We start from the raw sequence: 114,844 nt of genomic DNA, 5'->3' as shown, positions 1-114,844 counted from the left end.
GCAGCGGCGCCCCGGCCAGGAGGGCGCGCAGTTCGTCCGGTTCGCCGTGCGCGGCGCTCCGCTCGCGCAGCACGCCCCGCACGGCCCGCCACAGCTCGCCCTCCAGCGCCGGGTGCCGGTCGGCGACCGCGGCGGCCATCTCGGCGAGGTGGTTGACGAGCAGGCAGTAGACGACGCGGTCCCAGCCGCGCTCCCGGTCGTACACCAGGGGCCGCGCCACGTCCGCGGGCAGCCCGGCGAGGAACGCCGCGTGCGGGCCGCCGGGCAGCAGCTTGGTGCCTTCCAGGTCGCGGAAGAGGACCTGCGCGGGCATGCCGTGGGCGTCGACGCAGAGAACGACGTTCTGAAGGTGCGGTTCGAGGACGACGCCGTGGTCGAAGAAGGCGGCCATGACGGGCGGTACGAGCAGCGTCAGGTACGCGTCCCACCAGCTGAGCGCCGCCACCGGCCCGCCGTCAGGCAGCAGCGCGCCGAACTGGGCGTCGCTGTTGGGGTGTTCGTCGGCCACGGCGGCGGCCAGCAGCGGCGTGGTGCCGGGCCGCAGCCGCTCCTCCAGCCCCTCCCGCACGATGACGCCGAGCCCTTCCGCCAGTTCCCGGTCGCCCACGTCCACGGTGCGGTAGCCGGGTTCGCGCAGCAGGTCGCAGCCCGGGAAGCGCGCGGCGAGGGCGGTGGCGACCGGTTCCAGGTGGCGGGTGAGGGCGACGGCGCCGCGCAGTTCGTAGTCGGCGTTCTTGCGCACGCAGTTGGTGATGCGGGTGTTGAGGCTGAATTTGAGGAAGGCGCGGCCGTCGTAGAGCGTGCGGACGGACGCGGTGGGCGCGAACGTGTCACCGCGCTCCCCCAGGTCGAGCAGGTCCCCGCGCCGCACGGCGTCCCGGAGGGCGGGGTGCGCGCCGAGCATCGCGTACTGCCAGGGGTGCGCGGGCAGCAGCCGGTACCCGTCGGGCACCTCGCCCTGCCGGTCCAGGGCCAGGAGCGCGGCGGGCGTGGCGGCCTCCTCGCGTACGCACCCGGCGCGTACGGCCAGGTGCCGCAGCCGGAAGCGGGCCCCGGCCTCGGGCGCGTAGCGGGCCCAGTCGGCGGCGCTGCCCGTACGGGACTTGGGCGTCGGGTGGAAGCGGTGCCCGAACAGCAGCGACTGCTCGGAGCGCAGATAGCGGGCATGCGGCCCGGAGTCCCGGCCGTCGTGGTCCGCCGGGGCCCCGGCGCGGCGCAGGGCGGCGGTGACGCCCGCGTGGCTGGCCGCGACCTGCGCACGGAACTCCTCGTTCCGTACGCCGGTACGCAGTTCCAGCTCGCGCTGCGCGCACGCGGCCAGTTCCTGCCAGCCCAGTTCGTGCCAGCCGCCGTCGCGCCACTGCCCGGCGGGGCCGCGGAAGCGGTGAGCCCCGGTCAGCGAGGTGCGGCGCAGCCCGATCCGCAGCAGTTCGCCGCAGCGCGGCAGGCGCAGCAGCAGGTGGTCACCGGCCACGGCGGTCTGCCGTTCCGGGCCGCAGATCTCGCGCAGCAGGCAGTTGAGGAGGGTGTGGGCGACGGGTTCGTCGGCCGAGCGCGGGACGGCGCGGTCCGGGACGGCCGTGCGGGAGGGGGCGAGGGGCATTGCGGGGACTCCAACAGGGGGTGGGGAGAGGGGTGCCCGAGCGGTGGGCGGGCCGGTCACGGTGCGAGGACGGTGATCACCGGCCCGGGAGCAGGTAGTTCGGCCCGGTGACGTAGTGCTTGTTGATGTCCGACGCACCCGACCGCCGTTTCGTGAGCAGGCTGCCGGCCGTGACCATGGCCTTGACCGGCAGCCGCTCAGCGTGCAGGACGCGGGTGCGCAGTACGACGGCGGCCGCTCCGGGGGCGGCGTCCAGCCGGTCCACGGCCTCCGTCAGGCGCGCGCGGAGCTGCCCGAGCAGCACCGGCAGGGGCGCCCGGCCGAGCCGCGCCAGTTCGAAGGCGAGGGCGCCGGCGCACAGGTGGACGGTGATGGTGGTGAACACGTCCGCCACCGGGGCGTCGCTGCCCACCGGGATGCGGCGGTCGGCGAAGCCGCACAGGTCGGCGGCCTCCCCGCCGAGCACGGCGGCCAGCCGGACGGTGTTCACCCGCGGCCCGTCGTTGTCCTTGAGCAGCAGGCGCAGCCGTGGGCGTCCGGCGACCTCGTCCAGGACGAGCGAGGTGTTCTGCTGGTGCGACTCCAGCGCGATGCCGTACGCGAAGAGGGTGGTGTGCCAGTCCAGCAGCAGGGTCAGGTAGGCGTCGAGGAGGGCGAGCAGGTCGCCGCCGTAGAAGCGGCGGGCGAGGTCGTCGGCGACGAGGGAGCCGTCCGGCATCCGGGCCGTGAGCGCGGCCACCGGCACCACCCGCGCGCCGCGCAGACCGCTGGACCCGCGCAGGCCGCGCAGGCTCCGCGCGGCGATGGGGCCGCCGCTTCCGCACCCGGCCGCCGTACCACCACTGCCCCGGGGATAGCGGCGCACCAGAGTGGCGAGCAGGTCGTGCCCGGCGTCCAGATGGGTGGTCTCGTCGGCGAGGAGCACGGTCTCGGCGAAGCGCGGATGGCGGGCGACGACGGTCTCCAGGAGGCGCTGGCCCACCGCGCCGTCCACGAGGGTGCCCGGTTTCATGCCGCGCCGGTTGAGGCGGCCCAGCGTGGCGGTGGCGAGCGGTAGTTTGAGGTGGGTGTACGGGTCGTCGGTGACGGCGACGGTCCGCATCGACAGGGTGGGCCGTACCCGCAGCCACGCCCGGTCGGCGAGCCGCGCCGCACCCTCCAGGCCCCGGGCGCGCAGCGCTTCGGCCAGCGGCCCGTCGGCGGTGAGCGGGTGGACGGGCAGCGCGAGGTGGCTGTCGTCCAGCCGGGGCAGGCCCAGGTCCGCGGGGGTGGGCCACCAGTGGGGCAGGGCCGCCGGGTCGCCGTTGACGTGCTCGTACGGGAGGGCCAGCCAGCGCAGCGCGAAACCGGGCGCGAACTCGGGCGCGTAGGCGCGGACCTGGTCGGCGTCCAGGCCGATGCGGGCCCGGCCGGTGGGGTAGACGGGGTGGTCGCGGTAGGCGGCGAGGGTGTCGTAGTCGAGGGCGCCGCCGGGGCCGCACCAGGCCCGGTCGCCGTCGTACGCGCCGGCCGGCACGGCGTGCGCGCCCAGTGCCGCGCCCCGGCCCCCGCCGCTCGCGCCGGCCGCCGGCCCGCTGTTCCCGCCGTACGCCCCGCCGCCCGCGTGCGGGCCCAGCCGGCCGACCACCGCCGCGCGCTCGGCGGCCTGCGTCCGGGCGGTGGCCAGCGCCTGGCGGCACTCGCCGACGAAGCCGTCGAAGCCCGGCCGGTCCTCGGGCGGCACGGCGGTGCGCAGCAGCCCCATGATGGCGTCGATGCCGGTCAGCCGCGTGCCGTCGGGGCGCTCCAGCACTCCCGTACGGGCGGCGACCTCGCACTGGAAGCCGTCGGCCTCGACCGGGACCAGGACCGGGCCGTCCGGGAGGGCCAGCCGCAGCCGGTCGCCGTCGGTCCCGCGCACCGTTCCGGCGGCGCTGCGCAGCCCGTACGCGTCCTCGCGCAGCAGCGCGCTGAGCACGCGTCGCATCAGCTCTTCCTCCACGCCGTCCTGCGGGCGGTCGAGGGGGCCGCCGCCGGCGTTCTCCGGCTCGGCACCGCACAGCGTGTCCGGTACGCCGTCTCCCGTCACCGCCGTCACGGCACGATCTCCCAACGGTGGGCGGCCAGGAACTCCCGTACGGCCGCGTCGATGCGCTCCTCGTCGCGGCCGGTGGCCCGCAGCACCCCCAGGAAGTCGCGGTTGGTGCGGTACAGGGGGTGCCGCTCGCCCACCTCGCGTAAGGGCCGGTAGTCGAGGCGGACGCCGTCCGCTTCCCGTACTTCCGGGTCGGGCGCCGCCTTCAGCGCCCCGGAACGGTCGGCGCACACGTACTCCATGCGCACCCGCGTGCCGCGCCGCGCATCCAGGCTCCGCGGCAGCCGCTCCCCCAGGTGCGTACGGAGGATCAGCTCGAAGAGCGGGAGGTCCAGCGCCTCGGCGAGGGCGAGGTCGCACCGGTCGCCGATGGCGCGGTAGTTGACCTCGATGATGCGAGCCCGGCCGCCCTGGTCCACGTATTCGGTGTGGCAGGCGCCGAAGCCGACGCCGAGCGCGCGCAGTTGGGCCAGCACCTGGTCCGTGGCGGGCCGGGGCGGTTCGGGGAGCAGGCGCAGCCGTTCCTCGATGAAGTGCGGCGGCGGCGAGATGTCCGTGCGGAACGAGGCGAGCGGGTGCAGGCCGTGCCCGTCACCGAGGGTTTCCAGGGTGTACAGGTCGCCGTCCAGGTACTCCTCCAGGACCAGCGCGGCGCCGGGCCGCCGGGCCCGGATCTCGGCGCAGCGGGCGGCCAGTTCGGCGTCGTCCGCGACCAGGAAGACGTCCTCGCTCGCGACCCCTTCACGCGCTTTGAGGACGCAGGGGTACGGGATGCCGTGGTGGCGCGTTTCGCGGCCGGCCGGGCCGCCGTCCGGCGCCAGTTCGGCGGACCGTACGGCGTCCAGTCCGGCGGCGGCCAGGGCGCGCCGCAGCTCGGCCTTGTTCTTCGTGCGGAGCGCGGCCCGCCAGTCCTTGCCGGGCAGCCCGAAGTAGTCGGCGGCCAGGGCGGCCTGGGCCTGGAGGTGGTCGCTGTTGGTGAAGACCGCAGCGGGTGCCCCAACTCGGCTGGCCAGAGCGGCGGTTCGCGCGATCACGGCCCGGAAGTCCGCCACGTCGCACGGTACGATGGCCGGCTCGCCGGGCAGCGGACCGCCGCCGCCCCGCTCGCGCGCGTACCGCCCGTACGCCTCCCGGTGGGCGTCCGGCTGGTCGGTCAGCAGCGCCACGGGCAGGCCGAGGCGGGCCGCGGCCGGCAGAAAGCCTTCCGTGACGGAGTCGGTGGGGTTGCGGGCGAGGAGGATCAGGCCCGCGCAAGGGTCGTTCGGGGGTGCGGCCTCGTTCACACGCCGAAGATTAGGTTAGGCATACCTAACTTTGTCAACTCGCGCCACACCGGCGCCGCGCCCCTCTCCCCACCCCCTCCCCTGCGCGTTCCGGATTGCCTCCACCACGGTCCGTCCCGAGGGCTTAATCCGTCCTGAGGCCTTCCTTAAGCGGGCCATAAAGATCGCCGGGAACCGGCTTCCGGGCCCGAATCCGCTGCTCAGCGGGGCTAGCGTGCTGATCGCACCGGCGGGATCAGGCGCTCCCGCCGGTGCGCTCCCCCACGCCCCGACGAAGGAGACCCCCACGATGACCGCTCGCCGCAAGGCCGCCGGTATCGCGCTGACCGGTATCGCCCCGCTGGTGTTCACCGCGCTCTCCGCGACCCCGGCGGTCGCCCACGGCTCGATGACCGACCCGGTCAGCCGGATCTCCGCCTGCTTCGCGGAGGGCCCGGAGCACCCGAAGTCCGCGGCCTGCAAGGCACTGGTCGCGGCCGGCGGCACACAGGCCCTGTACGACTGGAACGGCGTACGGGACGGCAACGCCGGCGGGCAGTCCAGGAAGCGCATCCCGGACGGCAAGCTGTGCAGCGCCAACAGCGCCGAGTACAAGGGCCTGGACCTGCCGCGGGCCGACTGGCCGTCCACCAGGCTGCGGGCGGGGGACCACACGTTCCACTACAAGGCGACCGCCCCGCACCGCGGCTCCTTCGAGCTGTACATCACCAAGGACGGCTACGACCCCGCCAAGCCGCTCAAGTGGTCCGACCTGGAGGCCAAGCCGTTCGCCAAGGTCACCGACCCGAAACTGACGGGCGGCGACTACGTCTTCAGCGGCAAGGTGCCCGCCAGGTCCGGCCGCCACCTGATCTACAGCATCTGGCAGCGCTCGGACAGCCCCGAGGCGTTCTACACCTGCTCCGACGTGGTCTTCGGCAAGGACGGCGGCGGCGCGGGCAAGGGCGCCGCCCCGGCCGCCGCGCCGAGCGACCGGCAGATCGCGGCGGCGGCGGACAAGTCGTCCATGGACCACATGCACCACGGCGCGCACGGCGGCGCCCCGGCGGCCGGGGCCGACGGCACGGCGCGGGACGACGGTGCCGCGGGCAACGCGGCGCGCCCCAACGGGGGCGCGGCCAAGGAGGTGGACCCGAAGCAGGCCGGTGCCCAGCAGGCGGCCGGCAGCCACCTCGCCGAGACCGGCGGCAACAGCGCGACCGCGCCGATCGCCATCGGCGGCGCGGCCGTCCTGGCGCTGGGCGCCTCGGTCCTGTTCGCGAGCGCGCGCCGCAAGGCCGCCCGGCAGCGCGGCTGATCCCTCCGCTTTTCCCGCAGGGCCCTTCCCCCCACATCTACGAGGGCCCACCCTGCGGGGGCATCCCCCACTGGCCCCGCAGGACCCCTGGTGAGGTCATCCCCCACTGACCCCACAGGGCTTGCCCCGTGAGGCCATCCCCCGCTGGCCTCACGGGGCCCACCCCCCACACTGGCGCCGCCGTCCCCTTCCCTTCACCTCAGGGGGTGGCGGCGCCGCTCCGCGCGCCCCGCCCCCGCGCCGCACTCCCCTGTGGTGCGGCGTGGGAGCGGGCCGGGCGCGCGCCGGGCCGTGGTCCCCTCACGTCGTGTCATTCCTCAGCGCGGCGCGCCACGCCGGAGATTCCCGTTCCGGCGGAAGAATCCCGCGAATCCCCGACCAGGCGCCGCAGCAGGCGTACGTACGGGCTCCAGCGGGCGGGACGCGCGACCGTCCCCGTACAGGCGAACTCGGCCCGGTCCAGGCTGTCTTCCAGGACCGCGTCGTGCAGCCGCCGGTAGACCAGCGGCCAGCTGAGCCGGGCCGGGCCACGGACGCGCATCGCCAAGGTGTGCCGCAGTACCGACCGCCGCTCCCCGAGGGCGTGCACGGTGTATTCGTGGAAGCCGTCGAAGCCGCGCGGCCCGCTGAAGGCGAACCGCACCCAGATGCCCGGGACATGGGCGACGACCGTGTAGCGGACCGGGCCGTGGCCGCCGGCCGCGCCCTCGCCGAGCGGGCGGTCGAGCCGCATCGGAGGCCAGTCGCGGCCCGGCCACAGCGGATCGTGCGCGCTCGCCAGGCCGTCGATCAGCGCACCGGCGGTGGCCGGCGGCACCGGCAGTTCACGCTCGTGCACGTTGAAGATTCCCATTCCGTCCACCTCCGAGGACAGCGGGCCGGCGCGGGGCAGGCTCGGTCCCGGCGCAGGGCCCTTTTGGAGGGCGCCCTCCAATACGTTCTGGAGAGTACCCTCCAGAACATGGCGAGACCACCGCTCTTCGAGACATCCCTGCTCCTGGACGCCGCCGTCCGGCTGGCCGCCGAGGCCGGCCCGGCGGGGGTGACCATGTCCGCGGTCGCCGCGGCCGTCGGCGCGCCGAGCGGATCGGTCTACCACCGCTTCGCCGGGCGGCCCGCCCTCCTGGCCGAGGTGTGGCTGCGTACGGTCGAGCGGTTCCAGGAGGGGTACTTCGCGGCCCTCCGGTCGGCGCCGGACCCGCGGGCCGCGGGCGCGGCGGCGGCCCGGCACATCGTCGCGTGGAGCCGCGCCCACCCCGAGGAGGCGGCGCTCCTCCTGTACGGGGCGCGGGACTTCGGCCGGGACGGCTGGCCGGCCGCGTACGCCGAGCGGGCCGACCGGGGCCACCGGCGGGTATGGGACGCGGTCGGCGCCCTGGCACGGGACCTCGGGGCGCGCACCCCGCAGGACACCGAACGGGTCTTCCTCGCGGTCATCGACGTACCGCTGTCCCTGGTGCGCCGCCACGCACGCGGCGGCACCCCGCTGCCCGAGCACGCCGAGGACCTGGCCGAGCGGTGTACGGCCGCGCTGCTGGCGGGGTGAGCGGGCCCGCCGGGCCGGTGTCAGCGGGGTGCCGTACAGTCGCAAGTGAGTTGACCTTGTGCACGAAGGGGGAGCGCCGTGGCGACAGCGGAGCGGGCGGCGGAGGCGGGGACGGCGTCCGGGCAGGTCACGGAGGTCGCGTCCGAGCGTGAGCTGCGCGAGCTGGTCGGCGAGCCGAACGACCACGCGGCGCACAAGGTCCGGACCCGGCTGCACGACCTGGACCGGCAGTGGCTGGCGCGCTCGCCGTTCTGTTACGTGGCCACCTCGGACGCCGAGGGGCGGTGCGACGTCTCCCCCAAGGGCGACCCCGCAGGTTTCACGCTGGTGCTGGACGACACCACGATCGCGATACCGGACCGCCCCGGCAACAAGCGCGTGGACGGCTTCCGCAACATCCTCGCCAACCCGCAGGTCGGGCTGGACTACGTCCTCCCGGGCCGCGGCGACACCCTGCGCGTCAACGGCCGCGCCCGCATCCTGAGCGACGCGCCGTTCTTCGACGCCATGGTCGTCAAGGGCCACCGCCCCCGGCTGGCGCTGCTCGTGGAGATCGACGAGGTCTTCTACCACTGCGCCAAGGCGTTCCTGCGCTCCAGGCTGTGGGAGCCGGAGAGCTGGCGGCCCGACGCGCTGCCCTCCCGGGCCCGGATAGCCAAGGGCGTCGAGGTCCCCGACACCCCGCTGGAGCAGCTGGAGGAGCACTACGGCGCGCGGTACGGGGACCGGCTGTACGGCTGAGCCAGCTTCGCCGCGGGCCGGGCCGCCGCCTCGCCGAAGCGGGCCCGCGCCCGGTCCACCGCCGCCTCGATGCGGCGCGCCTTGTCCTCGGCCGGGTCGAACGTCAGCTGCCGGGTGGCCAGTTCGGCCCGGCACAGGTCCTCCGCCCGCAGCGCCACGGACCGGACGCGCGCCCGTTGCAGCCCGAGCGCCGCGTGCAGCGCGTACGCCGCCTCCGTCAGCGCCGGCCCGTGCGCGGTCGGTTCGGGCAGCCGCCGGGTGCGCGTCGTCGTGGAGCGGTCGGCGTAGCGGACGGTGAGGGTGAGCGCGCGGGCCGCCCGGCCGCTGCCGCGCAGCCGGGCGCCGAGGTCGTCCGCGAGCGAGAGCAGCGCGCGGCGCCGCCGGTCCGGATCCAGTTCGTCGTGCGCGAAGCGGTGTTCGGCGCCGATCGAGCGCGCGGCGGCGTTCGGGGTGACCGGGCTCGGGTCCAGCCCGCGGGCCTTGTCGTACACCGCCCGGCCGGTCTTCGCGCCGAGGATGCGCTGCAGGGTCGCGGGCGGCGCGGCGGCGATCCGGCCGACGCTGTCCAGTCCGTACGCACACAGGGCGCGCGCGGTCGCCGGCCCGACGCCGTGCAGCGCGGCGGCCGGTTTGCGGTCGAGGAAGTCCGCGACGGCGTCGCCGGGGACCCGGCGCACCTCGCCGGGCGCCGCGCCCTGCGCCGCCATCCGCGCGAGCAGCGGGTTGCCGGCGACGCCGATGGTGCACCGCACCCCGTACCAGGCCAGCGCCCGCAGCCGGATCAGCTCGGCGATGCCCGCGGCGTCCCGTTCGAAGTAGCGCAGCGCTCCCCGTACGTCGGCCAGCGCGGCGTCCGGCGGCAGTGCCTCGATCACCGGCGTGAACTGGCCGAGCAGCCGCAGGAGATGCCCGTAGGTCTCCTCACCGGGCGGGCCGCCCCGGTCCCCTTCCGCACCGCCGTCCCCGGCGGCCCGGAACCGTACGTACAGCACTTCGGCAGACGTGCCGGGCCCGTCGGCCGTCCCACTCGTCAGCGTCATCCCGCACTCCCCGGACTGGCGTGCCACAACTTCCGTCCCGTACCGGCGCCTTCGCCCGCGGGCCGGAGGTCGGCCCAGGGGTGCAGCTCGTAGCCGGTCTCCAGCCGGATGGTGCGTCCGGCGGCCGGACCGGCCGCGGTCCCGGCAGCGGCGGCCGGGGCCCGATCCGCCGCCCAGGTCGCCTCGGCCGCGGCCGAGCCCGCGCGGCCCGGCTCGCTGTGCACCCGGCGCGGCACCGGCTCCGGTACGGGCCGCGGTCCCGGCGCGCCGTCCGCCGCGCCGGCCGGGTCCGCCGTCCGTGCCCCTTCCGCGAGGTGCGCGGTGACCGCCTCCAGGCCGCCTTCGCGGCGCAGTTCGGCCAGTTCGGCGAGGTTCCAGGCGGCGGCGCCGACCACGCTGAAGCTGCGCGGCCCGCGCCGCTGGACCGTGCCGCGTACGAGCAGCAGCCAGGAGTGGAAGACCGTATGCGCGCAGGTCTCGTGGGAATCGTCGAAGAAGGCGCAGTCGACCAGGCCCGTGCTGTCGTCGAGGGTGGTGAAGATGACCCGGCGGCCGGAGCGGATCGGCGGGGTCTGGGTGGCCGCCTTGGCCCCGGCGACCAGCACCGTCTCCCCGTGCTCCACCTCGCGCAGCCGCTTGGCCGGGACCGCCCCCAGCTCCGCGAGGAACTCCCGGTGGTCGCTCATCAGGTGCCGGGTGGTGTCCATGCCGAGGACGCCCAGCTCGGCGCTGAGCCGTTCGACGTCGCTCAGGTCGGGCAGCCCGGCCGGTTCGACCGCCTCGACGGGCGCGGCGGCACCGTCCCCCGCGTCCAGGGGCAGCTGCCCCGCGGCCACGCCCCGCTGCTGCCCGTGCAGTTCGGCCAGGTGCAGCAGCAGGTCGCGGCGGTTGGCGCCGAAGGCGTCCAGCGCGCCGACACGGGCGAGGCGTTCGGCCACCGGGCGGCTGGGGCGGGCCCGCTGCCACAGGTCGGGGAGCGAGGAGTAGGGCTGCCCCTCCTCGATGCGCCGCGCCTCGGCCTCGCTCATGCCGTGCACGTCGGACAGGGCGAGCCGCAGGCCCCAGACGGCAGGGCCGGCACCGGACCCGGCGGAGTCGGCACCGGACCCGGCCGGACCGGCCGCCGGCTCCGGCCCGGCCTCCGTGGCCCGGCCCCCACCCCCCGAAGCCCGGGTCCCGCCCTCCGGTGTCCGGGTCCCGTCCACCGAACCAGACACCAGTTCGATTCGATGAGTGACCGCCGACCGGTTCACGTCCAACGGCAGCACCGGCACCCCGCGCCGCCGCGCGTCCGCCAGCAGCAGCCGCTTCGGGTACATCCCCGGGTCGTGGGTGAGCAGCCCGGCGTAGAAGGCCGCCGGATGGTGCGCCTTGAGCCAGGCGGACTGGTACGTCGGCACCGCGAAGGCCACCGCGTGCGCCTTGCAGAAGCCGTACGAGCCGAACGCCTCGACGATCTCCCAGGTGCGTTCGACCACCTCGGGCGCGTACCCCCGCCGCCCGGCCCGCTCGGTGAACCAGGCCCGCACCTGTTCCTGGATCCCCGGCCGGGACAGCGCGCGCCGCTTCTCGTCCGCCTCGCCCCGGTCGCAGCCGGTCATGATCCGCAGGATCTCGATGACCTGCTCGTGGAAGACGACCACGCCGTAGGTCTCGCGCAGCGGCCCCTCCAGGTCCGGGTGCGGGTAGCGGGCGGGCCGCCGGCCGTGCCGGGCCTCGATGAAGGGCCGCACCATGTCGGCCGAGACCGGACCGGGGCGGAACAGCGAGATGTCGACCACCAGGTCGTGGAAGGTGGCGGGCTGGAGCCGCCCGACCAGGTCGCGCTGGCCCGGCGACTCGATCTGGAAGCAGCCCAGCGTCTCCGTGGAGCGGATCAGGCCGTACGTGGCGGGGTCGCCGGGCGGCACCTGCGCCGGGTCGTCGAGGTCCACGGTGCGGCCGGTGGCCCGCCCGATCTCGGCGGTCGCGTGCGCCATCGCGGACTGCATCCGTACCCCCAGCACATCCAGCTTGAGCAGTCCCATCTCCTCCACGTCGTCCTTGTCGAACTGCGACATCGGCAGCGGGGAGCCGCCCTCGCCGTCGCGGTACGGGATCTCGCCGCGGGTCGGTACGACGGGCGTACGGGCCAGCAGCGAGGCGTCCGAGAGCAGCACCCCGCACGGGTGCATGGCCATGCCGCGCGGCAGCGCGTCCAGCGCCTCGACCAGGTCCCACATCGGCCCGTACCGCTCCGCTTCCACACCGCGCAGCTCGGGCAGCTCGGCGAGGGCCGCGCGGGCGTCCCGGGCCCGGATGTGCGGGAAGGCCTTGGCCAGCCGGTCCACCTCGGCCGGGTCCATGCCCAGCGCGGCGCCCACGTCCCGTACGGCGTGCCGCACCCGGTAGGTCTCGGGCATGGCGACGGTGGCGACCCGCTCGGTGCCGAACCGGTCGAAGATCGCGCGGTAGACCTCCAGGCGGCGCGCGGACTCCACGTCGATGTCGATGTCGGGCAGCACCGCGCGGCGCTTGGACAGGAAGCGCTCCATCAGCAGGTCCTGTTCGACCGGGTCGGCGTGTGCGATGCCCAGCAGGTGGTTGACCAGCGAGCCCGCGCCCGAGCCGCGCGCGGTGACCCGGATGCCCAGGTCCCGGGTGTCCTGGACGACCTGGGCGACGGTCAGGAAGTACGAGGCGAAGCCGTGGTGCTCGATGATGTCCAGTTCGTGGTCCATCCGCTGCCAGTACTTACGGCGCCGGTCGTAGCCGCGCAGCACCATCCCGGCGGCGCAGCGTGAGCGCAGCACCCGCCCGGCGGTGCGGCGCGCGGCGCCGACCAGGCGCGGTTCGGGGAAGTGGACGGTGCCCAGCCCGAGGCCGCCCTCCGGGTCGACCCGGCACCCGGCGGCCGTCTCCTCGGTCATCTCCAGCAGCCGGCGCGCGGTGCCGGGCCCGAGGCCGGCCGCCTCGGCGACCCGCTCGGCCGTACGGGCCATCGTGTGCGCGTCCTTGAGCCACCGCTCGCCGCTGTCCCGGGCCTCCGGGCGGTGCCGGTCCACCGGCACCAGGCGGCGGGCGGAGTCCAGGACGTCGGCGACCGGGCCCTGGCCGGGGTCGGCGTAGCGGACGGCGTTGGTCAGCACGGCCCGGACGCCGTGTTCGACGGCGAAGCCGAGGGTGCGGGCGGCCAGGCGCAGCGAGCCGGGGCCGGTGCCGGTGCGGCCGTGGTCGACGACCTCCAGGCGCAGCGCGTCACCGAACAGTTCGCGCCAGGGGGCGAGGAGCCGGACGGCGCGGTCGGGGCGGCCGGCGGCCAGCGCGCGGCCGGGTTCGGAGTCCGGGCCGAGCAGGACGGTCACCGCGTCCGGCGCCCCGGCGCGCACCGCTTCGGTGAGGGCGGCCCAGGGCAGTACGGGCCGCGCGGAGTCCCCCGGCAGGGTGGTGGCGTGGGCGGCCGAGACCAGGCGGCAGAGCATGGCCCAGCCGGCCGCGCCGTCCCGGGCGAGGAAGACGGCGCGGGCCGCGGACTCGTCGATGAACGCGCCGCCGCGCACCGGGCCGCGCCGCCGGGCCGCCCCCGGGGCGGCGCCTGGGGCCGGGTGGCCGCCCTCGGGCGGGGCCACCGCCAGTTCGGTGCCGAACAGCGGGCGGACGCCGGCCGCGGCCGCCGCCTTGGCGAAGCGGACGGCGCCGGCGAGGCCGTCCCGGTCGGTCAGCGCGAGGGCGTCCATGCCGCGTTCGGCGGCACGCTCGACGAGGCGTTCCGGGTGGGCGGCGCCGTACCGCAGGGAGAAGCCCGAGGCGGTGTGCAGATGCGTGAACCGTGGCATCCGCGCCTCCTACCGCTCGTGCACCCCCTGACCTGTTCCGCGTCCCCCGTCGCGTTCCCACCATAACGCTTTTCTCGAACAGTCGTACGAAAATCGAACGGCGCCCGGGTCCGGCCCGGCTCCCGCCCCCGATCAGCCCGCCCGGCCTGCGGATTTCCGTGGTGGGACGGAAGATATGGGGCAAAAGGTTCAAGAGCCGGAGATCCGATCTCACCGGATCTCCGGCCCGCAACGGACTGCTCGGTACGACAGGGCGAGGGAGTGGCGCATGGCCACGGCGGACGACGGCACCCGCGGGATCCGGGACCAGGACCCCCACAGCGGCAGCTTCCTCGGGGAGGTGAAGGACGCGGTCTCCGCCCGGGCCGCGCTGCTGATGATCGGGGTACTGGCCCTGACGGCCCTGTTCATCGCGTCGTACGCGGGCGCCTTCCACTCCCCCAAGCCGAAGGACGTGGCACTCGCGGTCGTCGCGCCCCAGCAGCTGAGCGGACAGCTCGTCGAACGGCTCGACAAGCTGCCGGGCTCCCCCCTCGACCCGCGCGCGGCCTCCTCCGAGGCGGACGCGACGCGGCAGCTCAAGGAGCGGGACATCGACGGCGCGCTGATCGTCGACCCGCGCGGCAGCACCGACAAGCTGCTGGTGGCCGGCGGCTCCGGGGCCTCGCTCTCCCAGGCCGTCGAGCAGGTGGTCACCCAGGCGGAGAAGGCGCAGAAGCGCACCGTGCGGGTCCAGGACATCGCCCCCGCCGACAAGGACGACACCCGCGGCCTGTCCTCGTTCTACCTGGTGGTCGGCTGGTGCGTGGGCGGCTACCTGTGCGCCGCGATCCTCGCGATCAGCTTCGGCGCCCGCCCCACCAACCCCAGGCGGGCGGTCATCCGGCTGGGCGCGCTCGCCGTCTACTCGGTCCTCACCGGCCTGGCCGGGGCCGTCGTCATCGGCCCCATCCTGGGCGCCCTGCCCGGCAGCCTCTACGGACTGTGGGGTCTGGGCGCCCTGATCGTGTTCGCGGTGGGCGCCACCACCTTCGCCTTCCAGGCCATCGCCGGGATCATCGGCATCGGCCTGACCATCCTCGTGGTGGTGATCGCCGGCAACCCCAGCGCGGGCGGCGCCTACCCGTACCCCCTGCTGCCGGACTTCTGGCGGGCGATCGGCCCCGCGCTGCCGCCGGGCGCGGGCACCTGGGCGTCCCGCTCCATCGCGTACTTCCACGGCAACGCGGTGACCGGCCCGCTGCTGGTGCTGTCCGCCTGGGCCGTCGCGGGCACCGTCCTGACCCTGGTCTTCGCCGCCCTCACCAAGGGCCGGACGGCGATCAACCGCAGCGAGGTACGGCAGTAGCGGTACGGCGGTGCGGGTCCGAGCACGACGGCGGCGCCTGCCGGGGACGGACGCCGCCGCGCGTCTCACATGTGGGTGCCGCCGTCGATGCGTATCTCCGTACCGGTGATGAACGCGCCGTCCTCGGAGGCGAGCATCGCGATGACGCCCGCGACCGTCTCCGGGGGCGCGAAGCCCTCGCCGATGGCCGGCAGCAGCTTCCCGAACAGGCTCATGTCGGCGTCCGCGGGCAGCCCCGGGTCCGCGGTCATGCCGGACCGCACCGACCCCGGCGCCACACACACCGCGCGCAGCCCCTGCTTGGCGTACTCGCTCGCGATGGCGTGCGTCATGGACTGGATGCCGCCCTTGCTGGCCGCGTACGCCGCCATGTAGGGGTGCGCGAACGCGGCCGAGGTGGAGCTGAAGTTGACCACCACCGGCGCCCGGCCTTCCAGCAGCGCGGGCAGCGCCTCGCGGATCATCAGAAAGGTGCCGGTCAGGTTGACCGCGATGATCCGGTTGAAGGCGTCCAGGCTGGTCTCGTGGGTGTGCGAGGCGCGCAGGATGCCCGCCGCGTTGACCAGGACGTCCAGCCCGCCCAGCGCCTCGACGGCGGCGGCGACGCCCGCGCGCACCGCGGCCTCGTCCGCGATGTCCAGCACCGCGGTGCCCAGCCGGTCACCGTGGCCGTCCGCCGCGGCCCGCTCGGCGGTGGCCTTCAGCCCCGCCTCGCTGATGTCGGCGGCCATCACCCGGCCGCCCTCGGCCAGCACCCGGTGGACGGTGGCCTGCCCGATGCCCGACCCGGCTCCGGTGATCAGGACGCGGCGTCCGTCGAAGCGCTCCATGTGGCTCTCTCCCGCTCTCGGTGTCCGCGTCCGTCGCGGACGACACCGGCACCGTACGCCTTGGTGGCACGTTGTGCCACCTATGCGGGTCGCGCCACCTTGTCGTACGGGCGTCGTAAGCTCGCCCCATGCCCACCGCACCGCGCCCCACCGCACCGGCCCCCACACCCCCGCCGCCCGCCGCCCCCTCCCTGACCGAGCGGCGCAAGGCGGCGACCGAGCTGGAGATCGCGCGCGCCGCCGCGGCGCTGTTCGCCGAGCGCGGCTCCGCCGTCACCGCCGACGACATCGCCCGCGCCGCCGGCGTCGCCCTGCGGACCTTCTACCGCTACTTCCGCACCAAGGAGGACGCGGTCGCGCCGCTGCTCGCCGTCGGGGTACGGCAATGGCTCGCGGAACTGCGCCGGTCGGCCGGAGAGACACTGGCCGCGGAGGCGGACGGGCCGACCGTGCGGGACGCGCTGGAGCGGGCGGCACGGCGGGCGCTGACGCCGTCCGACGAGCGGGCCGCCGAGGCGCTGCGCTGGACGCGCGGGCTGCTGCGGGTGATGCGGGACGACCCGGCGCTGCGCGCGGTCTGGCACCGCGTGCACCACGACTCCGAGGAGGCGCTGATCCCCGTCCTCGCCGAGGTGACGGACGGCGGCCCGCTGGAGGTACGGCTCGCGGCGGCGGCCGCCAACACGGCGATGCGGGTCGCGGTGGAGACCTGGGCCGCGGCGGACGACGGGGCGGACGCGCGGGCGGAGGACCCCGCCGAACTGGTGGCGCGCGGGATGCGCGCGCTGACGGCCGGGCTGCCGGGGCTGGACCGGCGCCGGACATGACATCGGCCACGGCACCGGACAAGGCGCCGGATACGGAACCGGACATGACGCCGGATACGGAACCGGACACGGCGCCGGATACGGAACCGGACACGGCGCCGGATACGGAACCGGACACGGCGCCGGATACGGAACCGGACACGGCGCCGGACATGACACCGCCGGGTCCATGAAGGACCCGGCGGCAGTCTTACGGGGCGCGCCTCACCGAAGCGCCTGTTTACGGAGCGCGCCCCGCCCAAGCGCTTACAGCGCGCGCTCCAGGCGCTCCGCCATCAGCTTCGTGAAGCGGGCCGGGTCGCGCAGTTCGCCGCCCTCGGCGAGCAGCGCCATGCCGTGCAGCAGCTCGGCCGTCCCGGCGAGGTCCGCGTCGTCGGGACGCTCGGCCTGGGCCTTGCGCAGCCCCTCGACCAGCGGGTGACCGGGGTTCAGCTCCAGGATGCGCTTGGCCTCGGGCAGTTCCTGGCCCATGGCGCGGTACATGTTGCGCAGCGCCGGGGTCACATCGTCGGTGTCCGAGACGATGCAGGCCGGGGAGACGGTCAGGCGGGAGGACAGCCGTACCTCCTTGACCTGCTCGCCGAGCCGCTCCGTCATCCAGGACAGCAGCCCCGCGAAGTCCTCCTGCCGCTTCTCCCGCTCGGCCTTGGCCTCCTCGGTCTCCTCCTCGGCGAGGTCGGCCTCGCCCTTGGCGATCGACCGCAGTTCCTTGCCGTCGAACTCGGGGACGGTCTCGACCCACACCTCGTCGACCGGGTCGGTCAGCAGCAGCACCTCGTAGCCCTTGTCCCGGAAGGCCTCCATGTGCGGCGAGTTCTCGATGGCGGTACGGGACTCGCCGGTCATGTAGTAGATGTGCTCCTGGCCCTCCTTCATGCGCTCGACGTACTGCTGGAGGGTGGCCGGCTCCTCCGGGTCGTGGGTGGTGGCGAAGGAGGCGATACGGAGGATGGCGTCGCGGTTCTCGTGGTCGCTGAGCAGGCCCTCCTTGACGACCCGGCCGAACTCCCGCCAGAACGTGGCGTAGTTCTCCGGGCGCTGCGTCATCATCTCCTTGACCGTGGACAGCACCTTCTTCACCAGCCGGCGGTGCATGAGCTGGATCTGCCGGTCCTGCTGGAGGATCTCGCGGGAGACGTTCAGCGACAGGTCCTGGGCGTCGACGACACCCTTGACGAAGCGCAGGTACTCGGGCAGCAGCGCTTCGCAGTGGTCCATGATGAAGACGCGCTTCACATAGAGCTGCACGCCGCGCTTGTGGTCCCGCGCGAACAGGTCCTGGGGCGCGCGGGAGGGCAGGAACAGCAGCGCCTGGTACTCGAACGTGCCCTCCGCCTGCATGCGCAGGGTTTCGAGCGGGTCGGTCCAGTCGTGGCTGATGTGCTTGTACAGCTCGTGGTACTCCTCGTCGCTCACCTCGTCCCGGGAGCGCGCCCACAGCGCCTTCATCGAGTTGAGCGTCTCGGGCTCGGGAGCGGCCTTCTCCTCCTCGCCGTCCCCCTCCCCGTCCTTCTGCCCGGCCGGGGCCTCGGCGGCCATCCGGACCGGCCAGGTGATGAAGTCGGAGTACCGCTTGACGATCTCCCGGATCTTCCAGCGGGAGGTGTAGTCGAAGAGCTGGTCCTCCTTGTCCACCGGCTTGAGGTGCAGCGTGACGGCCGTGCCCTGCGGCGCGTCCTCGACCGGCTCGACGGTGTACGTGCCCTCGCCGGTGGACGACCAGCGCGTGCCCTCGCTCTGGCCCGCGCGCCGGGTCACCAGCGTGACCTTGTCCGCGACCATGAACGCCGCGTAGAAGCCGACGCCGAACTGTCCGATGAGCCCTTCCGCGGTGGCCTCGTCCTTGGCCTGCTTCAGCTCCTGGAGGAACTTGGCGGTCCCGGAGTTGGCGATGGTCCCGATGAGCTGGACCACCTCGTCGTGCGACATGCCGATGCCGTTGTCGCGGACGGTGAGGGTACGCGCCTCGGCATCGGTCTCGATGTCGATGTGCAGGTCGGAGACGTCGGCGTCGAGTGTGTCGTCGCGCAGCGCTTCGAGCCGCAGTTTGTCCAGCGCGTCGGAGGCGTTGGAGATCAGCTCGCGCAGGAACACGTCCTTGTTCGAGTAGATCGAGTGGATCATCATCTGCAGGAGCTGGCGTGCTTCTACTTGGAACTCGAACGTCTCGGTCGGCATATTCGTGTATTCCTTCTCGTGTCACCAGGTGACGGGCCTTCCCGAGAACTCTAGATCAGCCGGTCGGTCCGGGTATGCCCTTCCCCGCGGCGGCCACCGGCCGGACCTGCGCGGCGGTCAGGACGCGGGCGCTCCGCTGCCGCCCTCCGTCCCCAGGCCCTGCGGGTCCGGACGGCCGGCCAGGCGGCGGTCCAGTTCCTGCGGCCACTGCCGGAGGGTCTCGGCGTCCATCGTCGCCAGCCGCGCGTCGACCGGCCCGGCCCGCTCCGGCCCGCAGACCGGCGCCACCGTGGCGTACAGGGCGCGCAGCCGCCGCTGGACCTGCACCGAGGCGGCGCCGAAGTGGCGGATCTCGTCCGTGCCGAGGCACACGTAGTCGGCCCAGGAACGGGTGCGGTGGGTGAACGCCGCCGGCCGGGCGGCGGGCGTGGGCGCCGTCCGCGGGGCGAGCAGCACCAGGAGATCTTCGATGTGGTCCAGTACCTGTACGGCCCGGCCCGGGTCGTTGACGGCCGGGGACAGCGCCTTGAGGGCGATGTCCACCAGGGCGCGCAGCGCTCCGGCCGGGTCGCCGGACACGCTCTGCGTCTCGCCGAACAGCAGGCAGCGCAGCAGTGCCCGGCGGCGGATCCGGCCGCCGGGCCCATGCACGACGAACAGCGGCGCCTCCAGCGCCACGAAGTCCCCCACGACGGGAACGAGTTCCAGGCGCACGCCCCGTCTGCGGGCCAGCCGCTCCAGCCGCCGCGCGTCGAAAGCCAGCAGCACCTGGCCGCCGCGCGGCGGCGCGCCCAGCCGCAGCACCTCGGGCGCACCCTCCTCGTGCGCGCCGCCCTCCTCGTGCGCGCCGCCCTCCGGGGGTGCTCCGACGTGCGCGGGCGGGCCGGACGGGTGGGTACGGAACACCGCCCGCCGCCCCTCGGTGGCCAGCGTGCGCAGCAGCGCGCCGGAGTTCAGCACGCTGCTCACCCGCGCCACGAGCGCGAAGAACAGCACCGCGCAGACGACCGAGAGGCCGATGGCGAACAGCATCGACAGGACGGGCCGGTAGTCCTCCTCGCGGACGGCCAGCCGCACCGACACCATCAGGGTGTAGACGAAGGTCGCCATGAAGGTGCCCATGGCCCAGCGCATGACGGGTTCCTGCTGGAGGATCGGCACCACGCGGACGGACAGCTGGGCGGCGCCGAACTGCATGGCGAGCGTGAGCGCGGTGAAGACCAGACCGGTCAGCGTGATCATGCCGCCCGCGACGGCGCCGAGCAGGGTGGACATCGATCCGGAGTCCAGGTGCGGGAAGAACTGCTCGCCCAGGTCCCGCTGGAGGTGGGTGAACTCCCGGTCGGCCGCCGGCAGCAGCCAGGACAGGAACAGGCCGACGAGCAGCAGGACCACCGGCAGCTTCCACACCCGGTGGGTGCGCAGCCTGCGGCGCGTGCGGTACCAGCGCCATCCGCCCATGACGGTTCTCTCCTCGCGCCACTGACAAGTACCGCAAAGTTACCGTAACCGGGCATACGGCACGCCGCTCACACGTCCGGACACGCCCCGCCGTCACCACCGACAACCACCCAGCCCCTCCCAACACCCCCTTCAGCAACCACACTTCGGCCATTAGCGGCGAACCCGCACGAGCCTCCAGCGCCCTCTCGAACAACAGGAGTTGGCCGCTTTTCATCGCACACCCGGCCCGTCCGGAACCCGGCGCCCCACATGTTCCCGCTGACCGCGCGGCATAGCACACATCGCGTACCGAAACGCCCACCACTCGACTTCACGCCACCACGCTGAGTTTTCAACCAACGACTGGAAGTCACCGATCGATGTGCTTTCCTGATGCGCCTCGGCCAGACTCCTCGGTGTCCGGCATTCGAGACGACAACCGAAGGAGAGTTCGAAAATGCGGTACATCACTGGAGGGATCGCGCTCGGCGCGGCGCTCGCACTCGGCGGTCTGGCCACCACGGCCCAGGCCCAGCCCGCGACGCCGAAGAGCCTGTACGCGCCCTCCGAGTTGGTGCTCACCGTCGGGTACGGGGACACCGCCGCGACGGCCTCCATCCAGCGTGCGGTGACGCTGAGCTGTAGCTCGGCCGGGACCGGCACGCACCCCATGGCGCGCGCCGCCTGCGCCGAACTCCGGACCGCGAACGGCGACTTCAACAAGATCACCAAGGCCGCCTCGGACCGTATGTGCACCAAGGAGTACAACCCCGTCGTGGTGACGGCGAACGGGGTCTGGCAGGGCCGCCGCGTCGCGTACGAGCACACCTTCGCCAACCCCTGCGCGATGGAGGGCGGCAAGGGCCTGGTCTTCGAGTTCTGACCGGGTGGTGATCCACTGAGCGGTCCGGCCGCCGCGGCCTCCCGGCCGTACCGCGCACCGGCCCCCGGACATCCGCAGGGATGTCCGGGGGCCGGCCCCGTTCCGGCACGGCTCCCCTCCGGCTCGGCCCCCCTACGGCCCGTCAGCGCACCGAGGCGGTCCGCGCGGACCGGGCCCGGCGGACCCCCTCCAGCACCACGACCAGCCCGAGGGCCAGCGCGAACGCCAACAGCATCCCCTTGACCGGCTCCTCGGCGAAACGGGCCCCTCCCACCGCGCCGATCGCCGTGCTCGACACCGCCCACAGGCCCGCGCCGACGGCGTCCAGCAGCACGAACCGCCGCACCGGGAAGCGCAAGGCGCCGGTGGACAGGCCCGCCGCCACCCGCCCGCCGGGCAGGAACCGCGCCGCCACCACCAGGGAGGTGCCGTGCCGTTCGACCGCCGCGCACGCCCAGGCGTAGCGCCTTCGGCCGTGCTCCCCACGCAGCAGCCGCGCGGTCAGCCGCGGGCCGCCCCACCGCCCGATCACATGGCTCAGGCAGTCCCCGCACAGCGCGCCCGCCGCCGCCACCGCCGCGAGCGCGGCGAGCCGCGGCAGGTCGGTGCCGAGCAGCACCGCCACCATCACCACGGTGGTCTCGCTCGGCATGAACGGCAGCAGCGCGTCCAGCCCGGCCACCCCGAAGACGACCGCCCACAGCCACGGCGAGTCCAGCTGCGCCCGCAGCAGCTCCACCGCCTGGTTCAGCACCTCACCCATGGGCGGGCGGCTCCCCCGCGCGGATGACGTGCTGGGCCCGCTCGGCCAGGACGCGGCGGTCCCCGGCGGGTTCCAGCGGCGGGTGGACGGTCACCCGTACGGTGAGCCCGCCGGCCGCGGCCACCCGGTGCAGCGAACGGCCGAACCCCTCGTCGCCCAGGAAGGCCGCCACCGTGCTCGGCATGCCGTGCTGGGCGTAGGCGACCGTCACCGGCCGTACGGGAGCGCCCGCGTCGACCGCCGCCTGGAAGGTCGCCCGCCGGAACCGGCCGGCCGCCGCCGAACACCAGGTCGTGCCCTGCGGGAAGACCAGCACGGAACGTCCTTCGCGCAGCAGCCCGGCCAGTTCCGCCACCACGTGCGGCAGGGTGCGCAGGCCCTCCCGGTCGATGAACCGGGTGCCCGCCTTCCTGGCGAGCGGCCCCAGCAGCGGCCATCGGCCGATCTCCCGCTTGGCCAGCACCGTCACCGGCTCCACGGCCAGCAGCGTCAGCACGTCCAGCCAGGAGATGTGGTCGGCGACGATCAGCGTCCCGGGACCGTCCGGCGGGCGCGGCACGCTGAGCGGTCCACGGCCCGGAGCCGGGGCGGGAGCGGCACGGGGGCTGCCGTACGTCCCCGGTCCACCAGCCGCACGGGCACCGCCGTACGCTCCCGGAGCGTCTGCCGCCCCCGGCACCGTCACCGCCACCCGCACCCCCAGCGCCCGCAGCACCGCGGCGGCCCGGAGCCGCATGGTCCGCCGGTCGGCGAGCCGCTCCCCCGCGGCGGCTCCCGCGGCCAGCGCCCCGGCCAGCGCGGCGCAGCGGCCGGCGAGGCGGGCCACGGACACCCGCGGGACGGTGTGCCGGGCGCAGCGCGGGGTGCAGGTCGAGGTCGCGGCCCACGCGTTCACCGGGATTCCCCGAGGAAGAAGCGGCGGTAGCGGTCGTTGAGCCGCTCCATGTCCAGGAGGACGAAGAAGTCCGCGACGCCGAACTCCGGGTCGTGGGCCGGGGCTCCGCACATCCAGGCGCCGATGCGGAGGTAGCCGCGCAGCAGCGGGGGCAGCCGCGCGTAACTCGGGCCGCCCGCGCGCTCTCCGTCCGGCGCACCGGCCCGTGGCGCTCGCGCGTCGGGCGGTTGGGCTATCCACGGCCGCCGTGGGTGGACGCGCAGGTCCGGTGGCGATGCGTGCCGGGTGGAACCGAGCAGCCAGGCGTCGGCGGCGGCGCGCCCGCCGTCGTCGAGCGGTACGGAGGCGCAGCCGGCCAGGTAGCGGTGTCCGGACAGCGTGACGTAGCGCGCGAGCGCCGCCCACATCTGGTTGACGACCGCGCCGGAGCGGTGGCGGGGGTGGACGCACGAGCGGCCCGCCTCGACCGTCCCCGCCCGCAGGCCGTGCAGGGCGCGCAGGTCGAACTCGGTCGCGGAGTAGGAGCGTTCGGTGCGGCCGGGCGGGAGCAGCCGGTAGGTGCCGACCACCTCACCGGTGGCCGTCTCGGTGACGACGAGGTGGTCCGCCAGGTCGTCGAAGTCGTCCATGTCGTGCCCTGGCAGGGGCGTGGGGAGCGTGGCCCCCATCTCCTCGGCGAAGACCGCGTACCGCAGCCGCTGCGCGGCCCGGATCTGGGCGGGTGTCTCGGCGAGGGAGGTGACGTAGGCGGGGCGGCCGTCCGGCGGGGCCGGGGCGGCGGGCCGGGCGGCGGCCGGAGCCGTGGTCGGCGCCGGGGCGGGTGAGGCGGTCGGCAGCATGGCGGGGTCCTGTCCTCGTGCGGGAACCGGTCGCCTACGACGCTAGGAATCCCGCCCCGCCCGCACATTGCCCGAAAGGCATCCGCGACCCCCTACTTTCGTCGGGCCCCTCCCGGTCCGTCGGGTGCACTCCGCGGGCCGGTCCGCGGCCCGCGCTGCCGCCCCGCCCCCTCCACGGGGCGGCAGCGCGGGCGCCCTCGCGCCGCCCGCCGGAACAGCACGGCGCTCGGCTCACCGGTACCTGCCGGATTCTTTTCGGCCACGGGGCTGGTGCATCATTAGAGCCAGCCGCACCGGGCTTGGCAAATCCGTTCCGGCCGCCGAACGGGAAAAGCCGGTACGGCAATTCGGCGCCGGGCTCCCGACTTCCTGAAGTCGTCGCGACCCTCACCATGAAAACAGGGTCATACCGGACATTTGTCGGTCGTTTCCCCGAAAGACGGCATCCCTGAGAGGTGTCTCACATCCCCTTGGAATCGGCGGGTCACATGACATTCCCGTCAACATTTCAACGGCCCGTACCGGCATCATGTAAACGATTCCCCAACGGCCACCGGCCGGCCGCCCGGCGCCCGCCACTCGCCCGCGTACCGCCTCCCGGCCGGTGGAACCGGCCCGCCGGAACCAGGCCGCCGGTATTTACACAGACTTCTTTCCTATTCTTTTGCCGCCCGCGTCCGGAAAACGGAAACGGTCCCCGGCCGCAATTGCGTCCGGGGACCGTTCCGCTACGGAATGACGGTGCTGCCGCGCCGGCGCCGGCCGGCGGGCGGTGTCAGCCGATCTGCGCGCCGACCGCCTTCAGGGCCGCCGGGACCGGCTGGAAGTAGGTCTCGCCGCCCGAGGAGCAGTTGCCGCTGCCGCCCGAGGTCAGACCCAGCGCCGAGTCGCCGTCGTACAGCGCGCCGCCGCTGTCGCCGGGTTCGGCGCAGACATCGGTCTGGATCAGCCCCTCGACCGTGCCCTCCTGGTAGTTGACGCTCGCGTTCAGCGCCTTGACCGTGCCGTCGTGCACCTGGGTGGTGCTGCCGCTGCGCGTGACCTTCTGGCCGACGGTGGCCTCGGCCGCCTTGGTGATCTTCTGCGGGCCGCCGCCGTAGGTGTTCACCTCGCTCGGGTGGGCGATGTCCGCGGTGTACTTGGCGATGGCGTAGTCGCTGCCGGGGAACTTGGAGTCCTCGGTGCTGGCGATCTCCTGGCCGCCCTGCTTGTCGGACCAGGACTTGACGGCGTTGCCGCAGTGGCCGGCCGTGAGGAAGTACGGCTGGCCGCCCTTGGTGACGTTGAAGCCGAGCGAGCAGCGCGAGCTGCTCCCCCAGATCGCGTCGCCGCCGGCGATGAACGGGGTGAACTTCCCCGCGCTGTGGCGCAGCTCGGCCTTGCCGCCGAGCTCCTTGACGACCTTGTTCAGTTTGTTCAGCTGTGCGCCCGAGACCGTGCGGTCGGCGGTGACGACGACCTTGTTCAGGCGCGGGTCCATGGCCCAGGCGGTGCCGGGGATGGTGGCCCGCTGCTTGAGCGTCGCCCGGGCCGCGTCGAGCTGGGCGAGGCTGTGCCGGACCATTCTGGCCTCGGCGCCCTTGGCCCGTACGGCGTCGGCCGCCTTCCGGTCGACGACGTTGACCACCAGCTTCTTGGCCCGTGCGTCGTAGTAGGAGCCCGCCGCGTGGTTGCTGAGCTGGGACGCGAGCGCGGTGGCCGCGGCGGGGGTCAGCTGCTTCACGGCCGGGCCGTCCGCCGCGTTGGCGTTGGCCAGGGAGAGGGTGGCGGTGGTCGCGAGAGCCAGGGCTCCCGCGCCGGCCAGGACCGCGCGCCGCTGGGAATTCCGTCGGTGCTTCAACTCAAAGCCTCCCGTGGGGGGATGGGCCGCGGTGTGTGGGGGGCCGCGTGCCCGGAGGACGTGAGGAACAGACACGGAACGGGAGTTGCCTGCGCGGCCTGCAGCAGGAAGTCGCGTCCATGCCAATGCGCGGTTTCGAGTATTCCGATTAACGGTGCTCGCGCACAAGACCGAGATCCGGTCTGGAGAACGGAAGGCGATCAACCGGCCGTTCGCCCGGTGTTCCGATATCCGCGCACGTCGTTTCCCTGTGCGGACACCAAACGAACACTTTGGAGTGGCCGGAACCGGCCTCGGACGCGGTCTGCACCTGTCCGAAAATCGATGCCCCGGGCCGGACCTCGCCCACCCTCCCCGGAACAACGCACGGAAGATTCAGCCCGGCGGGGGACTTCCTTCGCACACCAGGACAGTTTTCCGCCGCCCGGGAGCCGCCGCTCCCGTGTCAGGGAAGCTGTTCCGCCTCCGGCAACTCCTCCAGACCGGCCGCCGCTTCGGCATGCGGCACGTCTTCCGGCCTGGCGTCCCGCGTGTCTTCCGGCCGGACCTCCCGCGCTTCCTCCGGCCGGACGACCGGCGCGGCGTCGGGTCCCCGCCTCTCGTACGCCTCCGTCCGCGCCTGCGCCTGGAGACCGGAGCGCTCCAGGAAGCGCAGCAGCTCGACCGGGAACGGCAGGACGAGCGTGGAGTTCTTCTCGGCGGCCACCGCGACGACGGTCTGGAGCAGGCGCAGTTGCAGGGCGGCCGGCTGATCGGACATCGCCTGCGCCGCCTCGGCCAGCTTCTTGGACGCCTGGAGTTCGGCGTCGGCGTTGATGACCCGGGCCCGCCGGTCACGGGTGGCCTCCGCCTGGCGCGCCATCGACCGCTTCATGGTCTCCGGCAGCGACACGTCCTTGATCTCCACCCGGTCGATCTGCACGCCCCAGCCCAGCGCCGGGCTGTCGATCATCACTTCCAGCCCCTGGTTGAGCTTCTCGCGGTTGGAGAGCAGGTCGTCCAGGTCGCTCTTGCCGATGATGGAGCGCAGCGAGGTCTGGGCGACCTGGGAGACCGCGAAGCGGTAGTCCTCGACCTTGACCACCGCGTCGGCGGCGTCCACGACCTTGAAGTAGACCACCGCGTCCACCCGGACCGTCACATTGTCGTGGGTGATGCCCTCCTGGGCGGGCACCGGCATCGTGACGATCTGCATGTTGACCTTGCGCATCCGGTCGACGCCCGGAATGATCATGGTGAATCCGGGCCCCCGCGCGGGCGCGGTCAGCTTCCCCAGCCGCAGTACGACGCCCCGTTCGTACTGCTTGACCACCCGCGCGGCCGCCATCACGTACACCGCGCCCGCCGAGGCCAGCGAGATCCCGGCTGTCAGGAGTTCCTCGACCATCACGGCCCCCTGCCGTCCGATCTGCCCGCGCACCCGCGTCCGGATCGTGCGCTCTCACCACGGTATGACCGGCCCGTGGAACGGTCGAGGGCCCGCGTCGGCCGTACCCCGCGCCGCGCACCGGCGACGGGCCCCCGGCCGCGGGTGCGGTCGGGGGCCCTGAGCGCTGCCGGCTGCGTGGGGGGCGGGTCAGTAGATGCTGACCCCGTACGCGCTGATCGCTTCGGTGACGGGCTGGAAGTAGGTCGTGCCGCCGGATCGGCAGTTGCCGCTGCCGCCGGAGGTCAGGCCGAGCGCCGTGCTGCCGGCGTAGAGCGGGCCGCCGCTGTCGCCGGGCTCGGCGCACACGGTGGTCTTGATCATGCCGTACACGACGTCGCCGTTGCCGTAGTTGACGGTGGCGTTCAGGCCGGTGACCTTGCCGCTGTGGGTGCCGGTGGTCGAGCCGCGGCGGGTGACCGTCTGCCCTACGGTCGCGTTGCCGGCCCTGGTGATGTCCTGGCCGCCGACCGTCCCCTCGTGCGAGACGCTGCTGTTGCTGTAGCGGACCAGGCCGTAGTCGTTGCCCGGGAAGCTGGAACCGGCGGTCGGGCCGATGCTCGTGCTGTGCGAGGAGTTGGTGTACCAGGGCGGGTTGCCGTCGGTGCAGTGCCCGGCGGTCAGGAAGTAGTAGGTGCTGCCCTTCTTGACGTTGAAGCCGAGGGAGCAGCGCCAGCTCGGCGCGTAGATGGCGTCGCCGCCGGAGATCAGCTTGCGCAGCACGCCGGGGATGCGTTCCACCTTCAGGGCACCGGCGTTGACGCCCGCGTTCCGCTTGATCCGGTCGAGCTGGGCCCGGGTCACCCGGCTGTCGGCCTGGACGACCACCTGGTGGGTCTTCGGGTCCACGACCCAGGCGGTGCCCGCGACGTCCGCGGAGCGTACGGCGTCGCTGACGGCGGCGAGCTGGGCGGCGCTGAACGCGGTGGCCGCCGCGGCCGGTGCGGGCTCGCCCGCGTGGGCGGTGGGCAGGGTCAGGGCGCCGGCCGCGGCCAGTCCGGACGCCACGGCGATCAGCCGGCCGCGTCTGGCCGCGCCGCTTCGGGGGGTAGTGCGCTCGTGTCTCACTGCTACCTCCGAGGGGATCGGAAGGACCCGCCGGTGGGCAGGTCCGTACGGCGCCGCCCGGCGGGCCCGCGGGACTCCGCACGTCCCGTCAGCGCGTGCCCCGGACAGCGCTGCTCGGGAGTTTCGGGGGCCCGGACCGTGGGCGCAAGGGTGGCTTTCGGACGCCCGCCCGATGGCCGTACACACGCCCGCCCCGGCAGCAACAGGCGCTGCCGGGGCGGGCGTTGACCCCCTCGGTCGGTGCTGGGACGGCTCAGCCCGTGCTGCGGTTCCGCTCGCCGGCGCGCAGGGCGAAGGGCAGCGTGTTGCCGGGCGGCGGGAAGGGGCAGATGAAGTGGTCGGCGAAGGCGCAGGGCGGCAGCAGGGTGCGGTTGAGGTCCACCGGTACGGTGCCGTCCGCGGCCGGGGCCGGGGTCCGCAGGAAGCGGAAGCGGTAGCTGTCCGTGCCGCTGGTGGCGTCGGCGAGGACGGCCCACAGCGAGCCGTCCGCCTCGACGGCGACCTGGAGCGTGTGCTCGTCGCCGTCCAGCGTGAAGGCCAGTTCGCCGCCGAGGCCGAGCCCCCGCCGCTGCCCGTCGGCGTTGGGCACCTCGACCGTGCGCCCCGCCGGGTACGGCCGGAAGAGTCCGGGCCGCACCCAGCGCTCGTCGTACGGGAAGACGTCGATGCCGCCGAAGGCGCGCCGGGCCGCGGAGCCGGGGTCGAAGACGCGGACCGCCCACTGCCCTTCCCGGTGCAGCACCGGCAGGCGCCTGCCGTCGTGCGCGGCCCGGGCCGTGGCGGGGCCGCCGTCCGCGCCGAGCCGTACGGTGCCGTCGAGCGGGGCCCCGTCGGCGGTCAGGCCGTCGGCGGCGGTCGCGCGCAGGACCACCGCCGCGCCGTCCGCGCTCCAGTGGCCCGGTACGCCGTCCAGTCGGCCGTCCGGGGAATCGGCGAGCCAGTGCGTGCCTGTCAGCGCGAGCGGTCCGTACGGCCGGGAGACCTCGGCGACGCGCTCGTCATGCCAGGCCCTCCAGTCCTGCTCCGCCTGTGTGCCGGTGCTGCTGCTGGTGGTGGTGCTCATGACGTCAGCCCTTTCCTGCGGGACGTACCGGTTCCGGCAGCCCCAGATGAGAGCGCAGCGTGGCGCCCTCGTATTCCGGGCGGAGGACGCCGCGCTCCTGGAGCAGCGGCACCACCCGGTCCACGAAGTCGTCCAGGCCGCCGGGGGTCAGGTGCGGTACGAGGATGAAGCCGTCGGCGGCGCGGGCGGCCACGAAGGCGGCCATCTCCTCGGCGACGGCCGCCGGCGTGCCGACGAAGGACTGCCGCCCGGTCGTCTCGATCACGGTCTCCCGGATCGACAGGCCCTTGGCCTCGGACAGCGCCCGCCAGCGGTCGGCGACCGCCTTCGGGTCGCCGATCCGGACGCGGCCCTGCGCCAGCCGCGGGTCCGGGACCGGGTCGAAGTCCGGCAGCGGCCCGTCCGGGTCGTACGCGGACAGGTCCACGCCCCAGACCTGCTCCAGGGCGACCAGCGCGTTCTGCGGCGAGACCTGCTGACGCCGGATGGTGGCGGCCCGCTCCTGGGCGTCGGCCGCGGTGTCGCCGAGGACGAAGGTGACCCCCGGCATGATCTTGAGGGCGTCGGCGTCGCGGCCGTGCGCGGGCAGCCGCCCCTTCACGTCGGCGTAGAACTCCCGGCCCGCCTCCAGTGTGCTGTGCCGCGTGAAGATCACGTCGGCGGTGGCTGCGGCGAAGTCGCGGCCCTCGGCGGAGTCCCCGGCCTGGATGATGACGGGGTGGCCCTGCGGGCTGCGCGGCAGGGTGAACTCGCCCCGGACACTGAAGTGCGGTCCCTGGTGCGCGACCGGCCGCGGGGTGCCGCCCGCCGGCCAGGAGTCCCACAGCTCGCGGGCCGTGGCGACGAATTCGGCGGCCCGTACGTAGCGGTCGGCGTGGTCGAGGTAGCCGCCGCGGCGGAAGTTCTCGCCGGTGAAGGCGTCCGAGGTGGTGACCACGTTCCAGGCGGCGCGGCCCCCGCTGAGGTGGTCCAGGGTGGACAGCCGCCGGGCGAGTTCGTAGGGCTCGTTGAAGGTGGCGCTGACGGTGGCGGCCAGGCCCAGCCGGTCGGTGACCGCCGCCAGCGCGCTCAGGACGGTGACGGCCTCCGGGCGGCCCATGACGTCGAGGTCGTGGATCCGCCCCTTGTGCTCGCGCAGCCGCAGCCCCTCGGCCAGGAAGAAGAAGTCGAAGCGGCCGCGCTCGGCGGTGCGGGCCAGGTGCTCGAAGGAGGCGAAGTCGATCTGGGACCCGACGCGGTCGCCGGTCCAGACCGTGGTGTTGTTGACGCCGGGGAAGTGGGCGGCCAGATGCATGCGCCGGGGGCCCGGCGGGGCGGACGGCGTGCGGGACGGTGCGGTGGTCGTGGTCATGGCGAGACCTTCCGGGCGGCGGCGTAGCGGTTGGCCGGGCGCGGCAGGCCGAGGTGCTCGCGCAGGGTCGCGCCCGGGTAGAAGCGGCGGAGCAGGCAGCGGTGCTGGAGGACCGGGACGGTGCCGTCGACGAGCCGGGCGAGGTCGCGCTCCGGGTCGGCGGGCCGCAGGTGGAAGCCGTCGCACGCGCCGTCCGCGTGCCAGTCGCCGATCAGGTCGGCGAGCCCGACGGCGTCCCCGGAGCAGTACAGTTCGACGGGCAGCGAGGCCAGCACCCGCAGCCGGTCGGGGTCCCGGCCCAGGGCGCGGGCCCGTTCGCGCAGGCCGGCGCGGGCGTCACCGGCCGTGGCCGGGTCCTCGGCCCGTACGAGGGCCACGTCGGCGTGCGCCGCGGCCACCTCCCGGGCGGGCCGCGTGCTCGCGTCGACCACGACCACCGGGTGGCCCTGGGGCGGCCGGGGCGTGATCGAGGGGCCGCGCACGGAGAAGGACGAGCCGCGGAAGTCCACGTGGTGGAGCTTGGCGCGGTCGACGAACCGGCCGGTGGCCGCGTCGCGGATCTCCGCGTCGTCCTCCCAGCTGTCCCACAGCCGGGCGGCCACGTCGGCGGCCTCGCCGGCCTCCCGCCACATCGCGTCGGCGGGCGCGGCGTCCCGGCGGCCGAAGAGCCGGGCCTCGGCGCGGGACTGGGACACCTCCACCGCCCAGCCCGCCCGGCCGCGGCTGACCCAGTCCAGGGTGCTCACGGCGGTGGAGACGTGGAACGGCTCGGTGTGGGTGGTGGTGACGGCCGGCACCAGGCCGATGCGCCCGGTCCGGGGCGCGACCCGGGCCAGGACGGCGAGCGCGTCGGGCCCCGGCCGGGCGAAGGAGTCGCCGAGCGTGACGAAGTCCAGGGTGCCGCGCTCGGCGAGCCGGGCCAGCCGGACGTAGTGCTCCGGGTCGTACGCCTCCCCGCCGCGGCGGGCCCGGCGGACCGGGCCGTCGAGCGCGAAGGCGAGGTGGAGAGGGCGCAGGGCACATGGGGTGACGGACATGTCAGGGGCCTTTCGACGCTTCTCAGGGACGGTGGGGTGATGCCGGGTGCGCCGCGGCGCGCTCGCGGAGGAACCGGAGCAGGGCGCGCGCGGTGGCGTCGTTCTGCCGGAAGGCGGGCGCGTTCGTACCGGGCCGGGCGAAGGCGCCGGTAGCGCGGGCGTCGGTGTACGGGCCGAGCGCGAAGCGGCGCGGGTGCGGCCGGCCCGTACGGTCCAGCACCCGGCCGTCGCGGGGGTCGACGGCGAGCAGGCCGGTGCCGGTGGAGGCGGCGCCGTCGTCGTACAGACCGCGCAGCAGGGCGTCCTTCGTCCCCGCCACGGTGGGCTCCGGAAGCCGCGCCTCCACCAGCGCGCGGGTCTCGGCGAGCACCCCGGGCGCACTGCTGCCGCGGGCCTGGAACACACCGCGCTCCGGGTCGGCGGTGACGGTGAGACCGGCGCCGAGGAAGCGCACCACCCCGGCCCGGGACAGCGCCAGCAGCTGCCGCAGCCGCGGCCCCGGCGGCCCGGAGGCCAGGTGGCTGAAGAAGCCGTGCCACCAGGGGCCGTGGTCCCCGAGGCGGCTGAGCTGGCCGTACACCGACAGCAGGGCGAGGAAGACCGCCAGGTCGGGGCTGTGCGCGGGGTCGTGGCGGCGGGCGAGGTCGGTCTCGATGTAGGAACGCAGACCGTCTTGGAGGGCGTCCGCGTCCCGGTGGCGGACGCCCGCGAGGGGCCGGTCCAGCGCGGCCAGGTCGAGGCGGTCCGCCGGGTCGGGTACGGCGGCGGCGATCAGTTCCCGCTGTTCCGCGCCGAGCGGTTCGGCGGCGGCGTACTTCTCCTCGAACGCGGACCAGTCGGCGCGCACGCGGTCCGGATGGGCGGTGAACAGCCGGTGGTAGTGGGCGAAGCCCAGTTCTTGGTCGATGAGCGGCCAGGCGTCGCGCCGGAAGTCGAAGCCGTCCGGGCGGGCGAGCAGCGCGTCGACCTGCGCGGGCCCGAAGAAGCGCGGCAGCGGCGGCCGTTCGCCCTGCCAGGTGTAGCCGAGCTTGGCGTGGTACGGGACGCCGCGCCGCGAACCGACGTACAGCACCGGTTCCCTGCCGGACGGCCGGTACACCGGCTCGCCGCCGGGGCCGGGCACGTACGAGCCGCCGCGCCCCTCGGTGAGCAGCACCATCAGGTCGACGAAGGCCAGCCCGAAGCCGCGCACGATCACCGGCTCGCCGGGGGTGAGCCCGGTCAGGTCCGCGTCGGCCGTGAAGTCGGCCGGGAGGTACGTCAGTTGGTGGCGTGCCGCGAAGGCGGACAGTGCGCGCTGTCCGGGTGGCGGCTGGGCGTCGAGGTGCCCGAGGGCGAGGACGACGAGGTCGGCGACGAGCGGTGCCGGGCTGCCCTCCAGCCACACCTGCTGCCGTCCGTCGCGCGGCCCCGCGACGCGGACCGCGCGACGGCGGTGCACCTGGACGGTGACGCCGGGCGGCAGCGCGGCCACCGCCCGCCCGTACACCCACTCCAGGTAGGCGCTCTGCACCTGCCGCCCGGCGAAGTCCTGCGGGCCCAACTGGCTTAAGTCCGGGAGCAGTTCGCGGTCGACGGGGATCTCCCCCGTGCGCGCCCGGGCGGCCCACTCGGCGAGCGAGGGCCCGGCCCGCACCGGCCCCTCCTGCTCGACCGACGCGTCGGTGAACATCGTGACGTCCTCGGCCGTGGAGTTCATCCACAGCAGCGGGGACTGCTCGCGGCGCCAGACACGTCCGCCGCCGGGCGGGTAGGGGTCGACCAGGTGCAGGTCGAGCGGTGCGGCGCCGTACAGTTCGGGGGCGTTGGCGGCGAGGCGTTCGACCAGGCCGGTGCCGCGCGGGCCCGCGCCGACGAGCACGACGACGGGCCTCACCGGACACCGGACCGGGTCCGGCGCCGCGCGGGGGCGGCCGGGGCGAGCGGGTGACGGCGAAGGGGGCGCGGGGACGGCGGGGCGTCCACCGCGCGGTGGTTCGCAGGCATGCGTGAAGGCTCCGTGGATGCGGTGGTCCCACTGGGGAGTCGAACGCCTTCACACCGGCCGGGCCGGCGTCGGAGCCCCGGCGCCCGGCGGGGAAGCGTGGAACGGCGCCGCGCGCGGGGGCGCGCCGGCGGGACGCGGGGGTGTGAAGGCGCGGCGGACGGAAGGGCGGCGCGCCGCGGGCCCGGCCGGGGTGGCGGCGGGCCGGAGGCAGGGCGTCAGCTCAACAGGAGGACGACCACACCCGACCGAAGTCGATGTGGTCGCGGGTGACCAGCCGCTGCCATGAGTCCATCGGACAAGTGGAACAGCCATCCGGTTTTCCGTCAACCGCCATGAGGCGCGCCACGGCGCCCGGAGGCGCGGGGCACGGCGGGACCGGGATCCTGAATTGTCGACAAATCACCTCGGCCCGGCCGTCCGTCACCGGGTCATCGGTCAACACCGCGCCCCGGCAAGCGGCCGACCGGGTTCATCCGGCCCCTCGTACGGGGCGGACCGGGTCACCGCCCGTACGCGGGCCGTTCACATTCCGTCCGGTTTGCAGCGGAAAACGATCGGGTACCAGTCCGCCACTGGACGTTCCGACACTCGATGTGACAGCCTTCACACGGTCAGTTTCCGCGACTCCCCCCGGTTCTGACGCCATGCCACCCTCTTTGCACCAGATGTGTCACGAACCCCCCGTGCGGCGGCTATCCACTTGGCAGAGCATCCGCATCATGGACGACGATAGAGGTGCGGACACACGGACCGCGGGTGAGAGGAGGCGTCAATGGGATCGGTACGCAAGGCAAGCGCCTGGCTGGGCCTCGTCGACGACAACGATGACGAGCGCTACTACGACGACGACTACGCCGAGGGGTCCGGGCCCGGCAGCACCGGGAACACCCCCTGGGTGACCGACCCGCGCGTCCAGGTCGCCGAGGAGAGCGCCCAGGACCAGGGCACCCGCATCGCCACCGTCACCCCGGACGGCTTCCGGGACGCCCGCGGCATCGGGGAGCTGTTCCGCGAGGGCATCCCCGTCATCGTCAACCTGACGTCGATGGACTCCGCCGACGCCAAGCGGGTGGTGGACTTCGCCGCCGGGCTGACGTTCGGGCTGCGCGGCTCCATCGAGCGGGTCGCCACCCGCGTCTTCCTGCTCACCCCGGCCGACTACCGGATCCTCAACGGCGAGCCCGGCCGGCGCCGCGCCGAGGGCGGCTTCTTCAACCAGAGCTGACCCGGGGGCCCGGTCCGGCCCCCGGGCCCGGCGGGCGCCGTGCGGCCCGCCGGTCCCGGCCGGCCCCGCTCACCGGAACGCGTCGAGCCCGGTGAGCGCCTTGCCCAGCACGAGCTGGTGCATCTCGACGGTGCCCTCGTAGGTGAGCACCGATTCCAGGTTCGTCGCGTGCCGCATGACGGGGTACTCCAGCGAGATCCCGTTCGCGCCCAGGATCGTCCGGGCCGTCCGGCAGATCTCGATCGCTTCCCGTACGTTGTTCAGCTTGCCGAAGCTGATCTGCTCCGGCCGCAGCCGCCCCGCGTCGAAGCGCCGCCCCAGATGGTGGGCGAGCAGCAACCCCTTGTGCAGCTCCACGGCCATGTCGGCCAGCTTGGCCTGGGTGAGCTGGAAGCCGCCGATCGGCCTGCCGAACTGCTCGCGGGTACGGGCGTAGTCCAGGGCCGCCTCGAAGCTGGCCCGCGCGGCGCCCATCGAGCCCCACACGATCCCGTACCGGGCGTGGCCCAGGCAGCGCAGCGGGCCGCCCAGCCCCTTGGCGCCGGGCAGCACCGCGTCGGCCGGCAGCCGTACCCCGTCCAGGACCAGTTCGCTGGTGACCGAGGCGCGCAGCGACCACTTGTGGGTGATCTCGGGCGCGGAGAAGCCGGGGGTGCCGGCCGGGACGAGGAAGCCGCGGATGCCGTCGTCGGTCTGCGCCCAGACCACCGCGACCCCGGCCACCGACCCATTGGTGATCCACATCTTGCGGCCGGTCAGCACCCAGTCGGTGCCGTCCCGCTTGGCGTGGGTGCGCATGTTGCCCGGGTCGGAGCCGTGGTCCGGCTCGGTGAGGCCGAAGCAGCCGATGACCTCGCCGGAGGCCATGTCCGGCAGCCAGCGCCGTTTCTGCTCCTCGGAGCCGAACCGCCAGATCGCGTACATGGCGAGCGAGCCCTGCACGGAGACCAGCGAGCGGATGCCGGAGTCGGCCGCCTCCAGCTCCAGGCAGGCCAGTCCGTACTGGACGTGGGAGGCGCCCGCGCAGCCGTAGCCGGTCAGCGCCATGCCCAGGGCGCCGAGGGAGCCCAGTTCGCGGGCGAGCTCCCGGATGCCGGGCAGCTCGCCGCGCTCGTACCACTCGGCGATGTGCGGCAGCACCCGGTCGCCGGCCCAGCGGCGGACGGTCTCGCGGACCGCCCGGTCCTCGTCGGAGAGCAGGTCGTCGAGGCCCAGCGGGTCGGCCGCGTCGAAGGGCGGGAGCTGCGGGGACGGGGGTGCGGACATGACGGGGCCTCCGGTGGCTGCGCGAACCCGAAAACTAGCGGTGGTAGTTATCCGGCTCCGACGGTACGGCCGCCCCCGGCGCGGCGGCAAGGGCCACCGCCGCCCGGGAACGCCCCGGTCAGCGGCGCACGCCCGGGCCGTGGCGCACGGCCGCGGTCAGGTCCGTACGCTCCCGTACGCCCCCGGGCCGCTCACCGCCCGGTGTTCGCGGGCGCGGGCTCCGCGTCGCGGTGCGCGTCCCCGTCGGTACGCTCCCCCGCGTCCGCCGCCCGGCGCGGCAGCCGCAGCGCGATCAGCGCGCCGGCCAGCAGCAGGACGGCGCTCGTGACCAGCGTGGTGTGCAGGCCGTGCACGAAGGCGCCCTGCGCGGCATCGCGCAGTACGGTCTCGGCCCGGCCGCCGAGCGTCGAGGCGACCTGGTACGCCTCCCCCAGGGAGTGCGCGGCCGAGGCGGTGGCCCTTTCCGGGACGCCGGACACATGGGACAGCCCGGGCGCGTAGGCGGCGTTCATGACGCTGCCGAGCAGGGCCACGCCGATGCCGGCACCGAGCTGGTACGAGGTCTCGCCGATGGCCGCCGCGCCGCCCGCCTGGTCGGCGGGGGCCTCGTTGAGCATCGACTCGTAGGCGCCGAAGAGCGTGGTCTGGAAGCCGAAGCCGAGCAGCACGAAGCCCAGCACGAGCAGCCAGGGGCGGTCCGTCTCGTCCATCGCGGTCAGGCAGAGCACGGCCGCCGCGGTGAGCACGAAGCCCAGCGAGACCATCACCTTGGGCCCGACGGCCTGGAGGACCTTGGAGCCGGTCAGCCCGGCGGCCATCGCCGAGAAGACCAGCGGCAGCATCCGCAGCCCGGTCTCCAGGGGGCTCAGGTCCAGCACGAGCTGGAGGTACTGCACCGCTATCAACTGGAGCCCGACGAGGGCGAGCATCGCCAGCACGATGCAGCCCACGGAGGTGCCGAAGGCCGGGCGGGCGAACAGCCGCATGTCGATGAGCGGGTGCCGGCGCTTGCGCTGGCGCCGTACGAAGACGATCAGCAGCACGGTGCCGGCGAGGAGGGAGCCCAGCGTGGTCGGGCCGATCAGCGCCTCGCCGCTGCCGATGCGCTTGACGCCGAGGACGACGCCGAGCACGCCGAGCGCCGCGACGACCGCGCCGAGGGTGTCCCAGGGCCCGTTGCGCTCGCCCCGCGACTCCGGCAGCAGCCAGCGGCCGATCAGGGCCATCACCGCCATCATCGGGATGTTGATCAGGAAGACCGAGCCCCACCAGAAGTTCTCGACGAGGAAGCCGCCGAGGACCGGGCCGACCGCGGCGCCCACCGCGGCCACCGCGCTCCACACACCGATGGCGACCGCCCGCTCCCGCCGGTCGGGGAAGACCTGGCGCAGGATGGACAGCGTGGCCGGCATGATCATCGCGCCGCCGATGCCGAGCAGCCCGCGGGCGGTCATCAGGATCTGCGGATTGGGGGCCAGCGCGGCGGCGGCCGAGGCCGCGCCGAACAGCCCGTACCCGATCAGCAGGATGCGGCGGCGGCCCACCCGGTCGCCGAGCGTGCCGAAGAGGATGAGCAGGGACGCCGCGATCAGCGGGTAGATGTCCACGATCCACAGCAGTTCCACCGGCCCCGGGCGCAGGTCCTCGGTGACCGAGGGCACCGCCACGTACAGGATGGTGGTGTCCAGCGCGACGAACAGCAGGCTGACGCAGAGCACGACCAGAACGGTCCAGCGGCCCGCGCCGCCGCCTCCATGCCGGGGAACACCCGCCGCCCGCTCGTCGCCGGACGTGGTCGTCCCGGACATTCGCGTACCTCCTGTCATGCTCTCGCGGCCGCGTGCCGGGGCGCGAAGGCGCTCCGGCGGAACCGGCGGCACGGGCGAGTTGAGACGTCAGACTACGCGAGTCGCGTGACGTGACGCGTGGCTCACCCCACGATGAGACGCTCGTCGCAGGGCCCGGCGGTTCCCATACCCGCCGGCGGGCGGCGGCTACCGGTCGCGGGATAATCGGCCGGATGAACGATCTTGCCCCCTTTCGCGCCCCGGAGCCTACCGGTTCCGGCGGCGGCCGCCCCGAGCGCGCCGCCCTGCTCCGGGCCGCCCCGGCACTGCTGGCATACGCCGCGATCCGGGCGCTGGGGGTGCTCGTCCTGGCCGCCTGGTCCGCGGGGCACGGCAAGAGCTGGCACACCCTGCTCACCGCCCGCTGGGATTCCCTCTGGTACACCCGCGTCGCGGAGCAGGGCTACGGCTACAGCGTCCAGCTCGCCAATGGGGACGTGCATTCCAACCTGGCGTTCTTCCCGCTGCTGCCGTGGCTGGAGCGGGGGCTGTCCGCGGTGACCCCGCTGTCGGCCGCCGACGCCGGTCTCGTGGTGTCCTGGCTCGCGTCGCTCGCCGCGGCCTGGGCGCTGTACCTGACCGGCGAGCGGCTGCACGGGCCGCGGGCCGGGGTCGCGCTGGCCGCGCTGTGGGCGGCACTGCCGGTGGGGATCGTGCAGTCGATGGCGTACTCGGAGTCGCTGTTCACCGCGCTCGCGGCGTGGGGCGTGTACTGCGTACTGACCGGGCGCTGGGTCACCGCGGGGGTGCTGGCCTCGCTGGCGGGGCTGACCCGGCCGGTGGGGGCCGCGGTGGTCGCGGCGGTGTGGCTCACCGCGGCGGTGACGCTGTGGCGGGACCGGCCGGCCGGCGGCGCCCCGTGGTGGGGCCGCCACCGGCGGATGCTCCTCGGTGTGCTGCTGGCGCCGCTGGGCTGGTGCGGCTATTTCCTGTGGGTGGCGGCCGAGCGGGGCAGCCTCACCGCGTATCTGGACGTCCAGGGCGGCTGGGGCAACGGCTTCGACGGGGGCCGGGCGTTCGCCGCGTTCCTGTGGGACCTCGGTTTCCCGGCGGGCCTCGGGCTGCTCGCCGGAGTGGCGCTGGTGGTCTGGCTGTACGTGCTGGGCGCGCGCCGCGGGCAGCCGCTGCCGCTGCTCGTCTACGGCGGCGTCGTCCTGCTGCTGGCACTGACCGCCAAGGGCTACTTCGGGTCCAAGCCGCGGCTGATGATGCCCGCCTATCCGCTGCTGCTGCCGCTCGCCGCCGGGCTGGCGCGGTGGCGTCCGGCGGCGGCCTGGGCGGTGACGGCCCTGGTCAGCGCGGGTTCGGCGGTGTACGGGGCGGTGTGGCTGAACGGTTCGGGGCCGCCCTGAGCCCGCCGGTCCCGCCCGCGCCGAACGGAACATTCCCCTCCGTGAACGGCCCGCCGGGGAAACGTGCCGCGACACCTGTGCGAATCGGCGATAAACTTCTCCGGCGAATTGGAAAGGGCCCACCCCGAGCGACTTCCGGGAGCGCCCCGAGAGGCAATCCGACGACTGTGGAATTCCTCCGGAAAACCACTGGCCAAAGTCTCGTTTGAGACAGATTGCACATCACATCGTCATTACAAAGCTCACAGTTTGACCAGGCATCGACATCACACGCGGTAACGTCGATTGAGTGCGTACCGATGACAAGCTCGACCAGATGGAGGAGCGCCCGGCCGATCGCCCACCGTCACGCATGACCCGGACCCGCTGGTGGCTGTTCGGGGGCACGCTCGCGGTGTACGTGGCGATCGTGGCCGGCGTGCTCGCCACCTCATGGCTGGTCACGTTCGACTGGCAGGCGATGCTCTTCCGGCCGTACAAGCAGTGGCCGGAGATCCACGCCTTCCTCGACTACTTCGTCGTGCTGGGCCAGCGCGGCCCCACCGCGGTCGCCGTGGCCGCCTGGCTGGGCTGGCGCTGCTGGCGGACGAAGAACCTCCACCCCCTGCTGGTGCTGGGCACCTCGCTGCTGCTGCTCAACATCACCGCGGGCGCGGCCAAGCTGGGCATGGGCCGGCTCGGCCCGCACTACGCGACCACCATCGGCGCCAACGAGATGTGGCTCGGCGGCGATATATTTCCTTCGGGCCACACCGCGAACGCCGTGGTCACCTGGGGTGTCCTGGCCTACCTGGCGACCACGCCGCTGCGCCGCCGGGCGCTGTCGGTGATCGCCGCGCTCGGCGCCCTCGGCGTGGGCATGACCACGGTCTACCTCGGTACCCACTGGGTCAGCGATGTGCTGCTCGGCTGGGCCGCAGGTCTCCTGGTCCTCCTCGCGCTGCCCTGGTTCGAGCCCGCGGTGGAGTGGGCCGAGGCCCGGCTGACGGCCCTGTGGATACGGCTGCGGACCGGCCGGCCGCGCGTCACCGCGCCGCTCGCCCCGGCGGCCGCCCGCTCCGGGCTGTCCGCGCCGCGCCCCGCCCCGGAGGACGAGGTGCTCGTACGGGAAGCCGCCGGCCCCACCCGTACCGGCACCGTGGCGCGCACCGCGGACACCCCGGCACGCACCGCGGACACCCGGCCGCACCACCCGCCGCGCCCGCACACCGTCCGCTCGGAGCGCACCCCGGTCACACCGACCGGCCCCCGGCGACCGCCGCACGCCGACCGCGCGCCGCGCACGGCCCCGCTGACCCCGGCCCCGGCCCGCGGCCGTACCGGCGGCAGCTGACCCGAGACCAGACCCGCGGGGACGGTACGCACAGCCTCTCCCCCGCAGCCGACGGCCCCGGCCGCTCCTCCTGGAGCCCCGGGGCCGTCGGCTTTCGGCGCAGCCGCCGCGGCGGTTCAGCCCTTCCAGCTGCGGGTCACGACGTCGTCCCGGACCTCGAAGTTCAGCCGGCCCCCCAGGTATTCCATGGTGATGATCGTGCCCGGCGCGAGGGAGCGGACGGTGCTCCAGCCGCGCTCGCGGGCACGCTCCTCGGCGGTCCGCCGCGCCAGCCCCACGTAGGTCTCGGGGTCGTCGTCGGGTTCGAAAGGGGACTTCGGTACGGGTGCCATGGCAGCCACCGTAGGCGCCCGTCCGCACGGGTGGAAGGGCCGGGGTGCCACCCTCCGGTATCCGCCCGGTCCTGCGTTCGTCACACTTCTGTCACAGGACCACGGTGTGTGTCAGGTTCGGTTTCCGTCACCCGAACGAGCCCGGCACTGCACCAACCGGGTGGGAATCGGGGTCGGCCGGATTTCGGCCTTGATCGTTGTCCGGGGACCGCCGCGGGACGCCCGCGGACCGGCCGCAATTAATTCCCCGTCAGCCCCCGCTTATTCCTTCTATTTCCTGCCGTCCGACGTCCGGAAATCGGCCGACAGCACGCCGCTCACGCATATTTCACGGGCATGACGGCGGGCGGCGGGTTTGGGTCCACCGCCGCGCGGTACTCGCTGTTGCCGAGGAGCCCCATGGGAGACGACACAGCGAAGACACCGGACAGAAGCAACAACGACCGAGCGGCGTCCGCCCGCCCCAGCGCACCGGAACTCCTGCGGTCGGCCCGGGAACAGCTCGCCGAGCTGACGGGTCTGACCCCCGAGACGGTGTCCCGGTTCGAACGGACCGAGGACGGCTGGGTCCTGGAGACCGAGGTGCTGGAGCTCGCCCGGGTGCCCGAGACGATGAGCCTCATGGCGCTGTACGAGGTCACGCTCGACCCGGACGGCATGCTCACGGGCTACCGGCGCGTCAGCCGCTATGAGCGCGCGAGAGGAAAACCACGATCATGACCGTTGTCCCGGCACAACAGCAGTCCGGGGGCGGCGGGGGCGGCACCAGTGGCCTCTACGACGTCCTGGAGCTGATCCTCGACCGCGGCCTGGTGATCGACGCGTTCGTCCGCGTCTCACTGGTCGGCATCGAGATCCTCAAGATCGATGTCCGGGTGGTGGTGGCCAGCGTCGACACCTACCTGCGGTTCGCCGAGGCCTGCAACCGGCTCGACCTGGAGACCGGCGCCAACAAGAGCCCCGGCCTGCCCGACGTGGTCGGCCAGGTCACCGAGTCCGGCGCCAAGGGCAAGTCCAAGGGCGCGCTCTCGGGCGCGGCCGAGACCTTCGCCGACGCGATCGGGCAGGGGCGGGACAAGGCGGAGGCCGAGAGTGAGACGCAGCGCAGGCCGCGGCGCACCGCCTCCCGCAAGAAGGAGGAGAGCGAGTGAGCACGTACGTCTACGGCATCGCCCGCGCCGGCCACCCCGAACCCGAGCAGGAGATCCTGGGCATCGGCGACCCGCCGCGCCCGGTCCGCGTCGTACGCGGCGGCGACCTGGCGGCCATCGTCAGCGACTGCCCCGAGCGGCTCCGGCCCAAGCGCCGTGACCTGCTCGCCCACCAGCACGTACTGACCGAGGCGGGGGCGGACGGGGCGGTGCTGCCGCTGCGGTTCGGCTCGCTGTCGGACAGTGACGAGGCGGTCCGGGAAGTGCTGGCCGAGCACGCCGAGCACTACAAGGCACAGCTGGACGACCTCAACGGCCGCGTCGAGTACAACGTGAAGGCCGCGCACCGCGAGGAGGACGTGCTGCGCCGGGTCCTCGCCGAGGAGCCCGAGATCCGGGCCCTCAACGAGGCAAACCAGGCGTCCGGCGGCGGTGCCTACCAGGACAAGCTCCGGCTCGGCGAGCTGATCGCCAACGCCGTGCGGGCGCGCGAGGTGAGCGACGCGCACACGGTGGAGACGGCGCTCACGCCGCGGGCCGAGCAGTCCCGGCCCGGCCCCGAGGGCTCCGGCTGGCTGGTCAACCTGTCCTTCCTGATGCGGCGCGAGGACGCGTCCGCGTTCCTGGAGGCCGCCGACCGGCTCGGCGCCGACAACCCCCACCTGGAACTGCTCGTCAACGGACCGCTGCCGCCGTACAGCTTCGTACGGCCGCTGGAGTCCGCCGCGGCGGAGTGAGCGGTGGGCCTGCTCAAGGAACTGCTGCTGCTCCCGGCCGCTCCCGTGCGCGGGACCGGCTGGGTGCTGCGGCAGGTCCTCACCGAGGCGGAGCGCCAGTACTACGACCCGTCCGTGGTCCAGCGCGAACTGCGCGAACTGTCGGAGCGGCTGGACCGCGGGGAGATCGACGAGGCCGAGTTCGACCGGCGCGAGGACGCGCTGCTGGACCGGCTGGAGGAGCTGCGGCAGCGCTCCTCCGGGGCGTAGCCGTGCGGGGCCCGGCCGCCCGGTCCGCCGACCCCCCGCGCAACGGACTCCGCAGAACCCATGCGCGACAGACATTGAGGAGAACCCCGAGATGAAGAACCGGCCGGCACTGGTGCTGGCCGTCGCCGGAGGCTATCTGCTCGGCCGTACGAAAAAGGCCAAGCTCGCCATCGGTATCGGCAGCATGGTCCTGGGCAAGCGCCTGAACCTCGGCCCGCAGCAGCTGGTCTCTCTGGTCAACGACCAGATAGCCGCCAACCCGCAGCTCAAGGAGTTGCGCGAGCAGCTGCGCGGCGACCTGAAGGGGGTGGGCAAGGCGGCGACCGGAGCGCTGGTCACCAAGCGCCTGGACTCCCTGGCGGACAGCCTGCACGAACGGACACTGAACGTACGCGAACAGCTCGACGCGGGCGGGGCCGGCGGCAAGGCGGCGGACACCGTGCGCGGGGTGACCGGCGGCGGACGGGACGACGAGGACGGGTCCGAGGACGCCCAGGAAGAGGAGACCGGCGGGGACCGCGGCGGCTCGCGGAAGTCCGCGGGCGCGCAGCGGGGAGCCGCCAAGAAGAGCTCCTCGAAGACGGGCAGCCGCTCCTCGAAGACGGGCGCGTCCGGCGCCAAGTCCGCTCCGGACAAGCGCAAGCGGCCCGCGAAGCAGGCCGCCGCAGCACCGAAGAAGACCGCTTCGGCCGCCAAGAAGACGGCCCGGTCCGCCACCCGTCGCAGCGGAGGTGACGACCGTGGCTGAGTCGAGGTCCGGCGGCCCGGTGGCCGCCGTCAAGGAGAGCGTGGCCGGCAACCCGGCCGTCGACCGTCTCAAGGAGGAGGCCGTCTCGTTCGCCGCCGCGCAGGCCCAGCGCCTGCTGGTGGCCACCGGCAAGCGGCTCGGCGAGGCCACCACCCGGCTCACGGATGTGGCGGAGGGCCGCAGCGAGAGCCTGATCGGCCCGGTGATCAAGGACACGCTCAAGGGCGCGGTCAAGGACACCGCCAAGAACACCGTCAAGGGTGCCGTCGGCAAGCTCACCGGCAAGCGCAAGGGCGGCGGCGGCAAGGGCAAGTTCGTGACGATCAGCGAGGACGTCGACGTCGGCGTGCCGCTGCGCGAGGCGTACAACCAGTGGACGCAGTTCCAGGAGTTCAGCACCTTCGCCAAGGGGGTGCAGGGGGTGGAGTCCACGGACGACACCGACTCCAACTGGCGCGCGAAGATCTTCTGGTCCGCCCGCAGCTGGAAGGCGCACACCACCGAGCAGATCCCGGACGAGCGCATCGCCTGGACCTCGGAGGGGGCCAAGGGCACGCTCAAGGGCGTGGTCACCTTCCACGAGCTGGCCGAGAGCCTCACCCGGGTGCTGCTGGTCATCGAGTACCACCCCAAGGGCCTGTTCGAGAAGACCGGCAACATCTGGCGCGCGCAGGGCCGCCGGGCGCGGCTCGACCTCAAGAACTTCCGCCGCTTCGTGATGATGCGCGGCGAGGCGACCGGCGAGTGGCGCGGTGAGATCCGCGACGGCGAGGTCGTCGTCGGCCACGACGAGGCCGTCGAGCGCGAGGAGCGGGACCGCGACGAGGAGCGGGACACCGAGGGCGCGGACAAGGCGTCCGAGGACGCGTACGAGGAGGAGTCCGGTGACGCCCGCGGCTCCGGCGGCTCCGAGGACGAGGAGCCGGAGGCCGAGGACGCGTACGAGGACGAGGACGAGGACACCGGGGCGGAAGGCGAGGAGGACGCCGACGCCGCGTACGAGGACGCGGAAGAAGACGCCGAGGACGAGGTGGCACCCGACGACTCCTACGACGAAGAGGAGGAGGACGCCGAGGACACGTACGAGGAGGAGCCGGCGGACGAGGAGGAGGACGAGCGCGAGCCGGAGCCCGTCCGATGAGTTCCCAGGTCCCCTCCCCCTACGGCTCCTCCAACGGCGGCGCCAACCTCGCCGACATTCTCGAACGCGTCCTGGACAAGGGTGTGGTGATCGCCGGTGACATCCGCATCAACCTGCTCGACATCGAACTGCTCACGATCAAGCTGCGGCTGATCGTGGCCTCGGTGGAGCGGGCGGAGGAGATGGGCATCGACTGGTGGCGGGACGACCCGTCGCTGTCCTCCGGCGCCCGGCGCCGGGAACTCGCCCGGGAGAACGAGCGGCTGCGCGAGCGGATCGCCGCCCTGGAGGAGCAGGAGCCGCGAGAGGAGATCACTTGAGCACGCAGGGTGCCGAGCTGATGTACACCTACGCCGTCGCACGGGCCGGCTGCCGTCCGCCGGACGGGCTGCTCGGCGTCGCGGACGCACCCGTGGAGACCGTCGTGGAGGGCGCGCTGACCGCCCTGGTCTCGCGGGTGCCGGCCGCGGACTTCGACGAGGAGGCGCTGCGCGCGCACCTGGAGGACATGGCGTGGCTGGAGCGGACCGCCCGCGCGCACCGCAGCGTGGTGGACACCGCCGCCGCGGAGTTCTGTGTACTGCCGCTGCGCCTGGTGACCGTCCACCGCGACGTGCGCGGCGTGCGGCAGGTGCTGGCGCAGCGCGCCGAGGAGTTCCTGAGCGCGCTGGTGAGCCTGGACGGCCGGATGGAGTGGGGCGTCAAGGCGTACGTCGAGGACCCCGGGACCGCCAAACCGTCCGTGCCCGCGAGCGGTTCGTCCCGCCAGGCACCGGCCGACGGCTCGGGGCGCGACTTCCTGCGCCGGCGGCTCGCCCACCGGCAGGCCCAGGAGCAGAGCCAGCGGCGCGCCGACGAGCTGGCCGCCGCCGCCCACGAGGCGCTGGACAAGTTCGCCGAGCGCAGCCGGCTGCACCGCCCGCAGGACCCCCGGCTGTCCGGGGCCGGTGGGCGCAATGTGCTCAACGGCGCGTATCTGATCCCCCGCGAGCAGGCGGGGGCGTTCGCGGGCCTGGTGGGCGAGCTGGCGGACCGCAGCCCCGGTGTACGGATCGAGCTGACCGGGCCGTGGGCCCCGTACTCCTTCACGCAGGCGCCGCAGCCTCCGGACGCGGGCGGGGACGCCGGCCGCGGCGGTGCCGGATGACCACGCCGACTCCCGCCCCCGGGCCGGACCGTCCGCTGGCCGACCGGCAGATCGCGCTGGTCGACCTGCTGGACCGGCTGCTGGCGGGCGGCGCGGTCATCGCGGGCGACCTCACGCTGCGCATCGCCGAGGTGGACCTGGTCCGGATCGACCTGCGGGCCCTGATCAGCTCGGTCAACGCCAACGTTCCGTCGCCCTTCGAGGAGCTGGGGCCGGACGCCGAGGAGGAGGTGGCGCCGTGACCCGGCGCGTCGAACTGGACGAGGACACCGTCGAGCGCGACCTGGTGCGGCTCGTGCTGACGGTGGTGGAACTGCTGCACCAGCTCATGGAGCGGCAGGCGCTGCGCCGCGTCGACCAGGGCGATCTGACCGAGGACCAGGAGGAGCGGATCGGTCTGACGCTGATGCTGCTGGAGCGGCGGATGGGCGAGCTGTGCGAGCGCTACGGCATCGGCAAGGACGAACTCAACCTGGACCTGGGGCCGTTGGGGCCCCTGCTGCCCCGGGAGTGAGGCCGCGCCGCACGACGGTGGGGTGCCGCAATGATCCGGCCGGGCTGCGTACGCCCCCTCGCGTCACGCGGGGCGGGCGGCCATCATGGCCGCCAGAGCCCGAGCACGTCCCTTACCGGCTCAGCCGGTTGCTTCTTGGCGAACGAGGTGGCGCAGATGGGTACGGACACCGTGGCGACGAGCCCGGAACCGGTGCGGGCGCGGCGGCCCGGCGCGGTGCTGGTGGACTGGCTGACCACCACCGACCACAAGAAGATCGGCCATCTCTATCTGGTCACCGCGTTCGGCTTCTTCCTGGTCGGCGGTCTGCTGGCGCTGCTGATGCGCGCCGAACTGGCCCGCCCCGGGCTCCAGATCCTGACGAACGAGGAGTTCAACCAGGCGTTCACGATGCACGGCACGATCATGCTGCTGCTGTTCGCCACCCCGGCCTTCGCGGGCTTCGCCAACGAGATCATGCCGTTGCAGATCGGCTCACCGGACGTGGCCTTCCCCCGGTTGAACATGCTCTCGTACTGGCTGTTCCTCTTCGGCGGCCTGATCGTGCTGGCCAGCCTGCTGACGCCGACCGGCGGCGCGAACTTCGGCTGGACCGCCTACGCGCCGCTCAGCTCGATGGTGCGCTCCCCGGGCATCGGCGCCGACATGTGGATCATGGGGCTGGCGCTGTCCGGCTTCGGCACCATCCTCGGCTCGGTCAACTTCCTCACCACCATCATCGGCATGCGCGCGCCCGGCATGACGATGTTCCGGATGCCGGTGTTCACCTGGAACGTGCTGTTCACCTCGATCCTCGTGCTGATCGCCTTCCCGGTGCTGGCGGCCTCGCTGCTGGTGCTGGAGGCGGACCGGCGCTTCGGGTCGATGGTCTTCGAGGCCGAGTGGGGCGGGGCGCTGCTGTGGCAGCACCTGTTCTGGTTCTTCGGGCACCCCGAGGTCTACATCATCGCGCTGCCGTTCTTCGGCATCATCACCGAGGTCATCCCGGTCTTCTCGCGCAAGCCCATCTTCGGTTACGTGATGCTGATCGGCGCGACCATGGCGATCACCGGGCTGTCGGTGGTGGTGTGGGCGCACCACATGTTCGCCACCGGCGCGGTGCTGCTGCCGTTCTTCTCGTTCATGTCGTTCCTGATCGCGGTGCCGACGGGGGTGAAGTTCTTCAACTGGATCGGCACGATGTGGCACGGCTCGCTGTCCTTCGAGACGCCGATGCTGTGGGCCACCGGCTTCCTGGTGAGCTTCCTGTTCGGCGGGCTGACCGGCGTGATCCTGGCCTCGCCGCCGCTGGACTTCCAGGTCACCGACACCTACTTCGTCGTCGCCCACTTCCACTACGTCGTCTTCGGCACGGTCGTCTTCGCGATGTTCGCCGGCTTCTACTTCTGGTGGCCGAAGTTCACCGGGAGGATGCTCGACGAGCGGCTGGGCAAGCTGCACTTCTGGACGCTGTTCGTGGGCTTTCACACCACCTTCCTCGTCCAGCACTGGCTGGGCGTGGAGGGCATGCCGCGCCGGATCGCCGACTACCTGGCGGCCGACGGCTTCACCGTGCTGAACACCGTCTCGTCCATCGGCGCCTTCCTGCTCGGCCTGTCCACGCTGCCGTTCCTCTACAACGTCTGGAAGACGACGAAGTACGGCACGAAGGTCGAGACGGACGACCCCTGGGGCTTCGGCCGTTCGCTGGAGTGGGCCACCTCTTGTCCGCCGCCGCGCCACAACTTCCTGACCATTCCGCGTATCCGCTCGGAGTCGCCCGCCTTCGACTTGCACCATCCGGAGATCGTCCGGCTCACTCCGCCGGACGCGCCGGTGCCGGAAGGGTCCCCGCGGGAGGCGGAGCCGAAGCCGGGTGCAGGGCCCGGGTCAGCCGGTCCCTGATCTCCTCGATCCGCCCGGCCAGTTCGGGCGGATCGAGGACCTCGAAGTCGAAGCCCATCAGGACGACGTGGATCACCAGCACGTCCAGATGGTGCGCGCCGGTGCGCAGCAGGCAGCGGTGGTCGTCGAGCGGCTCGATGACGCCGTCGGCCGGGGTGATCCGCCGGCCGGCCTCCTCGGCGGAGGCGTGCAGCACGACGGTGGCCCGCTCGGCGTAGGCCCGGGTGGACACGCCCTGCGAGACGTAGGCGGCGAGGTCGTCGGCGGGGGCCGGGCGCGGGGTGAAGCGCGGGCCGTGCGGCGGGGTGGGGGTGATGCGGTCGGCGCGGAACGTCCGCCAGTCCGCGCGGTCCACGTCCCAGGCGACGAGGTACCAGCGGCGCTGCGCGGACACCAGGCGGTGCGGCTCCACGGTGCGGCGGCTGACCGTACCGTCGTGTGCCGCGTACGCGAAGCGCAGCCGCTCGCTGTCCCGGCAGGCGTTGGCCAGTTCGGTGAGGACCGCGGCCTCGACCCGGGGTCCGTCCGCGGTGCCGAGCATGGGGACGGTGAAGGTGGTGAGGGCGCTGACGCGGCGGCGCAGCCGGTTCGGCAGCACCTGCTCCAGCTTGGCCAGGGCCCGTACGGAAGTCTCCTCGATGCCCTCGACGCCGCCGGCGGCCGCGGTGCGCAGCCCGACGGCGACCGCCACCGCCTCCTCGTCGTCGAGGAGCAGCGGTGGCAGGTCGGCGCCCGCGCCCAGTTGATAGCCCCCGGCGGTGCCGGGGGCCGAGTGGACGGGGTAGCCCAGTTCGCGCAGGCGGTCGATGTCGCGGCGGACGGTGCGCGGCGTCACGCCGAGCCGGTCGGCGAGGTCCGCGCCCGTCCACGCGCGGTGTGCCTGCAGCAGGGAGAGCAGGCGGAGCAGTCGTGCCGAGGTCTCCAACATGCCGGGCAGTCTGACAGCCCATGCGGACAGCTACGGTCCGTATCTCATGGGGTCACCACCTGTACCAGCGGGTACGCCCTCCGCCCGCGCTCGTCGTACGGAACAGGAAGCCGAGCAGCCACACGACCAGCACCGCGACGGCCACCCACCACAGGGCCTTGAGCGCGAAACCCGCGCCGAACAGGATCAAGGCCAGAAGCAGTACCAAAAGAACAGGAACCATGTGATTCGCACCTCCGCTGCTCCGAGTGCCCACAGCGCGGGGGGTTATGCGCCCTGCCTGACGGGCCCCGGTCAACAGCCGGTACGGTCCGGCCCGTCCGGCCCGTCGTCCGTGACCCGGATCGTCAGATCGTTGTCGAGCGTGTAATACGGCCCGATGCGCAGCTGTCCGGCGGGGCAGCCGACGGGCAGCGCCGGATGCACGAAGATCGCCTTCTTCTCCGGCACGTCGTCGAGCAGCCGGGCGATGCGCACCGGCTCGGCCCCCTCGGCCGCGCGCAGCCACAGGTCCCAGCGTTCGTTGCCGCCCTCCCAGCGCTCCGCGAGCGGCACGTACGGCAGGGTGAAGGTGAATTCGCAGCCGTCGCCGGTGAGCGGGACGGTGATGACGGGGGCCGCGCCGTCCGCTTCCGGGGCGCCACGGAGCCTGGCCTCGGCGCACGCGCCCGGCCCGAGGACGGCGCCGTACAGCCGGCCGGTGACGGTCGTGCCGCCGGCGTCGACGACGATGTCCGCGGCCTCCGCGTGCGGTCCGCGCAGCCAGCTGCGCAGCGCGAGGCTGCCGGACCGGGTGGTGTACGGGATGCGCACGCCGAGCCGGCCGATACCGGCCAGCGGGCGGCGGTCCACCAGCGAGCGCAGGTCGTTGTCGCCGGGCAGCAGCCGCTGCGGCTCGCGGCCGTCGCCGAGGTCCGCGTAGACGTTCCAGCGCCCTTCGGGCAGCGCGACGGTGCTGGGCAGGACGGCGCGCAGCCGCCCCGAGCCGTTCGGGCCGAGCGGCAGTCGCAGTTCCTCGCCGGCCGCGCCGTCGCCGCGCGGGCGCAGCACGAGCGCCGCGCTCCATACCGGGCGGGTGCCCTGGGGCGTGGTGATGTCGAAGGTCAGGCCGCCGGCGGAGTCCGCTATGCAGTCGGCACGCAGCGGCTGCGCGGCCGGGGCCGGTTCGCCGTCGCGGTGCTCGGCCGCCGTGGTGTCCGGGGTCTCGGGACAGGCGGCCGGGGCTTGGGTGATCACGGGAGCGACGGCTTCGGTACCGGCCGGACCGGCGCCCGTCGCGGGCAGTTGCGTCGACGCGTTCATACCGTCCGCACCCCTCTCACAGCGGCTCGTGCCGCGTCCTTGGTTGCGTACGCCCCGTGCCCCGGAGCCGGGTTGTACGTCGTCCGGATCGTCCCCCCGACGCCATCGGCCTGGTGAAACAGGAATGAGCTGTGCATCCGTCCTGCGTTCCGTCCCCGTGTCCTCGGTCATCGGCGGACGAGTCCGGTTCGTCCGTCCCTTGAACGGGTAGACCACGGGGCGCGGTTCCGGGTTGAGACCTTTGGCCAACTTGTTCCGAAAGAGTTAGGACATCGGTAGCGACATCACGGAACTTTCCTGGATCACTGTTCGTCGTTTCCGTGCCGTGCCATGCCGTGCTGTAACGCCACAAGCTAGGCCGTCCCGGGGCGTCCCGTCACGAGGTGTGCGTCCTTCGGCCCGGCACACCGTGCCGCGCGACACCGGCGCGCCGGGCCGCGGGCCCCGGCCGGGCGCTCAGGGGCGGTACGGCAATTGCGGCACGGTGAAGCAGGTGGTGTCCATGTCGCCCTGAGTGACCCAGCCGCCCCTGCCGCCGTGCGCCCCGTCCCGCCAGCGGGCGACCGACAGGCAGGTGCGATCGGTGGCCGGCGGCTCGGGCCGCGGCCGGAACGAGGCGGGAAGCAGCAGGCCGCGGGCGGTGTAGGGCGCGCCGTCGGCGACGAAGTGCTCCACGCACGCGCGGGTGAGCCGCGCCCCGCAGGAGCGCGCCGCGTCGGCGAACCACATCGCCGCCGCCCAGCCCTCCAGCTGCCACTGCGACAGCGGTCCGCCCTTGGCGTACCGGGCCATTCCGGCACGGAATTCCCGTACCGCCGCGCTGCCCGGCCCGCTCCCCTGATCGTCGTAGTTGCGGCTGGCACCCGTGGCCCACAGAACGTTGCGGCAGCCCGGCGAGTCCTTGTAGTCCTTGGCGACCGCATCCGACCAATTCTGTACGTTCGTGACTTTCGCGGTCGGCCGGACGCCCGCCGCGTCCATCGCCTCGCACAGCCGCGCGTTGCCGTGCGTGTCCAGCGCGTCGAAGACCAGGTCGGCGCCCCGGTCGCGCAGCCCGGCGGCGACCGCCGGGAAGTTGGGCAGCGCGAAGTCGACCTGCTCGGTGGTCACGTCGTACCCCTCGGCCTCCAGGCCGCGCACGATCAGCCGGGCGTACGCGGCGGACGCCGCCTGGTTGTAGGAGACGACCGCGGCGCTGCGGGCCTTCTGCACGCGCTTGAAGTAGCGGTAGACCTCCGTGCCGCCGTACAGCGTGCCGCCCCAGCCCGGCGCCCTGCCGTCCCGCGGCGCCTGGCTGCCGTAGATCCCGTACAGGTGCGGGTACGTGTCGTACGCGGCGCCGACCGGCTGCCCGCCGATGTCGGGGACGCCGGCGGCGGAGACCCGGGGCGCCCCCGCGTAGTCCAGCGCGGTGGTCGCGACCAGCGCGAACACCTTCTTGTCGGTGAGCAGTTCGCGCACGCACTCGTTGTTGCCGACGCCACTGCCACCGTCGTCGCAGGTGACCGGGCGCACCGGCCGCCCGTTGACGCCGCCGTTCCGGTTCAGCGCGGCGAAGTACGCCAGCGCGCCGTCCCGCGGCCCGGTGAACGCCTCGCCGCCCACCGGGCTCGTCGCGCTGGTGATGATCCCGACGGTGATCGGCTCGCCCGCCGCGCCGGTCGCCGGCGCGCCCCCACGGTCCTCGAAGGCGCTCTCCGGGAGCCGGCTGCCGCAGGCCGCGGTCAGCGCGAGCAGCAGCGCCGACGCGGCGGCACCGGCCGCCTCAGCAGCCCGGCGCGCTCGCATTGCCGCTCATGCCCACCAGCGCGCACAGGGTCTTGAGGGAGACCTTCCACACCTTGTCCTGGTAGACGGAGACGCCCTTGGCGTTCGGCAGCGCGGTGGCCTTCTTGAGGGTGAGGCTGTACGTCACGTCGGCCTCGGTCGCGGAGGTGAACCGTACGGCGGACACCTGCGCCCCGACCTGCCTCCCCCGCTGATCGCCGTTGAACGCCTCCAGCAGCAGGCGCAGTTCCTCGCCGTTCTGGAGGTACTTGGCCTTCTCCGCGTTGGACAGCTTCGGGTCGAAGAACTTCCGCCAGTTCTCCTTGATCTCCCGCTCGGCGGCGGCAGGGTCGGCCGGGGCGTTGCCCGAGGACGGTGTACCGGCGGTGTTCGTGCCCGTACCCGGACTCCCCGGACCCGAGGTCGCGCCGCTCGGCGCCGGCTGCCCGCCGTCGTCGGCGTCCCCGCACCCCGCGGTCACGGGCGCCACCAGCAGCGCCGCCGCCACCAGCGCCGGAACCCGCCGCGCGGGCCCCCCACGGAACGTCATGTACACCACCGCCTGTCGTCGCGACCGCCCGAGCCGGTCTGGCACAAGCCTTCTGGGTGCTGTTCCCACAGGGCATAGTGGCGCTATTCGCCGAAAGTCGCGAGGGGGCGTGATGCGCAACGCGCGAACACGGTCCGGCGCGCGCCTGGTGCCGTGGGGCGGCTGGGCGGCGCTGGCGGGCGGGGCGGTGCTGTGCGCGGTCGGCTGGTACGGCGTCTCCGGCGAGCGGTTCGCCGAGCGCCAGATCCCGTTCCTGGCGTCCTGCACGATCCCGGGGGCCGCGCTGATCGTCGCGGGCGCGGTGCTGGTGGCGCGGGGCGAGACGGGCCTGGCGGCGGCCCGGGTCGAGGAGTTGTACGGGCTGCTGGTCAGGTACGGGGCGGACGGGACGCCGCCCGGCGCGTGCGGGGCCCCGGCCGCGCGGGAGGCCGTGCCGGACGACGCCGGGCCGCCGCTCGCCGTACCCGGCGGAACGCTCCTGCACCGGCCCGGCTGCCCCCTCGTGGCGGGCCGCCCGGACGCCCGGCCCGTGGACGGGCCACCGGAAGCGGAGGCCGCGGGGCCGCTGGCGCCCTGCCCCGTCTGCGAGCCCGGCGGCCCGCGCCCCGGCACCCGCCGGTGAGCTCGCTCTCGTACGACCTCACCCTGGCGGGCCTCGCGGTGGGCAGCGCCGCCGCGCTCACCGGCATCGGCCTGATCGTCACCTACCGGGCCACCGGCGTGCTGAACTTCGCGCACGGCGCGGTCGCCATGGTGTGCGCCTACGTCCTGCGGCAGCTGGCGACCGGCTGGCACTGGCCGCTGCCGCTCGCCGCCGCCGTCACCCTCCTCCTCGTCGCGCCCGGCATCGGGATCGCGCTGGACCGGGCCGTCTTCCGGCCGCTGGCCGTCGGCGCCGCGGGACCGGCCCGCACCCTGGTCGCCTCGCTCGGTGTCTTCGTCCTCCTGGTCGGCGGGGCGGGCCTGCTGTGGGGGCCGGGGGCGCGCGCGGACGCGCCCGCGCTGCTGCCCGACGACCCCTGGGTGCAGCTGGGCACCGCCGTCACCCTGGCCGCCGGGGTCGCCGCCGTCACCCGCTGGACCCGATTCGGGCGCGAGCTGCGCGCCGTCGTCGACAACCGGCCGCTCGCCGTCCTCGGCGGCATCGACGCCGACCGGGTCGCCGCCGCCGGCTGGGCCTTCGGCACCTTCACCGCCGGACTGACCGGCATCCTGCTGGCCCCGCTGCTGCGCCTGGACCCGTACGGGCTGCCGCTGCTGGTCATGGAGGTGATGGCGGTCGCGGTGGCCGCCGGGCTGCGCAGCCTGCCGGTGGCGGTGGCCGTGGCACTGGGCATCGGCGTCGCGCAGAGCCAGCTCACCCGGCTGCACCCGGGCGGCAGCCTGGAGCCCCTGGTGCAGGCCGTGGGCGCCAACCTGTTCGTGGTGGCGCTGCTCGTCGCGGCCCCGGCCCTGCGCGGCCTCGGACCCGCCCGTACCCCGGCGGCCGCGTCCGACGGCGGCGGCGCGGCCCTGCGCACCGGCCCGCTGCCCGACCACGACGGCCGCGCCTGGCTGGTCGGCGGCATCCTCTTCCTGCTGCCGCTCGGCTTCGCGGGCGGCGACCTGCGCACCGCCGTCCAGGTACCGGCGCTCGGCGTGGTGCTGCTCTCCCTGGTCGTGGTCACCGGGCGCGGCGGCCAGCTCTCGCTGGGGCAGGCCGCGTACGCCGGGCTGGGCGCCCTGTTCACCGCGCTGCTCGCGGCCGGCCGCTTCCCCGGCGTCCCGGCCGTCCCCGGACTGCTCGCGCTGCTGCTGGCCGTCCTGCTGACCGCGCCGCTCGGCCTGCTCACCGGGCGGCCCGCGCTGCGCGGGCACGGCCTGGCGACGGCCCTGGCCACCCTCGCCTTCGGTGTCGCGGTCAGCCGGTTCGTCTTCGACCAGCCGTACGCCACCGCGGGCCTCACCCTCGACCGCCCCGCCGGCTTCACCGCCGACCGCGCGTACTACGTCCTGGAACTGGTGCTGCTGGGCCTCGCGCTGCTCGCCGTGGCAGCGCTGCGCCGCGGCCGCACCGGGCGCGCGCTGGCCGCGATGCGCGACCACGAGCCGGGGGCGGCCGCCGCCGGGGTGCCCGTACCGGCGCTGAAACTGGCGGCCTTCGTGGTGGGCGCCGCACTGGCCGCGCTGGGCGGCGGCATGCTCGGCATGGCGCTGCGCACCTTCGACGCCGCGTCCTACGACCCGGTGCGCGGCCTGCTGTGGTTCGCGGCCGTGGTCGTCCTCGGCGCGGACAGCCTGCTGGGCGCGCTCACCGCCGCGGTCCTGCTGGTCGGCCTGGACGCGGGGGCCGCGGGCGGGGCCGCCGCCGCGGTGATCGGCGTGCTCGCCGTCCTCGCCGGCCGCCTCCCGCACGGCCCGTACGCGGCTCTGCGCGGCGCCGCGGCACGCGTGTTCGCGGCCCCGGAGGTGCGGCTGACTCCGCTGGGCGCGCGGGTGCGGGAGCGGCTGGCGGTGGTGCGCGGGCCGTTGCGTACGGACGCCGAGGGGCCCACGTCCGAGAGCCGCGCCCCAGACCCCCACCTTCCCGAACCCCGCGCCCCCGAGCCTCGCGCGCCGGAGCCCAGCACCCCCGAGCCTCGCGCGCCCGAGCCTCGCGCGCCCGAGCCCCGCGCGCCCGAGCCCCGCACCTTCGAGCCCAGCGTCCCGGATCTGCGCCACCCGCTCCCCCACACCGCGCCCTCGCCCGTCTCCCCCGCCCCCTCCGGCCGCCGCGCCCCTTCCGGCCGCCTCACCGCCCGCGCCGTCCGGGCCCGCTACGACGGCTTCACCGCGCTGGACGGGGTGGACCTGACCGTGGCTCCCGGCCGGATCACGGCGCTCATCGGGCCCAACGGCGCGGGCAAGAGCACCCTGTTCCACTGCCTGTGCGGCACCCTGCGCCCGGCCGGCGGGCGGGTGCTGCTCGACGGCGCCGACATCACCCGCAGGTCCGCCCACGCGCGGGCGCGCCTCGGGCTGGCCCGGACGTTCCAGCAGCTCGCCGTGTTCGAGGGGCTGAACGTGGCCGAGAACGTACGGGTGGGTGCCGAGCAGAGCGGCGTACGCGATCCGGCCGCCGCCACCGCGCGTGCGCTGGACCTGTTCTCCCTCGACGGGCAGCTGCGCACCGCGCCCGTCGCCGGGCTGGACACCGGCACGCTGCGCCGCGTCGAGCTGGCGCGCGCCGTCGCGGGCCGTCCGCGCACGCTGCTGCTGGACGAGCCCGCGGCGGGCCTGGACAGTGCGGAAGTCTCGGCGCTGGCCGACGTGCTGCGCACCCTGGCGGCCGACGGCACCGCGCTGCTCGTCGTCGAGCACGACCTCGACCTCGTCGCCGGACTGGCCGACACGGTGTACGCGATGGCGGCCGGCCGGATCGTGGCCCGCGGCCCCGCCCACAGCGTGCTGGCGGAGCCGGGCGAAACTGCGGGACCGACAGAGCCGGGCAAAGCAGCGGGACCGGCGGAGCCGGGCACATGAGCGTCGAAGCCGCCCTGTACGCGGCCCGCGTCCGCTACGGCTCACTGGAGGCCCTGCACGGCGTCGACCTGCTCATTCCGGCCGCGCGCGTCACGGTGCTCCTCGGGCGCAACGGCTCGGGCCGCACCACGGCCCTGCGCGCGCTGGCGGGCACCGTGCCGCTCACCGCCGGGCGTGTCGTGTGGCGCGGTACGGACATCACCCGGGTCCCCGCGCACGCCCGCGCGCGCCGTGGGCTGACCCTGGTGCCGGACCGCGGCGCGGTGTTCGGTTCGCTCTCCGTCGCCGAACAGCTCGGACTTGCCGCGCCGAACGGAGTCATCCGCCCGGCCCTGGAGGCCTACCCGGAGCTGCGCGCGCTGCTCGGCCGCCGGGCGGGCACGCTGTCCGGCGGCGAACAGCGGATGCTCGCCGTGGCCCGCGCGCTGGTCGGCACCGCCCGGCTGCTCCTCCTCGACGAGCCCACGCAGGGCATGTCACCGGAGGTCACGGCACGTACGTACGCGCTGTTCGGCGGCCTGGCAGCCGCCGGGCGCACGGTCCTGGTCGCCGAGCAGGGCCTGCCGCCCGGCCTGTGCCGGGCGGCCACCGTGGCGTACGTCCTGCGGCGCGGCGGCGTCGCCTTCTGCGGCGAGCCGGCCGAGGCCGCCCGCTTCCCGGGGCCCGGCGGCCCGCTGCCCTCACCCCGGTGGTGATCCGCCGGGCGCCAGGCTCCGCTTGCCGAGCCCGAACCGCTTGGCGCAGTACGGCCAGGCCGACCAGCCCTGCGCGCGCAGCACCCGCCGGGCGACGGCGATCTGCTGCTCGCGGGTGGCGAGGTCGGCGCGCGGCGCGTAGGCCAGGCCGCCGTGCTCCTTCCAGGTCGACTGCCGGAACTGCAGTCCGCCGAAGTGGTTGTTTCCGGTGTTCTTGCGCCAGTCGCCGCCGCTCTCGCACTTGGCGATGCAGTTCCACACTCCCCGGGACAGGGAACAGCCGGCCGGGGACGGCAGGTGCTGCTCCGTGTCCCGCGCCTGCGCGCCGGCGGGCACGCACAGCAGGACGACGGCCGGAACGAGGGACAGGACGGCCGCTCTGAGACGGCCTGCTTTCGCGAGACGCTCGGGCTTCAACGCCCGAAAAGTACGGGACATCGGCTCACGCTAGGCACGGGTCCGGGTGTGTCGCCTCCGCCGCGCCTCCAATGGTGTGACGCCCCGTCCGGCCGGCGGGCGGCCGGACGGGGCGCTCGGCTCGTCCGGGGCGGGGAGCGGGGCCGTGCCGGTTCCCGCGGGCGCCCGCGGGAACCGGGCCGCGTTCCCCACGGCTCAGACGCTGAGCCGCTGCCCCGGGACGATCAGGTGCGGGTTGCCGCCGACGACGCTCCGGTTCGCGTCGTACAACTGGCGCCAGCCCACCTTGTGCGCGGCCGCGATCGAGCTGAGCGTGTCGCCCTGCCGCACCGTGTACCCGCCGCCGGCGGCCCTGATCCGGCCGCGGTCGGCGTGTCCGCCCGTGCCGCGCGCCTGCTTGCCGACCTTGGCGCGAACGTCCCGCCGGACGTCCTTGCGCACGTACTGCCGGCCGCTGTCGTGGCCCGACCGGTGGGCCTTCGGCGCCTTGGGGGCGCTGCCGTGGGCGCCGGCGCGGGCGGCGCAGGTGGGCCAGGCTCCCCAGCCCTGGTTGGCCTGGACCCGCGAGGCCACGGCGATCTGCTGGGCGCGGCTGGCCTGGGCGGCGGTCGGCGCGTAGGCCGTACCGCCGTGCGCGCGCCAGGTGCTGTGGGTGAACTGCAGGCCACCCGAGAAGCCGTTGCCGGTGTTGATGTGCCAGTTGCCGCCGCTCTCGCAGCGGGCGATGCGGTCCCACACTCCGGCGTCCGCCGCCTGCGCCGGTCCGGCGGTGGCGGCCACCAGCGCGAGCGGGGCGATCAGTGCCGCCCCTGCCAGCGCGGCGATGTCTCGACGTATGACGCCCTTCGTGAAAGGCATGGAATCCCTCTCCACGGCCCCGGGTCTCCCCCGGGTGCCGCGGCGCCGGCGCATCGGGCGCCCACGGTCCGCGGCACCCCGCCCGCCACGGGGTGGTGCCGGTGGTGCTCGGTGGTGCTGCGTGCGGTGCATCCGGTGCCACACGACGCGGCTCTCGTGCCGTGCCGTGCTCGGCGTACCGGCCGTGGTGCGGGCCGGTGGTGGAAGCGGACGGCGGGCGTCCCCGGGTGGTGCTCGGTGCACACGGCCGGAGAATGTAGGAAGGCTGACGCCCCGTTATCAACCGCGCCGCCGTCCCGCCTGGCCAGTCGGGCGTTACCGGAGGTATCAGCCAATTCAGGCCACCCACTTGATTCGCTGATTTCCGCATATGTCCGCCAGCCGCTCCGACGATCTGTGACCCAGTTCACCGCCGGAACTTCCGTGCCCCGCACACCGGATGGCAGGGAGTGAATGGTTCCGGCCCGCATCTCACGCTGCGCTTCGAACGGTTCGATTCCGCACCCGGCCGCGCGTGACCCCGGCCACAGATCGCCCGTTGTCCAAGTACGAGCCGGGGACCGCCCGGCAAGCCCGCGCAACGATCGAGGAGCCATCCGTGCCGCGCATGCTCGACGTCAGTGACGACGTACGCGCCGAGATCGGTGACGAAGAAGCCGACCGCCTGCTGGCCGGTGGCAACGCCCCCGGCAACTACGACTGCACCTCCTGCCGCACCCCCGGCGACAGCGACCAGGAGCGCACCAGCACCGTCCTGTTCGTGGGCGAGGAGACGGCGGTGCTCGCGTTCGCGCACGCCTCGTGCATCCCCTCGCAGGTCGTGCCGGTCGCCGAGGAGCAGCTCCAGGGCGCGGTGCGCTCCATCACCGGCGCGGACGGGGCGCAGGCGGCACCCTCGGCCCGCCCGCCCGCGACCCCGTTCGCCGCGCTCCCGGGCGAGCCCCGGCAGGCGACACTCGGTGTCACCTGCGGTCTGGTCCTGGTCGAGAACGACCTGCGGCCGGCGCTGGTCGTCGAGCCCGCCGGCCCCATCGCCCGCCCCGGCTCCACCGAGCCCGGCGACGCGTTCCTCCCCCTGCTCCTGGAGCACGGCTTCGCGCCGGTCACGGACATGTCCGTCCTCCCCGCGCCCGACCCGGGCTGGTCGGTGCTGCTGGCCGCCGGGCGGCTGCACGCCATCCTCCAGCCCGGCAACGACGGCGGCCAGCCCGTCTCCTGGTGGCAGGCGCACCAGCCGCTGCCGGTCTCGGAGGGCTGGCGCGCCGCCGCCGGCAAGGCGCGGACCGTGCTGGTGTACGCGGCACCGGTCGGCGCCATCGGCCACCAGCCGCGTGAGGACCTGATGCGCGAGGCCATGGAGAAGGCCGCCGCCGAGGGCAAGCTGGTGGCCGCCGCGATGCCGCTGGCGGGCACCTGACGCGGCCCCGGGCTCCCGGCCGCGCCGGAAGGCCGCCCCGCGCCGCACTCACCCGAGCGGCACGGGGCGGCCTTTCCGTGCGGGGCGGCCTTCCGCTGCGGGACCGCCTTCCGGTACGGGACGACTTTCCGGCGCGGAGCGGTGGCCCGGTCCGGCCGGGCGCCGGTCGGCGAGCCGGTCGTGAGCCGGTCGCGCGCTCCCGCCGATCAGCCGATTCTTCGCCAAGACCGCATCCCGGGAGCATCCGGGTCGTTGGCAGAGACGTGCATCCATACGACCCGTCCACCCGCGTCCCGTATCCCTACCAGATCCCCGGCATGCGCCCGTCGCACGACGCGACCACGGCGACCGTGACGGCCCCCCACGCCGCCCCCGTGTCGGCCACGCCGATCTACGACTCGCTGTACGCCGAGTACCGCCGCTCGTTCCGGGCGCTGCCGGGGGACCGTTCGGGCGAGGAAGGGCTGAGCGCCGAGGCGATGCGGAGCATCTGGGGCCGTACGACCACCGCGACCGGTCACCTCCCGGCGGCCGGCCACTGGGAGCCCGCCTCCCGCCAGCCGTACCACGGCCACCCGCAGCACGCGGGCGGCCCCGTGCGGGGCCACTTCCCCCCGGCGCTGCCGCCGGCGCCCCGCGAGTACCGGCCACACGGGCACTGACCGGTCCGTACGCGAAAACGACGGCGGGGCGGCCCGGAAGAGCCGCCCCGCCTTCTTCTCACCCGCTGTTACTTCTTCTTGCTGCGCTTCTCGCGCACCCGCACCGAGATGTGGATCGGCGTCCCCTCGAAGCCGAACTCCTCGCGCAGCCGGCGCTCGACGAAGCGGCGGTAGCCGGCCTCCAGGAAGCCGGAGGCGAAGAGCACGAAGCGCGGCGGCTTGGTGCCCGCCTGGGTGCCGAAGAGGATGCGCGGCTGCTTGCCGCCCCGGATCGGGTGCGGGTGGGCGGCGACGATCTCACCGAGGAAGGCGTTCAGACGGCCGGTGGGCACCCGGGTCTCCCAGCCCTCGATCGCCGTCTCGATCGCCGGGACCAGCTTGTCCATGTGGCGGCCGGTGCGCGCCGAGACATTGACCCGCATCGCCCACGGGATCTGCACGAGGTCCCGCTCGATCTCCCGCTCCAGGTAGAAGCGGCGCTCCTCGTCCAGCTGGTCCCACTTGTTGTACGCGATGACCAGCGCGCGGCCCGCCTCCACGGCCATCGTGATGATCCGCTGGTCCTGGACGCTGATGGACTCGCTCGCGTCGATCAGGACGATCGCGACCTCGGCCTTCTCCACGGCGGCCGCGGTGCGCAGCGAGGCGTAGTAGTCGGCGCCCGCCTGGAGGTGGACGCGCTTGCGGATGCCCGCGGTGTCCACGAACTTCCAGGTCTTGCCGCCCAGCTCGATCAGCTCGTCGACCGGGTCGCGGGTGGTGCCCGCCATCTCGTTGACGACCACCCGCTCCTCGCCGGCGAGCTTGTTCAGCAGCGAGGACTTGCCGACGTTCGGACGGCCGATCAGCGCGATCCGGCGCGGCCCGCCGACCGGGGTGCCGAAGGTCTGCTCGGGCGCCTCGGGGAGCGCTTCGAGGGCGGCGTCCAGCATGTCGCCGGTGCCGCGGCCGTGCAGCGCGGAAACCGGGTGCGGCTCGCCCAGGCCCAGCGACCACAGCATGGCGGCGTCGGCCTCGCCGGACGGCCCGTCCACCTTGTTGGCGACCAGCACGACCGGCTTGCCGGCCCGGCGCAGCAGCTTGACCACGGCCTCGTCGGTGTCGGTGGCGCCGACCTTGGCGTCCACCACGAAGACCACCGCGTCGGCGGCCTCGATCGCGAACTCGGCCTGCATCGCCACCGAGGCGTCGATGCCGAGCACGTCCTGCTCCCAGCCGCCGGTGTCGACGACCTTGAAGCGGCGGCCGTTCCACTCGGCCTCGTAGGTGACCCGGTCGCGGGTGACGCCCGGCTTGTCCTCGACGACCGCCTCGCGGCGGCCGATCATGCGGTTCACCAGGGTCGACTTGCCGACATTGGGGCGGCCGACGACGGCGAGGACGGGCAGCGGGCCGTGCCCGGCCGCGGCGATGTCGCCCTCGACCTCCTCCAGGTCGAAGCCCTCCTGGGCGGCGAGCTCCATGAACTCCGTGTACTCGGCGTCACCAAGCGCACCGTGCTCGTCGCCGGTGGGGATCTGGTCGTTCATGAAGTCCGTTCCTCGTTCTCCGTCAACGGCGCCCGCTCGTGCACGGGCGCCCTACAAGTCTCGTTCAGTGCCCGGTCAGGCGCCTGGCCTGGGCAAGGTGAGCGGTCAGCCGCTCCTGTATGCGCGTCGTGGCCGCGTCCAGCGCGGTACGGGTGCGCCGGCCGCTGCCGTCACCGGCCGCGAACGCGTCGCCGAAGACCACGTCCACGCGGCTGCGCAGCGGCGGCACCGCCTTGACGGCCCGGCTGCGGCGCTCCGCGCTGCCCAGCACGGCCACCGGCACCACGGGGGCGCCGGAGCGCACCGCGAAGTACGCCAGGCCGGCCCGCAGCGAGGCGAAGTCGCCCTCGCCCCGGGTGCCCTCCGGGAAGATTCCCAGCACGCCGCCGTTCGCCAGCACGGCCAGCGCGTCGGTGACGGCCTTGCGGTCGGTGCCGGAGCGGTCCACCTTCAGCTGGCCGATGCCGCGCAGGAAGGGGTCCAGCGGGCCGACGAACGCTTCCTTCTTGATCAGGAAGTGCACCGGCCGGGGCGCGGTGCCCATCAGCATCGGGCCGTCCAGGCCGTGGGTGTGGTTGACCGCGAGGATCACCGGCCCGGTGGCCGGGACCCGCCAGGCGCCCAGCACCCGCGGCTTCCACAGCCCGTACATCAGGCCGATGCCGATCCGCCGGCCGACCGCGGCACCGGCCGCGCTGGGCGTCCGGTCGCCGGCCGCCGCCGTCCGTCCGCCCTGCGTCACCGCGCCGCCTTCGCGGCCATCGCCGCCTCGGTGAGGGTGACCACGCACTCGACGACCTGGTCCAGCGTGAGGTCGGTGGTGTCCACCTCGACCGCGTCGTCCGCCTTGGCCAGCGGTGAGGTCTTCCGGGAGGAGTCGGCCGCGTCCCGCTTGGCCAGCGCGGCCTGGGTGGCCGCCAGGTCGGCGGCGTCCTTGCCGGACAGCTCGCCGCTGCGGCGGGCCGCGCGGGCCTCCGGCGACGCGGTGAGGAAGATCTTCAGGTCGGCGTCGGGCAGCACGGTGCTGCCGATGTCCCGGCCTTCGACGACGATGCCGTCCGGGGCTCCGGCCGCGATCTCGCGCTGCAGCTCGGTGATGCGGGTGCGCACCTCGGGGACGGCGCTGACGGCGCTGACCGCCGAGGTGACCTGCTGGGTACGGATCGGGCCCGCGGCGTCCAGGCCGTCCACGGTGATGGTGGGCGCGGCCGGGTCGGTGCCGGAGACGATCACGGGCTTGGCCGAGGCGTCCGCCACGGCGACGGCGTCGTCCACGTCGACGCCGTTGCTCAGCATCCACCAGGTGATCGCGCGGTACTGGGCACCGGTGTCCAGGTAGCCCAGCCCGAGCTTGGCGGCGACGGCCTTGGAGGTGCTGGACTTGCCCGTGCCTGCGGGGCCGTCGATGGCGACAATCACTGCGGCCGGGGCGGTCCGGGCGGGGGTTTCCACGGTGTCGGGCACCTTCCTCGATCACGGGGCGGGACGGGGGCCGCCGCACGGGGCCCCGCACAAGGTTACTGGCAAGCAGGGGCGCCCCGTGCAGCCCGTGCGCCCCTGCCCGGGACGGGCCCGGGCACCGGACGGCCCGCCCTACTGCCGTATCGACCAGCCCCGCTCGCGCAGCTCGGCGGCGAGCACCGGCGCCGCCTGCGGCTCGACCATGAGCTGGATGAAGCCCGCCTGCTGGCCGGTGGCGTGCTCGATCCGTACGTCCTCGATGTTGACCGCGGCCCGGCCGGCGTCCGCGAAGATCCGGGCCAGCTCGCCGGGCTGGTCGCCGATGTGCACCGAGACGATCTCGTACGCGGCCGGGGCGGCGCCGTGCTTGCCCGGCACCCGCTCGCGGCCCGCGTTGCCGCGGCGCAGCACGTCCTCGACGCCGCGGGCGCCCGCGGCGCGCGCCTCGTCGTCGGCGCCCTCCAGCGCGCGCAGCGCCGCCACCGTGCGCTCCAGGTCGGCCGAGACCTCGCTGAGCACGTCGGCGACCGGTCCCGGGTTGGCGGAGAGGATGTCCATCCACATCCGGGGCGCGGACGCGGCGATCCGGGTCACGTCCCGGATGCCCTGCCCGCACAGCCGTACGGCGGTCTCGTCCGCGCCCTGGAGGCGGGCGGCGACCAGGCTGGAGACCAGCTGGGGCGTGTGCGAGACCAGGGCGACGGCCCGGTCGTGCGCGTCCGCCTCCATGACGACGGGCACCGCACGGCACAGCGCCACCAGCTCCAGCGCTATGTTGAGGACCTCGGTGTCGCCGCCCTCGGCCGGGGTCAGGACCCAGGGCCGGCCCTCGAAGAGGTCGGCGGTCGCGGCGAGCGGCCCGGAGCGCTCCTTGCCCGCCATCGGATGGGTGCCGAGGTACGCCGACAGGTCGCAGCCCATCGCCTCCAGCTCGCGGCGCGGGCCGCTTTTGACGCTGGCCACGTCGAGGTAGGCGCGGGCGGCGCCGCGCCGGATCGCCGCGGCCAGGGTCGGCGCGACGTGGGCGGGCGGCACCGCGGCCACCGCCAGGTCGACCGGGCCCGGCGGCTCCTCGGCCGTGCCGGCGCCGAGCGCGGCGGCGGTCTCGGCCTGCGCCGGGTCGTGGTCGGCCAGGTACACCTGGATGCCGCGGGACTGCAGCGCGAGGGCGATGGAGGTACCGATCAGGCCGGTGCCGATGACGAGCGCGGTCCTCACTGGGCGATGTCCTTCCGCAGGGCACCGGCGGCACCGAGGTAGACGTGGGCGATCTCGGCCTTGGCGCGCCCGGTCTCGACGTGCGCCAGGACGCGCACCACGCGCGGCATGGCGCCCGTGATGTCCAGCTCCTGCGCGCAGATGAGCGGCACGTCGGTGATGCCGAGCTGCCGGGCGGCCACCGCGGGGAAGTCGCTGTGCAGGTCGGGGGTGGCGGTGAACCAGATGCTGATCAGGTCGTCCGCGGTCAGGCCGTTGCGCTCCAGAATGGCGGTCAGCAGCGCGGACACCTGCTCGTGCATGTGCTCCGCTTCGTCCCGTTCCAGTTGCACGGCTCCGCGCACCGCTCGTACCGCCACGTCACCGCTCCCCTGGGTTCCACCTGCGGCGCCTGCCGCCGACTCCTGGGCGCAAGCCTAGCCAGATCCGGGCGCGGACCACGAAGCCGGCCGGTCCGCGGGACACGGGCCGGCCGGTGGTGGAACGCGGACGCCGGCTCTCAGGGCCGCCCGACGGCCCGGGGGCGCCGGGCGACGAGGTCCTGGAACACCGGGTCCTGGGGTATCTCGCCGTCCGGCGTCAGCCGGTCCACGGCCTGCGGCAGCGCGTGCGCGAGCTGTTCCGCCGCCTCCCGGGCGCTGACGCCGTTCTCGTCGGCTATCCGCTGGAGGGTCTCGCCGGGCAGCGCCTTCTCGACCTGTTCGGCGGTGACCGGTTCGTTGGCGCCGCGCCCCACCCAGGAGTGCGCCTGCCGTCCCAGCTCTCCTTGCAGGAGCTTGCCGAGCACGATCTGTATGCCACCGCGGCCGCCGGGACCGCCTCCGTGGCCGGGGCCGACGCCGTACCCTCCCGGGCCGGTGCCGCCGAGCGCCCCCAGCAGCGATCCGACGAGGCTTCCGCCCACGCCGCCCTGGCCGCCGCCGGGCAGCCCGCCCATCAGTCTCCCGAGGTCTGGTGATCCCGTCATGTCCGTGCTGCCTTTCCGCGCCTTACGCATAACCGGCAATTCCGCTGAGGACCGCGCGACGAGTGACTTCATTCAAACGTACCGACGCCCGGGGTTTCCGCCACCCGAAACCGGCTGGCGCCGGCCTCTCCCACCAGCCACAATCCCCCTCATGCCGACCTCCGCCGCAGGCCACGCCCTGGTCACCGGCCACACCGTCTACGCGTGCGTCATGGGCTCGCGCGCCTTCGGGCTCGCCACCGACGCCAGCGACACCGACCGGCGCGGGATCTACCTCGCGCCCACCCCGCTGTTCTGGCGCTTCGAGAAGCCGCCGACGCACGTGGAGGGGCCGCGCGAGGAGGAGTTCTCCTGGGAGCTGGAGCGGTTCTGCGAACTGGCGCTGCGCGCCAACCCGAACATCCTGGAGTGCCTGCACTCCCCGCTCGTCGAGTACGCCGACGCCACCGGCCGCGAACTGCTCGCGCTGCGCGGCGCGTTCCTCTCCCGCGAGGTGCACCGCACGTTCACCCGTTACGCGACCGGCCAGTTCAAGAAGCTGGAGGCGGACGTACGGCAGCACGGCGCGCCCCGCTGGAAGCACGCCATGCACCTGCTGCGGCTCCTGCACAGCGTCCGCGACCTGCTGCGCACCGGCGTACTGACGCCGGACGTCGGCGAGGCGCGCGAGGACCTGCTCGCGGTCCGGCGCGGCGAGGTCCCCTGGCCCGAGGTCGAGCGCCGGACGGCCGCCCTGGCCGAGCAGGCCGCGGCGGCGGAGTCCCGCTCCCCGCTGCCGCCGGAGCCGGACCGCCGCCGCGTCGAGGACTTCCTGTTCCGTACCCGGCGCGCGTCAGCGCTGCGCTGCGCCGAGACGGGCGCGTACGAGGAGGTCGTGTAGCGCGTCGTGGCCGCCGGGGGCGTCCGGCAGCGCGGAGGCGGCCTGCGCCGCGTCCAGCCGGCCGTGCAGCTCCGCCACGTCCGCCCGCAGCCGCTCCGGGTCCACCAGCCCGGCGGCGGTCCCGTGCTCCGCCTCGGACTTGGCCGCGACCAGCTCCGGTACGTACGAAGGCGCCGCCACCAGCCCGGCCAGCGTGGGCAGATGGGCCAGCACCTGTCCACTGCCCATCAGGTGAATGCCGGTCAGCAGCACCCGCAGCGTGTACAGCAGCGGCTTCAGCTCGCCGGTCTTCTCGAAGAGGCGCCACTGCGTGTTCGCGAAGCCCCGGTAGTGGTGGGCGTGGTGGCGGGTGAGGACGGCGGGCGCCAGCGCCACCAGTTCCGCGTGCAGCGCGCTCGTGCGCACCACCAGCGGCGAGAGCAGCTGCTCCAGCACATAGCCGTTGCGCCGCAGCATCAGCCGCGCGAACTTGCGCAGGTCGTGGGTGACGAGATCGACCTCGACACCGTCCCGGTCCGCCATCCAGGAGCGCGTCTCGTCCGGCTCCCGCAGCCCGACCAGCGCGGCGGCGGGCAGCAGGTGCGCCCCGCGCAGGTCCACGTCCGAGTCGCGGGACGGGAAGCCGTAGAGATGCGCGCCGCTGACCGTCGCGAAGACCAGCGGATCGCCCTCCCCCGCCGTCACCTCGCCCAGATCGAGATCGGGCAGCCCGGCCGCCCGCAGCTCCGCGCCGTTCCGCGCCCCGTCAGACATCCCACACCTTCCCCAGTGCCAGCAGCTGGTCGCGGTACTCGATCCGCTCCGCCCACTCCTCCGGCCAGGCCCCCGCGCCCAGGCGGGCGCCCGCGAAGGCGCCGGTGAGGCAGGCGATCGAGTCGGAGTCGCCGGACGAGCAGGCGGCGCGGCGCAGCGCGGTCAGCGGCTCGTCGGGGAAGAGCAGGAAGCACAACAGTCCGGTGGCGAGCGCCTCCTCGGCGATCCAGCCGGCGCCGGTGGCCAGGCAGGGGTCGGCCTCCGGGTCGGGGGCGCGCAGCGCGGCGTCCAGCCGGTCCAGCACGCCGAGGCAGTCGTCCCAGCCGCGCGCGATGAAGTGCTCGGGGGACGGGTCCTGGGCGTGGCGCCACAGCTCCCCCAGCCAGTCGTCCCGGTAGACCGTGCGGCTGCCGACCGCGTACGAGCGCAGCAGTCCGGGCAGCTCGTCCGGCCGGGCGCCCTGCGCGAGCACGTGCACGGCGTACGCGGTGAGGTCGCTGGCGGCGAGTGCGGTCGGGTGGCCGTGCGTGAGCGCGGACTGGAGCTGCGCCGCGCCGGAACGCTGCTCCGGGCTCAGCTCCGGCACCAGCCCCACCGGGGCCACCCGCATGTTCGCGCCGCACCCCTTCGAGCCGATCTGACCGGCCTGCACCCACGGCCGCTCGGGCTCGCTGAGCAGCTGGCACGCCCGGAGGCAGGTGTTGCCCGGCGCCCGGTTGTTGTCCGGCGAGCGCCACCACTCGACGTACCTCTCCCGTACGGGCGGGACCAGGTGCGCGGCGTCCAGCCCGCCGACGCCGCCCGCGGCCGCCACGGCCGTACGCAGGGCCCGCCCGAGGGCGATCGTCATCTGCGTGTCGTCGGTCACGTACGCGGGCGCCGGCAGCGCCAGCTCCCGCCACGGCCCGCACCGGGCCAGGATCGCGGACACGTCCAGGAACTCGGTCGGATACCCGAGCGCGTCACCGAGCGCGAGCCCGATGAGCGAACCGGTAGCGGCGGACGCCATGAAAAGAACCACCCCTTAATCGTCACAGTGACAATAAGAGGTGGTCCCACGACCTCGCAAGGCCGGCGCCAGCGTCCGGCGCTTACAGATCGACCTCCCGCATCAACATCCCGACCTCGGTGTTCGTCATCCGGCGCAGCCAGCCGGACTTCTGGTCGCCCAATGCGATCGGCCCGAAGCTCGTCCGCACCAGCTTCTCGACCGGGAAGCCCGCCTCGGCCAGCATCCGGCGCACGATGTGCTTGCGGCCCTCGTGGAGGGTCACCTCGACCAGGTAGTTCTTGCCGGTCTGCTGCACCACCCGGAAGTGGTCCGCGCGCGCGTAGCCGTCCTCCAGCTGGATGCCGTCCTTCAGCTGCTTGCCCAGGTCGCGCGGGAGCGGACCCTGGATCGCGGCCAGGTAGGTCTTCTGCACGCCGTAGCGCGGGTGGGTCAGCCGGTGGGCCAGCTCGCCGTGGTTGGTGAGCAGGATGATGCCCTCGGTCTCGGTGTCCAGCCGACCCACGTGGAACAGCCGCGTCTCGCGGTTGGTCACGTAGTCGCCCAGGCACTGCCGCCCGTCCGGGTCCTCCATGGTCGAGACCACACCGGCCGGCTTGTTCAGCGCGAAGAAGAGGTACGACTGCGTGGCGACCGTCAGGCCGTCCACCTTGACCTCGTCCTTCTCCGGGTCCACCCGCACACCCTGCTCGGTGACGATCCGCCCGTTGACCTCGACACGCGCCTGGTCGATCAGCTCCTCGCACGCCCGGCGCGAGCCCATCCCGGCCCGGGCCAGCACCTTCTGCAGCCGCTCGCCCTCCTGGTCGCCGAACGTCTTCGGCGTCTTGATCTGCGGCTTGCTGTGCCGGGCGCGATTGCGCTCCTCCACCTGCGCGTCGTACTCACGGGGCCGCGCCGGAGCCTGCCCCCGGCCGCGCTGCTGCTGGCCCTTGCCGCCGCCCTTCGGGCTCGTACGGGGACCGCCCTTGGCGCCGCCGCGGGCCGCCGCGCCGCGGCCCTTGCGCTCGCCGCCGCGCTCCGGGGCGCCGGAGCCACCGCGTCCGCCGGAACCGCCCTGGCCACCGGAGCCGCCCCGGCCCGCGCCCTCGCCCACGTCGTAGCGGCGCTCCTCGGGACGGGGCCGGCCGGCGCGCTGCTGCCTCTCGTCCCTCTTGTTGCCCGCACCCCGGTAGTTGCCCCTACCGGCGTCCCTGTTGTTCCTGCCGCTGCTTCGCATCAATGATCCGTCTGAGAGTCGCCGCTGTCGTCTACGTCGAACGACGGAACACCTTCCCGGGAATCGCCCTCGACCGCCTCCGCCTCCGGGAGGAAGGGAGCGAGCTCCGGGAGCTCGTCCAGGCCGCGCAGGCCCATCCGCTCCAGAAAGTAGTTCGTCGTCCTGTACAGGATCGCACCTGTTTCGGGTTCCGTCCCCGTCTCCTCCACCAGACCCCGCTGGAGGAGGGTGCGCATCACGCCGTCACAGTTCACACCACGTACGGCCGAGACACGCGAACGGCTGACCGGCTGACGGTACGCGACCACGGCCAGAGTCTCCAGCGCGGCCTGCGTCAGCCGGGCCTGCTGCCCGTCCAGCACGAAGCTCTCCACCGCGTCCGCGTAGGCAGCCCGGCTGTAGAACCGCCAGCCCCCCGCCACCAGCCGCAGATCGAAACCGCGCCCCTGCCGCGTGTAGTCCTCCGACAGCTCCCGCAGCGCCAGCGCCACCTCACGACGGGGCCGCTCCAGCACCCTGGCCAGGTGCTCCTCGGTCACCGGCTCGTCCACGACCATGAGCACCGCCTCCAGCGCGGGCCGCAGCTCCAGCTCCGCGACACCCAGCGCGCCGACCGGTGCGTCCTGCCCGTCAAGGCCGCCGCCCACGATCCCCTGCGCCTCGCTCACTCCGCGTCCCCGCCTTCCTCGCCCGCCGCGGCCTGCGGCCCGGCCTCACGATCGAACTCGTCCGTGACCACCGGCTCGGCCTCCGCACCGCCCGTCCACCGGACCGTCAGCACCCCCAGCGCCTGCTCCTGGTCCAGCTCCACCACCCGCTCCCGGTACAGCTCCAGCAGCGCCAGGAAGCGCGCGACGACGGTGAGCGTGTCCGGCGCGTCCTCCGCCAACTCCGCGAACGCGGCCGAACCGGCCGCGCGCAGCCGCGCCACCAGCACCTCCGCCTGCTCCCTGACGCTCACCAGCGGCGCGTGAATGTGATCCACGTACACCTGCGGCTTCGCCTTGGGCTGCATGGCCTTCACGGCCAGCCTGGCGAACCCCTCGGCCCCGATGCTGATCACGACCTCGGGCAGCAGCTCGGCGTGGTGCGGCTCCAGTCCGACGGTGCGGGGGTAGCGGCGCCCCTCGTCCTCCAGCCGCTCGCTGAAGATGTCCGCGACACGCTTGTACGCCCGGTACTGCAGCAGCCGCGCGAACAACAGGTCACGCGCCTCCAGCAACGCGAGATCCGCCTCGTCCTCCACCTCGGCCGCGGGCAGCAGCCGGGCCGCCTTCAGGTCGAGCAGTGTCGCCGCGACGACCAGGAACTCGGTGGTCTGGTCGAGGTCCCAGTCCGGCCCCATGGCCCGGATGTACGCCATGAACTCGTCCGTCACCTTGGACAGGGCGACCTCGGTGACGTCCATCTTGTGCTTGGAGATCAACTGAAGCAGCAGATCGAACGGCCCCTCGAAGTTCTCCAGCCGAACGGTGAACTTCCCGTCACCGGCCTCACCGTCCGCGAGTGACGGGGCGTGGTCTTCGGTGGTGGGCATCGTGATCCAGGGGAAGGCGCGGGCTCGACCCCAAAGCGTAGCGTTCCCGGGGGCAGCCGAATCTCATAGCGCGCCCACTGGTGGGGCGCGCCTTGGCGCCTAGGGTTCGGTGGGTGGGGGCTCGGGGCCCCGCAGGGGTCACTCCTCGGCGCCGGGAGTCAACCCTGTGGTCATTCGTAACCGGGGTCTCGGCCGTCCTGCGGGGAGACCCCTACGTGTCCCCGAGCCCGCGCCGTTTGCGGCTTTCCCGCCACCGTGGCTGGGGTCTTACAGACCCCCGGCGCGGGCTTACGCACGACGCGGAGGCGCCCCCGGCCCTGCGCTTACGTACCGTGAATGTGACCACAGGGTGGGCGCGCACCAAGGTCATCTTTCACCTCCCCCCACCGGCCCGCACCCGCCAAACCGGCGGGAGGGGGTGTGCAGGGGGACACTCCCCGCAGGACGACCGTAGCCCCGGTCACCAATGACCACACGGTTCACTCCAGGCGCCGAGGAGATGGCCCCCTGCGCACCCCCGCCCCCACAAACAAAGCAAACGCGTATCCGCGCGAAGCGCGGGCCCGGTACCCCCCACCCGCCGTGTCAACGGCCCCGCAACCGCCGCACCAAAATACTCGCATCCCCCCGAGACTCCAGGTCCGCCAGAACCACCGCCACCGCCTCCCGCACGATCCGCCCACGATCGACCGCGAGCCCGTGCTCGCCACGAAGCACGAGGCGGGCGTGTTCCAGGTCCATCAGTTCCTCGGCGGACACGTACACGGTGATCTTCTCGTCGTGCCGCTCCCGCCCACTGGGCCGCCGGTTCGCGCCGCGCCCCCGGCGCCGAGCCGGAACCGTGCCGCCGTCCGTCGCGTCGGCGGATGCGGATTCCTGCCGGCGGCGCCCCTTCGGGACAGCCGCCTCCGCGCCGCGGCCGCCGTGCTCGGCCGGCGCCGAGCCATCCGGCTCGCCCCGCCGCGGGTTCGTTTCCTCGGCCCGCGAGGGCGCCGAGGGCACCGAGGACTCCGAGGACCCCGAGGGCTCCACCGTCTCCGCGGGCCCCACAGGCCCGCCCGGCGCGGGCACCCGCGGCGCATCCCCGTTGACGGCGCCTCCGGGGCCACCCCCGTTCGCCGCGGCCGGACCATTCGTCTTGCGGGGCGCCGGGGACTGCAGCCCCGACCCCCCGGTCGTGCGGAACAATTCGTCGGCTCCGGGCAGACTCACTCGGCGTGACACCGGGCGAGCACCTCCCTGGCCAGCTGACGGTAGGCGGCGGCGCCGACGGAGTTGGACGCGTACGTGGTGATGGGTTCACCCGCGACGGTGGTCTCGGGGAAGCGCACCGTACGGCCGATGACGGTGTGGTAGACGTGGTCGTCGAACGCCTCGACGACGCGTGCCAGGACCTCTCGGCTGTGCACGGTCCGCGAGTCGTACATGGTCGCCAGGATGCCGTCGAGTTCCAGGTCGGGGTTGAGCCGCTCCTGGACCTTCTCGATGGTCTCGGTGAGCAGTGCCACACCGCGCAGTGCGAAGAACTCGCACTCCAGCGGGACGATGACCTTGTGAGCCGCCGTCAGCGCGTTGACGGTCAGCAGACCGAGGGACGGCTGACAGTCGATGACGATGTAGTCGTAGTCGGCCATCAGCGGCTTCAGCGCGCGCTGGAGCGTCGACTCGCGCGCGACCTCGCTGACCAGTTGCACCTCGGCGGCTGACAAATCGATATTGCTGGGGAGCAGGTCCATGTTCGGGACCGCGGTCTTCAGCAGCACCTCGTCGGCCGACATGCCCCGCTCCATGAGCAGGTTGTAGACCGTCAGGTCCAGTTCCATCGGGTTGACGCCGAGCCCGACGGACAGTGCGCCCTGCGGGTCGAAGTCGACGAGCAGTACCCGCCGTCCGTATTCGGCGAGTGCGGCGCCCAGATTGATGGTCGAGGTGGTCTTTCCCACCCCGCCTTTCTGGTTGCACATCGCGATGATTTTGGCGGGGCCGTGGTCCGTCAACGGTCCTGGAATCGGGAAGTAGGGAAGCGGGCGTCCCGTGGGGCCGACGCGCTCGCGGCGCTGCCGGGCGGCGTCCGGAGCGAGCGTGGCCGCGTATTCGGGGTCCGGCTCGTACTCCGCGTCCGGGTCGTAGAAGTGCCCCTCGGGCAGGTCGTCGTAGTCGGCGAGCCGGGTGGGTTCGGAGCCGCCCCGGTCGCCGGCCATGGCGTTCACGTGATGGCCGTCCATGCTCTGGTGGGCTGTCGTCGTGGTGCTCTGTTGGGTCGCGAAGGTGTGGACAGCGACGGAGCCGACAGCCTGGAGCCCCGAGGGACCCTGGCCCCGTGCAACCGCTCCTGGTCGACCACCTCCGGGAGTAAATGTCGACTCATTCACAAGTCGTCTTACCTCCTTGGATGTGACCAGGAAACTTATCGATAGGTCAGCGTGGCACTATGCCGACGGTTGGCGACTCTATGGCGTGTCGGGCGTTCGCAGCAACACAATCCGCCGGACCCGGCCCGATGTGTCGGCAATCGAACATGCCGATGTCAAGGGTGCAGGCAGCATCAGCGCAAGGTTTCGAGGGTGTGCGAATCGGTTAAACGGTTACGTTCTCGGCGAGTTGAGGACCGCCCGTGCGGTTTCGGGCGTGCGGCGTGTCGGCGAACGGCCGCGGCCGGGCCTTGCGGACAAGGCCCGGCCGGCAAGTGCGTCATTGACGCGTGCTATTGACGCCTCAGCCGAGGAGCGTGGTCAGGTCGGTGGCCTCCAGGCCGTGCGCCTCGGCGACCGGGCCGTAGACGACCTTGCCGTCGTGGGTGTTCAGGCCCTTGGCGAGGGCGGCGTCGCGGCGCAGCGCCTCGACCCAGCCGTTGTTGGCCAGCGACACGATGTACGGCAGCGTGGCGTTGGTCAGCGCGTAGGTGGAGGTGCTGGGCACCGCGCCGGGCATGTTGGCCACGCAGTAGAAGACCGAGTTGTGGACCTGGAAGGTCGGCTCGGCGTGGGTGGTGGGACGGGAGTCCTCGAAGCAGCCGCCCTGGTCGATGGCGATGTCGACAAGGACACTTCCGGGCTTCATCTTGGCGACCAGCTCGTTGGTGACCAGCTTCGGGGCCTTGGCGCCCGGGATGAGCACCGCGCCCACGACGAGGTCGGCCTCGACGACGGCCTTCTCCAGCTCGTAGGCGTTGGAGACGATCGTCTGCACCTTGGTGCCGAAGATCCGGTCCGCCTCGCGCAGCTTGTTGATGTCCTTGTCGAGCAGGGTGACGTGGAAGCCGAGGCCCACGGCGATCTGCACCGCGTTCCAGCCGGAGACGCCGCCGCCGATGACGACGGCCCTGCCCGCGGCCACGCCCGGCACGCCGCCCGGCAGCACACCGCGGCCGCCGGCCTGGCGCATCAGGTGGTAGGCGCCGACCTGCGGGGCGATGCGGCCCGCGACCTCGGACATCGGGGCGAGCAGCGGCAGCTGGCGGCCCGCGGTCTCCACCGTCTCGTAGGCGATGGCGGTGGTGCCGGACTCCAGGAGGGCGTCGGTGCACTCGCGGGAGGCGGCCAGGTGCAGGTAGGTGAAGAGCGTCTGGTCCTTGCGGAGGCGGTGGTACTCCTCCGCGATCGGCTCCTTGACCTTCAGGAGCAGGTCAGCGGTGGCCCAGACCTCATCGGCGGTGTCGAGGATCTCGGCGCCGGCCGAGACGTACTCCTCGTTCGGGATGGCGGATCCGAGGCCGGCGTCCTTCTCGATGAAGACCTGGTGGCCGTTGCGGACCAGCTCGTGCACACCGGCAGGCGTGATCGCCACCCGGAACTCGTTGTTCTTGACCTCGCGGGGGATGCCGACCTTCACGTCGATCACGGTCCTTGTAAGAGAGCTTGCAGGAAAAATCCATGCATGCGAGGCATGCCGGGACTGACCGCGGTGTCCGCGGCCTGGCCAGTCTATTTAAGGATTCTCTGTTGTCTAGCCTTGCAAAGCATCAATTACTGAGAGGAGCACCACCGATTTCGTAGGTCACTGTGGGTGATCTGAGAGGAGACGTTCCCCTATACCCCGATGCAGCCGTGCGGCGGCGGGGTCGCCGAGCCGGTCGAGGGTGTCCGCGATCCGCAGCTGGAGGGCCGCCTCCAGGCGGCCGTCCCGGGCCTCGGCGGCCAGCGAGAGGGCCGCGGTGCAGGTCCGCAACGACTCCTCGGGCCGCCCCGCGTACTCCTGCACCCGCGCGACCTCGCCCAGCGCGCGCGCCTGGCCCGCCACATCCCCCAGCCGCCGGTACGCGCCGTAAGCCGCCCGCCATTCCTTGAGTGCCGCGCCCCACCGCGCCGCATAGGTGTGCACCGCGCCGATCCGGCCATGCAGCCGCGCCCCGTCCGCGTTCTCGCCCCGGGTCAGCCGCAGCTCCAGCGCGCGCCCGTACCAATCGGCGGCTCGCTGCCAGTCCCCCAGCTCCGTGTACGTGCCGCCCAGCGACTCCAGTGCCCGTACCGTCGCGATGGGGTCCCGGACCTCGCGCGCCGCGTTGAGCGCGCCCCGGTAGCGGGCCATCGCGTCCGTGGTCCGCCCGGCCTGCGCGTCGAGGTCGCCGAGGTTGAGCAGCGCGGCGGCCTGTTCCCGCGCCAGCCCGCGCCGCTCGGCGACCTCCAGGACCAGTCCGTGCAGCCCGTAGAGATCGGGTGCGGCGGCCTCGGCGCCCTGGTGGGCGATGAGCGTACGGACGATCGCGGCCATCAGCCGCCGGTCCAGGGTGTCCAGCTCGCCCTCCTCGACGGCGATCCGGGCCGCCTCCAGGAGGGCGGGGCGGCGGCTGCGCAGCCAGGCGGCGGCGGACGCGGCGGAGGCGAAGCGCAGCGAGCGCGGCAGCCCGGCGACCTTCTGCCGGGCCGGTGATCCGGCGGGCTCCCCGAGCGCCCGGCAGGACTGGAGCAGCCGTACGGTGCGCTCCAGCATCCGGGCCCGGGCGAGCTGGATCTCGGCGGGCCGTTCCTTCGCGTCGAGCGCGGCGCGCACCAGGGGCGCCAGGCAGCCGGGCAGCGCGTACTGCGCCTGGAGCCCGGCGCTCCCGGCGTACCCGGAGCCGTGTCCCCGCGGGTCGGGCTCCGCGGCTTCCGTCCCCTCTTCCGGGACCGGCCGCATCAGCCCCCGGGCGGCGAAGTCCCGCAGGGCCGCCTCGGCGGCGGCGACCGAGCAGCCGGCGAGCGCGGAGGCGATGTGCGCGTCGGCCAGTCCGGCCGGGGCGAGGCTGAGCAGCCGTAGCGTACGGGCGGCGACCGGCGGCAGGGAGTCGTACACGAGGCGGAACGCGCGGGCCAGGGGCCGGCCGCCGGCCGGTTCGCCGGCCTGTTCCGGCACCTCGCGCAGCGCCTGGAGCAGGTCGGCGACGGAGGACTTGGGCCGTTCGGCGAGCCAGCCGCCCGCCAGCACCAGCGCGGCGGGGCGGCCGCCGCACTCCTCGGCGACGGCGTCGGCGGAGCGCGGGTCGACGGTGATGCGGGTGGGGCCCGCGTACCGGCTGAGCAGGGCGACGGCGGACGCGTTGTCCAGGCCGCCCAGGGTGCACGGCCGGACGTCCGTGATGCCGGTGAGCGGGCCTTCGGAGACCGCGACGACCAGGCAGCCGGCGGCGTCCGGCAGCAGCGGTTCGACCTGCTCGGCACCGGCCGCGTCGTCCAGCAGGAGCAGCGCGCGGCGCTCGGCGAGGGCCGCGCGCAGCGCCTCGGTCAGCTCGTCCTCGGCGGCGCCGGGCTGGACCGGGGCGCCGAGTTCGGTGAGCAGGTCGCGGGCGACGAGGTCGAGGGGGACGGGGCCGCCGCCGGGGGTGGTCAGGGCGGCGCGCAGTACTCCGTCGGGGTAGTCGTCGGCGAGTTGCCGGGCCAGTTCGGCGGCGAGGGCGCTGCGTCCGGAGCCGGGCCGCCCGGCGATCAGCAGGACGCGGCTGCGGGCGCCGCGACGGCCGGAGAGGGTGTCCAGGCCGGTCCGGGCGATGTCGGCGCGCAGGGCCTGCAGCTCGCGGCGGCGGCCGATGAAGCCGCCGGGCGCGGTGGCGGCGGCCGGCACGGTCCGGCGGGTGGGCGGGCGGCGGGTGCCGGGGCGGCCGGCGGCGCGCCCGGCGGCTTCATCGGCCGCGCCGTCCGCGTCCGGCCCCGGACGCTGCCGTGCCGCCGTCGCGGGGCCGCCCGCCTTCCCCGGCGGGACGTGTCCCCCGCCCACCGCCTGATCCGTCACGGGTCGCTCCCGTCCACCTGCGCTAAGAGCCCGCCGCGGTCGCCAACGGGAACGCTGTCGAGCGTAGTTCACGACCCGTCACACGCCCGGTGGAGCACGGCGGCGGGGTCACCCGTCCGGATCAGATCATCATCGGACCGCGCGGGTACGGACGGGTGAACGCGGCGTGCCCGGGGTGTACGTCCGGGCCCGGGGTCATGCCTCGAACGGGCGGGCCGGCCAGGGCGCGTCGGCCGGCCGCAGCGCGTCCAGGCCCTCCCCCGCGCGGGCGGCGGCCAGCGCGAGCACCCCGACCACCAGGCAGTTGTTGTGGAGTTCGCCGGCGAGCGCGCCGCGCACCAGGTCGGCGACCGGGACCCGTGCCAGCTCCATGTCGGCCTCCTCCTCGGACGCCTCGAAGCGCTCGCCCTCCACCTCGGACAGGTCGCGGGCCAGGAAGATCCGTACGGCCTCGTCGCAGCCGCCGGGGGTGGTGTAGACGTCGGTCAGCACCCGCCAGTCCTCGGCCTTGACGTGTGCTTCCTCGTACAGCTCGCGCTGGGCCGCGCGCAGCGGGTGCTCGCCGGGGACGTCCAGCAGTCCGGCCGGGACCTCCCAGAGCTTGTGGCGCACGGGGTGGCGGTACTGGCGCAGGACCAGCACCCGGTCCTCCTCGTCGAGCGCGACGACGGCCACCGAGCCGGGGTGGACCTGGTAGTCGCGGGAGACGGTGGAGCCGTCCGGCATGACGACCTGGTCCGTGCGCATGCTGGTCTTCTTGCCGGTGAAGGGCGTCGCGGTCGCGGTGACCCGCCACGCTTCCGGGGTGTCCTGGATGGCCATGTACGTGTATGTCCTTCCGCAAAGCAGTCGACCGGGGTACCCGGTCCATGACGGACCGGGTACCCCGGTCAACGGTACCCGTCGGCGATCGGCTCATCCGTGCCCGTCCGCAGGTGGGAGGGCCGGCCGCCTAGGGGGGTCACGCCTTGGCGGCGCCCTTCTTGCCGGCGGCCGCGCCGGTCTTGCGCTCGACGGCCGCCTTCACCAGACCGGCGAAGAGCGGGTGCGGGCGGGTCGGGCGGGAGCGCAGCTCCGGGTGCGCCTGGGTGGCGACCAGGTAGGGGTGCGTCTCGCGCGGGTACTCGACGTACTCGACCAGCTTGTTGTCCGGGGAGGTGCCGGAGAACAGCAGGCCGGCCTTCTTCTCCAGCTCGCCGCGGTAGGCGTTGTTGACCTCGTAGCGGTGGCGGTGGCGCTCCTCGACGTACGGCTGGTCGCCGTAGACCTCGCGCACGATCGAGCCCTCGGCCAGCTTGGCCGGGTACATGCCCAGCCGCATGGTGCCGCCCATGTCGCCCTCGCCGGCGACGATGTCCATCTGCTCGGCCATGGTGGAGATGACCGGGTCGGCGGCGGCCGGGTCGAACTCGGTGGAGTTCGCGCCCTCGATGCCGGCCAGGTTGCGGGCCGCCTCGATGACCACGCACTGCAGGCCCAGGCACAGGCCGAGCAGCGGCAGCTTGTTCTCGCGGGCGTAGGTGATGGCGCCGACCTTGCCGTCCACGCCGCGGTCGCCGAAGCCGCCGGGGATGCAGACCGCGTCGCAGTCGGCGAGCTGCTGCTTGGCGCCGGCCGGGGTCTTGCAGTCGTCGGAGGTGACCCACTTGATCTTCACGCGGGCCTTGTTGGCGAAGCCGCCGGCGCGCAGCGCCTCGGTGACCGACAGGTAGGCGTCGGGCAGGTCGATGTACTTGCCGACCAGCGCGACCTTCACCTCGTGGTCCGGGTTGTGCACCCGGTCCAGCAGGTCGGCCCACACGGTCCAGTCCACGTCGCGGAACGGCAGGTCCAGCTTGCGCACGACGTAGGCGTCCAGGCCCTCGGCGTGCACGACCTTGGGGATGTCGTAGATGGAGGGGGCGTCCGGGCAGGCGATGACGGCGGCCTCGTCCACGTCGCACATCAGCGAGATCTTGCGCTTGATGGCGGTGGGCACCTCGCGGTCGGCGCGCAGCACGATGGCGTCCGGCTGGATGCCGATGTTGCGCAGCGCCGCGACCGAGTGCTGGGTCGGCTTGGTCTTCAGCTCGCCGGAGGGGCCGATGTAGGGCAGCAGCGAGATGTGCACGACGAAGACGTTGTCCCGGCCGACCTCGTGGCGGACCTGGCGGACGGTCTCCAGGAACGGCAGCGACTCGATGTCGCCGACGGTGCCGCCGACCTCGGTGATGACGACGTCGACGTCCTCGTGGGCCAGGCGCCGGATGCGGTGCTTGATCTCGTTGGTGATGTGCGGGATGACCTGCACGGTGTCGCCGAGGTACTCGCCGCGCCGCTCCTTGGCGATCACGGTGTTGTAGACCTGGCCGGTGGTGACGTTCGCGGAGCCGTCGAGGTCGACGTCCAGGAAGCGCTCGTAGTGGCCGATGTCCAGGTCGGTCTCGGCGCCGTCGTTGGTGACGAAGACCTCACCGTGCTGGAACGGGTTCATGGTGCCGGGGTCGACGTTCAGGTACGGGTCGAGCTTCTGCATGGTGACCCGCAGGCCCCGCGCCTTGAGCAGCGCACCCAGGCTGGAGGCGGTCAGGCCCTTGCCGAGCGAGGAGGCGACGCCCCCGGTGACGAAGAGGTGCTTGGTCGTCGTGGATTTGGGCGGCATGGCCAAGAGGGGGCTCCCGTGGTCGCGTGGTGAAGAGGTGCGAGTCGGCCGCGCCCTGCGCTGGTCAGGGGTGCCTTCGCTGCGGTCGGGGGTGCCGTGTGACTTGCGCCGGGCCCACCGGTCCACGGGGTACCAGGCTATCAGCGCCCGGGCATGGTCGCGCCCGGCGACGCTCCCGGCGCCCGGCCCGCGCCGCTCACCGCGGGGTTCCGCGGCGCCGCACGTGACCGAGGCCACCCGTTCGGCGCAGTGCCGTTCTCCCGCAGCGGCAAGCGGATCACTGTCCTCCGTCGTATCCTGCTCGGACACTCGCTAGGGCCGTCCGGCAAGGCACCACCCCCGCCCGATTTCCGGACTCGCTGCTCGGCGGAGTTTCATGGGCAGGACGGACAAGATCACACGTCCCATGGGGGGCGTCACTCCAGTTCGACGGGAGATGCACGTGGCCGGGCGCATCGAGGACTACGCACTCATCGGCGATATGCAGACCGCCGCTCTTGTGTGCCGGGACGGCACGGTGGATTGGCTGTGCCTGCCCCGCTTCGACTCACCCGCGGTCTTCGCAGGACTGCTGGGCACGGAAGAGAACGGTTTCTGGCGGCTGGGGCCCGCGCACGGGCCCGACGGCGCGCCGGTGCCCGCGGACCGCCGCCGCTACCGGGGCGACTCGCTCGTCCTGGAGTCCGAGTGGGACACCCCGCGCGGCACGGTGCGGGTGATCGACTTCATGCCGCCGCGCGAGGACGCGACACCGCAGCTGATCCGTATCGTCGAGGGCGTCAGCGGGCGGGTGCCGATGCGTTCGGCGCTGCGCATGCGGTTCTCGTACGGCTGGGTGGTGCCGTGGGTCCACAAGGTCGACGAGCGCACCGTCGCGGTCGCCGGGCCCGACTCGGTGTGGCTGGACACGGACGCCGAGACGTACGGCAAGGACCTGACGACGTACGCGGACTTCACCGTCGGCCCGGGCGAGCGGATCGCCTTCACGATCAGCTGGCAGCCCTCGCACAGCCGCCCGCCGCACGTCCCGGAGCCGGAGGCGGCGCTGGAGGCGACCGAGGACTTCTGGCGCGAGTGGGTGGACCACTGCACGTACCACGGCCCGTACCGGGACGCGGTGGTGCGCTCGCTGATCACGCTCAAGGCGCTCACGTACGCGCCGACCGGCGGCATCGTCGCCGCGCCCACCACCTCGCTGCCCGAGGACATCGGCGGCTCGCGCAACTGGGACTACCGCTTCACGTGGCTGCGCGACGCGGCGATCACCCTGTCCTCGCTGCTGCGCACCGGCTACCGGGAAGAGGCCCGCGCCTGGCGCGAGTGGCTGCTGCGCGCGGTGGCCGGCGACCCGGAGAACCTCCAGATCATGTACGGGATCGCGGGCGAGCGGGAGCTCGGCGAGAACGAGCTGACCTGGCTGACCGGCTACGAGGACTCGCGGCCGGTCCGGGTCGGCAACGGCGCCGCCGGACAGCTCCAGCTCGACGTGTACGGCGAGGTCACCGAGGCGCTGCACCTGGCGCACAACACGGGCCTGGCCCGCAACGACTACGCCTCGCTGCTCCAGCTCAAGCTGATCCAGTGGGTGGAGAAGCACTGGGACGAGCCGGACGAGGGCATCTGGGAGGTGCGCGGCCCGCGCCGGCACTTCGTGCACTCCAAGGTGATGACGTGGGTCGCGGTGGACCGCACGATCAAGCTGATCGAGTCCGGTGACGTGGACGGCCCGCTGGACCGCTGGCGGCAGCTGCGCGAGACGATCCACCGGGAGGTGTGCGAGAAGGGGTACGACAAGGAGCGCAACACCTTCACGCAGTCCTACGGCTCCAAGGAGCTGGACGCCTCGCTGCTGCTGATCCCGCAGATGGGTTTCCTGCCGCCGGACGACAAGCGGGTGATCGGCACCATCGAGGCCATCCAGCGGGAGCTGGGCACCGAGGACGGCTTCATCCTGCGCTACCCGACCTCGGGCGAGGACGCGGGCGTGGACGGCCTGGAGGGCGACGAGGGCGCGTTCCTGGCGTGCTCGTTCTGGCTGGCCGACGACCTGGCGATGATCGGCCGGGTCGAGGAGGCCCGCATCCTCTTCGAGAAGCTGCTCTCGCTCCGCAACGACCTGGGCCTGCTGGCCGAGGAGTGGGACTCCCGGCTCCAGCGCCAGGTGGGCAACTTCCCGCAGGCGTTCAGCCACGTTCCGCTGATCGACACGGCGCTGCGGCTGACGGCCAGCGGGGCGTACGGCGGGTAGCCGGGCTCCACGGACGAGGGGTCACGGCACCGGCCGTGACCCCTCGTCCCGTTTCCGCGTCCGCGCCGGTCAGAACGCCGTCAGCGTCAGCGTCATCTCGCGCGGCGCGCCGTCCTCGATGTACGAGGCGAAGTTGCCCACGTCGTCGAAGGCGAAGCCGTAGGCCTTGCCGTCGGCGGACTGCTCGTGCAGTACGCGCGCGTAGTGGTTGGCGAGCTGGCCCTTGTAGAAGGTGCCCGGGTCGGTGGTGGGCTGGGCCGCGTGGTCGGCGAGGGTGGCGCGGTTGAGGGCGGCGCCCAGCACCGCGGCGACCGGGCCGCGCAGACCGTCGTTGGGGGCTTGCAGGGCGCCGTGGCAGAAGAGCACGTCGCGGGTGGAGGGCTTGGCGATGGAGAACTGGGCGGGGCCGCGGAAATGGAACTGGCCGCCGCTGACCCGGCCGGTGAAGGTGCCCCTGTTGGTGGTGACCTTCAGGTCCTTGGCCGTGTACGCGTTCCAGGAGCGGTCGATGTACGGCGCGAAGTAGTTCCCGTCGAACAGCCCGGCGTCCAGGCCGTGGCTGGGGGCGATGACGCGCTTGTCGCCGACGACGAGCCTGCCGAAGCCCGGCGTACGGCCGATCTCCGAGAAGATGCGGGAACGGGCACCGGCCTTGAGCGCCCCGGCCGTCTGGTCCCGGGTGCCGACGAGGCGGATGGACATCGGGACGCTGAACATGTCGACGGCCGTGGTGTTGCAGTGCATGCCGGCCTGGTCGTACGTGAACTCCGCGCAGTCGTGCACGATCTGGTAGTTGGGGTCGCCGGACACCCAGCCGGCCGGGTAGGCCAGCGCGGGCCTGCCGTTGCCGTCCTTGACGGCCTTGAACTTGAGCTTGCTGCCGAGCGACGCGTAGATGCGGCCGGACATCCGCGGGATGCGCAGGGTGGTGTCGCCGTTCGCGGCGAGCGGTATGCCGTAGTCGGTGAAGCCGTCCGGGCGGTTGTCGGAGAGCGCGATGGGCTTGATCTCGCCGTTGGCGGTGACCCGTACCTGCTGGCCCCCGGTGTTGCCGACGATGTAGATCCAGATGGCGTTGTTGGCGTAGCGGCCGGTCCGGTTGACGACGTGCAGCGGCAGTCCGGCCGCCGCCGTGCCGATGACCGGTGCGGCCCCGGCGGTGCTGTTCAGGAGGACGCTCGCGCCCGCTCCGGCGGCGGCGCTCGCGGCGAGACCGCCGAGCAGGGTACGACGGGAGATCATGCGGTGGCTCCTTGCTGTACGGAGACGGACACGTGGTCGACGAGCAGGGAGCCGCCGGGGCGTGTCGCGTCGGTGGGGGTGGCACGGCCCGCGACGCCGTCCGGGAAGGCGCCGCCCATCGCGAGGTTGAGCAGGATGAAGTGGCCGTGGTGGGTGGTGTTGGCCCAGGTGGCGGCGTCCATGTCGGCGGAGCTGACGGTGTGGAAGCGCTGCCCGTCCACGGACCAGTGCAGATATTCGGTGGGGCCGGTGCGGTCCAGCTCCAGGGCGTAGGTGTGGAAGCCGGCCTGGCAGGAGGCGCCCGGGCAGACGCGTGAATTGCCGCGGCCCTGCGACTCGTTGCAGGGACCGCCCGGGTTGACGCCGCAGTGCAGCACGCCCCAGACGCGGTTGTGCCCGTTGACGTTCTCCATGATGTCGTACTCGCCGATGCCCGGCCAGTTCCAGTAGTTGCCGCGGAACTGTGCGCCGAGGGTCCAGAACGCCGGCCAGTAGCCGAGCGCGGCGTCACCGGAGACGTCCGGCATCTTGATGCGCGCTTCGATGCGCAGCTTGCCGCGGGCCGGGGCGGCGAAGTCGGTGCGGCGGGTCTCGATGCGGCCCGAGGTCCAGGTGCCGTTCTTCTTCAGGGCGGTGATCTTCAGGTGTCCGGCGCCGTCGAGCTGGAGGTTCTCGGGGCGGTCGGTGTAGGTCTGGCGTTCGCCGGTGCCCCAGTTGGCGGGGCCGCCCGGGTAGCCCTTCCCGGTGTCGGTGATCCAGTCACCGGACGGCGGGCGGGAGCCGGCCGGGCCGTTGAAATCGGTGCGCCAGACCTCGGCGAACTTGGCTGCCGGTTCGCCGGCCGTGGCGGTGGGCTGGGCGGCCGGCCAGGCGACGACGAGGGCGAGGGCGGCGCCGAGCGAACCGAGGACTGCCGCGGTTCTCGCCCGCAGCCGCCTCCCTGTCGGTATTTTCGTGGTCATGACATGTGCTCCTCGACGGGGTGGGGGTGATGAGGAGTTCCGTTCACGCACGCGGCCTGAAAGGATTGAGAGCGCTCTCATGCCGTGTAGGGGCACACAGTGCCGACTTCCCGGCGAGCCGTCAAGGCTTGGCATCGCCACAGGAGTTGGCCCGATTTCGACTTCGGGGGTTGAATGGTGCACGCATCAAATGAGCGGCGGCCGACGCTGGAAGCCGTCGCCGCCCGGGCCGGCGTCTCGCGCGCCACGGTCTCACGGGTGGTCAACGGCGGTGCCGGAGTACGCGGTGAGGTGCGCGAACGGGTCCGGCGCGCGGTCGCCGACCTGGGGTACGTACCGAACAGCGCGGCCCGCTCGCTGGTGACCCGGCGCACCGGCGCGGTCGCCGTGGTGATCGCCGAACCGGAGACCCGGATCTTCGCCGACCCGTTCTTCGGCCGCCAACTGCGCGGCATCAGCCGGGAACTGTCCGCCGCCGACACCCAGTTGCTGCTCCTCCTCCAGGAGACGCGCGCCGACCACCAGCGCACCGGCCGCTATCTGTCCGCCGGGCACGCCGACGGTGTGCTGATGTTCTCGCTGCACCGCGACGACCCGCTGCCCGCGATGGCCGAGGCGTCCGGCCTGCCCACGGTCTACGGCGGCCGCCCCGGCTGGGCCGGCGCCGAGCACGCGCTGTACGTGGACACCGACAACCGGGACGGCGCCCGGCAGGCCGTACGCCATCTGCGCGACCGCGGCCGCCGCCGGATCGCCGTGATCACCGGCCCGCTCGACCAGACCTCCGCCCAGGACCGCCTGGACGGCTACCGCGACGCCCTGGACCCCGCGGCGGCCGACCCCCGGCTGATCGCGGACGGCGGCTTCACCGCACAGGGCGGCGAACGCGCCATGGCCGAACTGCTCGCCGCCGCCCCGGACCTGGACGGCGTCTTCGTCTGCTCCGACCTGATGGCCTCCGGCGCCCTGCGGACGCTGCGGGCGCACGGGCGGCGGGTGCCGGAGGACGTGGGCGTGGTGGGCTACGACGACCTGGACCCGGCGGCGTGGACGGACCCGCCGCTGACCACCGTGCGCCAGGACGTGGAGGAGATGGGCCGCCTGATGGCGCGGCTGCTGCTGCGCCGCCTGGCGGCCGGGCCGGGCGCGGCGCGGGACGAGCCGGCCCCGGTGGTCACACCGGCGACGCTGGTGGTGCGGGAGTCGGGGTGAGCCGGGGTCCGGCTCCCATGGCCCGGCCCGCGGCCCGGTACGTCCGAATAGCGGACTGCGGGTACCGTTCGACGCCATGGGGCCGGAAGCGAAGATCGAAGCGGTGATCACGGTACGCAGGGCACTGGAGCTGCCCGCGCTGCGGCGCGGGCTGCCCGAGGTGGTGGCCGGCGAGGACCGTCTGGACCGCGCCGTGCGCTGGGTGCACGCGGGCGAGGTGCCGCACATCGCCTCGCTGCTCAAGGGCGGCGAGCTGCTGCTGACCACCGGCCTCGGCCTGGGCGCCCGCCCCTCCGAGCAGCGCGCCTTCGTCCGCGAGCTGGCCGACCGCGACATCGCCGCCCTCGTGGTGGAGCTGGGCTCCCGCTTCGACGCGCTGCCGTCCGCCGTCGTCGACAGCGCGCGGGCCTGCGGCCTGCCGCTGGTGCAGCTGCACCGCGAGGTCCCGTACGTCGTCGTCACCGAGGAGATCCACACCGAGCTGGTCAACAGCCACTACCTGCTGCTGCGCCAGGCCGACGAGCTGCTGCGCAGCTGTACGGACGTCCTGCTGCGCGGCGGTGGCGCCCCCGAGGTGCTGCGGCGGCTGGCCGCCTTCACGGGCAACCCGCTGTGCCTGGAGGCCCCCGACGGCAGCCCCCTCTACGCGGCGGGCCCGGACGACGGCGGTGCCGCGGACGCCGACCCCCTCCAGGCGTGGGAGGGGCTGCGGGAGACCGGCCTGCGGGTGGACGTGCCCGGCGGCGGGCCCGGTCCGGACGCCGTACGGGCCCGGCTGGTCCTGCTGCCCGTCAACGGGCCCGTGGCGCCGGTGCACCGGATCGCCGCCGAGCGCCTGGCCGACCTGCTCGCCGTCGTGATGCTCCAGTCCCGGCAGGAGGAGGTGCTGGCGGCGCGCGGGCGCGGCGACTTCCTGGCCGACCTGGCGGAGGGCCGGATCACCGCGGGCGAGGCCCCGGCGCAGGCCCGTCTGCTGGGCTTCCGGCCGGGTGCCGAACCGATCGTGCCCGTGGTCATGCGGCTGCCGTCGCAGCTGCCCGCGCCGGGCAGCTGGGCGGTGCTGGCCCGCGCCCTGCGCGAGGCACTGTCCGCCCTGGGCGTGCCCGTCCTGCTGGGGGTACGGCCGGTGGAGGGCCGGGTGCCGCTGCTCGTGGCGCCGCGCGCGGGCCAGGACCGTACGGCCGTCGCCGACCGGGTCGCCGAGGCGCTGCGCGCGGGTGTCGTACGGGCCGGGGCCGACCGCCCGGCGGCGCGGCGCCCGGTCGTCGTGGTCGGCGCGGCGGGCGACTGGGCGGCGGCGGGCCCCGGGCTCGCGCACGCGACGGAGGCGGCGGCCGCCGCGCAGGGCCTGCCGGAACAGCCCTGGCACGACGCGCGCCGCCTCGACATCGAGCTGCTGCTCTGGCGGATGCGCGAACACGGCGAACAGGACGTGCTGACGGACTTCGTGGACCGTGCCATCGGTCCGCTGCTCCTCCACGACCGCTCCGCCCGCCAGCCGCTGCTGCCGACGCTGGAGGCGTACCTGGCCAGCGCCGGACGCAAGGCCGAGACGGCACGCGACCTCAACGTCAACCGGCAGACGCTGTACGACCGGCTGGCCCGGATCGCGCAGCTGCTGGGCACGGACCTGGACGATCCGCAGACTGTGCTCGGGCTGCGGCTGGCGCTGCGGGCTCGGCGGCACACGGATCGGGGGTGAGGGCCCCCGGGAAGTGAGCGCTCAGGCGCGCAGCGTCTCGGCCGCCGTGCCGATGCCCAGCGCCAGCAGGACGCCGCCGGTGCCGCGCTCCAGGTTGCGGTGCACCTTGGGCCGCCGCAGCCACTCCAGCAGCCGTCCGGCGCACACGGCGACCAGCAGCAGCCAGGTACCCGCGATCACGGCGTCGACCGCTCCGAAGAGGAGCGTCACCGCGAACGCCGAGTGCCCCTCCGGCAGGAACTGGGGGACGGCGGCGACGAAGAAGATCCCGACCTTGGGGTTGAGCAGGCAGCCGAAGAGCCCCAGCCGGAACGCGCGCAGCGGGCCGAGCGCCGCCGCGTCGTCTCCGGTGTGCTCCCTCACCGCCTCCGTCGCGCCCGTGGCCGCCTTCCGGTACGTCCACAGGGCCTGCGCGCCCAGCACCACCAGGTAGGCCGCGCCCACCAGCCGTACGGCCATGAAGGCCGCGTCCCAGCGTTGCAGCGCCGCCGCCAGCCCGGCCGCCGCGGTGGCCGCCCAGACCAGCGAGCCCGCCGCGGAACCGAGCGCGGAGGCCGCCCCGGCCCGTCTGCCGCCGCGCAGGCAGTTGCGCAGCACCAGCAGGGTGTCCGGCCCGGGGGCCATCGACACCAGCAGGGCGAAGAGCGCGAAGCCGAGAAGAGCGGCGGTCACTGGGGCCTCCTGTCGTACGGGATGTACCGGACCGCGGCCGATGATCATCCGCGGTGCCGGGCGACTCTACCCACCGCCGCCCTGCGGGGGCGCCCCGTTTTTTCGCGGGCGCTCAGCCCTCCCGCCGCTGCATCAGCTCGTCGTAGACGCTCAGCACCTGCGCGACCGTGGCGTCCTCGGTCGGCCAGCCGGCGGCCTGCGCGCGGCCGGCCGCGGCGAGCGCGTCCCGGCGGGCGGGGTCGGCGAGCAGGCCGAGGACCGTACGGGCCAGGGCGGCGGCGTCGCCGTACGGGACCAGTTCGGCGGCGCGGCCGACCAGTTCACGGGTGCCGCCGACGTCGGTGGCGACCAGCGGCACCCCGGCCCGCAGCGCCTCCTGGGCGATCAGCGAGCGGGCCTCCCAGCGGCTGGGCAGCACCAGGAGGTCGGCGGCGGCGAGGAGTTCGGGCACGTCGTCGCGGCGGCCGAGCAGACGCACCGGCAGTGCCTCGGTGTCGATGCGCCGCTGGAGCGTCGCCCGCAGCCCGCCCTCCCCCGCGACCACGACCGTCGGCTGCGGGTCCAGGGCGCACCAGGCGTGCGCCGCGTCCAGCAGCAGGTCGTGGCCCTGGTGGGTCTCCAGCCGGCCGACGACGAGGAGCAAGGGGCGGTCGACGGCGCCCAGTTCGGCGCGCAGTTTGTGGGCCGGACGGTCCTCGGCGGTGAGCGGGCGGCCGCCCGGCCGGGGCGCCGGAACGGCGACGGGGGCCAGGCGCGCGTCCCGGGCGCCGCGCTCGCGCGCCCGGTCCACCAGGTCGGAGCAGGCGCCCAGGACGACCGCGGCGGCCCGTGCCACACGCCGCTCCAGCAGGCGCACGAGGCGGGCGCCCGGCCCCTCCGCAGGCGCTTTGGTGTGCCAGGTGACCACAAGGGGCACCTGGCGGCCGCGGGCGCCCTGGAGGGCCAACGAGGCGTGCAGGCCCGCCCGGAGGCCGTGCGCGTGCACCAGGTCGGCGTCCCCGCAGGCGGCGCGCAGCGAGGTGACGCTCGCCGGGTCGGCACGCGGCGGTACGGGTACGAAGCGGGCGCCCGCGTCCGTGTAGTCGTACGCGCCTTCCGTGTCGGGCGGGGCGCACACCGTCACCCTGACCCCACGGGCCACCAGCCCGGCGGCCAGCGAACGGACGTGGGCGGCGCTGCCCGCGCCGCCGCGGCCCAGCACCTGGACCGTGCGCAGCGGCGACCGTCCGTGCGGCGGGGCCGGGATGCTGGTCACGTGGGCGGGGCTCCATGGTCGGTGGCAGATCGGGCGGCGCCGCGGGGCCCGCCGCCGTCCGGAGCGAGGCCCGTGGGGCGGCGCGCGGCCGTGCCCGCCGTACGCGCTGGGCCCAGGATGCCAGCCCCGACGGTGCATTCGGCACCGCCGACGGGCCGTCCCAAAGGCGCACATCGCCCATACACTCACGTGACCACCCATATGGGCGACAAACCGGCCACTCCTCTGGCCCAGCGGCAGTGACCTGGTGCGGGGGCCGGCCGTTACGCGCCGACGGCGCCGGCCGCCCGGCTGATCCGGTCGCCGGCCGCGGCGGCCACGACCAGGGCGGCGGCGTGCGCGGCCAGTCCCGTACGGCCGTATCCGGCGGCGACGGCGAGGCCGAGGCCCGCCCCCAGGGCGTGGGCGCCCGCGTCGCCGATCATGCTGCGCTCCCGCAGGTCGTCCGCGAGGACCGCCGCCGCGGCCCCTGCCGGGGCGGCGGACAGGGCCCCGGCCGGTCCGCTCCGCAGCAGCCCCGGAGCCGCGGCGGCGAGCACGGCGGCGGGCGCCCGGCCCGGCCGTACGTCCACCAGGTTCACGACGTGCGCGGCGCCCGCGATCACCACTCCGGCCAGCGCCTTGTCCAGCGGCCGGTGCTTGAGCAGTGCACCGGCGGCCAGCCCGGCCGCGCCGATGCCGAAGAGCTTCACCGCGCCGCTGGTCAACTCCCCGTCGCGCAGGGCCGACAGGTGCGCCCGGAAGCCGCGCCGCGGATCGCCCGCCCCGGCGAGGTCGTCGTACGCGCCGCAGCCGCCCGCCGCCAGGACGGCCAGCGCCGCCGCGCCGCGCGTACGGGCGGACAGCCCCGGCGCGGTCACGGCAGCGGCGGCGGTGCCCAGCACGACGGCCGGCCCGCCGTACAGGCCGACCGTACGGCCCGCGTAGTTCGTCCGCTCCCAGCGTCCGCGCCCGCCGGGCGCCCGGCGCCGGAGCAGACCGTACGCGGCGCGGGTGACGGCCGCGGCGGTTCCGAGGGGAAGGGCCTCGGACAGCGTTGCGATCATGATCGTCAGGCTAGGGGTGGGCGGCCGGGCCTGTCAGGGGGACGCTCTCACCTGCCGGATCAGCGCCCCGCGCGGGCGGTTTCGAGGAGTTCCTCCGCGTGTGCCCGGGCCGTCTCGGAGTCCTCCTGGCCCGCGAGCATGCGGGACAGTTCGCGGACCCGCTCCTCGCCCTCCAGGACCGTGACGCCGCTGCGGGTCACCGAGCCGTCGTGGGTCTTCTCCACGAGCAGCTGACGGTCGGCGAACGCGGCGACCTGCGGGAGGTGGGTGACCACCACGACCTGCGCCGACCGGGCCAGGCGGGCCAGGCGGCGGCCGACCTCCACGGCGGCCTTGCCGCCGACGCCCGCGTCCACCTCGTCGAACAGATACGTCGGCACGGGGTCGGAACCGGCGAAGACGACCTCCACCGCGAGCATCACACGGGAGAGTTCACCGCCCGAGGCGCCCTTGGCGATCGGGCGGGGCGGGGTGCCGGGGTGCGGCGCGAGCAGGAGTTCCACCTCGTCGGCGCCGGTGGGACCGAAGGCGACCGTGCGGCCACCGACCTCGATGCCGTCGTCCTCGCCGGTCTCCGTCTGGGTGATGCGCACACTCACCCGGGCGTGCGGCATGGCCAGCTCGGCCAGCTCGGCCGTCACCGCGTCGGCGAATCGCTTCGCCGACGCCTCGCGGGCATCGGTCAACGCCTGCGCCAGACGGCCCAGTTCCGCGCGCAGCTCGTCCCGCTCGGCGGTCAGTTCGCCGATCCGGTCGTCGTCGCCGTCCAGTTCGGCGAGGCGGGCCGCGCCCTCCTCGGCCCAGGCCAGCACGGCGGCGACGTCCTCGCCGTACTTGCGCGTCAGGTGCGTGAGGGTGGCGCGGCGCTCCTCCACGGCCGCCAGCCGCAGGGGGTCCGCGTCCAGCCCGTCCGCATAGCTGGCCAGTTCGCCCGCCACGTCCGCCATCAGGATGCCGATCTCGCCCAGCCGCTCGGTGAGCGCGGACAGCGCCGGGTCGTGGCTGCGTACGGCGTCCAGCGCCCGGTGCGCGCCCGCGACCAGGGTGGTGGCGTCCACGGCCTCCAGGTCCTCGGGGTTGCCGGCCAGCGCGGCGTGCGCGGCAGCGGCGGCGGAGGCCAGGGCCTCGGCGTGGCCGAGCCGTTCGGCCTCGGCGGCCAGCTCGGTGTCCTCGTCGGGCTGCGGGTCGGCCGCGGCGATCTCCTCCAGGCCGAAGCGCAGCAGGTCGGCCTCCTGCGCGCGCTCGCGGGCCCGGGTGGTCAGCTCGTCCAGCTCGGCGGCGACGGCGCGCAGGCGGCGGTAGGCGGTGGTGTACTCGGCGAGCGGCACGGACACCGCGTCGCCCGCGTAACGGTCCAGGGCCTGCCGCTGGCGGGCCGGGCGCAGCAGCCCCTGCTGGTCGGTCTGGCCGTGCACCGCGACCAGGTCGTCCGCCAACTCCCCCAGCAGTCCGACCGGTACGGAACGCCCGCCGACATGGGCGCGCGAGCGGCCCTCGGCCGAGACCGTGCGGCTGATCAGCAGCGTCCCGTCGTCCAGCTCGGCGCCCGCCTCCTCGGCGCGCACCGCGGCGGGGGCGGCGGGGCCGACCGCTATGCGGCCCTCCACGACCGCCGACTTGGCGCCGATCCGCACCAGGGCGGGGTCGGCGCGCCCGCCGAGCAGCAGCCCGAGGCTGGTGACGACCATGGTCTTGCCCGCGCCCGTCTCGCCGGTCACCGCCGTGAAACCCGGCGACAGCTCGACGACGGCATCGTCAATGACGCCCAGGGACCTGATCCGCATCTCCTCCAACACGGATACGACCTTACGAGGTCCCGGGCCCGCCCCGCGACGGCCGCCCCTCGCCCCGGCCCTCCGTACTGCGGAAAACCCCACCCCGGGAACGGGTGGGTGCCTCATGGCGGAGCCCCCGCCCCGCCCGTCACGCTGGAAAGAGAACACGATCGGAAGGGTGTGCAGATGTCCGGGGAAGGTGGGGCGGGGGTCCGTGCGGAGGCGGGGACCCGCGCAGGGACCCGCGGTGCTGCGGGGGCCGACGCCGGGGCGGGGGCTCCGGCGCCCACGGGCCGGGCGACCAGCGGGCTGGCGCGGGCGGCCCTGCGCGGGCACCGGGCGTCCTTCACCGGCACGGCCCTGGCGGCCCTGTTCGCGGCCACCGTGGTCAGCGCCTCGACGATGCTGCTGGCCACCACCGGCGCGGCGGGCGTCCCGGCCGCCGCCCGGCGCGCCATGGCCTCCTCCGAAGTGGGCGTCATGGCCGCCGGTTTTCTGATCGTCTCGATCTATCTGTCCGTGTTCGTGATCGCCTCGACCATGGGCACGGCCGTGACCCAGCAGCATCGCGAATTCGCGATGCTGCGCGCGATCGGCGCCCGGCCGTGGCAGATCCGGCGCGCGGTCGCGGCGCAGGCCGTGGCGGCGGCGGTGCCGTCGGCGGTGGCCGGGTTCGCGCTCGGCGGGGCGGTGGGGCGCTGGTGGTTCACGGGGATGGCGGACCACGGCCTGATCCCGCCCGGCGTCGGCTTCACGTTCAGCTGGGTGGCGCTGCCCGTGTGCGTGGCGGTGGCGACGCTCACCTCGGCCCTCGCGGGCGTGCTCGCCGCGAGCCGTTTCGCCGGGCTGCGTCCCGCGCGCGCCCTGGAGGAGGCCGCGGCGGGCCGGCGCGAGCTGGGGCTGCTGCGGCTGCCGCTGGGCCTGGCGGCGGTGGCGGGCGGCGTGGTCGTCTCCTCGGTCCTGGCCGGGCGGCCGGAGAAGGCGGGCCAGGGCGCGTTCCTCGTGCTGCTGCTGTTCTGCTTCGGCGTGGGCCTGCTCGGGCCCCGCATCGTCGGGCCGGTGGCCTGGCTGGTCGCCCGGTCGGCGGGCCGCCTCGGCAGCGCCGCCGAACTGGCCATGCTGAACGTGACGACCCAGTCGCGCCGCTTCTCCGCCGCCGTGGTCCCGCTGGTGCTGGTCGTCGCGTTCGGCACGACGAAGATCGCGACGCACACCACCGCCCTGCACCACACCGGCTCCGCGGGGCCGCCGCAGTCGGTCTGGATGGACTACGCGGGCACCGCCCTGTACGCGGGCTTCGCCGCCATCGCCGCCGCCAACACCCTCGCCATGATCACCGCCGAGCGCCGCCGTGACCTGGCGCTGCTGCGGCTGATCGGGACCCATCCGCTCCGGCTGCGGGCGATGGCCGCCTGGGAGTCGGCCGTCGTCGCGGCCACGGCGCTGCTCCTGGGCACCGCCATCGCGCTCTGCACCCTCGCCCCGCTCCTGCGGTCCGCGTACGGAAGCGCGCTGCCGTACCTCCCCTGGACGGCGGCCCTCGGCATATCCGGCGGCGTGCTCCTGCTGGCCCTGCTCGCCACCGGCCTCCCGGTCCACGCGACCCTGCGCCGCCGCGCGACGGAGACGCTCGCGGCGGCGTGAACAGCCGGGCGCCTCACCGACGAACGCCACGCAGCACCATCGGGGGACGACATCATGACCAAGCGCCCACACCGGCCCGAACCGGCGGCGGCCACTCGCCGCCCCGCCCGCCCCGACCACCGGGGCCACCCTGGCCGCCCTCACCGCCGTTACCGCCCCACCGTTCCGACGACCGTGACCACCCTCACCGCCGCCCGCGCGGCGCCCGCCTCGCCACCCGCAGACCGGCTGTCCGCCGGCCCGCCGGAGAAGCCATGCCTCCCGCGAAAGCCATGACCCGCACCCCGGCGACCGGCAGATCACCGCTGGCGTTCGTCGCGCTGCTGGCCGTCCTCTCCGTCCCGTTCTGGCTCGTAGGCGCCGTCTTCGACGGGACCGGCTCGCTGCCGACGGGCATGCCGGTGAGCGCGTTCCAGTTCGTCCCGCCGGTCACGGTGGCCGCGATCCTCGTCTTCCGGGAGGAGGACGGGGAGGGGGTGCGGCGGCTGATGAAGCGGGCCGTCTCCGGGGGCAGCACCAGGCGTCGGGCCTGGTGGGTCACCGCCGTCCTCCTGGTCCCGGTCCTGATGCTCATGACGTACGGGCTGATGGCGCTGGCCGGGAGGCCGCCCGGCGGGTCCCGTTCGCCGCTCGCGTCCGTGCCGCTGCTGCTCGCCCCGTACTTCCTTGCCGCACTGGCCGAGGAGGCGGGCTGGACGGGATATCCGCTGCGGCCCGTGCGGGAGCGCTTCGGGGCGCTCGGCGCCGGGCTGGTGATCGGGCTGATATGGGCGGCCCGGCACCTGGTCGCGTACGTCCAGGCGGGTCGCTCGGCCCTCTGGATCGCCGACCAGGTGCTCGGGTCGGTCGCGGTGCGGTTCCCGATGGTCCGGCTGGTCGCCGGCACCGGCGGCAGCGTGCTCGTCGCGGTCGTCGTGCACACCACGGTCAACCTCGCCCAGCCACTGTTACCCGGCTATCCGGAACAGCCCGCGCCCGCGCTGGTCCACGGCCTGCTGGCGACGCTCACGGCCGCGGCCGTGGTCCTGGGCCCCATGCCCAGGACCTCACCCCGTACGAAACCGCTGTGAAGCCCGGGTCCCGCCCCGTACGAAGCCCACGGGCCCCCTACTGCGGCGCCCCCCGCCACCCCGCCACCGGCAGGGCGAACTTGGCGACCAGGCGGTCCGTGAAGGAGGCGTGGTGCAGGCGGGCGAGGCGTACGGGGACCGCGCCGCGGCGGACCTCGACGCGGGCGCCCGCGGGCAGTTCGACGCTCCGGCGGCCGTCGCACCACAGCACGCCGTGCGGCGTCTTGGGCTGCACCTCCACCGCCAGCACCGAGTCCGGCGAGGTGACCAGCGGCTTGGCGAACAGCGCGTGGGCGCTGATCGGCACCATCAGCAGCGCCTCGACCTCGGGCCAGACCACCGGGCCGCCCGCCGAGAAGGCGTAGGCGGTGGAGCCGGTCGGGGTCGCGCACACCACGCCGTCGCCGCCGAAGCGCGAGACGGGCCGCCCGTCGACCTCCGTGACGACCTCCAGCATCCGTTCGCGCGCCGCCTTCTCCACCGACGCCTCGTTCAGCGCCCAGTCGGTGTGCGCGATGCTGCCGTTGTTGCGGACGAGCACGTCGAGGGTCATCCGCTCCTCGACCTCGTAGGAGCGGGTGACGACCCGGTCGACGACCTTGTCCAGGTCGTCGCGCTCGGCCTCGGCGAGGAAGCCGACCCGGCCGAGGTTGACGCCGAGCATCGGCACCCCGGACGTACGGGCGAAGTCCGCGCCGCGCAGCAGCGTCCCGTCGCCGCCGAGGACGACGATCAGTTCGCAGCCCTCGGCCGCGCACTGTTCGGACTCGACGCGTTCCACGGACGCCGGCAGCGGCAGGTCCGCGGCCTCCTCGGCCAGCACCCGTACGCCGATGCCGCTGCGCAGCAGCCCCTGGACGACGAGTTCGGCGCTGCGCACGGCCGCGGGGCGGCCGGTGTGCGCGAGCAGGAAGACGGTGCGCCGTCCGGTCGCCGCGGCCTGGCCGGTACCGTGCGCCGACGCCGCGGTACGCGCGTCGGCCGTCCCGGCCGTCCCGGCCGCTCCGGATGTTTCAGAACTGGTCAACGGGGCCCCTCCGCCACTGCTCGGTCGACATCCGCCGGGTCCAGTGCAGCCGCCCCGGCACGCAGCCACAGAAAGTACTCGACATTGCCGGAGGGGCCGGGCAACGGGCTCGCGGTCACACCGGCCACGCCCAGGCCCAGCTCGGCGGCCCGCTCCGCGACGCCGCGCACCGCCTCGGCCCGCAGTTCGGCGCTGCGCACCACGCCGCCGCTGCCCAGGCGCTCCTTGCCGACCTCGAACTGCGGCTTGACCATCAGCACCAGGTCGGCGTCGGGCGCCGCGCAGCGCACGAGCGCGGGCAGCACCAGGCCGAGCGGGATGAAGGACAGGTCGCCGACGACGAGGTCGACGGGCACGCCGTCGATCTGCTCCAGCGTCAGTTCGCGGACGTTCGTACGGTCCTTGACGGTGACCCGGTCGTCGCTCTGCAGCGACCAGGCGAGCTGTCCGTACCCGACGTCCACGGCGACGACGTGCCCGGCCCCGGCACGCAGCAGTACGTCCGTGAAGCCGCCGGTGGAGGCGCCCGCGTCCAGCGCGCGGCGCCCGGTCACCTTCAGGCCGAGCGGGGTGAACGCGGCGAGCGCCCCGGCCAGCTTGTGGCCGCCGCGCGAGACGTAGTCGGGGTCGCTGTCGTCGGCGCGCACGACCAGGGCCGCGCTGGTCTCCACCTGGGTGGCGGACTTGGTCGCCGTCGCCCCGGCGACGGTCACCCGCCCCGCGGCGATCAGCTGGCTCGCGTGCTCGCGGGACCGGGCCAGCTTGCGGCGCACCAGCTCCGCGTCGAGTCGGCGTCGTGCCACACCTGCCACCTGTGGTTCAGCTCCTGTTGTCGTACGTTGCGGACGGCTGCGGGGACCGGGGCGCGCCGGACGGGCCGGCGGGACCGGGGCGCTGGTCGAGAGCGGCCAGCGCGTCGCGCAGTCCCCGGTGCACATCCTCGTACACCTCCAGGTGCCCGCTCGCGGCGAGGTGGTCGGCGTCGGCCAGGCGCTCCAGCTGGGCGTCGACGTCGGGGTTCCCGGTGGGCGTGACCACGACACCGAGCGGCCGCGGCCCGGCGGGCCCGTCCGCGTCCGGACCACCCGAGTGCGTACCGTCCAGGTCCGTACCGTCCGGCACCCCGTCCGCCACCGGCTCTCTCGGCTCTTGCATGCCTTGACGCTACCTCGAACCGGCCACCCTCCGGGCCATCGGACGCCCGCCCGCGGCGGCGTATCGTCGATCGCGATGGCAACCCTCGAAGAGTGCCGCGCCGCCCTCGGCCGGCTCGCACAGAACCTTTCCACCGCCAACGGCGCCGTGCGCGGTGCCGCCGCCCTCGACCGGTCGCTGAGCTGCTGGATCACCGACCTGGACGTGACCTTCGTCGGGCGGCTGGCGAACGGCGCCCTGGAGGACGTCACCAGCGTCCCCGGCCCGCCGCCCGACCGGGCCCAGATCCGCCTGTCGATGCGCGGCGACGACCTGGTGGCCCTGGTCGACGGCGAACTGCACTTCGCCAAGGCGTGGGGCAGCGGCCGGGTCAAGCTGGAGGCGGGCTTCCGCGACCTGCTGCGCCTGCGGACGCTGCTGTGACGGCGGGCCCGGCCCGCACGGCGGCCGGGCCCGCCGCAGGCCTCAGGACGCCGCGGCCACCTCGGCCGCCGCCTTCGCACGCGCCGTGCGCGCCGCCGGGACCACCAGCGGGGTGCCCGTCTCCGGGTCGTCGATGACCTGGCACTTCAGGCCGAAGACCCGCTCGACGAGGTCGGCGGTGACGACCTCCTGCGGCGTCCCCTCGGCGACGATCTCGCCGCCGCGCATCGCGATCAGGTGGGTGGCGTAGCGCGCGGCGTGGTTGAGGTCGTGCAGGACGGCGACGAGCGTACGGCCCTGCTCCTCGTGCAGTTCGGCGCACAGGTCCAGCACCTCGATCTGGTGCTGGATGTCCAGGTACGTGGTCGGCTCGTCCAGGAGCAGCAGTGGCGTCTGCTGGGCGAGCGCCATGGCGATCCACACGCGCTGCCGCTGGCCGCCGGAGAGTTCGTCCACGTAGCGCTCGGCCAGCTCGCCGACGCCGGTCGCGTCCATCGACTCCCGGACGATCCGCTCGTCCTCCCCCGACCACTGGCGCAGCAGTCCCTGGTGCGGGTAGCGGCCGCGGGCCACCAGGTCGGCGACGGTGATCCCGTCGGGCGCGATGGAGGACTGCGGCAGCAGCCCGAGCGTACGGGCGACCTTCTTGGCGGGGAGCGAGGAGATGGCCGCGCCGTCCAGCAGCACCGAGCCGGCGGCGGGCTTGAGCATCCGCGACAGCGCGCGCAGCAGCGTGGACTTGCCGCAGGCGTTCGGTCCGACGATCACCGTGAAGGACTGGTCCGGTATGGCCACCGAGAGGTCCTCGGCGATGACCCGCTGGTCGTAGGCGAGGGTCACGTTCTCGGCCGTGAGACGGCTCACTGCGTTGCTCCTTGTCGGGTCTGCGCCGTGGGGGCCCGGTGCGGCGCGCTCGGGGTCGTGCGGTGGCCGGTGGCGGTTCGGTCCGTGTCCGGCGCGCTCATATCCGGCCCGCCTTGCGCTCGGAGGCCAGCAGCCACAGCAGGTAGCAGCCGCCGAGTACGCCGGTCAGCACGCCGACCGGCAGCTGGTCGGCGCCGAAGACCTGCTGCGAGATCCAGTCGGCGCCGACCAGGAGGGCGGCGCCCATGAGGGCGGCGGGCAGCAGGTTGGGGCCGGGCGAGCGGGTCAGGCGGCGTGCGAGCTGCGGCGCGGTCAGCGCGAGGAAGGCGATCGGCCCGGCCGCCGCGGTGGCCGCGGCGACCAGCACCACGGCCGCCGCCAGCAGCACCACGCGCACCCGGTGGACCCGCACGCCCAGCGCGTACGCGGCGTCGTCGCCCATCTCCAGCATGCGCAGCGGCCGTCCGTACAGCAGGGCCAGGGGGATCAGCAGGGCGCACACCAGGGCCAGTGGCCACACCTGGCCCCAGTCCCGGCCGCTGAGGGTGCCGACCATCCACGTGGTGGCCTGGGACGCCTCGACGATGTTCGCCTTGGTCATCAGGTAGAGGACGATCGCGTAGAGCATCGCGGCGGCGCCGATGCCGACGAGCACGAAGCGGTAGCCGTGGATGCCGCCCTTCCAGGCCAGCAGGAAGATCGCCAGTCCGGTGACGACACCGCCGACGACCGAGCCGGCCGCGATGGCGAAGGTGCCGCCCTGGAAGAAGACGATGACCAGCAGCGCGCCGACCGTCGAGCCCTGGGAGAAGCCCAGGACGTCGGGGCTGCCCAGCGGGTTGCGGGAGACCGCCTGGAAGACCGCGCCGGACACCCCGAAGGCGGCGCCGACCAGCAGCCCGACCAGGACCCGCGGCAGCCGCAGGTCGTTGACGATGAACTCCTGGGCGGTGGTGCCGGAGCCGGTGAGGGTGGCGAGGACGTCGCCGGGGCTCATCGGGAAGTCGCCGGTGCCGATCAGCAGCACGCTCGCGGCCAGCGCCACCACGGCCAGCAGCACGGCGACGACGAGGGTGCGCACGTCCAGGCGTACGGACAGGCCGCCGGCGGTGCGCACCGCCCGTACGGGCCCGCCGGTCCGCGCGGCCGCCGCGCCGGGTGCCGTGCCGGTGTCGGTCTTGACGGTGGAACTCACAGCTGGGCCATCCTCCGGCGCCGTACGAGATAGATGAAGACCGGGCCGCCGATGACGGCCGTCACGATGCCGACCTGGATCTCCCCGGGCCGTGCCACGACGCGCCCCAGGACGTCCGCGCCGAGCAGCAGGACCGGCGAGAGCACCGCGGAGTACGGCAGGATCCAGCGCAGGTCGGGGCCGGTGACGGCGCGGACGATGTGCGGGACCATCAGGCCGACGTAGACGATCGGGCCGCAGGCGGCGGTCGCGCCGCCGCACAGCAGCGTGACGGCGACCATGGCCAGCACCCGGGTGCGGGTCAGCCGCGCGCCCAGCGCCCGGGCCTGGTCGTCGCCGAGCGCGATGGCGTTCAGGGGCCGTCCGACGGCGAGCGCGACGACCGCGCCGGCCGCGAGGAACGGCGCGACCTCCCCCACCGTGGTCATGGTGGCGGAGGCCAGCGAGCCGACCGTCCAGAAGCGCATCTTGTCCAGCGCCGCGGTGTCCATGATGTTGACGGCGTTGATGTAGCCGATGAGCGCGGCGGTCAGGGCGGTTCCGGCGAGCGCGAGCCGTACGGGTGTGGCGCTGCGGGTGCCGCCGAGCACGTACACGGCGACCGAGACGACCGCGGCGCCGAGGAAGGCGAACCAGACGTATCCGGCCAGTGAGGTGACGCCCAGGAAGCTGATGGCGGAGACGACGGCCGCGGAGGCGCCCGCGTTGATCCCGAGGACGCCGGGGTCGGCGAGCGGGTTGCGGGTGAGCGCCTGCATCACGGTGCCGGCCAGGCCGAGGGCCGCGCCGGCCAGCAGGCCGAGGAGGGTGCGCGGCAGGCGGACGTCCCGTACGACCACGTCGGCGTCGTCGCCCGTGTAGTGGAAGAGGGCGTGCCAGACCTGGTCGAGGGGTACCTGTTTCGCGCCGACGGCGATGCCGAGGACGGTGACGACGGCGAGCGCGCCGACGGCGGCGACGAGCCCCGCCGAGCGAGTGAGCTGCCGCCGTTGCGGTGCCACGGGGGCGTTTGCTGCTTCGGGGGGACTGTCAACCAACACGGGAGTTAGGTTAGCCTACCCTCACGATCAGACATCAAGTCGTTCCGCCGGGCCTTTTACCGGTCCTTTGCGGTACGTCCTGATGTCCGGCCGAAACCGTACTGAAGACCGTGAACGACCGGCTGAAGTCCCGTCAAGCCTTGCCGGCCGTGCCGAGGCCCAGCCCAGAGAGAAGCACAGCAGCCATGAGCACCTCCCGAAGCGTATCCCTCACCCGCCGCGGCGTCCTCGCCGCCGGTGGCGCCGTCGGCATCGGCGCCCTGCTGGCCGCCTGCGGCGGCAAGGAATCGGGGTCGAAGGGGGACGTCAAGGGCGGCGCCTGGTCCTTCACCGACGACCGCAAGAAGAAGGTCTCCCTCGACCACACGCCGCAGCGCATCGTCGCCTTCACCGGCACCGCCGCCGCCCTGCACGACTTCGGCATCGACAAGCAGGTCGTCGGCGTCTTCGGCCCGACCAAGCTCAAGGACGGCAAGCCGGACCCGCAGGCCGGGGACATCGACGTGGACCGGGTCACCATCATCGGCAACGCGTACAACCAGTTCGCGGTCGAGAAGTACGCGGCCCTCAATCCCGATCTGCTGATCACCAACATGTACGAGCCGGGCGCCCTGTGGTTCGTGCCGGAACAGAGCAAGGACAAGATCACCAAGCTGGCCGAGCAGGTGGCCATCACCTCGGCCCGGGTCCCGCTGGTGAAGATCATCGAGCGGTACGCCGAACTGGCGCAGTCCCTCGGCGCCGACCTGAAGGCCAAGAAGGTCACCGACGCCAAGGCCCGCTTCGAGAAGGCCTCGGCCGAGCTGCGCGAGGCCGCCAAGTCCAACCCGGTGCGGGTGCTCGCCTGCTCCGGCAGCGCCGACCTCTTCTACGCCTCCAACCCGGGCATCAACTCGGACATCATGTACTACAAGTCCCTGGGCGTGGACATCATCGTGCCGGACAACCTGGACAAGGGCGGCTACTTCGAGAACCTGAGCTGGGAGAACGCCGACAAGTACCCGGCCGACGTGCTGATGCTGGACAACCGCACCTCCGCCCTCCAGCCCAAGGACCTCGCCGCCAAGCCCGCCTGGAACAAGCTGCCCGCCGTCAAGGCCGGCCAGGTCACCGGCTGGTCCAGCGAGCCGCGCTTCTCCTACGCGGGCGCCGCCCCGCTGATCGAGGAGCTCACCAAGGCCATCAAGAACGCCAAGAAGGTCGCCTGACGCGACGCCGGGCCGGCCGCCGCACCGGCCGGCCCGGCCGAGCTCCCCGCCCCCACCGCAGTCACCGAGTCACGGTTCCGGGAGGTTCCTCCGCATGACCACGACCGCCGCACCCGCCACCACCCCGTTCCGCTTCTTCGACGTGCACGTCGTGCGCGCCCGCCGGCTCGGGCCCTCCATGGTCCGGATCACCTTCGGCGGCGAACGGCTCGGCGAGCTGGTCTCCGGCGGCCGTGACCAGCGGTTCAAACTGTTCCTCCCGCAGGCCCACCAGACCGAGCCGGTCTTCGCCGACCAGAGCGAGAACTGGTACCCGGCCTGGCGCGCCCAGGACCCCGCCGAGCGGCCGCTGATGCGCTCGTACACGATCCGCGAGCAGCGCCACGAATCCGCCGAGATCGACGTGGACTTCGCGCTGCACGGCGCGGACGCCCCGGGCGGCGCGGCCGGCGGCCCGGCCTCGCGCTGGGCGGCGGCCGCCCGGCCCGGCGACCGCGTCTCGGTCCTCGGGCCGGCCGTCGAGGACAACGGCGGTGTCGACTTCCGCCCGCCGCCCGGCACCGACTGGATCCTGCTGACCGGCGACGAGACGGCGCTGCCCGCGGTGGCCGGGATCCTGGCCTGGCTCTCCCCCGGCACCCAGGCCAAGGTCTTCCTGTCCGTCGCCCACGCGGCCGACCGCCAGGCCCTGCCCACGTTCGCGGACGCCGACATCACCTGGCTCGCGGCCGACGAGCGGCCCGCGGACGGATCGGACGCCCTCCTCGAAGCGGTCCGCGCCGCCGAACTGCCCGAGGGCACCCCGTACGCCTGGATCGCGGGCGAGGCGGGCAACGTGAAGGCGCTGCGCCGCCACCTCGTACGGGAGCGTGGCTTCGACCGCCGGGCCGTGAAGTTCACCGGCTACTGGCGGCGTGGCGCCAGCGAGGAGGACCTGCTCGCGGAGTACGTGGCGGGCACGGCGGCCGCCACCGACGAGGACTGAACCGGTCCGGGACCGGCCCCGGTCTCCCCCATACCGTGCGTGTACGACGGTCCGTACCCGCACCCGGGGAAGGGCCCCGCTCGTCACCGAGCGGGGCCCTTCCCGTCTTCTCGGAAGCTCTGCCTACATCCCGAGCCGCGCCAGCGCCTTGCCCGCGTCCGCGCCGCAGCTGCCCTCGCCCGCCGCAGTCCAGGCGGCCGCGCACAGCGCCCGCAGACCGTCCAGCGCGGCGCCCTCCCCGTCCAGCTCCAGTACGCCGTCACGTACGGACGCCGTCCAGCCGCCGCACCGGAAGCCGCCGTCCACGTCCCCGGAAACCTCCGGCTGCGGGGCGAGGACACCGCGCAGGTCCGCGTCCACGTACGTCGGACGGTGCTGCGGCGGCGCGGCCAGCAGCTCGGCGGCGGTCGTCACGCCGGTCAGCACCAGCAGCGAGTCCACGCCGCCGTTGTAGGCACCCTCGATGTCCGTGTCCAGCCGGTCGCCCACCACCAGCGGCCGCCGCGCACCGGTGCGCAGCACCGTCTCCCGGTGCATCGGCGTCTCCGGCTTGCCCGCCACCTGGGGCCTGCCGCCACCGGTGGCGGTCCGTACGACCTCCACCAGCGCCCCGTTCCCCGGCGCGATCCCGCGCTCCTTGGGGATGGTCAGGTCGGTGTTGGAGGCGAACCAGGGCACACCGCGCTGGACGGCGTAGGCGGCCTCCGCCAGCCGTTCCCAGTTCAGCTTCGGGTCGAATCCCTGCACCACGGCCGCTGGGCCGTCGTCCGCGGACTCCACCGGCTCCAGGCCGCGCTCGCGCAGCGCCACCCGCAGCCCCTCGCCGCCGATCGCCAGTACCCGCGCGCCCTCCGGAACCTGTGCGGCGATCAGCCGGGCGACCGCCTGCGCCGAGGTGATCACGTCGGTCGGCGCGGTCGGCAGCCCGAACCCGGTGAGCTGATCGGCGACCGCGTCCGGCGTCCGGGACGCGTTGTTGGTCACATACGCCAGATGCATCCCGGCGTCGCGGGCCGTGGTGAGCGACGCGACGGCGTGCTCGATCGGCAAGCCGCCGGCGTACACGACTCCGTCCAGGTCCAGCAGCGCCGTGTCGTACGCCTCGCGCAGTGCCCGGTCGCACCGTCCGGGCCGCTCGCGCAGCACCCGCTCGCTCATGCCGTTTCGCTCCCTATTCACACAGGTACAGAAGTGGTATCAGCGGTACGCGAAGCGGAAGCCCGCGTACCGATATATCCAGCAGGACAAGGGTTTCCCCCCGATCATCCCGCACTCGGAAAGGCGGCATAGCATTCCCCAATGACCACCGACGGCCTTCGCCTCCACCCTTTCCGCGGACTGCGCTACGCCACGGACCGCGTCAGCAGCCTCACGGCCGTCACCTCGCCGCCGTACGACGTCGTCGTGCGGCCGGACGGCGTGCGCCACCTGGAAACCGCCGACCCCTACAACATCGTGCGGCTCATCCTCCCGCAGGCACCCGACCCCGCCACCCGGCACCTCCAGGCCGCCGAGACGCTGCGCCGCTGGCGCGCCCAGGGCGTCCTGGCCACGGACGACCGGCCCGCGCTCTACGTGTACGAGCAGAGCAAGGGCGGCCTCCTCCAGCGCGGGCTGATCGGCGCGCTCGAACTGGGCGGACCGGTCCTGCCGCACGAGGACGTGATCCCCGAGGTCGTCGAGGACCGCGCCGCCCTGATGCGCGAGGCCGCCGCCAACTTCGAGCCACTGCTGCTCTCCTACGTCGGCCAGGGCACCGGCAACGGCGCCACCGGCGTCATCGAACGTACCGTCCTGACCACCCCGCTGCTCGCCACCACCACCGAGGACGGCTTCTCCCACCGGCTGTGGGCGGTGACCGACCCCGGTGAGCTGGCCGCCGTCAACGAGGACCTGGCCCTGCGGCACGCCCTGATCGCCGACGGGCACCACCGCTGGGCCACCTATCAGCGGCTGCACGAGGAGCACCCCGGCAACGGCGCGGCCAGCCCCTGGGCCAGCGGTCTGGTGCTCCTCGTGGACTCCGCCCGCCACCCGCTCCAGGTACGGGCCATCCACCGCGTCCTGCCGAACCTGCCGCTGGACGACGCGCTGGCCGGGCTGGGCGGCGCGTTCCGCGCCCGGCCGGTGGAAGGCCCGCTCGATTCGGCGCTGGCGGAACTGGAGCGGACGCCCGGCAGTGCCTTCCTGCTGGCCTCGGGTCCGGAGCGGTTCTGCCTGCTGGACCGGCCCGACGCGGACCTGCTCGACCGTACGATCCGCCGCGACCGTCCCGAGGCGTGGCGCGAGCTGGACGCCACCGTGCTGCACTCGGTCCTGCTGGACGAGGTGTGGCGGGTGCGCGACCACCCGTCCGAGATCAGCTATCTGCACCGTGCCGGGGACGCCGTCGAGCAGGCGGCGAAGCACGGCGGCACGGCCGTCCTGCTGCGCCCGGTCCTGGAGCAAACGGTGCGTCAACTCGCGCTGAAGGGCGTGACGATGCCGCGCAAGTCGACGTCGTTCGGCCCCAAGCCGGCCACCGGTCTGGTGCTGCGCGTCCTGGACGAAGAGGCCTGATTTCCGGCCTTACGGCCACTGATGCCCGATGACGGCCCGGCGCGTGTGTCCCGCGCCGGCGCCTCGGCACCCCCTGCCCAGCCGCCACACAAGTTAGGTTAGGCTTACCTCACATCACGTAAGCGGATGGAGCCGTTCCCCCTGCGCCGACGGGTCTCCTGCCCAGGCGCGGGCGTTCCATGCGCATCCCCCCACGTGAGCAAGTCCGCATCAGGGAGGACACGTTCATGAGCCCCCTCGCGCGCTCCGCCGAGGACCCGTCACCCGCCGCAGAAACCGGGACCCAGGACAGCCGGTCCCAGCTGCTCAACAACGGCACCGCCGAGCGCTACCGCCGCTCCGTCGCCGACGGCGTCGACCGCATAGCCGACAAAATATCCCGTACCGAACGCCCCTTCACCGGCGTCACCGTCGACGGCCTGACCCCCACCGTGGCCGGTATCGACCTCGAACAGCCGCTGCACGACCCCGCCGCCGCGCTGGACGAGCTCGAAGAGGTCTACCTCCGCGACGCCGTCTACTTCCACCACCCGCGCTACCTCGCCCACCTCAACTGCCCGGTCGTCATCCCGGCCCTGGTCGGCGAGGCGGTGCTGTCCGCGGTCAACTCCTCGCTGGACACCTGGGACCAGAGCGCCGGCGGCACCCTCATCGAGCGCCGCCTGATCGACTGGACCGCCCGCCGCATCGGCCTCGGCGAGCGCGCCGACGGCATCTTCACCAGCGGCGGCACGCAGTCCAACCTCCAGGCCATGCTGCTGGCCCGCGACGAGGCGTGCCGCACGGCCCTCGCCCGCGAGAACGACCCGGGCGAGAGCATTCCGGGTGCGGCGCCCCAGGACGCCACGGCTCCGGTACGCCGTACCGACATCCTGCCCCGCCTGCGGATCCTCGCCTCCCAGGTCGGCCACTTCAGCATCGAGAAGGCGGCCACCCTGCTCGGCCTCGGCGCGGAAGCCGTGATCGCGGTGCCCTGCGACGCGGACAAGCGGATGCGGACCGACGCGCTCGCCGACGAGCTGGCGCGCTGCGCGGACGAGGGCCTGATCCCGATGGCGGTCGTCGCCACCGCGGGCACCACCGACTTCGGCAGCATCGACCCGCTGCCCGAGATCGCCGACCTGTGCACGCAGTACGGCACCTGGCTGCACGTGGACGCCGCGTACGGCTGCGGCCTGCTGGTCTCCCGCCGCCGCGCCCTCCTGGACGGCATCGAGCGCGCCGACTCGGTGACGGTGGACTACCACAAGTCCTTCTTCCAGCCGGTCAGCTCCAGCGCCGTGCTCGTCCGCGACCACGCCACCCTGCGGCACGTCACGTACCACGCGGACTACCTCAACCCGGCGCGGATGGCCGAGCGGCGCATCCCCAACCAGGTCGACAAATCGATCCAGACCACCCGCCGCTTCGACGCGCTCAAACTGTGGCTGACGCTGCGCACCATGGGTGCCGACGCCATCGGCGAGCTCTTCGACGAGGTCGTGGACCGCGCCGCCGACGCCTGGAAGCTCCTGAACGACGACCCGCGCTTCGAGGTCGTGGTCGAGCCGCAGCTGAGCACCCTGGTCTTCCGCTACCTGCCGTACGCCGACGACCGGGACCCGGTGCTGAGCGACGAGGTCAACCTGCACGCCAGGGAAGCGCTGTTCGCCTCCGGCGACGCCATCGTCGCGGGCACCGTCGTGGACGGCCGCCACTACCTGAAATTCACCCTGCTCAACCCCGAGACCACGCTGGCCGACATCGCCACGGTCCTCGACCTGATCGCCGAGCACGCCGGCGCGTACCTCGCCGCACGCCCCGAACCGGCCCTCAGCGCCGCGAGCTGACCGTCCCCGCCGACCGGCCCCGCGGCCCCGCCCCGACGGGCCGACCGTCCCTCGGCCGACCGACACCCGCAAACGGAGACCCCACGTGTCCGCCCCTCACGATTTCCTGGCCATCGGCCTCGGGCCCTTCAACCTCGGCCTCGCCTGTCTGACCGAGCCGATCGCCGAGTTGGACGGCCTGTTCCTGGACGACAAGCCGTCCTTCGACTGGCACCCCGGCATGATGCTGGAGACCAGCACCCTCCAGGTGCCGTTCATGGCCGACCTGGTCACCCTCGCCGATCCCACCTCGCCCTTCTCCTTCCTGAACTACCTGAAGGAATCGGGCCGGATGTACTCCTTCTACATCCGCGAGAGCTTCTACCCGCTGCGCGCCGAGTACAACGACTACTGCCGCTGGGCCGCCGCCAAGCTCGACACCCTCCGCTTCGGCCACCGGGTCACCACCGTCGAGTACGACGAGGCCGAGCAGGTCTACGTCGTCCACGCCGACCACCTGCCCACCGGCGAGAAGAAGACCTACCGCGCCCGCAAGCTCGTCCTCGGCACCGGCACCCCGCCGCACATCCCCGAGGCCTGCCAGGGCCTGGGCGGCGACTTCCTGCACAACGCCGACTACCTGGAGAACAAGGCCGCCCTCCAGGCCAAGGACTCCATCACCATCGTCGGCAGCGGCCAGAGCGCGGCGGAGATCTACCACGACCTCCTCCAGGACATCGACAGCCATGGCTACCACCTGACCTGGGCCACCCGCTCCCCCCGGTTCTTCCCCCTCGAATACACCAAGCTCACCCTGGAGATGACCTCTCCGGAGTACGTGGACTACTTCCACGCGCTGCCCGCCGCCACCCGCGACCGGCTCAACGCCTCGCACAAGAACCTCTACAAGGGCATCGACTCCGAGCTGATCAACGAGATCTTCGACCTGCTCTACCAGAAGAACCTGCACGGCCCCTGCCCGACCCGGCTGCTGACCAACACCGCCCTCCACGGCGCCGGTTACGACGCTGCCTCCGGCACGTACACCCTCCAGCTGCGCCAGGAGGAACAGGGCCAGGACTTCACGCTCGCCACGCAGGGCCTGGTGCTGGCCACCGGATACCGCTACGCCACACCGGAGTTCCTCGCTCCGCTCACCGGCCGCATCGCCTGGGACGACGCCGGCCGCTACGCGGTGAACCGCAACTACAGCATCGACACCGCCGGCCGCGAGATCTTCGTCCAGAACGCCGAACTGCACACCCACGGCTTCGTCACCCCGGACCTGGGCATGGCCGCGTACCGCAACTCCTGCATCATCCGCGAGCTGCTCGGCCGCGAGTACTACCCGGTCGAGAAGTCCATCGCCTTCCAGGAGTTCGCCGCCCCGGCCGGACCGCACCACCCCGTGGAGGTCTCCCCCGTATGACCGCGACCGTCTTCACCCGCACCCACGCCTCGCTCGGCGAGTTCGCGCTGCGCCCGGTCGACCCGGCCGGCGACGCGGAGCTGCTGCACGGCTGGGTCACCCACCCCAAGGCCGTCTACTGGATGATGCAGGACGCGGACCTCGCGGCCGTGGAGAAGGAGTTCGCGCGCATCGACGCCGACCCGTACCACGACGCCTTCATCGGCCTGCACAACGGCGAACCGGCCTTCCTGATGGAGCGCTACGACCCGGCGCACCGCGAGGTCACCGAGGTCCACGAGGCGGCGCCCGGCGACGTCGGCATGCACTTCCTGACCGCGCCGACCGACGCCCCGGTGCACGGCTTCACCCTCGCCGTGATCACCACCGTGATGGACATGCTGTTCGCCGAGCCGGGCAACCAGCGCGTCGTCGTCGAGCCGGCCGTCGGCAACACGGCGGTGCACGCCCTCAACAAGGCCGTCGGCTTCGAGATCGTCCGTACCGTCACGCTGCCCAAGGGCGAGGCGTACCTGAGCACCTGCACCCGCGGCCAGTTCCTGGCCGCCCGAGGAGAAAACCCATGCTGAACCCCACCGCGGACACCTCCGGCGCCGCGGCGCGCGACGCCGTCCGCCACCTCACCCCCGAGCTGTGGGCGCGCGCCAACCGCCTCCTGGTGCGCAAGGCCCTCGCCGAGTTCGCGCACGAGCGCCTGCTGACGCCACAGCGCCTGCCCGAGGACGGCCACTACGTCGTACGCAGCGACGACGACCGCGTGGAGTACCGTTTCACCGCCCGCCGGCTGAGCCTGGACCACTGGCACATCGACGCCGACGCCATCACCCGCCACCGCGACGGCGCCGAGGTCCCCCTCGACGCGCTGGACTTCTTCATCGAACTGCGCCGCACGCTCGCGCTCAGCGACGACATCCTCCCGGTGTACCTGGAGGAGATCAGCTCCACCCTCTCCGGTACGGCGTACAAACTGGCCGCCGGGCCCGCGGCCGCCGCCGAACTGGCGAAGGCCGACTTCCAGACCATCGAGACCGGCATGTCCGAGGGCCACCCCTGCTTCGTCGCCAACAACGGCCGCCTCGGCTTCGGCGTACACGAATACCACTCCTACGCCCCCGAGGCCGCGAACCCCGTGCGCCTGATCTGGCTGGCCGCGCGCCGCGACCGCGCCACGTTCACCGCGGGCGAGGGCCTGGACTACGACCGGCTGATCGAGGCGGAGCTGGGCGGCCCGACCCTGGACCGGTTCGCCACCACCCTGCGCGACCTCGGCCTGGACCTGGCCGACTACCGTCTCATCCCCGTCCACCCGTGGCAGTGGTGGAACAAGCTCTCCGTCACCTTCGCCGCCGAGGTCGCCCAGCAGCACCTGGTCTGCCTGGGCCCCGGCGACGACGCCTACCTGGCGCAGCAGTCGATCCGTACCTTCTTCAACACCAGCGACCCGACGAAGCACTACGTCAAAACGGCGCTGTCGGTCCTCAACATGGGCTTCATGCGCGGTCTGTCCGCCGCCTACATGGAGGCCACCCCGGCCATCAACGACTGGCTGGCGGGCCTGATCGAACGCGACGAGACCTTCCGGGCCGCCCGCTTCTCGATCATCCGCGAGCGCGCCGCCATCGGCTACCACCACCGCCAGTACGAGGCCGCCACCGCCAAGGGCTCCCCGTACCTGAAGATGCTCGCCGCCCTGTGGCGCGAAAGCCCGGTGCCCACCCTGGAGCCGGGCCAGCGGGTGGCCACGATGGCGTCGCTGCTGCACACCGACCCCGAGGGCGGTTCGCTGGCGGCGGCCCTCATCGAGGAGTCCGGCCTCGAACCGGCGGACTGGCTGCGCCGCTACGTCGACGCCTACCTCACGCCCGTCCTGCACGCGTTCTACGCCTACGACCTGGTCTTCATGCCCCACGGCGAGAACGTCATCCTGGTCATCGAGGACGGCACCGTACAGCGCGCGATCTTCAAGGACATCGCCGAGGAGATCGCGGTGATGGACCCGGACGCGGTGCTGCCGCCGGCCGTCGAGCGCATCCGCGCCGACGTCCCCGAGGACAAGAAGCTCCTCTCCCTCTTCACGGACGTCTTCGACTGCTTCTTCCGCTTCCTCAACGGCATCCTGGTCACGAACGGGGTACTGGACGAGGACACCTTCTGGCGCACCGTCGCCGACTGCGTGCACGCGTACCAGGAAGCCAACCCGCAGCTCGCGGACAAGTTCCGGCAGTACGACATGTTCGCCGACGAGTTCGCGCTCTCCTGCCTGAACCGTCTCCAGCTGCGGAACAACAAGGAGATGGTGGACCTCCAGGACCCGGCGGGCGCCCTCCAGCTGATCGGCACGCTGGAGAACCCGATCGCGCGGTACGCGGGAGGCGGGGAGGCGTGACCTGCTGAGCATGAACGAGTGAAGGGCGGGACCCCGGTGGGGTCCCGCCCTTCAGCTATATGTATGTGGCGTCAGCCCTGTTCAGATTTCTCGCGTCAGCTCTGTTCGGGGCGGTCGTCGCGCGGGGTGCCTTCGTTCGGGGTGCCTTCGTTCGGGGTGCCTTCGCGCGGCGCGTCGGCGGGGGCGACGGGTTCGGCCGGAGCTTCGGCGGGGGCGGCCGGCGCGTCGGCGGGAGCGGCAGGTGCGGCCGGCGCGTCGAGTACGGTCTCGTCCTTACGCTCGCCGCCCTCGTTCACCTCCGTGTCCTCACCCAGATCCTCATCCGCGTCCTCGTCCTCGCCCGCGCCTTCCAGTACGTCCGTGAACTCCACGCCGTCCAGCTCGGCGAGCCGGTCCGAGGCGTTCGTGGTGCCGCCCTGGTCGGCCTCCAGCGCCTTGGCGAACCACTCGCGCGCCTCGTCCTCGCGGCCGACCTCCAGCAGCGCGTCGGCGTACGCGTAGCGCAGCCGGGCCGTCCACGGCTGTACGGAGTTCGACGCCAGCTCGGGGCTCTGCAAGGTCACCACGGCCGCGTCCGTCTGGCCCATGTCCCGGCGGGCACCGGCCGCGACCAGCCGCATCTCGACCTGGCCAGCGCGGTCCAGCTTCTGCACCTCGGGCTCACCGGCCATGGCCAGGGCCTTCTCGGGCCGGCCGAGACCGCGCTCGCAGTCGGCCATCACGGGCCACAGCTCCACGCTGCCGGTCATCCGCCGCGCCGCACGGAACTCGGCCAGCGCCTCGCCGTACTTCCCGACGGCGTACGCGGCGAAGCCGGCCGCCTCGCGTACGGAGGGGACGCGCGACGCCAGCCGCAGCGCCACCCGCGAGTAGCCGTACGCCTGCTCCGGGTCCTCGTCCAGCAGCTTCGCCACCATGACCAGGTTCCGGGCGACATCGTCGGCGAGCGTCTTCGGCAGGCTCAGCAGCTCCTGCCGCACGTCCTTGTCGATCTCCTCACCGGTGACGTCCTCCGGGATCGGCAGCCGCTTGATCGGCTCCCGGTCACGGCGGTCGTCCCGCCGGTCGTCGCGCCGGAAGCCGCCGCGGTCTCCGCGGTCACCGCGGTCGTCACGGCCGCGACCGGCACCGTACGGACGGCGTCCGCCACGGTCGTCGTCACGGCGGAAGCCACCACGGGCGTCGTCGCGACGGGGGCCGCGGTCGTCCCGGCGGAAGCCGCCGCGGTCGTCGCGACGGTCATCGCGGCGCGGGCCACGGTCGTCGCGCCGGTAGCCGCCGCGGTCGTCGTCGCGGCGGGGGCCACGGTCGCCCTCGCGGCGCGGAGCGCGCTCGTCGCGCGGGAAACCACCGCGGTCGTCGTCGCGGCGCGGGCCGCGCGGACGGTCGTCACGGCGGTCATCGCGACGGTCATCCCGACGGAAGCCACCACGGTCGTCACGGCGCGGGCCACGGTCGTCGTCACGGCGGAAGCCGCCCCGGTCATCGCGGCGGTCGTCACGGCGGGGAGCGCGGTCGTCGCGACGGAACCCGCCCCGGTCGTCATCGCGACGGAAGCCACCGCGGTCGTTGTCACGCCGGAAACCGCCGCGGTCGTCGTCGCGACGGGGGCCACGGTCGTCCCGGCGGAAGCCGCCGCGGTCGTCGCGACGGTCATCGCGGCGCGGGCCACGGTCGTCATCACGGCGGAAGCTGCCTCGGTCGTCGTCGCGGCGCGGGCCGCGCGGACGGTCGTCACGGCGGTCGTCCCGACGGAAACCGCCCCGGTCGTCGTCCCGGCGGAAGCCGCCGCGGTCGCGGTCGTCACGGCGGAAACCACCGCGGTCGTCGTCGCGGCGCGGGCCACGGGGTGCGCGGTCGTCACGCGAGAAACCGGGGCGGTCGTCACGGCGGAAACCACCACGGTCGCCCTCGCGGCGCGGAGCACGCTCGTCACGGGGGAAGCCGCCCCGGTCATCGCGGCGGTCGTCACGGCGGGGTGCGCGGTCGTCGCGGCGGAAGCCGCCGCGGTCGTCGCGACGGTCATCGCGGCGCGGGCCACGGTCATCATCCCGGCGGAAGCCACCACGGTCGCGGTCGTCGCGGCGCTCGTCGCGGCGCTCGTCACGGCGCCCGCCACCGTATCCACCACCGAAGGGCCGGCCGCCACGGTCGTCCCGGCGCGGACCACGGTCGTCACGTCGAAAGCCGCCTCGGTCACCGCCGTCGCGCCGCTGAGGCCTGCGCTCCGAGCGATCGTCGGAAGAGTTGGGGGACATCGACGTGACTCCTGTCTTCGGTACTGCAAACATTCTCGCGCACCGACCACTTCGGCGCGCTTCGGCAAAACAAAAAGGACCCTTGGTCCCAGCGTGAACGCTGGGACCAAGGGTCCTCCAAAGATTGTTCGGCGGCGTCCTACTCTCCCACAGGGTCCCCCCTGCAGTACCATCGGCGCTGAAAGGCTTAGCTTCCGGGTTCGAAATGTAACCGGGCGTTTCCCTAACGCTATGGCCACCGAAACCCTATCGGGTTCGAGCGAACAAGCACACTTTTCAATTAATGAAATAAATCAGTGGAACTTGGTTCACCGACGCTGCGACTGTTCGCAACCCGGGAACCACACAGTGGACGCGAGCAACTGAGGACAAGCCCTCGGCCTATTAGTACCAGTCAACTCCAACCGTTACCGGTCTTCCATATCTGGCCTATCAACCCAGTCGTCTACTGGGAGCCTTACCCCATCAAGTGGGAGGGAGCCCTCATCTCGAAGCAGGCTTCCCGCTTAGATGCTTTCAGCGGTTATCCTTTCCGAACGTAGCCAACCAGCCATGCCCTTGGCAGAACAACTGGCACACCAGAGGTTCGTCCGTCCCGGTCCTCTCGTACTAGGGACAGCCCTTCTCAAGACTCCTACGCGCACAGCGGATAGGGACCGAACTGTCTCACGACGTTCTAAACCCAGCTCGCGTACCGCTTTAATGGGCGAACAGCCCAACCCTTGGGACCGACTCCAGCCCCAGGATGCGACGAGCCGACATCGAGGTGCCAAACCATCCCGTCGATATGGACTCTTGGGGAAGATCAGCCTGTTATCCCCGGGGTACCTTTTATCCGTTGAGCGACGGCGCTTCCACAAGCCACCGCCGGATCACTAGTCCCTACTTTCGTACCTGCTCGACCCGTCAGTCTCACAGTCAAGCTCCCTTGTGCACTTACACTCAACACCTGATTGCCAACCAGGCTGAGGGAACCTTTGGGCGCCTCCGTTACCCTTTAGGAGGCAACCGCCCCAGTTAAACTACCCACCAGACACTGTCCCTGATCCGGATCACGGACCCAGGTTAGACATCCAGCACGACCAGAGTGGTATTTCAACAACGACTCCACAACCACTGGCGTGGCCGCTTCACAGTCTCCCACCTATCCTACACAAGCCGAACCAAACACCAATATCAAGCTATAGTAAAGGTCCCGGGGTCTTTCCGTCCTGCTGCGCGAAACGAGCATCTTTACTCGTAGTGCAATTTCACCGGGCCTATGGTTGAGACAGTCGAGAAGTCGTTACGCCATTCGTGCAGGTCGGAACTTACCCGACAAGGAATTTCGCTACCTTAGGATGGTTATAGTTACCACCGCCGTTTACTGGCGCTTAAGTTCTCAGCTTCGCCCCACCGAAATGGAGCTAACCGGTCCCCTTAACGTTCCAGCACCGGGCAGGCGTCAGTCCGTATACATCGCCTTACGGCTTCGCACGGACCTGTGTTTTTAGTAAACAGTCGCTTCTCGCTGGTCTCTGCGGCCACCACCAGCTCACACCGCAAGGGTGATCACCAGCAATGGCCCCCCTTCTCCCGAAGTTACGGGGGCATTTTGCCGAGTTCCTTAACCATAGTTCACCCGAACGCCTCGGTATTCTCTACCTGACCACCTGAGTCGGTTTAGGGTACGGGCCGCCATGAAACTCGCTAGAGGCTTTTCTCGACAGCATAGGATCATCCACTTCACCACAATCGGCTCGGCATCAGGTCTCACCCTCAAGTGCCATCCGGATTTGCCTGGATGACGGGCTACACCCTTACCCCGGGACAACCACCGCCCGGGCTGGACTACCTTCCTGCGTCACCCCATCACTCACCTACTACCACCTTGGGTCAGCGGCTCCACCACTCCCCTTTGTCCGAAGACTCCAGGGCGGCTTCACGGCCTTAGCATTAATGGATTCGATGTTTGGCGCTTCAAAGCGGGTACCGGAATATCAACCGGTTGTCCATCGACTACGCCTGTCGGCCTCGCCTTAGGTCCCGACTTACCCTGGGCAGATCAGCTTGACCCAGGAA

Annotated in this window: 100 protein-coding genes and 2 rRNA genes (2 of these 102 cut by a window edge); 39 read left to right on the top strand and 63 right to left on the bottom strand. The window is 73.5% G+C overall.

Annotated elements, in window-relative coordinates; translation table 11 throughout:
- The 3 genes from CP973_RS13190 to CP973_RS13180 form a co-directional block, all read right to left on the bottom strand.
- Positions 1-1,603, bottom strand: the 5' portion of a protein-coding gene (locus CP973_RS13190; RefSeq protein ID WP_150240418.1) for an IucA/IucC family protein. Its footprint begins 152 nt before the window's first position; 1,603 of the gene's 1,755 nt are visible here — the first part of the coding sequence; the start codon lies at positions 1,601-1,603; its stop codon lies off the left edge, out of view.
- Between the two features lie 76 nt (positions 1,604-1,679).
- Positions 1,680-3,569: an IucA/IucC family protein gene (locus CP973_RS13185; RefSeq protein WP_150243517.1), complete on the bottom strand. Its 1,890-nt coding sequence runs from the start codon at positions 3,567-3,569 to the stop codon at positions 1,680-1,682.
- A 107-nt stretch (positions 3,570-3,676) separates the two neighbouring features.
- Positions 3,677-4,960 (bottom strand): ATP-grasp domain-containing protein, encoded by a 1,284-nt coding sequence (locus CP973_RS13180; protein ID WP_208853174.1) that lies wholly within the window; start codon positions 4,958-4,960, stop codon positions 3,677-3,679.
- 289 nt (positions 4,961-5,249) lie between these two features.
- On the opposite strand from CP973_RS13180, the gene CP973_RS13175 reads away from it, so the two are divergent.
- Complete coding sequence (locus CP973_RS13175; RefSeq protein WP_150240416.1) at positions 5,250-6,257, top strand: lytic polysaccharide monooxygenase; 1,008 nt, start codon at positions 5,250-5,252, stop codon at positions 6,255-6,257.
- A gap of 310 nt (positions 6,258-6,567) precedes the next feature.
- On the opposite strand, the gene CP973_RS13170 is transcribed toward CP973_RS13175, so the two are convergent.
- The gene (locus CP973_RS13170; protein ID WP_150240414.1) at positions 6,568-7,110 is read right to left on the bottom strand and encodes an SRPBCC family protein; all 543 of its coding nucleotides are present in this window, start codon (positions 7,108-7,110) and stop codon (positions 6,568-6,570) included.
- Between the two features lie 108 nt (positions 7,111-7,218).
- Between CP973_RS13170 and CP973_RS13165 the strand changes: the two genes are divergently transcribed.
- Positions 7,219-7,803 (top strand): TetR/AcrR family transcriptional regulator, encoded by a 585-nt coding sequence (locus CP973_RS13165; protein WP_150240412.1) that lies wholly within the window; start codon positions 7,219-7,221, stop codon positions 7,801-7,803.
- Between the two features lie 78 nt (positions 7,804-7,881).
- Complete coding sequence (locus CP973_RS13160; protein ID WP_150240410.1) at positions 7,882-8,544, top strand: pyridoxamine 5'-phosphate oxidase family protein; 663 nt, start codon at positions 7,882-7,884, stop codon at positions 8,542-8,544.
- On the opposite strand, the gene CP973_RS13155 is transcribed toward CP973_RS13160, so the two are convergent.
- Both CP973_RS13155 and CP973_RS13150 read right to left on the bottom strand, forming a co-directional pair.
- Complete coding sequence (locus CP973_RS13155) at positions 8,508-9,584, bottom strand: DNA polymerase Y family protein (RefSeq protein WP_150240408.1); 1,077 nt, start codon at positions 9,582-9,584, stop codon at positions 8,508-8,510. The two genes, CP973_RS13160 and CP973_RS13155, sit on opposite strands and share 37 nt — an antisense overlap.
- Positions 9,581-13,399 carry a DNA polymerase III subunit alpha gene (locus CP973_RS13150; protein WP_150240407.1) on the bottom strand — a complete coding sequence of 1,273 codons (3,819 nt, stop codon included), beginning with the start codon at positions 13,397-13,399 and terminating at the stop codon, positions 9,581-9,583. Before CP973_RS13150 ends, CP973_RS13155 begins: the two co-directional genes overlap by 4 nt.
- Before the next feature lie 268 nt (positions 13,400-13,667).
- Here CP973_RS13150 and CP973_RS13145 point away from each other — a divergent pair, with 268 nt between their 5' ends.
- Positions 13,668-14,747 (top strand): ABC transporter permease, encoded by a 1,080-nt coding sequence (locus CP973_RS13145; protein ID WP_150240405.1) that lies wholly within the window; start codon positions 13,668-13,670, stop codon positions 14,745-14,747.
- A 65-nt stretch (positions 14,748-14,812) separates the two neighbouring features.
- Here the strand turns inward: CP973_RS13145 and CP973_RS13140 are convergent, their stop codons facing one another.
- Positions 14,813-15,577: an SDR family NAD(P)-dependent oxidoreductase gene (locus CP973_RS13140; RefSeq protein ID WP_150240403.1), complete on the bottom strand. Its 765-nt coding sequence runs from the start codon at positions 15,575-15,577 to the stop codon at positions 14,813-14,815.
- Positions 15,578-15,705: 128 nt separating this feature from the next.
- Here CP973_RS13140 and CP973_RS13135 point away from each other — a divergent pair, with 128 nt between their 5' ends.
- Positions 15,706-16,404 carry a TetR family transcriptional regulator gene (locus CP973_RS13135; protein WP_150240401.1) on the top strand — a complete coding sequence of 233 codons (699 nt, stop codon included), beginning with the start codon at positions 15,706-15,708 and terminating at the stop codon, positions 16,402-16,404.
- 246 nt (positions 16,405-16,650) lie between these two features.
- On the opposite strand, the gene htpG is transcribed toward CP973_RS13135, so the two are convergent.
- Both htpG and CP973_RS13120 read right to left on the bottom strand, forming a co-directional pair.
- A complete protein-coding gene (htpG, locus tag CP973_RS13125; RefSeq protein ID WP_150240398.1) occupies positions 16,651-18,582 on the bottom strand; it encodes a molecular chaperone HtpG in 1,932 nt (643 codons plus the stop codon).
- 117 nt (positions 18,583-18,699) lie between these two features.
- Positions 18,700-20,043 carry a DUF2254 family protein gene (locus tag CP973_RS13120; RefSeq protein WP_150240396.1) on the bottom strand — a complete coding sequence of 448 codons (1,344 nt, stop codon included), beginning with the start codon at positions 20,041-20,043 and terminating at the stop codon, positions 18,700-18,702.
- Between the two features lie 439 nt (positions 20,044-20,482).
- On the opposite strand from CP973_RS13120, the gene CP973_RS13115 reads away from it, so the two are divergent.
- The gene (locus CP973_RS13115; protein WP_150240394.1) at positions 20,483-20,908 is read left to right on the top strand and encodes a subtilase-type protease inhibitor; all 426 of its coding nucleotides are present in this window, start codon (positions 20,483-20,485) and stop codon (positions 20,906-20,908) included.
- Between the two features lie 142 nt (positions 20,909-21,050).
- Here the strand turns inward: CP973_RS13115 and CP973_RS13110 are convergent, their stop codons facing one another.
- The 10 genes from CP973_RS13110 to CP973_RS13065 all read right to left on the bottom strand — a co-directional run bounded on the left by CP973_RS13110 (position 21,051) and on the right by CP973_RS13065 (position 33,066).
- Positions 21,051-21,671: a DedA family protein gene (locus tag CP973_RS13110; RefSeq protein WP_150240392.1), complete on the bottom strand. Its 621-nt coding sequence runs from the start codon at positions 21,669-21,671 to the stop codon at positions 21,051-21,053.
- On the bottom strand, positions 21,664-22,566 hold the full coding sequence (locus CP973_RS13105) for a lysophospholipid acyltransferase family protein (RefSeq protein WP_244409447.1): 903 nt from the start codon (positions 22,564-22,566) through the stop codon (positions 21,664-21,666). Before CP973_RS13105 ends, CP973_RS13110 begins: the two co-directional genes overlap by 8 nt.
- On the bottom strand, positions 22,563-23,405 hold the full coding sequence (locus tag CP973_RS13100) for a GNAT family N-acetyltransferase (RefSeq protein ID WP_150240390.1): 843 nt from the start codon (positions 23,403-23,405) through the stop codon (positions 22,563-22,565). The genes CP973_RS13105 and CP973_RS13100 overlap by 4 nt, the downstream gene beginning before the upstream one ends.
- A gap of 775 nt (positions 23,406-24,180) precedes the next feature.
- A complete protein-coding gene (locus CP973_RS13095) occupies positions 24,181-25,245 on the bottom strand; it encodes a S1 family peptidase (protein WP_150240388.1) in 1,065 nt (354 codons plus the stop codon).
- A 445-nt stretch (positions 25,246-25,690) separates the two neighbouring features.
- Entirely contained in the window at positions 25,691-26,632 is a 942-nt protein-coding gene (locus tag CP973_RS13090; RefSeq protein ID WP_150240387.1) for a slipin family protein, read from the bottom strand.
- 189 nt (positions 26,633-26,821) lie between these two features.
- Entirely contained in the window at positions 26,822-27,739 is a 918-nt protein-coding gene (locus tag CP973_RS13085; RefSeq protein ID WP_150240385.1) for a S1 family peptidase, read from the bottom strand.
- Positions 27,740-27,992: 253 nt separating this feature from the next.
- Positions 27,993-28,802 (bottom strand): DUF1684 domain-containing protein, encoded by an 810-nt coding sequence (locus tag CP973_RS13080; RefSeq protein ID WP_150240383.1) that lies wholly within the window; start codon positions 28,800-28,802, stop codon positions 27,993-27,995.
- A gap of 4 nt (positions 28,803-28,806) precedes the next feature.
- Positions 28,807-30,153, bottom strand: coding sequence for an NtaA/DmoA family FMN-dependent monooxygenase (locus tag CP973_RS13075; protein ID WP_150240381.1), 1,347 nt, complete (start codon positions 30,151-30,153; stop codon positions 28,807-28,809).
- Positions 30,150-31,190, bottom strand: coding sequence for an LLM class flavin-dependent oxidoreductase (locus CP973_RS13070; RefSeq protein WP_150240379.1), 1,041 nt, complete (start codon positions 31,188-31,190; stop codon positions 30,150-30,152). The genes CP973_RS13075 and CP973_RS13070 overlap by 4 nt, the downstream gene beginning before the upstream one ends.
- Positions 31,191-31,212: 22 nt before the next feature.
- Positions 31,213-33,066 (bottom strand): FAD/NAD(P)-binding protein, encoded by a 1,854-nt coding sequence (locus CP973_RS13065; RefSeq protein WP_150240377.1) that lies wholly within the window; start codon positions 33,064-33,066, stop codon positions 31,213-31,215.
- 883 nt (positions 33,067-33,949) lie between these two features.
- Here CP973_RS13065 and CP973_RS13060 point away from each other — a divergent pair.
- Positions 33,950-34,402: a cell division protein SepF gene (locus CP973_RS13060; protein ID WP_150240375.1), complete on the top strand. Its 453-nt coding sequence runs from the start codon at positions 33,950-33,952 to the stop codon at positions 34,400-34,402.
- 69 nt (positions 34,403-34,471) lie between these two features.
- Here CP973_RS13060 and CP973_RS13055 read toward each other — a convergent pair whose 3' ends face one another.
- Both CP973_RS13055 and CP973_RS13050 read right to left on the bottom strand, forming a co-directional pair.
- A complete protein-coding gene (locus CP973_RS13055; RefSeq protein WP_150240373.1) occupies positions 34,472-35,668 on the bottom strand; it encodes an acyl-CoA dehydrogenase family protein in 1,197 nt (398 codons plus the stop codon).
- Between the two features lie 191 nt (positions 35,669-35,859).
- On the bottom strand, positions 35,860-37,476 hold the full coding sequence (locus tag CP973_RS13050; RefSeq protein WP_150240371.1) for an MFS transporter: 1,617 nt from the start codon (positions 37,474-37,476) through the stop codon (positions 35,860-35,862).
- 212 nt (positions 37,477-37,688) lie between these two features.
- Between CP973_RS13050 and CP973_RS13045 the strand changes: the two genes are divergently transcribed.
- Both CP973_RS13045 and CP973_RS13040 read left to right on the top strand, forming a co-directional pair.
- Entirely contained in the window at positions 37,689-38,867 is a 1,179-nt protein-coding gene (locus CP973_RS13045) for a glycosyltransferase family 39 protein (RefSeq protein ID WP_150240370.1), read from the top strand.
- A gap of 289 nt (positions 38,868-39,156) precedes the next feature.
- On the top strand, positions 39,157-40,200 hold the full coding sequence (locus CP973_RS13040) for a phosphatase PAP2 family protein (RefSeq protein ID WP_244409445.1): 1,044 nt from the start codon (positions 39,157-39,159) through the stop codon (positions 40,198-40,200).
- Between the two features lie 116 nt (positions 40,201-40,316).
- On the opposite strand, the gene CP973_RS13035 is transcribed toward CP973_RS13040, so the two are convergent.
- Entirely contained in the window at positions 40,317-40,532 is a 216-nt protein-coding gene (locus CP973_RS13035; protein WP_150240368.1) for an I78 family peptidase inhibitor, read from the bottom strand.
- A gap of 399 nt (positions 40,533-40,931) precedes the next feature.
- Between CP973_RS13035 and CP973_RS13030 the strand changes: the two genes are divergently transcribed.
- From CP973_RS13030 to ctaD, 11 genes are all read left to right on the top strand, one after another.
- Positions 40,932-41,252, top strand: coding sequence for a gas vesicle protein GvpO (locus CP973_RS13030; RefSeq protein ID WP_150240366.1), 321 nt, complete (start codon positions 40,932-40,934; stop codon positions 41,250-41,252).
- A complete protein-coding gene (locus CP973_RS13025) occupies positions 41,249-41,683 on the top strand; it encodes a gas vesicle structural protein GvpA (RefSeq protein ID WP_150240364.1) in 435 nt (144 codons plus the stop codon). The genes CP973_RS13030 and CP973_RS13025 overlap by 4 nt, the downstream gene beginning before the upstream one ends.
- Positions 41,680-42,420, top strand: coding sequence for a GvpL/GvpF family gas vesicle protein (locus tag CP973_RS13020; protein WP_150240362.1), 741 nt, complete (start codon positions 41,680-41,682; stop codon positions 42,418-42,420). Before CP973_RS13025 ends, CP973_RS13020 begins: the two co-directional genes overlap by 4 nt.
- A 3-nt stretch (positions 42,421-42,423) precedes the next feature.
- Positions 42,424-42,669 (top strand): gas vesicle protein GvpG, encoded by a 246-nt coding sequence (locus CP973_RS13015; protein ID WP_030671475.1) that lies wholly within the window; start codon positions 42,424-42,426, stop codon positions 42,667-42,669.
- Between the two features lie 91 nt (positions 42,670-42,760).
- Positions 42,761-43,417: a DNA primase gene (locus CP973_RS13010; RefSeq protein WP_150240360.1), complete on the top strand. Its 657-nt coding sequence runs from the start codon at positions 42,761-42,763 to the stop codon at positions 43,415-43,417.
- Positions 43,410-44,558 carry an SRPBCC family protein gene (locus CP973_RS13005; RefSeq protein ID WP_150240358.1) on the top strand — a complete coding sequence of 383 codons (1,149 nt, stop codon included), beginning with the start codon at positions 43,410-43,412 and terminating at the stop codon, positions 44,556-44,558. The genes CP973_RS13010 and CP973_RS13005 overlap by 8 nt, the downstream gene beginning before the upstream one ends.
- Entirely contained in the window at positions 44,555-44,878 is a 324-nt protein-coding gene (locus tag CP973_RS13000; RefSeq protein WP_003986599.1) for a gas vesicle protein, read from the top strand. Before CP973_RS13005 ends, CP973_RS13000 begins: the two co-directional genes overlap by 4 nt.
- On the top strand, positions 44,875-45,705 hold the full coding sequence (locus CP973_RS12995) for a GvpL/GvpF family gas vesicle protein (RefSeq protein WP_244409443.1): 831 nt from the start codon (positions 44,875-44,877) through the stop codon (positions 45,703-45,705). The genes CP973_RS13000 and CP973_RS12995 overlap by 4 nt, the downstream gene beginning before the upstream one ends.
- A complete protein-coding gene (locus tag CP973_RS12990) occupies positions 45,702-45,947 on the top strand; it encodes a gas vesicle protein (protein WP_150240356.1) in 246 nt (81 codons plus the stop codon). Before CP973_RS12995 ends, CP973_RS12990 begins: the two co-directional genes overlap by 4 nt.
- On the top strand, positions 45,944-46,219 hold the full coding sequence (locus CP973_RS12985; RefSeq protein ID WP_003986596.1) for a gas vesicle protein K: 276 nt from the start codon (positions 45,944-45,946) through the stop codon (positions 46,217-46,219). The genes CP973_RS12990 and CP973_RS12985 overlap by 4 nt, the downstream gene beginning before the upstream one ends.
- 156 nt (positions 46,220-46,375) lie before the next feature.
- The gene (ctaD, locus tag CP973_RS12980) at positions 46,376-48,103 is read left to right on the top strand and encodes an aa3-type cytochrome oxidase subunit I (protein WP_150240354.1); all 1,728 of its coding nucleotides are present in this window, start codon (positions 46,376-46,378) and stop codon (positions 48,101-48,103) included.
- Here the strand turns inward: ctaD and CP973_RS12975 are convergent.
- The 5 genes from CP973_RS12975 to CP973_RS12955 form a co-directional block, all read right to left on the bottom strand.
- Entirely contained in the window at positions 48,015-49,031 is a 1,017-nt protein-coding gene (locus CP973_RS12975; protein ID WP_150240352.1) for a helix-turn-helix transcriptional regulator, read from the bottom strand. The genes ctaD and CP973_RS12975 overlap by 89 nt on opposite strands.
- Positions 49,032-49,083: 52 nt before the next feature.
- Entirely contained in the window at positions 49,084-49,254 is a 171-nt protein-coding gene (locus CP973_RS12970; RefSeq protein ID WP_003986593.1) for a hypothetical protein, read from the bottom strand.
- Between the two features lie 71 nt (positions 49,255-49,325).
- Positions 49,326-50,333: a hypothetical protein gene (locus tag CP973_RS12965; RefSeq protein ID WP_244409440.1), complete on the bottom strand. Its 1,008-nt coding sequence runs from the start codon at positions 50,331-50,333 to the stop codon at positions 49,326-49,328.
- 456 nt (positions 50,334-50,789) lie between these two features.
- Positions 50,790-52,121, bottom strand: a complete 1,332-nt coding sequence (locus tag CP973_RS12960) for an ABC transporter substrate-binding protein (protein WP_150240350.1) — start codon at positions 52,119-52,121, stop codon at positions 50,790-50,792.
- Positions 52,099-52,650: an MTB12 C-terminal domain-containing protein gene (locus CP973_RS12955; RefSeq protein WP_244409437.1), complete on the bottom strand. Its 552-nt coding sequence runs from the start codon at positions 52,648-52,650 to the stop codon at positions 52,099-52,101. The genes CP973_RS12960 and CP973_RS12955 overlap by 23 nt, the downstream gene beginning before the upstream one ends.
- A gap of 112 nt (positions 52,651-52,762) precedes the next feature.
- On the opposite strand from CP973_RS12955, the gene CP973_RS12950 reads away from it, so the two are divergent.
- From CP973_RS12950 to CP973_RS12940, 3 genes are read left to right on the top strand one after another with little or no spacing between them, the layout of a single operon-like run.
- Positions 52,763-53,272, top strand: coding sequence for a hypothetical protein (locus CP973_RS12950; protein WP_150240348.1), 510 nt, complete (start codon positions 52,763-52,765; stop codon positions 53,270-53,272).
- A complete protein-coding gene (locus tag CP973_RS12945) occupies positions 53,269-56,151 on the top strand; it encodes an ABC transporter permease subunit (protein ID WP_150240346.1) in 2,883 nt (960 codons plus the stop codon). Before CP973_RS12950 ends, CP973_RS12945 begins: the two co-directional genes overlap by 4 nt.
- Positions 56,148-56,846, top strand: a complete 699-nt coding sequence (locus CP973_RS12940; RefSeq protein WP_150240344.1) for an ATP-binding cassette domain-containing protein — start codon at positions 56,148-56,150, stop codon at positions 56,844-56,846. The genes CP973_RS12945 and CP973_RS12940 overlap by 4 nt, the downstream gene beginning before the upstream one ends.
- Here the strand turns inward: CP973_RS12940 and CP973_RS12935 are convergent.
- A complete protein-coding gene (locus tag CP973_RS12935) occupies positions 56,832-57,263 on the bottom strand; it encodes a transglycosylase family protein (protein ID WP_244409435.1) in 432 nt (143 codons plus the stop codon). The genes CP973_RS12940 and CP973_RS12935 overlap by 15 nt on opposite strands.
- A 195-nt stretch (positions 57,264-57,458) precedes the next feature.
- Entirely contained in the window at positions 57,459-58,121 is a 663-nt protein-coding gene (locus CP973_RS12930) for a LysM peptidoglycan-binding domain-containing protein (RefSeq protein WP_150240340.1), read from the bottom strand.
- Positions 58,122-58,719: 598 nt separating this feature from the next.
- On the opposite strand from CP973_RS12930, the gene CP973_RS12925 reads away from it, so the two are divergent.
- A complete protein-coding gene (locus CP973_RS12925; RefSeq protein ID WP_150240338.1) occupies positions 58,720-59,538 on the top strand; it encodes a hypothetical protein in 819 nt (272 codons plus the stop codon).
- Between the two features lie 263 nt (positions 59,539-59,801).
- Positions 59,802-60,200 (top strand): hypothetical protein, encoded by a 399-nt coding sequence (locus CP973_RS12920; RefSeq protein ID WP_150240336.1) that lies wholly within the window; start codon positions 59,802-59,804, stop codon positions 60,198-60,200.
- A gap of 68 nt (positions 60,201-60,268) precedes the next feature.
- Here the strand turns inward: CP973_RS12920 and der are convergent, their stop codons facing one another.
- From der to CP973_RS12890, 6 genes are all read right to left on the bottom strand, one after another.
- The gene (der, locus tag CP973_RS12915) at positions 60,269-61,729 is read right to left on the bottom strand and encodes a ribosome biogenesis GTPase Der (RefSeq protein ID WP_150240334.1); all 1,461 of its coding nucleotides are present in this window, start codon (positions 61,727-61,729) and stop codon (positions 60,269-60,271) included.
- Positions 61,730-61,793: 64 nt separating this feature from the next.
- Positions 61,794-62,381, bottom strand: a complete 588-nt coding sequence (locus tag CP973_RS12910; RefSeq protein WP_244409835.1) for a lysophospholipid acyltransferase family protein — start codon at positions 62,379-62,381, stop codon at positions 61,794-61,796.
- An 86-nt stretch (positions 62,382-62,467) separates the two neighbouring features.
- Complete coding sequence (cmk, locus tag CP973_RS12905) at positions 62,468-63,181, bottom strand: (d)CMP kinase (RefSeq protein WP_244409433.1); 714 nt, start codon at positions 63,179-63,181, stop codon at positions 62,468-62,470.
- A gap of 141 nt (positions 63,182-63,322) precedes the next feature.
- Positions 63,323-64,408: a prephenate dehydrogenase gene (locus CP973_RS12900; RefSeq protein ID WP_150240329.1), complete on the bottom strand. Its 1,086-nt coding sequence runs from the start codon at positions 64,406-64,408 to the stop codon at positions 63,323-63,325.
- Positions 64,405-64,767: a chorismate mutase gene (gene aroH, locus CP973_RS12895; RefSeq protein WP_150240327.1), complete on the bottom strand. Its 363-nt coding sequence runs from the start codon at positions 64,765-64,767 to the stop codon at positions 64,405-64,407. The genes CP973_RS12900 and aroH overlap by 4 nt, the downstream gene beginning before the upstream one ends.
- 140 nt (positions 64,768-64,907) lie before the next feature.
- The gene (locus CP973_RS12890; protein ID WP_150240325.1) at positions 64,908-65,375 is read right to left on the bottom strand and encodes a YidB family protein; all 468 of its coding nucleotides are present in this window, start codon (positions 65,373-65,375) and stop codon (positions 64,908-64,910) included.
- A gap of 151 nt (positions 65,376-65,526) precedes the next feature.
- On the opposite strand from CP973_RS12890, the gene CP973_RS12885 reads away from it, so the two are divergent.
- Positions 65,527-66,255, top strand: a complete 729-nt coding sequence (locus tag CP973_RS12885; RefSeq protein ID WP_150240323.1) for a nucleotidyltransferase domain-containing protein — start codon at positions 65,527-65,529, stop codon at positions 66,253-66,255.
- Here the strand turns inward: CP973_RS12885 and CP973_RS12880 are convergent.
- The 11 genes from CP973_RS12880 to CP973_RS12830 all read right to left on the bottom strand — a co-directional run bounded on the left by CP973_RS12880 (position 66,208) and on the right by CP973_RS12830 (position 79,618).
- On the bottom strand, positions 66,208-67,008 hold the full coding sequence (locus CP973_RS12880; protein WP_150240321.1) for a nucleotidyltransferase domain-containing protein: 801 nt from the start codon (positions 67,006-67,008) through the stop codon (positions 66,208-66,210). The genes CP973_RS12885 and CP973_RS12880 overlap by 48 nt on opposite strands.
- Positions 67,001-68,017, bottom strand: coding sequence for an ADP-ribosylglycohydrolase family protein (locus CP973_RS12875; RefSeq protein WP_150240319.1), 1,017 nt, complete (start codon positions 68,015-68,017; stop codon positions 67,001-67,003). The genes CP973_RS12880 and CP973_RS12875 overlap by 8 nt, the downstream gene beginning before the upstream one ends.
- Before the next feature lie 82 nt (positions 68,018-68,099).
- The gene (locus tag CP973_RS12870; RefSeq protein WP_150240318.1) at positions 68,100-69,236 is read right to left on the bottom strand and encodes a pseudouridine synthase; all 1,137 of its coding nucleotides are present in this window, start codon (positions 69,234-69,236) and stop codon (positions 68,100-68,102) included.
- Positions 69,236-69,904, bottom strand: a complete 669-nt coding sequence (scpB, locus tag CP973_RS12865) for an SMC-Scp complex subunit ScpB (protein ID WP_150240315.1) — start codon at positions 69,902-69,904, stop codon at positions 69,236-69,238. Before scpB ends, CP973_RS12870 begins: the two co-directional genes overlap by 1 nt.
- Positions 69,901-70,773, bottom strand: a complete 873-nt coding sequence (locus CP973_RS12860; RefSeq protein WP_150240312.1) for a segregation and condensation protein A — start codon at positions 70,771-70,773, stop codon at positions 69,901-69,903. The genes scpB and CP973_RS12860 overlap by 4 nt, the downstream gene beginning before the upstream one ends.
- 585 nt (positions 70,774-71,358) lie before the next feature.
- Positions 71,359-71,985: a hypothetical protein gene (locus CP973_RS12855; protein WP_150240311.1), complete on the bottom strand. Its 627-nt coding sequence runs from the start codon at positions 71,983-71,985 to the stop codon at positions 71,359-71,361.
- Complete coding sequence (locus tag CP973_RS12850; protein WP_030671551.1) at positions 71,982-72,998, bottom strand: ParA family protein; 1,017 nt, start codon at positions 72,996-72,998, stop codon at positions 71,982-71,984. The genes CP973_RS12855 and CP973_RS12850 overlap by 4 nt, the downstream gene beginning before the upstream one ends.
- 490 nt (positions 72,999-73,488) lie before the next feature.
- On the bottom strand, positions 73,489-74,604 hold the full coding sequence (gene ald, locus CP973_RS12845) for an alanine dehydrogenase (protein ID WP_150243503.1): 1,116 nt from the start codon (positions 74,602-74,604) through the stop codon (positions 73,489-73,491).
- A 165-nt stretch (positions 74,605-74,769) separates the two neighbouring features.
- Positions 74,770-76,977: a tetratricopeptide repeat protein gene (locus CP973_RS12840; protein WP_150240309.1), complete on the bottom strand. Its 2,208-nt coding sequence runs from the start codon at positions 76,975-76,977 to the stop codon at positions 74,770-74,772.
- A gap of 195 nt (positions 76,978-77,172) precedes the next feature.
- Positions 77,173-77,799: an NUDIX domain-containing protein gene (locus CP973_RS12835; protein WP_150240307.1), complete on the bottom strand. Its 627-nt coding sequence runs from the start codon at positions 77,797-77,799 to the stop codon at positions 77,173-77,175.
- A gap of 139 nt (positions 77,800-77,938) precedes the next feature.
- A complete protein-coding gene (locus CP973_RS12830; protein WP_150240305.1) occupies positions 77,939-79,618 on the bottom strand; it encodes a CTP synthase in 1,680 nt (559 codons plus the stop codon).
- A 436-nt stretch (positions 79,619-80,054) separates the two neighbouring features.
- Between CP973_RS12830 and CP973_RS12825 the strand changes: the two genes are divergently transcribed.
- Positions 80,055-81,866, top strand: coding sequence for a glycoside hydrolase family 15 protein (locus tag CP973_RS12825; RefSeq protein WP_150243501.1), 1,812 nt, complete (start codon positions 80,055-80,057; stop codon positions 81,864-81,866).
- 69 nt (positions 81,867-81,935) lie between these two features.
- Here the strand turns inward: CP973_RS12825 and CP973_RS12820 are convergent, their stop codons facing one another.
- Both CP973_RS12820 and CP973_RS12815 read right to left on the bottom strand, forming a co-directional pair.
- Positions 81,936-83,108 carry a beta-1,3-glucanase family protein gene (locus tag CP973_RS12820; protein ID WP_150240303.1) on the bottom strand — a complete coding sequence of 391 codons (1,173 nt, stop codon included), beginning with the start codon at positions 83,106-83,108 and terminating at the stop codon, positions 81,936-81,938.
- On the bottom strand, positions 83,105-84,070 hold the full coding sequence (locus tag CP973_RS12815) for a glycoside hydrolase family 16 protein (protein WP_150240301.1): 966 nt from the start codon (positions 84,068-84,070) through the stop codon (positions 83,105-83,107). The genes CP973_RS12820 and CP973_RS12815 overlap by 4 nt, the downstream gene beginning before the upstream one ends.
- A 174-nt stretch (positions 84,071-84,244) precedes the next feature.
- On the opposite strand from CP973_RS12815, the gene CP973_RS12810 reads away from it, so the two are divergent.
- Positions 84,245-85,282 carry a LacI family DNA-binding transcriptional regulator gene (locus tag CP973_RS12810; protein ID WP_150240300.1) on the top strand — a complete coding sequence of 346 codons (1,038 nt, stop codon included), beginning with the start codon at positions 84,245-84,247 and terminating at the stop codon, positions 85,280-85,282.
- A gap of 76 nt (positions 85,283-85,358) precedes the next feature.
- Complete coding sequence (locus CP973_RS12805; protein WP_150240297.1) at positions 85,359-86,984, top strand: PucR family transcriptional regulator; 1,626 nt, start codon at positions 85,359-85,361, stop codon at positions 86,982-86,984.
- Between the two features lie 21 nt (positions 86,985-87,005).
- Here CP973_RS12805 and CP973_RS12800 read toward each other — a convergent pair whose 3' ends face one another.
- From CP973_RS12800 to recN, 4 genes are all read right to left on the bottom strand, one after another.
- Positions 87,006-87,656, bottom strand: coding sequence for a LysE family translocator (locus CP973_RS12800; RefSeq protein WP_150240295.1), 651 nt, complete (start codon positions 87,654-87,656; stop codon positions 87,006-87,008).
- Positions 87,657-87,768: 112 nt separating this feature from the next.
- Positions 87,769-88,911 (bottom strand): glycosyltransferase family 4 protein, encoded by a 1,143-nt coding sequence (locus tag CP973_RS12795; protein ID WP_150240293.1) that lies wholly within the window; start codon positions 88,909-88,911, stop codon positions 87,769-87,771.
- 263 nt (positions 88,912-89,174) lie between these two features.
- Positions 89,175-89,957, bottom strand: a complete 783-nt coding sequence (locus CP973_RS12790; RefSeq protein WP_150240291.1) for a hypothetical protein — start codon at positions 89,955-89,957, stop codon at positions 89,175-89,177.
- Between the two features lie 59 nt (positions 89,958-90,016).
- Positions 90,017-91,741 carry a DNA repair protein RecN gene (recN, locus tag CP973_RS12785; protein WP_150243499.1) on the bottom strand — a complete coding sequence of 575 codons (1,725 nt, stop codon included), beginning with the start codon at positions 91,739-91,741 and terminating at the stop codon, positions 90,017-90,019.
- Between the two features lie 177 nt (positions 91,742-91,918).
- Between recN and CP973_RS12780 the strand changes: the two genes are divergently transcribed.
- Complete coding sequence (locus CP973_RS12780) at positions 91,919-93,376, top strand: ABC transporter permease (protein WP_150240289.1); 1,458 nt, start codon at positions 91,919-91,921, stop codon at positions 93,374-93,376.
- Between the two features lie 254 nt (positions 93,377-93,630).
- Positions 93,631-94,446, top strand: coding sequence for a type II CAAX endopeptidase family protein (locus CP973_RS12775; RefSeq protein WP_150240287.1), 816 nt, complete (start codon positions 93,631-93,633; stop codon positions 94,444-94,446).
- Positions 94,447-94,483: 37 nt separating this feature from the next.
- Here CP973_RS12775 and CP973_RS12770 read toward each other — a convergent pair whose 3' ends face one another.
- The 3 genes from CP973_RS12770 to CP973_RS12760 are packed head-to-tail and all read right to left on the bottom strand — an operon-like array spanning position 94,484 to position 96,628.
- Positions 94,484-95,473: an NAD kinase gene (locus tag CP973_RS12770; protein WP_150240285.1), complete on the bottom strand. Its 990-nt coding sequence runs from the start codon at positions 95,471-95,473 to the stop codon at positions 94,484-94,486.
- Complete coding sequence (locus tag CP973_RS12765) at positions 95,470-96,285, bottom strand: TlyA family RNA methyltransferase (RefSeq protein ID WP_150240283.1); 816 nt, start codon at positions 96,283-96,285, stop codon at positions 95,470-95,472. The genes CP973_RS12770 and CP973_RS12765 overlap by 4 nt, the downstream gene beginning before the upstream one ends.
- Positions 96,286-96,292: 7 nt before the next feature.
- Entirely contained in the window at positions 96,293-96,628 is a 336-nt protein-coding gene (locus CP973_RS12760; RefSeq protein WP_150240281.1) for a hypothetical protein, read from the bottom strand.
- A gap of 75 nt (positions 96,629-96,703) precedes the next feature.
- Between CP973_RS12760 and CP973_RS12755 the strand changes: the two genes are divergently transcribed.
- Positions 96,704-97,051 carry a sterol-binding protein gene (locus tag CP973_RS12755; protein WP_150240279.1) on the top strand — a complete coding sequence of 116 codons (348 nt, stop codon included), beginning with the start codon at positions 96,704-96,706 and terminating at the stop codon, positions 97,049-97,051.
- 42 nt (positions 97,052-97,093) lie between these two features.
- Here CP973_RS12755 and CP973_RS12750 read toward each other — a convergent pair whose 3' ends face one another.
- The 3 genes from CP973_RS12750 to CP973_RS12740 form a co-directional block, all read right to left on the bottom strand.
- Positions 97,094-97,915, bottom strand: coding sequence for an ABC transporter ATP-binding protein (locus CP973_RS12750; RefSeq protein ID WP_150240278.1), 822 nt, complete (start codon positions 97,913-97,915; stop codon positions 97,094-97,096).
- A gap of 97 nt (positions 97,916-98,012) precedes the next feature.
- On the bottom strand, positions 98,013-99,110 hold the full coding sequence (locus CP973_RS12745; RefSeq protein WP_150240276.1) for a FecCD family ABC transporter permease: 1,098 nt from the start codon (positions 99,108-99,110) through the stop codon (positions 98,013-98,015).
- Positions 99,107-100,150, bottom strand: a complete 1,044-nt coding sequence (locus CP973_RS12740) for a FecCD family ABC transporter permease (RefSeq protein WP_208853173.1) — start codon at positions 100,148-100,150, stop codon at positions 99,107-99,109. Before CP973_RS12740 ends, CP973_RS12745 begins: the two co-directional genes overlap by 4 nt.
- Before the next feature lie 185 nt (positions 100,151-100,335).
- On the opposite strand from CP973_RS12740, the gene CP973_RS12735 reads away from it, so the two are divergent.
- Both CP973_RS12735 and CP973_RS12730 read left to right on the top strand, forming a co-directional pair.
- Positions 100,336-101,358, top strand: a complete 1,023-nt coding sequence (locus tag CP973_RS12735) for an ABC transporter substrate-binding protein (RefSeq protein WP_150240274.1) — start codon at positions 100,336-100,338, stop codon at positions 101,356-101,358.
- Between the two features lie 94 nt (positions 101,359-101,452).
- Positions 101,453-102,343, top strand: coding sequence for a siderophore-interacting protein (locus CP973_RS12730; RefSeq protein WP_150240272.1), 891 nt, complete (start codon positions 101,453-101,455; stop codon positions 102,341-102,343).
- Positions 102,344-102,466: 123 nt separating this feature from the next.
- On the opposite strand, the gene CP973_RS12725 is transcribed toward CP973_RS12730, so the two are convergent.
- Positions 102,467-103,501 carry an HAD-IIA family hydrolase gene (locus CP973_RS12725; protein ID WP_150240270.1) on the bottom strand — a complete coding sequence of 345 codons (1,035 nt, stop codon included), beginning with the start codon at positions 103,499-103,501 and terminating at the stop codon, positions 102,467-102,469.
- A gap of 141 nt (positions 103,502-103,642) precedes the next feature.
- Here CP973_RS12725 and CP973_RS12720 point away from each other — a divergent pair, with 141 nt between their 5' ends.
- From CP973_RS12720 to CP973_RS12700, 5 genes are all read left to right on the top strand, one after another.
- On the top strand, positions 103,643-104,902 hold the full coding sequence (locus tag CP973_RS12720) for a DUF1015 family protein (protein WP_150240268.1): 1,260 nt from the start codon (positions 103,643-103,645) through the stop codon (positions 104,900-104,902).
- Positions 104,903-105,129: 227 nt separating this feature from the next.
- Positions 105,130-106,731: a pyridoxal phosphate-dependent decarboxylase family protein gene (locus CP973_RS12715; RefSeq protein WP_244409428.1), complete on the top strand. Its 1,602-nt coding sequence runs from the start codon at positions 105,130-105,132 to the stop codon at positions 106,729-106,731.
- Between the two features lie 85 nt (positions 106,732-106,816).
- Positions 106,817-108,139 (top strand): lysine N(6)-hydroxylase/L-ornithine N(5)-oxygenase family protein, encoded by a 1,323-nt coding sequence (locus CP973_RS12710; protein ID WP_150240266.1) that lies wholly within the window; start codon positions 106,817-106,819, stop codon positions 108,137-108,139.
- Positions 108,136-108,708, top strand: a complete 573-nt coding sequence (locus tag CP973_RS12705) for a GNAT family N-acetyltransferase (protein ID WP_150240265.1) — start codon at positions 108,136-108,138, stop codon at positions 108,706-108,708. Before CP973_RS12710 ends, CP973_RS12705 begins: the two co-directional genes overlap by 4 nt.
- The gene (locus tag CP973_RS12700) at positions 108,702-110,525 is read left to right on the top strand and encodes an IucA/IucC family protein (protein WP_150240263.1); all 1,824 of its coding nucleotides are present in this window, start codon (positions 108,702-108,704) and stop codon (positions 110,523-110,525) included. The genes CP973_RS12705 and CP973_RS12700 overlap by 7 nt, the downstream gene beginning before the upstream one ends.
- Before the next feature lie 95 nt (positions 110,526-110,620).
- Here the strand turns inward: CP973_RS12700 and CP973_RS12695 are convergent, their stop codons facing one another.
- The 4 genes from CP973_RS12695 to CP973_RS12680 all read right to left on the bottom strand — a co-directional run.
- Positions 110,621-111,505, bottom strand: coding sequence for a tetratricopeptide repeat protein (locus tag CP973_RS12695; protein ID WP_244409427.1), 885 nt, complete (start codon positions 111,503-111,505; stop codon positions 110,621-110,623).
- The gene (locus CP973_RS39975; RefSeq protein WP_167538321.1) at positions 111,487-112,725 is read right to left on the bottom strand and encodes a hypothetical protein; all 1,239 of its coding nucleotides are present in this window, start codon (positions 112,723-112,725) and stop codon (positions 111,487-111,489) included. The genes CP973_RS12695 and CP973_RS39975 overlap by 19 nt, the downstream gene beginning before the upstream one ends.
- Before the next feature lie 184 nt (positions 112,726-112,909).
- Positions 112,910-113,026, bottom strand: a 5S ribosomal RNA gene (gene rrf / locus CP973_RS12685).
- 121 nt (positions 113,027-113,147) lie between these two features.
- Positions 113,148-114,844 (bottom strand): 23S ribosomal RNA (locus tag CP973_RS12680); it runs 1,425 nt beyond the window's last position.

The sequence above is a fragment of the Streptomyces albofaciens JCM 4342 genome, from assembly GCF_008634025.1.
Taxonomy (GTDB): domain Bacteria; phylum Actinomycetota; class Actinomycetes; order Streptomycetales; family Streptomycetaceae; genus Streptomyces; species Streptomyces albofaciens.
The sequence above is the reverse complement of the archived record's forward strand: the minus strand, read 5'-3'. Positions and strand labels throughout refer to the sequence as shown.

Coding starts and splice junctions, on each gene's coding strand:
- CP973_RS13185 (WP_150243517.1), bottom strand. CDS start 3,569: ATGCGACGCGTGCTCAGCGCGCTGCTGCGCGAGGACGCGTACGGGCTG.
- CP973_RS12835 (WP_150240307.1), bottom strand. CDS start 77,799: ATGGCCATCCAGGACACCCCGGAAGCGTGGCGGGTCACCGCGACCGCG.
- CP973_RS12850 (WP_030671551.1), bottom strand. CDS start 72,998: ATGGACGGCCATCACGTGAACGCCATGGCCGGCGACCGGGGCGGCTCC.
- CP973_RS12975 (WP_150240352.1), bottom strand. CDS start 49,031: ATGTTGGAGACCTCGGCACGACTGCTCCGCCTGCTCTCCCTGCTGCAG.
- CP973_RS13025 (WP_150240364.1), top strand. CDS start 41,249: ATGACCGTTGTCCCGGCACAACAGCAGTCCGGGGGCGGCGGGGGCGGC.
- CP973_RS13135 (WP_150240401.1), top strand. CDS start 15,706: ATGCCCACCGCACCGCGCCCCACCGCACCGGCCCCCACACCCCCGCCG.
- CP973_RS12790 (WP_150240291.1), bottom strand. CDS start 89,957: ATGATCGCAACGCTGTCCGAGGCCCTTCCCCTCGGAACCGCCGCGGCC.
- recN (WP_150243499.1), bottom strand. CDS start 91,741: ATGCGGATCAGGTCCCTGGGCGTCATTGACGATGCCGTCGTCGAGCTG.
- CP973_RS13115 (WP_150240394.1), top strand. CDS start 20,483: ATGCGGTACATCACTGGAGGGATCGCGCTCGGCGCGGCGCTCGCACTC.
- CP973_RS12730 (WP_150240272.1), top strand. CDS start 101,453: ATGACCACGACCGCCGCACCCGCCACCACCCCGTTCCGCTTCTTCGAC.
- CP973_RS13100 (WP_150240390.1), bottom strand. CDS start 23,405: ATGCTGCCGACCGCCTCACCCGCCCCGGCGCCGACCACGGCTCCGGCC.
- CP973_RS13050 (WP_150240371.1), bottom strand. CDS start 37,476: ATGTCCGGGACGACCACGTCCGGCGACGAGCGGGCGGCGGGTGTTCCC.
- CP973_RS12820 (WP_150240303.1), bottom strand. CDS start 83,108: ATGATCTCCCGTCGTACCCTGCTCGGCGGTCTCGCCGCGAGCGCCGCC.
- CP973_RS12715 (WP_244409428.1), top strand. CDS start 105,130: ATGAGCCCCCTCGCGCGCTCCGCCGAGGACCCGTCACCCGCCGCAGAA.
- CP973_RS13030 (WP_150240366.1), top strand. CDS start 40,932: ATGGGAGACGACACAGCGAAGACACCGGACAGAAGCAACAACGACCGA.
- CP973_RS13165 (WP_150240412.1), top strand. CDS start 7,219: ATGGCGAGACCACCGCTCTTCGAGACATCCCTGCTCCTGGACGCCGCC.
- CP973_RS13090 (WP_150240387.1), bottom strand. CDS start 26,632: ATGGTCGAGGAACTCCTGACAGCCGGGATCTCGCTGGCCTCGGCGGGC.
- der (WP_150240334.1), bottom strand. CDS start 61,729: ATGAACGACCAGATCCCCACCGGCGACGAGCACGGTGCGCTTGGTGAC.
- CP973_RS12815 (WP_150240301.1), bottom strand. CDS start 84,070: ATGACCACGAAAATACCGACAGGGAGGCGGCTGCGGGCGAGAACCGCG.
- CP973_RS12910 (WP_244409835.1), bottom strand. CDS start 62,381: ATGTACGGGCTGTGGAAGCCGCGGGTGCTGGGCGCCTGGCGGGTCCCG.
- CP973_RS13045 (WP_150240370.1), top strand. CDS start 37,689: ATGAACGATCTTGCCCCCTTTCGCGCCCCGGAGCCTACCGGTTCCGGC.
- ctaD (WP_150240354.1), top strand. CDS start 46,376: ATGGGTACGGACACCGTGGCGACGAGCCCGGAACCGGTGCGGGCGCGG.
- CP973_RS12950 (WP_150240348.1), top strand. CDS start 52,763: ATGCGCAACGCGCGAACACGGTCCGGCGCGCGCCTGGTGCCGTGGGGC.
- htpG (WP_150240398.1), bottom strand. CDS start 18,582: ATGCCGACCGAGACGTTCGAGTTCCAAGTAGAAGCACGCCAGCTCCTG.
- CP973_RS12885 (WP_150240323.1), top strand. CDS start 65,527: ATGCCGACCTCCGCCGCAGGCCACGCCCTGGTCACCGGCCACACCGTC.
- CP973_RS12805 (WP_150240297.1), top strand. CDS start 85,359: ATGGGGCCGGAAGCGAAGATCGAAGCGGTGATCACGGTACGCAGGGCA.
- CP973_RS12720 (WP_150240268.1), top strand. CDS start 103,643: ATGACCACCGACGGCCTTCGCCTCCACCCTTTCCGCGGACTGCGCTAC.
- CP973_RS12870 (WP_150240318.1), bottom strand. CDS start 69,236: ATGCGAAGCAGCGGCAGGAACAACAGGGACGCCGGTAGGGGCAACTAC.
- CP973_RS13080 (WP_150240383.1), bottom strand. CDS start 28,802: ATGAGCACCACCACCAGCAGCAGCACCGGCACACAGGCGGAGCAGGAC.
- CP973_RS12965 (WP_244409440.1), bottom strand. CDS start 50,333: ATGAACGCGTCGACGCAACTGCCCGCGACGGGCGCCGGTCCGGCCGGT.
- CP973_RS13055 (WP_150240373.1), bottom strand. CDS start 35,668: ATGTCCGCACCCCCGTCCCCGCAGCTCCCGCCCTTCGACGCGGCCGAC.
- CP973_RS12780 (WP_150240289.1), top strand. CDS start 91,919: ATGTCCGGGGAAGGTGGGGCGGGGGTCCGTGCGGAGGCGGGGACCCGC.
- CP973_RS13110 (WP_150240392.1), bottom strand. CDS start 21,671: ATGGGTGAGGTGCTGAACCAGGCGGTGGAGCTGCTGCGGGCGCAGCTG.
- CP973_RS12940 (WP_150240344.1), top strand. CDS start 56,148: ATGAGCGTCGAAGCCGCCCTGTACGCGGCCCGCGTCCGCTACGGCTCA.
- CP973_RS12880 (WP_150240321.1), bottom strand. CDS start 67,008: ATGTCTGACGGGGCGCGGAACGGCGCGGAGCTGCGGGCGGCCGGGCTG.
- CP973_RS12775 (WP_150240287.1), top strand. CDS start 93,631: ATGCCTCCCGCGAAAGCCATGACCCGCACCCCGGCGACCGGCAGATCA.
- CP973_RS13150 (WP_150240407.1), bottom strand. CDS start 13,399: ATGCCACGGTTCACGCATCTGCACACCGCCTCGGGCTTCTCCCTGCGG.
- CP973_RS13035 (WP_150240368.1), bottom strand. CDS start 40,532: ATGGCACCCGTACCGAAGTCCCCTTTCGAACCCGACGACGACCCCGAG.
- CP973_RS12970 (WP_003986593.1), bottom strand. CDS start 49,254: ATGGTTCCTGTTCTTTTGGTACTGCTTCTGGCCTTGATCCTGTTCGGC.
- CP973_RS13060 (WP_150240375.1), top strand. CDS start 33,950: ATGGGATCGGTACGCAAGGCAAGCGCCTGGCTGGGCCTCGTCGACGAC.
- CP973_RS12960 (WP_150240350.1), bottom strand. CDS start 52,121: ATGCGAGCGCGCCGGGCTGCTGAGGCGGCCGGTGCCGCCGCGTCGGCG.
- CP973_RS12705 (WP_150240265.1), top strand. CDS start 108,136: ATGACCGCGACCGTCTTCACCCGCACCCACGCCTCGCTCGGCGAGTTC.
- CP973_RS13120 (WP_150240396.1), bottom strand. CDS start 20,043: ATGGGCGGATGGCGCTGGTACCGCACGCGCCGCAGGCTGCGCACCCAC.
- CP973_RS13010 (WP_150240360.1), top strand. CDS start 42,761: ATGAAGAACCGGCCGGCACTGGTGCTGGCCGTCGCCGGAGGCTATCTG.
- CP973_RS13075 (WP_150240381.1), bottom strand. CDS start 30,153: ATGACCACGACCACCGCACCGTCCCGCACGCCGTCCGCCCCGCCGGGC.
- CP973_RS12875 (WP_150240319.1), bottom strand. CDS start 68,017: ATGGCGTCCGCCGCTACCGGTTCGCTCATCGGGCTCGCGCTCGGTGAC.
- CP973_RS12700 (WP_150240263.1), top strand. CDS start 108,702: ATGCTGAACCCCACCGCGGACACCTCCGGCGCCGCGGCGCGCGACGCC.
- CP973_RS13070 (WP_150240379.1), bottom strand. CDS start 31,190: ATGTCCGTCACCCCATGTGCCCTGCGCCCTCTCCACCTCGCCTTCGCG.
- CP973_RS12755 (WP_150240279.1), top strand. CDS start 96,704: ATGGCAACCCTCGAAGAGTGCCGCGCCGCCCTCGGCCGGCTCGCACAG.
- CP973_RS13140 (WP_150240403.1), bottom strand. CDS start 15,577: ATGGAGCGCTTCGACGGACGCCGCGTCCTGATCACCGGAGCCGGGTCG.
- CP973_RS13000 (WP_003986599.1), top strand. CDS start 44,555: ATGAGTTCCCAGGTCCCCTCCCCCTACGGCTCCTCCAACGGCGGCGCC.
- CP973_RS12810 (WP_150240300.1), top strand. CDS start 84,245: ATGGTGCACGCATCAAATGAGCGGCGGCCGACGCTGGAAGCCGTCGCC.
- CP973_RS13170 (WP_150240414.1), bottom strand. CDS start 7,110: ATGGGAATCTTCAACGTGCACGAGCGTGAACTGCCGGTGCCGCCGGCC.
- CP973_RS12830 (WP_150240305.1), bottom strand. CDS start 79,618: ATGCCGCCCAAATCCACGACGACCAAGCACCTCTTCGTCACCGGGGGC.
- CP973_RS12990 (WP_150240356.1), top strand. CDS start 45,702: ATGACCACGCCGACTCCCGCCCCCGGGCCGGACCGTCCGCTGGCCGAC.
- CP973_RS12825 (WP_150243501.1), top strand. CDS start 80,055: ATGCACGTGGCCGGGCGCATCGAGGACTACGCACTCATCGGCGATATG.
- CP973_RS13145 (WP_150240405.1), top strand. CDS start 13,668: ATGGCCACGGCGGACGACGGCACCCGCGGGATCCGGGACCAGGACCCC.
- CP973_RS12725 (WP_150240270.1), bottom strand. CDS start 103,501: ATGAGCGAGCGGGTGCTGCGCGAGCGGCCCGGACGGTGCGACCGGGCA.
- CP973_RS12955 (WP_244409437.1), bottom strand. CDS start 52,650: ATGACGTTCCGTGGGGGGCCCGCGCGGCGGGTTCCGGCGCTGGTGGCG.
- CP973_RS12930 (WP_150240340.1), bottom strand. CDS start 58,121: ATGCCTTTCACGAAGGGCGTCATACGTCGAGACATCGCCGCGCTGGCA.
- CP973_RS13155 (WP_150240408.1), bottom strand. CDS start 9,584: ATGACGCTGACGAGTGGGACGGCCGACGGGCCCGGCACGTCTGCCGAA.
- CP973_RS12760 (WP_150240281.1), bottom strand. CDS start 96,628: ATGCAAGAGCCGAGAGAGCCGGTGGCGGACGGGGTGCCGGACGGTACG.
- CP973_RS12890 (WP_150240325.1), bottom strand. CDS start 65,375: ATGACGGGATCACCAGACCTCGGGAGACTGATGGGCGGGCTGCCCGGC.
- CP973_RS12860 (WP_150240312.1), bottom strand. CDS start 70,773: ATGCCCACCACCGAAGACCACGCCCCGTCACTCGCGGACGGTGAGGCC.
- CP973_RS13175 (WP_150240416.1), top strand. CDS start 5,250: ATGACCGCTCGCCGCAAGGCCGCCGGTATCGCGCTGACCGGTATCGCC.
- CP973_RS12735 (WP_150240274.1), top strand. CDS start 100,336: ATGAGCACCTCCCGAAGCGTATCCCTCACCCGCCGCGGCGTCCTCGCC.